Raw genomic sequence first — 115,343 nt, 5'->3', positions numbered from 1 at the left:
AAGGTCACCATTCTGGAACCGGTGCGACTTTCCGTCGGTGACAACCTGTTCGGCCGCAAGCGCCGCATGGCCGCCGGCGCAGCACTTTACCAGATCATGTCGCAGATGCTGTTTGAGACCACATCGACATCATCGACCCTGATGGATCGCGTGATCGAAACCGCAAAAGAGCGCGGTTTCGGCAAACAGGCGATCGAGGACCCGATCACCGGAAAAATGTCCTATGGCCGGCTCCTGACCGCGGCAGCCGTGCTTGGCGGCAAATTCCGGGACATGTTTGCAGGCGACAGCAATATCGGCGTGCTGCTGCCCAATGCCAATGGCACGGTCGCCACCACGCTCGGGTTGATTTCCGCCGGAAAAGTGCCTGCCATGCTGAACTTCACCGCCGGCGCGACCAATCTGGTCTCCGCCTGCAAGGCCGCCGACCTGCGCGTGGTGCTGACCTCACGGGCCTTTGTCGAACAGGGCCGGCTTGAAAGCGTCATTGCGGCTTTGCAGAAACAGGTGACGATCATCTATCTGGATGATCTGCGCGCGACACTTGGGCCCCGTGACAAGCTTGCCGGCCGCCTTCGCCGGGCAAGACCGCTGGTCCGGCGCCAGCCGGATGACCCTGCGGTTATTCTGTTCACCTCCGGCTCGGAGGGCACGCCCAAGGGCGTGGTGCTGACCAATCGCAACATCCTGGCCAATGCGGCACAGGCCGCTTCGCGAATCGATTTCACGCCGGGCGACAAGGTGTTCAACATCCTGCCCGCCTTCCACGCATTCGGCCTGACGGCAGGCACGTTCCTGCCGCTGACATCGGGCGTGCCCATCTATCTCTACCCCTCGCCGCTGCACTACCGCATCGTGCCGGAACTGATCTACAGCTCCAATGCGACCATCATTTTCGGGACGGATACCTTCCTCAACGGCTATGCCCGCACTGCCCACCCCTATGACATGCGCTCGATCCGCTATTGCTTTGCCGGCGCCGAGCCCGTCAGGCCGTCGACCCGCACGCTTTATATGGAAAAATTCGGCGTGCGTATTCTGGAAGGCTACGGCGTCACCGAGGCCGCGCCCGTTATCGCCATCAATACGCCGATGTACAACAAGGGCGGAACCGTCGGAAAGATCATGCCGGGCATGGAATACCGGCTCGATCCGGTGCCCGGCATCGACGAAGGCGGCCGCCTGTTCGTGCGTGGCGACAATGTCATGGCCGGTTATCTGCGTGCCGAAAATCCGGGCAGGATCGACGTGCCGGAAGACGGCTGGCACGACACGGGCGATATCGTCACGATCGACGAGGAGGGTTTCATCACCATCCGCGGCCGCGCCAAACGCTTCGCCAAGATCGGCGGGGAAATGATCTCGCTGGCAGCCGTCGAGGCGGCGGCCGGTTCGCTGTGGCCCGACAATCTCAGCGTCGTGATCGCCGTTGCCGATCCGAAGAAGGGCGAACGGCTGGTTCTGCTCACCAATGCGCCGGGCGCCACGCGTGAGGACTTCGCCCGCCACGCCCGCGCACAGGGGCTTGCCGACCTGATGATACCGGCAGAACTGCGCATCGGCACCGTGCCGGTCACCGGCTCCGGCAAGATCGATCTGGTCGCTGCCGAACGTCAGGTCCGCGGGGAACCGTAACCAGAACACGGCATCCTGCGGAACATCGCGGCACGCCCTCGTCTATGGTATCTGCTCTGGTACCGGCGCGCCGCTCAGCGACGCTTCAGGCTGGCAACGGCTGTATTGACCGCGGTATCGCCATCGGTCAGTTCCAGGAACGCGCGGCGAATATCCGGGTGCTCGATCAGGCTTGCGAGCACGCGCGCGACATTGCCGCGGGCAACATTGCCATAAGCCACGGCCGGACCGAGGCTGACCCTGCCGTCACCGTCTTCATGCACCAGTGTGCCGGGACGCAGGATAACCCAGTCGAGGTCTGACGACGCCACCGCCACATCGGCGCGTTTCTTCTCGCGCATGTAATGTTCGAAACGGTCGTTGCGTTCGCGCGACCGCCCGGCTTCGGGAAAGGCGGAAACGAGGTAGAACCGGGAAATCCCCAGTCTGCGGGCCGCAGCCACCAGCTTGATCGGCGCATCGCCGTCAATCGTCGTGGTGCGATCGAGCCCGCTTCCCGCAGCACCCGCCGAAAACACGATCGCATCGCAGCCCTCGGCGACGCGGACAAAATCGTCCTCGTCCATCTCCATGATATCGCCGGAAACCGGCGTCGCCCCTGCCGCCGTGATTGCAGCGGCCTGTTCGGCCTTGCGGTGAAGGCCGACAACCGAATGTCCGTTTTCAACAAGTAAGGGAAGAAGCCGGTGCCCAATGCCGCCGGTAGCGCCGATCACGAGTATTTTCATGATATCGAATCCTGCGTGTGGTTTGCTTTAAATCCTGATCACTCGGCTTCTTATGTCGTAAGCGGCAATGCTGAAATCAACCACATCGCAGAACCGGAGACCCACGACCACCGGCGTTGCCCGGGCCACAAGGCGCATATCGGAAAGGTCGGCAGCCGTCAGTCCGGTGCGGCAAGCGGCGGATCACTTTCGCCTTCAACCAGTTCGAGCGGCCATATCCTGTTCCTGGGAACATCCTGATAGCCTTCGGCAAAGGCCGGCAGATTGGACAGCAGCATCTCCGCCAGCATGCGGCCGAGCGCATCGAGATCGAGACGGAAACAGGTCAGCCTCGGCAGCAGAAACCGGCCGACGGGACTTTCGCGTTCGGCGATCACGGCAAGATCGCGACCCGGCACCAGACCGGCCTCGCCAAGCCGGCGATAAAGCCCGACCGACATCAGTTCGGCATTGAGGACAATCGCTGTCGGCCGTTTCTTGCTGGCAAGCAGCTTTTCACCGACGCGATAACCGCCCTCCTCCAGCGCCTGCTCGTAGAAGATATAATCCGGCTCCTCCTGCAGGCCGCATTTGGCAAGGCCGGCGCGGTAGCCCTCCAGAAACAGCTTGCCGAGATTGACATCGGAGGCCGGGGCCGCAATGGCGATGCGCCGATGGCCGCGCTCGAAAAGGCGCAAGACCGCACGTTCGGCAATGCCTTCGAAATCAAGGTCCACCCAGTTGTTGCCGGGCAACGCCGAATCGCTGCGTCCGAGAGACACGAAAGGCATGCCCGCCGTCGTCAGAAAGGCAAAACGCGGGTCCTTGACCCGGGTCGCGGTAATGATCATCGCATCGACAAGGCGGCGCGCCACCATGCGCCTCAAAAAAGCATCGTAGTTTTCTTCCCGCGGACAGAGGAGTAGGACCAGGTCAAGTCCGTGGCGGGAAAGAACGTTCTGAAGACCGGCAATGACCAACGGGAAAAAGTTCTCGTTGCCCGCGCCCACGGACGAACCGTGATTGAGCACAAGACCGATGGTCTTGCTCGCGCCCTGCCTGAGGCTGCGACCGGCCTGATTGGGAACATAGCCCAGATCTTCCGCCGCAGCCAGAACACGGCGCCGCGTTTCCGCGTTGACATCGCTTTTCCCGTTCAGTGCTCGCGACACCGTACCCGTTGAAATCTGCAGATGCTCGGCGAGCTGACGGATACCCTTCATTCGATTTTGCCCCCTTGATGAACGTACCTCTATTGACACTTCACGCAGACGAGGTCTATTATCGTAAACGTTTACGACGCGTGTTTCGAGCGTTTTCCGCTTCCGAAAGGCTTTTTCAGCCGGCCGGACATGTCGAAACAAGGCTGGGAGGAAAAGCCTGAACACACGCCAGACAACCGCCTTTGTTTTTTTGAATTTAGGTTTTTCGGGAGGTACTTGTGAAAAATATACGTACAATCGCCTATGCATCTGTCGCCGCGGTAAGCCTGTCGCTTGCGCTGCCGGCATTTGCTCAGGATCCGGTCAACATTCAGCTTTGGGCAGTTGACCGTCCGGACCAGCCTGCGCCACAGCTGATCGATGAATTCAACGAAAGCCAGGACGAAATCCACGTTGAATACCGCCAGCTCCAGTTCTCCGACCTTCTGAGCGACGTGATGCGCGCTTATGCCGTCGGCAAGGCGCCTGACATCTATGCCGTCGATGTGCCGTTCAACGCCATGATGGCGTCCAAGGGCGCACTGATGGACCTCACCGAGATGGTCGAGAATTCCGACGTCATCAACATTGATGATTACTATCCCGGCCCTGTTGAATCGGCGACCTGGGACGGCAAGCTTTACGGCGTTCCGAAATCAACGAACACCATTGCCCTGTTCTACAATGAGGACATGTTCGAGGCTGCTGGCATCGATGAGCCGCCGCAGACCTGGGATGAACTCTATCAGGATGCACAGGCGCTGACGGACAAGGACGCAGGTGTCTACGGCCTCGCATTCTCCGCGCAGGCCAATGAAGAAGGCACGTTCCAGTTCCTGCCCTGGGTCCAGATGGCCGGCGGCAGCTGGGATGACGTCAACGGCCCCGGCGCGGTCGAAGCCCTGACGCTGTGGAAGAAGTTCCTCGATGAGGGACTGGCTTCACCGGACACGATCAGCCGCAGCCAGTGGGTCTCGACATCGACCTTCATCAGCGGCAATGCCGCGATGGCGATTTCAGGCCCCTGGGAGCTTGACCGCATGGTGCGCGAAGCCGATTTCAACTGGAACGTCGCACTGCTGCCCGTTCCGGAAGAAGGTGCGCCGCGTTCGTCGGCCATGGGCGACTATAACTGGGTTCTGTTCAAGTCGACCGAGCACCCGGAAGAAACCTTCAAGGTTCTGGAATACATCGCCTCCAAGGACCCGGAAATGTTCCAGCGCTTCGGTCAGTTGCCCCCGGAAGACAATGTTGAGATCCCTTCCACCGGCAATGAAGAACTCGACCAGGCTCTGTCAACATTCCAGGAACAGCTGAAATATGCCCAGCCGCGTGGTCCGTCGCCGGAATGGCCTGCGATTTCCAAGGCTGTTCAGGATGCGCTTCAGGCCGCTTTGACCGGTTCCCAGACGCCGCAGCAGGCGCTTGATGCCGCTCAGGCAAAAATCGACAAAGTCACCAACTAATCCCAAGGCGTGACCGTCACGCAAAGTCCGGCCCGCACCTCATTTGAGGTGCGGGTACGGCGAAGCTATACCGGCGGCCCCAAGGAGTTTCAACGTCATGCGCAACCGGCTTTCCACCTTATGGGACGGGCGCGGCTTCGACCTCATTCTGATCGGCATACCGCTTGCCTTTCTGATTGCGATCTCCGGTGCCGCGATCCTGTACAATGTCGTGATGAGTTTCCAGGAGGTTGACATGTTCAGCCTCGGACAGATCATCCGCCCCTTTGTCGGGTTCGACAACTACCGCCGGATCCTGTCCGATCCGCAGACCTGGCCGATTTTCGGCAACACCCTCATCTTCGTTGTCGGTTCGATTGTCGGGCAGTTTACGCTCGGCCTCGCATTGGCATTGTTCTTCCAGCAGCGTTTTCCCGGCTCGACCTATCTGCGCGGTCTGTTCCTGGTGTCCTGGGTGATGCCGGGTCTGGTTGCCGGCGCCATCTGGAACTGGCTTCTTTCCGGCGACTTCGGCGTCATCAACTATTTCCTGATCCAGCTCGGCTTTCTCGATCAGGCGATTTTCTGGCGCTCCAATCCCGAATTCGCGCTGTGGAGCGTCGTTATCGCCAATATCTGGCTGGGCACGTCGTTCAACATGATCCTTCTGTCTGTCGGACTTGCCGCCATTCCCAAGGATCTTTACGAAGCCGCAGCGCTTGACGGCGCCGGCCCCTTCCGCCGCTTCTATACGATCACCGTGCCGATGATGCGCTCGACGATTGGTGCGCTGCTGTCGCTCGGCCTGATCTTTACCCTGCAACAGTTCGACCTGTTCGCCTCGATCACCAATGGCGGCCCGAACAACGCATCGAATGTCGCCCAGTACTGGGCATGGCAATTGTCCTTCCAGGAATTCGACTTTGCAGGCGGTGCAACCGTTTCCGTCATGATGATCTTCGTCGTGATTGTCGCCGCGGCCTACTACGTCCGCTCGACCCGCTCGGAGGTACGAGGATGACCCGTCAAAGCACACGCAATATCGCGCTCATCCTGATCGCCGTCATTTTCGCCGCGATCTATCTGTTTCCGCTCTACTGGATGTATGTCACATCCATCAAGACAACATCGGAAGCCTTTGCCTCGCCGCCGATCTTCATTCCGACCCACGCCCAGTGGACCAATTTTGTCGACGTCTGGGTCAGCCGCGGCATGGGGCGCTTCCTGTGGAATTCGTTCTACATCGCCACCGGCTCGGTGATCCTGATTGCGATCATGGGTTCGGGCTGCGCCTATGTTCTGGCACGCTACCGTAGCGTCTGGGTCGATATCGGTCTGTTCCTGATCCTGATGCTGCAGGTTCTGCCGCCCTCGCTGATGGTCACCCCGATCTTTGTCGGCTTCTCGCAACTCGGCATTCTTGAATATCCGCGCTTCGCCACCATTCTCGGCATCACCGCCAAGAGCATGCCGTTCTTTGTGGTGTTGGTGCGCGCAACCTTCATGAGCGTGCCGATGGAGCTGGAAGAGGCAGCGCTTGTCGACGGCAATTCCCGTATCGGCGCCTTCTTCCACATCGTGCTGCCGCTGGCCCGCAACGGCATCCTCGTCAGCGCGATCCTGATCTACATGCAGGCCTTCGGTGAATTCGTCTATTCCAAGACCTTCATTGCCGATGCCATCTATCAGCCGGCTAGCGTCGGTCTCAACACCTTCATGGGGCCGAACACTGTCGAGTGGGACAAGATCATGGCTTACGCCTCGATCTACGTAACCCCCATCCTCGCCGCCTTTGTTCTTCTGCAGCGCAAGATTGTCTCCGGCCTGACCTCGGGAGCTTTGAAATGACAACCCAGATCGAATTCAACGCGGTCGAGAAGTATTACGGCCGCTACCACGCCCTGAAAAACGTCAACCTGACCATCGAAAAGGGCGAATTCGTCGCGCTTGTCGGCCCGTCGGGCTGCGGCAAGTCCACGCTGCTGCGCACGCTGGCAGGGCTGGAGAAAATCTCGGGCGGCGATGTCAAGATCGCCGGTGAACGCATGAACGACATGCCGCCGCGCCGCCGCGACATCGCCATGGTGTTCCAGTCCTATGCGCTTTATCCGCATATGACGGTCGAGGAGAACCTGACCTACAGCCTGCGCACCCACGGGATGAAGAAGAAGGCGGCCCAGGAAAAGGCCCGCGAAGTGGCCGAGACCACCGGTCTTTCGCAGCTTCTGACGCGCTATCCGCGTGAGCTTTCCGGTGGCCAGCGCCAGCGTGTTGCCATGAGCCGCGCCATCATCCGCGACCCGAAAGCCTTCCTCTTCGACGAACCGCTTTCCAACCTCGATGCGGCGCTGCGTGTGCATATGCGCAAGGAAATCCGCACGCTCCACGACCGGCTCGAGGCAACCTCCGTCTACGTCACCCATGACCAGATCGAAGCCATGACCATGGCCGACCGGGTGGTGCTGATGCGCGCCGGCGAGATCGAGCAGGAAGGCGCACCGCTCGAACTTTACGACAGCCCCGCCAACCAGTTTGTCGCCGGCTTCATCGGTTCGCCGGCGATGAATTTCCTGCCGGCAACGGTCGGTGAAGACGGTCAGAGCCTCAAGCTCGAACTCGGCGAGGGCGATGTTCTGCCCTATCCGGGCCGGCTGGAGGCAGGCCGCAAGGTCACCGTCGGGCTGCGCCCCGAACATCTGATGCTGGTTTCGAAGGACGAAGCCCAGTTCAGCCTGCCGCTGCGCATCGCCGAAGCGACGGGGGCGACGACCTATCTGTTCACCGCCAGCGACCCGGAGATTGCCGTCGTCATCAACGACCGCGCCGCAGTCACGCCCGGCGAGCCGCTGAACATGCGCATTGACCCCGAACACATCCACATTTTCGACCGCGAAACCGGCATCCGGCTCTGACCGAAGGCTTTCGCGGGCAGCGATGGCGCCTCCCCGCCATCGCTGCACCCCAGAATTCAAAGGACTTGATGCAATGAAAATCCTAGACGGCAACTGGCAAGCACGTGAAAACCTCGACCTCAATCAGCCGCTTGAGGCCTTCGACGCCCGCGTAAAAGACGGCAACCTCATTGTGCGCGCCATGACCTGGCCGATGAATGACCGTTCCAGCCAGATCAATGCACGGCTGATCATTCTGACCTTGTCTGCGCCAATGGAAGGCATGATCGGCGTGAAGAGCGAGCACTTCCGCGGTGTTCTCGACAATGGCCCGCATTTCGATCTCTACCCGGATGAAGGCTTCGCGCCGGAAATCGAAATCACCGAAGACTTCGCCACGCTGAAAAGCGGCAATCTGACCGCCCGTGTCAGCCTCAAGGGCCGCTGGAACCTCGAATTCCTGCGCGACGGCAAGCCGATCACCGGCTCCGACTACAAGGCCGGCGGTCATGTCACCGACCATGACGACAATGACCGCACCCATATGTTCGAGCGCCTCAGCCTCGGCGTCGGCACCAAGGTTTACGGTCTCGGCGAACGCTTCACCGACTTTGTGAAGAACGGCCAGATGGTCGATATCTGGAACCGCGACGGCGGCGCCAACACCGATCAGGCCTACAAGAACATTCCCTTCTTCCTGACCAATCGCGGCTGGGGCGTGTTCGTCAACAATCCGGGCCGGGTCGAGTTCGAAATCGGCTCCGAAAAGGTCTCCAAGGCGCTGTTTTCCGTTCCCGGTGAAAGCCTCGAATATTACCTCATCGACGGCCCCGACCCGAAGGGCGTCATCGACCGCTACACCAAGCTCACCGGTCGCCCGGCGCTGCCGGCGCGCTGGTCCTTCGGCCTGTGGCTGACGACCTCGTTCACCACCCAATATGACGAAGCGACCGTCACCAGCTTCCTCGACGGCATGGCCGAGCGCGATATTCCGCTGCATGTCTTCCACTTCGATTGTTTCTGGATGCGCGGCCTGCACTGGTGCGATTTCGAGTGGGACCCGGAAACCTTCCCCGATCCGGAAGCCATGCTTGCCCGCTACAAGGAACGCGGCCTCAACATCTGCGTGTGGATCAACCCCTATATTGCCCAGGAATCCAAGCTTTTCGACGAGGGCAAGGAAAACGGCTATCTGATCAAGCGGGAAGATGGCTCGGTCTGGCAGTGGGACCGCTGGCAGCCCGGTCAGGCCGTGGTCGACTTCACCAACCCGGAAGCCTGCGACTGGTACGCCGGCTACCTGAAGGATCTGGTCGGCCAGGGCGTCGATTGCTTCAAGACCGATTTCGGCGAACGCATTCCCGTCGACGTTGCCTATCACGACGGCTCCGCCCCGGAGACCATGCACAACTACTATACCTTCCTCTACAACAAGGTCGTCTACGAGGCCCTGCAGGAGACGAAGGGCGAGGACGAGGCGGTGCTGTTTGCCCGCTCCGCCACCACCGGTGGCCAGCAGTTCCCGGTTCACTGGGGCGGTGACTGCTACTCCGACTATATCTCCATGGCAGAATCGCTGCGCGGCGGGTTGTCGCTCGGCCTTTCCGGCTTCGGCTTCTGGAGCCACGATATCGGCGGGTTCGAGGCAACGGCGGAAGCCGATGTCTACAAGCGCTGGTGCGCTTTCGGTCTGCTGTCCAGCCATTCGCGCCTGCACGGCTCCAAATCCTACCGCGTGCCGTGGCTCTATGACGAGGAAGCCGTCGATGTCCTGCGCTTCTTCACCAAGCTGAAGATGAAGCTGATGCCGACGATCTACGCGGCCGCCTGCGAAGCGCCGCAAACCGGCCTTCCGGTGATGCGCGCCATGATGCTGGAATTCCCCGAGGACCGCGCCTGCGATGTTCTCGACCGGCAGTATATGCTCGGCGACAAGCTTCTGGTGGCCCCGGTTCTCGACAAATCCGGCGATGCCGAAATCTATCTGCCGAAGGGCCGCTGGACGCACCTTCTGACAGGTGAAGAGGTTGAAGGCGGAAGCTGGCGCGTGGAAAACCATGACTTCATGAGCCTGCCGCTTTATGTCCGCCCCTCAAGCCTGATCGTCTGGGGCGCAGTCGACGACAAGCCGGACTATGACTATGCGGACGGCGCACTGTTTGCGCTTTACGCGCTGGACGACGGCAAGACCGCGAAAGCCACGATCTTCGCCGACAAGGGCGTGAAGGCGCAGGAGCTTGCCGTTTCCCGCAACGGCGACGCAATGGCGATCGCGGCAGAAGACACCGCCCGTCCGTGGCGTCTGCGCCTGCAGGGAATTGCTTCGGTCGCTGAAACCGGCGGGGCCAGCATCACGGAAACCGCCGAAGGTGTGATCCTCGAAGGCACCGGCAACGTCACGGTCACCCTTTAAGGGCGGCCTGCGTTCATCCAGCACAATCAAAGCCCCCGTAGGTTAACGCGGGGGCTTCAGACTGTTGACAAACCCTTGTTGCAGACACTCGGAGTTCGCCTAACTAACCTCTGTCCGTCACCCCGGACTCGGTCCGGGGTCCAGGGCGGTGGAACTCCTTGTATGCAAAAACCCTTTCTGGGAGCACAAAACAAGCGGCCCTGGATACCGGCTCAAGGCCGGTATGACGAAAGAACGCGGGACGAGCGTTGTCAATAAACTGAGGCCCCCATGGTTTCCGTGGGGGCTTTTTTCGTTTTGACGCATTGGCGGTGTGCAGTCCCGTCACCGGATCCGTTTTTCGTCCTCGCCGAACACGTAAATCCTGTCGGCATCCACGGTGAGCTGCAGAGTGCTGCCCGCTTTCACGATCGCACTGCGTTCGACCTCGACCGTGCAGATGACCTCGCCGATTGAGCCGTAGAGATAGCTCGCACCGCCAAGAAATTCGGAAAAGTCGACCTTGAACGGCACGCCCGTTTGGCCATCCGCCGCAAGTTGCCAGTGTTCCGGCCGGATGCCGACCGAAACGCGCGTCCCGTCCGCAGGCTTTGCCTCCAGTTTCGGGCAGGGCAGCATGGAGCCTGCAATCTCGATATGGTCTCCGTTGATGATGCCCGACAGGAAATTCATCTTCGGCGAGCCGATGAAGCCGCCGACAAAGACGTTGTCGGGATCGTCGTAGAGTGCCGCCGGCGAACCGACCTGCTCGATATAGCCATCGCGCAGCACGACGATCTTGTCGGCAAGCGTCATCGCCTCGGTCTGGTCATGGGTCACGTAGATCATGGTATTGCCGAGCTCGCGGTGCAACCGGGCGATTTCGATGCGCATGCCGACCCTGAGTTCGGCATCGAGATTGGAGAGCGGCTCGTCGAACAGGAAGATTTCCGGATCGCGCACGATCGCACGGCCGATGGCGACGCGCTGGCGCTGACCGCCGGACAACTGGCCGGGGCGGCGGTCGAGATAATCCGTCAGCTTCAGGATTTCGGCGGCATGCCGCACCTTGCTCTCGACCTCGGCCTTAGAGCGCCCTGCGACCTTGAGGCCGAAGCCCATATTCTGTTCCACACTCATATGCGGATAAAGCGCATAGGTCTGGAACACCATGGCGATGCCGCGGTCGGACGGGTCCTCATCCGTCACATCCGTACCGGCAATCATGACATCGCCGCTGGTTACCTCTTCCAGACCGGCAATCAGTCGGAGCAGGGTCGACTTGCCGCAGCCCGACGGGCCGACGAAGACGACGAATTCGCCGCCTTCGATCTCCAGATCGACATCATGGATGACCTGAACGGCGCCGAAGGCTTTGGAGACCCGTCTCAGCGACAGCCCGGATGGATTGCGTTGTGGTGTCAACGTTGCCAGTTGTTCGCTCATTGTCACGCCTCCCTGCGCAGCCAGACCAGCATTTCGCCCGGCGCGCGATTGTCCCAGAGATAATAGGGTATGGCTTTCAGGCTGGCTGCCGCGCGCTGCGGCGGCGTGCCGGAATAAAGCGCGTCGGTCGGCTGGCTTTCCACCGTTGCATCGACTTTCAGGGCAACGGCGCCATCAAGCCCTTTGGCACGGTCCAGCGTCACCGGCGTGCCATCCTTGATGACATAGGCATTGAGCGGTGCAGCATTGTCCGTTTCCTCAACGCAGTAGACGAAGGGACCCCGCAAAAGCGCCATCCGTCCCTGATCCGGCGCGATTTTCGGATTGGCGTAGAGCATTTCCGGCTCCATCTTGAGGTCGAGCGCAATCCTGTCACCGGCCTGCCATTGACGGCGGATCCTGAGATAGCCCTTGTCCGGCGCGATCTTTGACGCCTCGCCATTGATTTCCAGCGAAAAGCCCCTGGCCCATCCGGGAACGCGCAGCGCAAGCGTGAATTCAACAGGCGTTTCCGGCTGAAGCGTGACGGCGATCCGGCCATCTTCCGGATAACGCGTTTCCTGCCTGATGCCGAGCTTCGTGCCGGCAACCTCGATATCCGCCGTATTCTCGCAATAAAGATGCAGCGCCAGCTCATCTTCCGCCAGGCCATAGAAATAGGTGCCGATCGAGGCGATCAGCCGGGAGATGTTGGGCGGGCAGCACGGGCAGCGATGCCAGCGCCAGCGGTGGTGGTTGCCGTGGCTTTCCAGCGGATTGTCGTAGAAGAAATGGGTACCATCCTGTGAAATCCCGGACAGCGCACCGTTATAGAGCGCCCGCTCCATGACATCGGTAAACCGCGCATCGGGCTCGCGCCCCAGCATGCGGCTTGCCCAGAACACCAGCGCGACCGAGGCGCAGGTTTCCGCATAGGCGCTTGCATTGGGCAGGTCGTAATCGAAGGTCAGCCCTTCATTGTCCTTCGAGGGGCCGAAGCCGCCGGTGACATAGAGGTTCTTGTCGGTCAGATGCGACCACAGCGCCTCAAGCGCCGGATTGAGGCTGTCATCGGAAAACTCGGTCGCGACATCCGCCATCCCGGCATAAAGATAGGCCGCGCGCACCGCATGGCCGACGACTTCGCGCTGCTCGCGCACCGGCTTGTGCGCCTGGCAGTATTCGAGCGTGGAGAAGTGGAAATCCTCCGGCTTGTCGCCGCGCGCGACCGCCTCCTGATCGAAATAGTTCGGCTTTTTCCCGCGTTCGTCGACGAAGAATTTTGCCAGATCGAGATAGCGCTGTTCACCGGTTACGCGGCCGAGCTTGACCAGCGCCAGCTCGAGTTCCGGGTGGCCCGGATAGCCGCGTTTCTTGTCGGCATCAAGCCCGAATGTCCGTTCGATACAGTCGGCGTAACGGCACATGATATCGAGGAAGCGGCGTTTGCCGGTGGCGTGGTAATAGGCAACCGCGCCTTCGATCAGGTGTCCGGCATTATAGAGCTCATGACGGTCGCGCAGATTGGTCCAGCGCTGCCCCGGCTGGATACGCTGATACCAGGAATTGAGATAGCCATCCTCGGCCTGAAGCCTTCCATAGGCATCGATCACGTCATCGACGCGAGCTTCGAGTTCTTCATCGCGCTTGCGGTTCAGCGCATAGGCCGCCGTCTCGATGCTCTTGCCGAAGTCTGAATCCCAGAACATCTGGGTGGTGACAGTGTTGCCGTGATCGAAGGGAATGACAACGCCGGGATTGGGCAGGTCCGGGTCGACCTGTTCGAGCATACGCGCTTCGATGCAGCGGTCGAACAGGAGTTTAGCGGTGGTGGTCGCGATCACATCGACGCGCGGACCGAAAAAGCCGCCGACCTCGACCTGATTGACGGAAAGCGGGCGGAATTTCGATTTCGGCTGAAGGGCATCGCCAGCATTGAGAGGCTTGTTCATCTTGTTGTCCTTTCGGAAAGCTTATTTCACCGCTCCGGCCGTCAGGCCGCGAATGTAGGAGCGCTGGAGAATGAGGAAGAGGATCATGCAGGGGATCATCATCAGCGTGACGCCCGCCTGCACCGCGCCCCAGTCGACCGAGCCGTAGCGGCCATAGCGCACGGCGGTCATCAAAACGGGGAGCGTGAATTTCGACTGGTCGGTCAGAAGCACAAGGGCTGCGAGGAACTCGTTCCAGGCATTGAGGAAGGCAAACAGGCCGACGGTCACCACGCCCGGCAGCACCAGCGGCCCCATGACCTGAACCAGCATGCGCACGCCCTTGACGCCATCCATGCGGGCCGCCTCCTCGATTTCCTTCGGCACCGCATCGAAAGCGTTCCGCATCATGAAAACCGAAAACGGGAGCTGCAGCGTCGAATAGATGAAGACGAGACCGATCAGGGTGTTCTGAAGCCCCATCTTTGCCAGCAGAAGAAACAGCGGGGTGAGGATCGACTGGAACGGGATCATCATCGTCGACAGGATCAGTACGAAGGCAAAGCCCTTCAGCGGAAACCGGTATCGCGAGAAACCGTAGCCGGCGAGAATGGCCACGACGATGGTGAGCGCCGATGTGCCGACGGCGACAAACAGCGAATTGCCGGAATAGTGCAGCACCGACTGACCGAAATTTTCCAGCCGTTCATAACTGGAAACGCTGAAGCCCTCGGTCGGCCACGGCGGCAGGGGCGGCTGGGTCGATTCCGCCGGTGTGCGGAAACTCGCCAGAATGACCCAGACCAGCGGCGCCAGAAAAAGCGCTGCCACAAGCGCCGCCGTTACGTGAAACAGAACGCGGTGATAGCGAAACCGGCCGCGACGGGTGGCAGGCGCTGCGGTTGCCGGCTGTGAAGTGGAAACGGCCGTTGACATCATTTGTCCTTTCGATCGCCAAGCATGGTCAGCTGCAACACGCTGAGAACGAGCAGGATGAGCAGCAGCACCATCGACAATGCCGCGCCATAGCCCAGGCGGAAGGAGACGAAGCTTTCGTTGAAGATCTTGTAGACGGCCGTGACGGTCTTGTTCTGCGGCCCGCCGCTCAAGATGATGTAGAACTGGTCGAAGGCCAGCATCGAACCGGACACGCACAAAATCAGCGCCAGCGCGAAAGGTTTGCGGATCAGCGGCATGGTGATGTAGCGGAACCGCTGCAGCCATTTGGCGCCGTCAATGCGCGCGGCCTCCTGATAATCGGCCGGAATTGCCTGCAGGCCGCTCATCAGGATGACCATGTAGAAACCGGCCATTTTCCAGACGACCATGACGATGACCGACCAGAAGGCCGGCGTGTAACTGGCGAGAATATTGACCCGCCCCTTGGTCAGCCCGACATCCTGCGCCAGCGGCGAAAACAGGCCGGTATCGACATTCGAAAGCCACACCCACAACAGCGCGGCAGAGGCAAAACCGGTCACCACCGGCAGGAAATAGATGGTCCGATACGTCGAAACCGCGCGCCCCTGCCCCTGCACGATCAGTGCCAGTATCATGGCAAAGCCGAGCAGACCGATGGTGACCACGACCGTATACTGGATGGTGAACCACAGCGACGACCAGAAGCTCTTGTCGAACAGCAGCCGCTCGTAATTGTCCAGGCCGATATAGCGCGGCAGGCCCATCAGCGGCCATTTGTGCAGCGACATCCACACCGTCATGCCGAGCGGAACGATGAAGAACACGGTGACAAGCGCCAGCGCGGGGAGAACATAGATCAGGCCTGTCCATTGTGAAGACCGCCGCCGCCTTCGCCGTTTCGGCAAAGGTGCGCCCGCGCCGGCCACTATCCCGTCAGACATGGCAAAGTCCTTTCGCATTAAAAGGGTGGCCACCGGCCCTTAAGGCCGGTGGTGCGTTGACAGGCCCCACGTCTCTCTCCGCGTCATGCTCGGGCTCGACCCGAGCATCCATACGTCGCTGTTTCATGGACCCTCGGGTCAAGCCCGAGGGTGACACGTGAGGAAAGTGCGGTTAGTCAGCAGTCATTCCAACCGGCCCCGGCGGGCCGGCGGTTGTGCTTTTCCCCGAAACGCCGCTTACCGGGACGAGTCGATGATCGACTGCATTTCGTCCTGCGCTTCGGCCATGGCGTCATCGACCTCGTCTTCGCTGTCGGCGAAGAAGGCGCGGTTCAGCATTGTGATCCAGGGGCCGTTCAGCGAGTTGATCAGATCGTTGAAGACCGGGCTGTAGGGCGTCTTGCCCTTGGCCATGGCCTCGGCCGCGATCATGTAGCGGGCATCGAGTCCTTCCAGCGCCTGCTCGGCAACATCGTCACGCACCGGCAGCGAGCCGTTCTGCGCCAGGATCTTCTGCCCCTCCGGCGAATAGGCGAATTCGATGAAGGCCTGGATGGCCGGCATCTTTTCCTCTGCGGTCTTCGCCGAGACCACAATATTGTCACCGCCGGCAAAGGAGGACCAGTCGCCATCCTTGCCCGGCAGATAGGTCACGCCGTATTCAAGGTCGGGATACTGGTTGTTGAGCGCGCCGATGGCGAACGAGCCGGACGGAGTGAGGCCGATATTGCCGCCGGCAAAGGCTGCAAAGAAGTTCGAGCCGGAATCGGTTTGTGAACCTGCCGGCACCAACCCGTCCTCGACCATGCCGCGATAAAACTCGATCGCATCCTTCATCTGCGGCGTCGTCACCGTTGCCTTCGCGCCTTCATCCTCGAACAGCACGCCGCCGGATGCCCAGACGAGCGGCATGAAGGTGAAGATGTTGCAGCCGCCGCAATTTCCGGAGAAATAAAAGCCGTAAGTTTCATCGCCAAGCGCTGAGACCGCCTCGGCATCCTCACGGACCTCCGCCCAGTTCGTCGGTGCCTTGTCGGGATCAAGCCCTGCTTCCTCAAACAGGTTCTTGTTCCAGACCAGCACCGAGGCATCGGCCGAGAACGGCATGCCGTAGATCTTGCCGTCATAGGTGCCGACCGTCAGATGCGCCTTCGACAGATGGTCGTAATAGGGCAAAGACTTGGCAAACTCCGTCATGTCCTTCAGTTGCCCGGCCTGGGCAAAGGATGGCGTGTAGATCAGGTCGAGCGAGAGCGCGTCCGGCTCGGAGCCGCCGGCAGCGGCAATCGCATATTTCTGCACCAGCTCATTCACCGGCACGATCTGCAGTTCGGCCTTGTCCTCGCCTTTTGCATTAAAGGCATCGACCAGTTTCGGCATGAATTCCGAGCCGTCGGAACGGACCCAGAGCGAGAATGTTTCCGCCTGGGCAAGCCCGGGCAATGCGATTGCGGCGATCGCCACGCCGCCTAGAAAAGTCCTGATATTCATTTCCATTACCTCCCGTTTAAAAATCATGCTGCCGCTCAAAACAGTTTGAGCCAACGTTTGCGCAAATTGCGCAATTCCCTCCCCTGAAACCGGCGTCTCACACTGGCGGGGCGGTTTCCCGGCGCAAAGCTCAGTCGGGTTTTGCACCGCAGGATTCTCTGACGACGAGCGTGCAGGGCGTCTCGCGGATGCCCGGCGCGACGGGCTCGCCGTCAATCATGTCGAGAAGCGCCAGACCGGCGCTTCGTCCAAGGCCCGGAAGCCCCATATCCACCGTCGTCAGCGGCGGCCGCGTCGCAGCGGCGAAGACCTCCCAGTTGTCGAAACCGACAATGGCAATATCATCGGGCACGCTGATCCCCATCAGCGCAAAGGCATCGATGACGCCGCGGGCAATCTGGTCATTGCCGCAGAAAATCGCATCCGGACGCTCCCCCGCCGCAATCAGCGCATGCGCTGCCGCGTAGCCGTGCGCCTCCGTCCATGTGGAAAACATCGCTTCGCCGAAGGGCTCCAGCCCGGCCTCGGCAAGCGCCGAACGCCACCCGGCTTCGCGCAGGTTCGCCGCCTTGAAAGCCCGCGGACCGGTAATATGCGCGATCTTTTTGCGCCCGAGGTTCACGAGATGCCGGACCGCGTCCCTGGCCGCATTGGTGTCGTCCGGCACGAAACTGACCGCGCCTTCGGGCGCTGCCGCATAGACATAGACCACCGGCATACCAAGCGACGGAAGCTCGATCGGCAGACCGCGATCGATGCGCTTGCCGGTGATCACCAGACCGTCGACGCGCTTTTCCTCCATGGCGCCGAGGGTCAGCTTGAGGCTGTCCGGCTCGTATTCGCCGGCGCTCAGAAAAACCGAAACCCCGCGATCCGCCATGGCGGACGAAAGGCCGGCTGCGACCGGCAGCGTAAAACGTCCATACATATCGTTGGTCAGAAGGCCGAGCGTGAAGGAGCGCTGCTGCACCAGACCGCGCGCAATGGAATTCGGCCGGTAATCGAGTTCGGCAGCCGCAGCACGCACGCGTTCCCGGGTTTCGTCAGACATCCGGCCCGTGCCATTGAGCGCCCGCGAAGCCGTCGTCACGCTGACATTCGCTTTCGCCGCGACATCACGGATCGTGCTGCGCTGGTAAGCGCTTGCCGATTGCAGTTTCGACACCCTGTCCGCCAAAATATTCCTCCCGGCGCAAACTGTCCAAAACGCCTGAGCAATCGTTTGCTCATCATTGGTTTACCGTTTGCGCAATCAGGTTTTCATATTCACCGATTGCTGTCAAGAGACGTTTTTGTAAATATTTGCTTACTTTTTCAGCCGCTGCGCTATGGAGATCGCACGCCTGTTCCACGGTGAAATCTTCCAACCGTGTGCGCGCATTTGTTCCCTTTTCATTCTCTTGATAATCACTATATCATCTCCCCATGCAGGATGACCTTGAAAGCCTTTTTCCGTTGAAAGCCGGCCGGGCGCATGATGTGTCCGGAGCCGGTGCCGTGTTTTTTGCGGCAAGCCTGGCCGGGCAGACAGGCGGACCGGTGCTGTGGGTAAAGCCGGAATGGTTTTCCGAGACGCTCAACCCCGTCGGCACCGCCGCTTTTTTCGACCCCAAAGACCTCATCATTGCCCGGACGAAAGACCAGACCGAAACACTTGCCTGCGCCGAGGAGGGCCTGCGCTCGGGCGCGGTCCGGCTGGTCGTCATGGAACTCGACAGACCGATTGAGCTCACCCCCGGCCGCCGTTTGCAGCTTGCGGCAGAAACCGGAAGGACCATCGGCCTGTCACTTTTTCCCGAGGGCATGGGCAATCAGGCGGCAACCACGCGCTGGCTCTGCAAGCCGCGCTTTTCAGCTTCCGACTCGACTCTGCAGGACTGGTCCATTATAAAGAACAAAACAGGAACAAATAGAAGCTGGACCGTAGGCTGGGATGAAACGGCGCGTCGTATCCATGTGGTTTCCGAGATTGCCGAGCGAGCGGGCCCTGAGGCTGCGCCCGGTTGAGGGGCCGTTCGCGATCATCGCCGTCCAGAGCAATCACGAGCGACTTTATGCGCTGAATGAAGCGGCGGAGCGGCAGGGACTGGAATGCGGCATGGGCGTGGCGGATGCCCGCGCCTATGTCCCCGACCTTGTCACCCGCCCTGCCGATATTGACGCCGACCGGCGATTTCTAACCATGCTGGCGCGCTGGGCCACGCGCTACACGCCGCATGCCGGGCTTGATGGCGAGGACGGGCTGGTGCTCGACATCACCGGTGCCGCCCATCTTTTCGGCGGCGAGGCGGCGATGCTGGAGGATATGAAAGACCGCCTTGCCCGCACCCGGCTTTCCGTGAAGATCGGCATTGCCGATACGCGCGGCGCGGCATGGGCGCTTGCCCATTTCGCGCCCGGCATTGCAGGCGCAGGCAAGACCGCACAGGCGCTTGGCCCGCTGCCGGTCGCCGCCCTGAGAACGAATGAGAAGACCGATACGGCCCTCAAACGCCTCGGCCTCAACACCATTGCCGATCTCACCGCCCTGCCGCGGGCAACGCTGGCGCGGCGTTTCGATATGGCGCTAATTGAACGGCTTGACCAGGCGACCGGCCAGCGCGGCGAAACCGTCTCTCCGCTTTCCGAACCGCCGCATTACGGCGTCAGGATGATGCTGCCGGACCCCATCGGCCTCATGGACGATGTCATGGCCGCGCTGTCGCGCCTCATCGAAAGGCTTTGTCAAAAGCTGAAAGCCCGGGAATCCGGAGCACGGCTGTTGCGGCTTACCCTGACGCGGGCCGATTCCACGGCGCAAACCTGCGAATTGCGGCTGGCCCGGCCAATGCGGGAGGCCGCGCGCATTCTCAGCCTGTTCGAACGGTCCGTTGCCGCCGTCGACGCCGGTTTCGGGATCGAGCGGATGCGGCTTGAGGCGACCTCTGTCGAAAACCTGCCGGCTGAACAATTGAGCGACAGCGGCACGGCCCCGGCGGATGCGCTGGACGACCTGATTACCCGTCTCGGCGTCAGGATCGGCATCGACAATATCCTCCGCTTCCAGCCGGTGGAAAGCCATATTCCCGAACGTGGCTTTGCCGAACTGCCGGCCACGGCCGGGCGGATCGATATGGACTGGCATGCCCCCCGCCCCCGCCCGCTGAAGCTTTTTGCCCCCGAGCCGATCACCGCGGCGCCCGCCCGCCGCCCGCCTTCGCGTTTTTCCTGGCGGCGCATGCGCCTTGAAACGGCGAGCACAACCGGCCCGGAGCGGATCGCGCCGGAATGGTGGCGGCCGGATGAGAGCTGGCGCTCGGGGTTGCGCGATTACTGGAAGGTGGAAACCCGTCAGGGCCTGCGACTGTGGATGTATCACACGCCGCAGGCTCCCGGCTGGTTCGTGCACGGCCTGTTTGCGTGAGGCCGTCATGGATTATGCCGAACTCTGCGTCACCACCAATTTCACCTTCCTCACCGGCGCCTCGCACCCGGAGGAAATGGTGGCACGCGCCGCAACCCTGGGGCTTGCCGCCATTGCGATAACCGACCGCAATTCGCTGGCAGGCGTCGTGCGCGGCTTTCGGGAGTTGAAGGAAATCCGCCACCGGCTGGAAACGCCTCCGGAAGAAGGTGAAACGGGCAGCAAAAAACGCCTCGACCCGTCCTCGCGCGTGCCCATAAACGAGACCGCCCCGCAGCAGCCCTCTACGCCGGAGCAGACCCAGTCCCTCCGTCTGCCGCGCCTGCCACGCCTGATTGTCGGCTGCCGTCTGGTGCTTTCCGACAGCCCGGTCGATTTCATTGCCCTGCCCCGCGACAAGCCCGCCTATCAGAAGCTCGTGCGGCTTTTGAGCCGTGGCAAGCTGCGCACGCAAAAGGGCGAATGCCTGCTTTATCTTTCCGACATGCTGGACGGGGCCGAAGGCTCCATCCTGATTGCGCTGCCGCCCGCCACGGACAGGACGGCGGAGAGTGAAGACCATATCGCACAGGCGGCCCGGCGCTTTCCCGGCCATGTGTTTACCGGGGCTGCCCCCCGTTATGACGGTTCCGACCAGGCATGGCTGAAGGCCGTCGCCGCCCTGTCGCACAAGACCGGCGCGCCGATGGTCGCCGTCGGCGACGTGCTGATGCACCATGCCAGCCGCCGCCAGCTTGCCGATGTGTTGACCTGCATGCGCCACCACATCACCATTGATGAAATCGGCCACCGGGCCTTGCCGAATGCCGAGCGGCGGCTGAAAAGCGCGGATGAAATGGCGCATATCTTCCGCGACCATCCGGCCGCAATCCGCCGCACCATGGAAATCGCCGCACGGCTGACCTTCGACCTGAGCGAGCTTTCCTATAACTACCCGGCGGAAATCACACGTGGCGAAGCCCCGCAGGCACGCCTGGCACGGCTGACCTGGGAGGGGCTGAAACGCCGCAACCCGGCGGGCATTCCCGAGCGCCACCGCCAGCTTGCCGAAAAAGAGCTGGCGCTGGTCAATGAACTCGGCTTTGCCGCCTATTTTCTCACCGTCCACGACATCGTCATGTATGCGCGCAAGACAGGCATTCTGTGCCAGGGACGCGGTTCGGCGGCCAATTCCATCCTCTGTTTCGCGCTCGGCATCACCGATGTCAGCCCGGACATGATTTCCATGGTGTTCGAGCGTTTCGTCTCCCGCCATCGCGGCGAGCCACCGGATATCGATGTCGATTTCGAGCATGAAAAGCGCGAAACCGTCATCCAGTATATTTACGACAAATATGGCCGCGACCATGCCGGACTGTGCGCCACCGTCATTCATTTCCGCTCGCGCGCGGCCATTCGCGAAGTGGGCAAGGTGATGGGGCTTTCCAGCGATGTCACCGCTGCCCTTTCCGGCCAGATCTGGGGCATTTCCAGCAAGGGCGCGGAGCCGGAGCGCCTGCGCGAGGTCGGTCTGGACGCCTCCGACCGCAGGCTTGCCCAGACCATCCGCCTGATTGGCGAGATCATCGGCTTTCCCCGCCATCTCTCCCAGCATGTCGGCGGCTTCGTCATCACCCGCGACCGGCTCGACGAACTCTGTCCCATCGAAAATGCCGCCATGGAAAACCGCACCGTGATCGAATGGGACAAGGACGATATCGATGCGCTGAACATTCTCAAGGTCGATGTCTTAAGCCTCGGCATGCTGACCTGCCTGCAAAAAAGCTTCGATCTTTTAAAGGCGCATTACAATCGCCCGCTGACCATTGCCGAGGTGCCGCAGGAGGATGCGGCAACCTATGACATGCTGCAAAACGCCGATGCCATCGGCGTGTTTCAGGTGGAAAGCCGCGCCCAGATGAACTTCCTGCCGCGCATGAAGCCCGAAACCTTTTACGACCTCGTCATCGAGGTGGCGATTGTCCGCCCCGGACCGATCCAGGGCGGCATGGTGCAGCCCTATCTCCGGCGGCGACAGGGGCATGAGGAGGTCACCTATCCGAAGACGGAATTGCGCGACGTTCTGAAAAGGACGAAGGGCGTGCCGCTGTTTCAGGAACAGGCGATGATGATTGCCGTGGTCGCTGCCGGCTTTTCCGCCGAAGATGCCGACCGGCTGCGCCGCTCGCTGGCAAGCTTCCGCCATGTGGGCACGATCGGCGCCTTCGAGACACAGTTCATCAACGGCATGCTCGACAATGGCTATGAACGCGATTTCGCCGAACGCTGCTTTGCCCAGATCAAGGGCTTTGCCGATTACGGCTTTCCCGAAAGCCATGCGGCCGCCTTTGCCATGCTCACCTATGTATCGGCCTGGCTGAAATGCCATTATCCGGCGGTTTTTGCCTGCGCGCTTTTGAACTCCCAGCCGATGGGCTTTTACGCCCCGGCCCAGATCGTGCGCGATGCCCGCGAGCATCAGGTGGAGGTGCGCCCCGTCTCCGTCAACCACAGCGCCTGGGACTGCACGCTGGAGCGCCGCGCCGATGGCGCTCATGCGCTGCGCCTCGGCTTCCGCCAGATCAAAGGCCTGAAAAAGGAGGATGCCGAATGGCTGGAGACCGCGCGCGGCAACGGCTATCAGACGCCGGAAGACGTGTGGCTGCGCGCCGGCCTTTTGCCTGCGGTGCTGGAGCGCCTCGCTGAGGCCGACGCCTTTGCCGATGCCGGTCTATCCCGCCGCGATGCGCTGTGGCGGGTGAAGGCAATCCGCGCGCCGAAACCGCTGCCGCTGTTTTCCGATCCGATTGATGGCGAACATATCAGCGAACCGGATGTGATGCTGCCGGTGATGAACCTTGGCGAGCAGGTGGTGGAGGATTATGTCGCCACCCGCATGAGCCTGCGCGCCCATCCCATGGAGCTTTTACGCCCCAACATGCCGGGGCTGACGCTGCATTCGGCGCTGGCAACGACGCCGCAAAGACGCGTCAGTATCTCAGGCCTCGTCATCACCCGCCAGCGCCCCGGTACCGCTTCCGGCGTCATCTTCCTGACGCTGGAAGACGAGACCGGCGTTTCCAATGTGGTTGTCTGGAAAAAGGTCTATGAACGTTTCCGCCGCACGGTGATGGGCGGCCGCCTCCTGAAGGTGACGGGCAAACTGCAGCGCGAAGGTGTTGTCGTCCATATCATTGCCGAAACCATCGAGGATTGTTCCTGGCGCCTGTCCGAACTCGGCCATCCGATGGACGACGCCATCGGCGTCAACGATCCGAAAGCCGACGCCACGCCGCGCCGGGTCAAGCTCCAGCCCCGCGCCCGCCACCCGCGCGAACAGGCCAAGAAGCTGTTCCCGAGCCGCGATTTTCATTGAGACAGGTCATATTCCCCAACGACATCAAGAGATTGCAAGCTGTTACGAATCATGCAAAAGCGCAATTATTATTGACAGAGAAAGGTTATTCATGTCCCTGGATACGACCGCCGAAAACGCCAACACGCTCGCCTATTGCAACGTCTGCGGCACCCAGATGGCCACCACGGCCCAGTCATGCCCGAAATGCGGTGCGCCCAATGGGCTTGCCGCCCAGCAGGTTTCCAGCAAGACCATGGTCGCGGCAGCCCTGCTTTGCTTCTTCCTCGGAGGCCTCGGCATCCATCGCTTCTATGTTGGCAAGATCGGCACCGGTATCCTGATGCTCCTGACCTTTGGCGGGCTCGGCATCTGGACGATCATCGATTTCGTCATGATTATCGTCGGTTCGTTCCGCGACAAGCAGGGCCTGAAGCTCTCCCGTTAGGCTGATCGACATGCAACACGGCTGGAGCTTTTGCGTCCGGTGCGGCGAGAAAATCGCCTTTTCCGCACCGAAATGCCCGCATTGTGGCAGCGTGACCGCCCGTGGTCAGGCTGCTCCCGAAAACATCAGCAGCAAGAGCTACGGCACCGCCGTCGCGCTTTGCGGTGTTTTCGGCATTGTCGGCGTGCACCATTTCTACATCGGCAATATCGTGCACGGATTTATCGATTTCGGACTGTTTGCGGCGACCGTTTTCTTCTATCTGGCCGGCGCAGCATCAGCCGATGGCGGGTTTCTGGCCATTGCCGGGCTCTGCTTCCTGGCCGATGTGGTGCACACGATTTTCGTGTTCTTTCGCCTGATCGTCGGAAAACAGCATGATGGCGCGGGCAGGCTGATCGCCATACCGTCCGGCTGAAAAGCCGTCCGGTTCCCGGCCTTGCGCAAACAGCCCTGACGGCTGTTTGCGCAAGGCGACTTTCGTCGCACGCGTCAGGTCGAAACGCGTCACCCTCTGACACTGTCAATCGGTCAGAGCGACCCGCAGCGGATAGGTTCCGCGATGCATAAGCGGATCGAGCGGCCCATCGATATGACCGAGCCGAATCAGGTCGTTGCGAAACTGGTAGTCTGCGTAAAAGAAGGCCAGATTTCCCCAGCCGAGGAAATAGCAGAGATCACCCGGCGTCTCGTCCGAAAATGGCGCAAGGCCACCTTCATCGAGACGGCGCGGCAGGTGGGCAATCTTCTCATTGTTGGAAAAATCCTCGATCGTCAGTTCCAGCGGCAGCATCGAAACCAGATCGCGGACCGTCGGATTATCGAACAGCGTATACGTCACGATCTGATCATCGAAGCGGCATTGCAGCTTCAGCGAACCGTCCTGGGCGCGCAGGATCGAAGGCAGCAGAACAGTCGCAGACGCTCCGGCAAGAAAGCTGCGGCGGTTCACAAAGCGGGATCGTGTCTTCATCACATGGCTCCATCGGTTTCTGTCGGGGCAAGGATTACGCTGATTTGCGAAAGCGCCGGTCAGGCCCGCTCGCTCTATTAGCAGGAAATACTGAAAATGGCGCATCAAAGACAGGTGAAGCGGCATTCATGAATTTCCTTCATCACCACAATGAAGAGAGCCCGACTAATCCGAACCTCGCCGGGAACCATATAAGCCGGGAAGGAAAACAAACCCGCCAGGAGAACGCATTTTGACCCGTGAAATTCCCCAGGAAGGCTCGCATAACGAAATCGCCGATACCGGCCGTCGCACCCTTTTGAAGGCCGCAGGCGCCGGCGCCGTGGCGTTCGGAACAGCGTCCCTCGTTGCCGCTTCGGCATCCGCCCAGACCACAACAACAGAAACGGACGAGACAATGACGACAGAATGGGACAAGACCTTTCCGAAAAGCGACAAGGTTGACCACGAAAAGGTCTCCTTCACCAACCGCTACGGCATCACGCTTGTCGGCGACCTCTACATGCCGAAAGAGCGTGCGGACGGCCAGCTTCCGGCAATCGCCGTTGCCGGCCCGTTCGGCGCGGTCAAGGAACAGGCTGCCGGTCTTTACGCCCAGACGATGGCCGAACGCGGCTTCGTCACGGTCGCCTTCGACCCGTCCTATGTCGGTGAAAGCGGCGGCGAACCGCGCAGTGTCGCCTCGCCGGACATCAACACCGAAGATTTCATGGCCGCAATCGATTATCTCGGCCTGAATGACAATGTCGACCGCGAGCGCATCGGCATTATCGGCATTTGCGGCTTCGGCGGCATGGCATTGAACGCTGTCGCAGCCGACAAGCGCGTCAAGGCCGTTGCCACCACCAGCATGTACGACATGTCGCGCGTGATGGCGAAGGGTTACTATGACGCCCTGACCGACGAACAGCGCGCCGAGGGGCTGCGCCAGATGAGCTATCAGCGCTGGGACGATGCGAAAAGCGGCGAGCCGGCGCTGGCCGGCGGCCTGCCCGACAGCCTCGACGGCATCGATGATCCGGTCATCCGCATGTATTACGGCTACTACAAGACCGAGCGCGGTTATCACCCCCGTTCGGTCAACTCCAATGCCGGCTGGACCGTGACCAATCCGCTGTCCTTCATGAACATGCCGCTTCTGACCTATGTCGACGAAATCTCGCCGCGTCCGATGCTGGTCATCGCGGGTTCGGAAGCACATTCGCGCTATTTCACCGAGGACGCCTACAAGGCGGCTGCCGAACCGAAGGAAATCATGATCATCGATGGCGCCGATCACGTCGATCTCTACGACCAGACCGACATCATCCCCTTCGACAAGCTGCAGGGCTTCTTCGAACAGCACCTCGCATAACCACAATAAAAATGCCTGCCGGAGCCCCTCCGGCAGGCACGAGACTGCCGACGGGGCCATACCTTTTTACGAGCATCATCCCCGTCTATTGAAGACCGGCGGAAACCGTGGGGCGAAATGACCGCGAGACGGCCGCCATATACGCCTCTTGACCAACTAGGACATTTGTCCTAATCATAATATCCCAGTGAGGATCGGTCAAAATGGCAAACCCAACAACGCGCAATCTGATTGTCGAAAAGGCCGAGGCGCTGTTCTACGAGGGCGGGTTCGAAGCAACATCGTTTGCCGACATCGCGTCAGCCGTCGGCATCTCGCGCGGCAATTTCTATCACCATTTCAAATCCAAAGATGACATTCTGGACGCCGTTATCTCAAGGCGGCTGGAGACGACCCGTGCGATGCTTGAACGCTGGGAGGCGGAAGACGGCGAGCCGCGACGGCGTATCCGCGCTTTTATCCACATCCTCATCAGCAACCGGGCAAAGATCATGCTCCATGGATGCCCAGTGGGAACGCTCTGTTCGGAACTTGCCAAGCTCGACCACCATCTCATGAGCCGCGCCACCGAAATCTTCATGTTGTTTCGCAATTGGCTTGCCCGCGCGTTTTCAGATCTTGGAGCGGGCGACCGCAGCGATGACCTGGCGCTTCAGGTGCTCACATGGTCACAAGGCGTTGCTGTGATGGCAAGCGCCTTTCGTGATGAAACCTATATCCGCAAGGAAGTCGCCGGAATGGACGACTGGCTCGCGGCCCTGCCGGAAACAATTCCTTCTCTCTTGCCACGGAGCCTGTGATGTTCGTCACCCTACTGAAATTTTCCGACAACCGATCCGAAGCGCCTCAGTTCATGGCCGATCACAATGCCTGGATCGCCAAAGGTTTTGCAGAAAATGCCTTCATCTGTGTCGGCTCACTTGCCGAACAAGGTGGCGGCGCCGTGCTCGCCCACGGCGAAAGCCGGCAGGCGCATGATGCCCGCATTGCAGAGGACCCGTTCGTGGTCCACGGCATTGTCACTGCCGAGACCTTCGAGATCGATGCAAAACGAACATCAGACGCGCTCAGCTTTCTCAAACCAGCGGCTTAGAGGCAGATCGAGCGGTATTTATACCGCTCATATCTTAGCCAGCGCCGCCAGCGCTTCAACACAGGCAGCAGCCGCTTCGCGGCCCTTGTTATGGCTGTCGTCCGCACATCGGGCAAAGGCCTGCTCGGCCGTATAAGTAGTCAGAATGCCGAAAGAGGCAGGCACGCCGGTTTCGAGCGAGACCTGCATCAGCCCGTGGGCGGCAGCTTCCGAAATATATTCGAAATGCGCCGTTTCCCCCTTGATCACCGCGCCGAGGCAGACAACGCCGTCAAACTTGCCGCTCAGCGCCAGTTTTTTCGCCACCAGCGGCGTCTCGAAAGCCCCCGGAACCTCGAAGATATCGGCATCGGCAACCGGTGCGCCGCGTTCCGACAGCTCGGCTTGCGCGCCTTTGAGAAGGCCGCTCGTGACCTTTTCGTTGAAGCGGGAAATGACGATCGCGATACGGTGAGACACAGAGAATTTCCTTTCAGAATCAAAAGTCGGGAGTGATGCTGGCGCGCGGCGCTTACGGCAGGATATGGCCGAATTTTGTGCGCTTTGCCGCCAGATAGGTTTCGTTGAAGGGGTTTGTTGCCGTGATCAGCGGCACCCGTTTCTCGATCGACAGGCCCGCCCGCTCCAGGGCCTCGGGCTTTTCCGGATTGTTGGACAGCAGCCGCAGGCGCGAGATGCCCAGGCTTTTCAGAATATGGACGGCAGCGTGATAATCGCGGGCATCGGCCGGCAGGCCAAGCGCCAGATTGGCCGCATGGGTGTCGAGCCCCTTTTCTTCCTGCAGGCCGTAAGCGCGGATCTTGTTGGCAAGGCCGATACCGCGCCCTTCATGGCCCTTGAGATAGACGATCACGCCGCCCTCTTCGCCGATCATCGCCATGGCCTGATGCAATTGCTCGCCGCAGTCACAGCGAAGCGAGCCGAAAACATCGCCGGTCAGGCATTCGGAATGCACACGCACAAGCGGCGCATTGCCGAGCGGCCCTTTCACCAGCGCCAGATGTTCGGTTCCGTCGATCAGGCTCCTGAACGCATGCGCCTTGAAGCCTGCGACGGCCGTGGGCAGTTCTGCCCGGGCAACTTCCTCGACGAGAATTTCGGTCCGCATGCGGTATTCGGCAAGCTCCCGGATAGTCAGGAGCGGCATGTCGTGGGTTTTCGCAAAGGTTTCCAGATCGGGCCGGCGCGCCATCTCGCCATCGTCGCGCATCACCTCGCAGATGACGGCAGCCGGATTGAGCCCGGCAAGGCGCGCCAGATCGACCGCCCCTTCGGTATGGCCGTCACGCACCAGAACGCCGCCATCGGCCGCGCGCAGCGGAAACATATGGCCGGGCGAAACGATATCGGACGGCACGGCCTGAGGGTTGGCAGCCGCGGCGATGGTGCGGGCGCGCTCGGCCGCCGAAATGCCGGTGGAAATGCCTTCCGCCGCCTCGATGGAAACGGTGAACGCCGTTTCGTGGCGCGCGCGGTTGTTTTGCACCATTGGCTTGAGGCCCAGCCGGTCGACCTGTTCGCCCGTCAGCGTCAGGCAGATCAACCCGCGTGCATGTTTCGCCATGAAATTCACGGCCGCCGGCGTGGCGAAATCGGCAGCGACAACGACATCGCCCTCATTCTCGCGGGTTTCGTCATCGACCAGCAGCACCATGCCGCCGGCTTTCAGTGCAGCAAGGGCCTTTTCCACCGCAGAGGCGGTCAGATTGCGTTCCATCTTGGTCATTCTTGTTCTCCGGGCGGAAAGATCGCCTCGTTCAGGTCGTCAAATTCGTTGGCGCGGCGGAAGATGCGAACCCGGTCGGGGTCGCCTTTGCGGATATGGACATGCTCGTCCCACAGCCCGTTTTCCAGCACCGAGGAGGTCAGCGAGGGGCCGGCTTCGACCAGCACTTCCAGTACGCCACGTTCGCCGAGCATTTGCAGACTGTCCGTCAGGTTTTCGGATATGACGACGGAAAAGCCGCGCGCTTCAGCCGCCGCGATATAATCCGCCGGAACCCTTCCCCGCCGGTCGAGGATCGCCAGCACACGCTGCTTGCCGGCAAAATCGGGAACCCGCCGAACGGTCAGTTCGGGATGATCGGCGAGGATCGTGCCGGACCCCGTCAGGATCGCATCGGCGCGGCGGCGCAGGCGATGGGCAAGCGTCAGGGATGCGGGCGAGGTAAAGGTTTTGGCACCGGCAGGCGGCACCATATTGCCATCGGCATCGACCGCCTGCTTGACCGTGACCCAGGGCAGCCCGGTGACCGTCTGCTTTGCAAAGGGCGCGATCAACCGGGATGACAGAAGCGCCAGCTGCCGGGCCCGCTCATCGGCCATCGCACCGGCAAAGGTGACCAAAAGCCCGGCGGCGGCAAGCCGGGCCGCACCGCCGCCCGTCACACCCGGATTGGGATCGGGGGCGCCGATGACCACGCGCCGGGCCGGCGTTGCCAGGATGGCATCGGCACAGGGCGGCGTGCGGCCGTGATGATTGCAGGGCTCAAGCGTGACGACAACGGTGTGAACCCGGCTGACAAGTCCCGCCGCGCGCGCTTCGGCAATGGCCGCGGCCTCCGCATGCGGGGCTCCGGCCTTGCGGTGAAACCCTTCGGCAAGCACCACGCCGGCGGCATCAAGCAGCACGCAGCCAACGGGCGGATTGGGCGATGTTGCGCCGGCAAACCGCACGGCACCCTCAATGGCGCGGGCGAGCGCGGCCGTCACGACGGCGGCATTCAGATTTTCTGCGGCGGGGTATATGCCCATGCTTTCGCCTCATCATTCGACAAAGACGCCATGCAGGGCAAAAAGCGGGGAAAACACGCATTGCGCCCACAATATGGGATACAATGCGCACCTTGGCACACGCTGTTCTCTTCCATCCGGACTTTAACCGTCGGCTCCGGAATCACACCGGATCTGCTGACCTTCGATTATCAGGAGTTTTCCCTTAAATCGAAGCGCTCGCGGGCTGATGCTCGAAAAGAGCAATTACCGCCGGTGGGGAATTGCACCCCGCCCTGAGAACGTCGCCGACCGGACTTCCGGCCGACGCAATAAACTTAGACACGCGATTTAAATTTGACAAGCGTGAATTTGTGAACAGCCCGTCACGCCCGAAACCCGGCCCGCCAATGCGGTCACACAACGCAGCTGTTCGCCCCGGCAGCGCGAAAGCCTGCTGACGCCGGCCTTCACCTTGCCGGAGCGGCACGTCCTCAGCGGCTGAGCGCCGCAACGATGCCGCGCAATTCGGCAAGCCCCTTCAGGCGGCCGATCGCCGGGTAACCCGGCTGAGCCTTACGGTTCTGGTCATCGAGAATGTCGAGACCGTGATCCGGGCGGAAGGGAATATTCCAGTCGACCCGGCCCGCTTCGCGACGCCGCTTTTCCTCTGCAAGCGCTGCAGCAACAAGCGCGACCATATCGGTATCGCCGCCGAGATGTTCCGACTCGTAGAACGATCCCTTGATGTCGCCGGTCTCGCGGTGAACATTGCGCAGATGCAGGAAATGCACGCGATCGCCAAGCCGCTCCATCATGCCCGGCAGGTCGTTGTCCGGGCGCGCGCCGAGTGAACCGGAGCAGAGCGTAATCCCGTTTGCGGGCGTGTCGACTGCGTCCATCATCATCTTGTAGTCGGCTTCCGTCGACATCACGCGCGGCAGGCCGAGAAGGCCGAAGGGTGGATCATCGGGATGGCAGCAAAGCCTGAGACCGAGCTTTTCGGCAACGGGCGCAACCTCCTCGAGAAAGGCGGTGAAATTGGCGCGCAGCCCGTCCGGCGACATCGCGGCATATTCGCCAAGATGGTGGCGCACATCTTCCAGCGTGAAGCTTTCGGCAGCCCCGGGCAGGCCGAAAACAATGTTTCTGGCAAGCAACTGCTTGCGCGCATCGTCCATATCGGCAAAACGGCGCGCCGCCTCATCGCGGATTGCTTCGGGAAAATCCTCGGCCGCGCCCTTGCGCTTAAGAACATGAATATCGAAAGCGGCAAAATCGGCATAGTCGAAGCGCATGCAGGTTGCACCCGACGGCAGGCGCCAGGCGAGGTCGGTCCGGGTCCAGTCGAGCACCGGCATGAAATTGTAGCAGATCGTCTCGATGCCGGCGCGGCTGAGATTTGCGAGGCTGACCTTGTAGTTTTCGAGATGCGCGCGCCAGTCGCCCTTCTGCTTCTTGATATCTTCCGAAACAGGCAGGCTTTCGACCACTTCCCATTTGAGACCCGAAGGGGTGCCGTCGGCCATGACCGCCAGCTCCTGCTGCCGTTTGGCGATCTCTTCCGGCGTCCAGACCGCGCCTGTGGCCACGTGGTGAAGTGCGGTCACCACACCCTCCACGCCCGCCTGCAGCATGTCATCGACGGATACCCGGTCCAAAGGACCGAACCAGCGCCAAGTCTGCCTCATCATTCTCTCCCTGAGCATATGCGTTATTGCGGCCAAACCTAAGCGAGAAGGTTCGCCCTGTCATACGAAATCACTAGCACCAAATTAGATTGTTGACTAGTATGGAAGTATGGTGCAGACTGAAATTTATCGGGAGGTTCAGACATGTTGCCAGAGACAATAGCCACCAGCATCGCACCGGGCGCACCGGTCGGATCGCAGCTGCACGGCATTCTGCGCGACCTGATCATCCACAATGAACTGCCGCCAGGCTCCCGGCTTTCGGAATCGGAACTGGCAGCACGGTTCGCCGTCAGCCGCCAGCCCGTGCGCGAGGCCTTCATCAAGCTTTCCGAAGAAGGGCTGCTTGAGGTCCGTCCGCAACGCGGCACTTTCGTGCGCCGTATTTCGCAGGCCGCCGTCATGGATGCCCGTTTTGTCCGTGAGGCAATCGAGGCGGATATCGTCAAGCTTCTCGCCGCCGATCCCGATGCCGGACTGGTGGATGAATTGCGGCGGCAGCTTAAGGAACAGAGCGAAGCGGCAACCCGGGATGCCAGCCGGTTCATCCAGCTCGACGAACTGTTTCACAAGACCCTTGCCGATGCCGCCGGCAAGGCAAGGGCCTGGGCGCTCATAGAGGGCCTGAAGGTACAGATGGACCGGGTGCGTTATCTCAGCCTTCTGCGCTTTCCGATGGTCAAGCTGACCGCCCAGCACAAAGCCATTGTCGACGCCATCGGCGCCGGCGATCCACAGGCCGCCGAACGTGCCGTTCGCGGACATTTGCAGGAGATCCTGAGCGATCTTCCCGCCATCTTTGAGGAAAAGCCTGAATTTTTCGAAGCTCCGGGGCGTCAGGCCGCCCCGAACTCCAACGTCTGATAGGGAGGACGACATGACACATTTCACCAAACTGGGCAGCATTGCACTGGCCGGCCTTGCCGCCAGCCTTCTCGCCGGTTCTGCGCTGGCCGCCGACTATACGCTGAACGTCAATACGGCGCTGGCCACCAATGACCCGCTCTACAAGGGCCTCGAAGCGTTCCGCGACAATGTCGCCGAAGCCTCCGACGGCGCGCTCGAGGTGCGGCTGTTTCCGAATTCCCAGCTCGGCCCCGATGAGGACGTGCTCGAGCAGGCTCGCGCCGGCGCTCCCGTTGCCGTTGTCGTCGATGGCGGACGCCTTGCCGTTTTCGTGGATGAGTTCGGTGTGCTCGGTGCGCCCTATCTCGCCAACGGCTATGAGGGTATCCGCAAGGTTGTCACGTCCGACCTCTTCGACGAGTGGGCCGAAAAGCTGCATGACGATGCCGGCCTTGATGTGCTGAGCTTCAACTGGTGGCAGGGTGAACGCCACCTTCTGACCAATGTGGAAATCACCGGTCCGGAAGACCTTTCGGGCATCCGCATGCGCACGCCGGGCGCACCGGTATGGACCGGCACGATCGAGGCCATGGGCGCAACCCCGACGCCGCTGCCCTGGGGCGAGGTCTATTCCGGCCTGTCCTCCAAGGTCATCGATGGCGCCGAAGCCCAGCTTCCCGCCGTTGTCGGCGCCAAGCTCGACGAGGTCATCACCTATGTCACCAAGACCGGCCACATCAACCTGATCACCGGCCTGATCACCTCGGCGGCATGGGTCGATTCGCTTCCCGAAGACCTGCAGACCGTTCTGCATGAAGAAGCGCTGAAGGCTGGCGACATCGCCTCCTATGGCACGCAGGACGCGCTTGAAAGCCTCGAGGCACAGCTGGTCGAAAGCGGCGTCACCGTCAACGAAATCGACGTGACACCGTTCCGCGAAGCAACCGCCGTTGTTTACGACGACCTTGGTTACGGCGACCTGCGCGACCAGCTTCAGGCGATTGCAGCCGAATAAGGATCGCGGCTGCAATATCGCATCCAATCAGACGGGCCGTGCTGTCAGCGATGGCACGGCCCGTCGAAAGCAAACAGATTTCCGACGTTTTCGGAGACATCGGGCGCCGGAAGCAGAACAAAAACAGCGTTGACGAACATTTACCGACCCGCTCCTGGCGCAATGCTCGTCAAACATATCCGGAGGGGGCACCATGCCCGGTTTCCTCGCTAAGATCGAATACGTGGCAGGCGCAACCCTGCTCGCCGTCATCACCATGCTTGTGTTTATCGCCGCCACCATGCGGTTTTTCGGCCACCCGCTGATCTGGTCGGTCGACCTGGCGCAGCTTCTGTTCATCTGGCTCTGTTTCATCGGCGCCGCCCGCGCCCTGCGCGAACGTGGCCATCTGGGCGTCGACTACCTGGTGCGCCCGCTGCCCTTCCGCTACCGGCTGTGGCTGGAAACGGTGCTGGCTGGCATTTTCATCGGGTTCCTGATGCTTCTGGCGGTCGAGGGTTACGATCTGACCATGCTCAACAAGGAGCGTCAGTTCGGCGATTCCGGCTTGTCCTATGCCTGGGTCACCATCGCGGTTCCGGCCGGCTGCGTCATGCTGTCGGTCTCCATCCTCGGCAATCTCGTTCAGGCCTGGCGCCACGCAAAGCAGGAGCAGTTCTTCATCTTTGCCCGCAAGGCGACCGAGGATGAGCCGGTCATCGAAACCAGCGCGACGGAGTAAACATCATGGCCCTTATCGGTATCGTATTTTTCGCGCTGATGCTGGTCGGTGCACCGATTGCCTTTGCGATCGGCATCTCCGGGTTCACCTTTTTCCTGACCTCCGATGTCATGCCGGTGTCGATCGGCGTTCAGAAGATCGCAACGGTCTCGCAGAGCTTTCCGCTTCTGGCCGTTCCCTTCTTCGTTCTGGCCGGACATCTGATGAACGAAAGCGGCATCACCGACCGGCTGTTCCGCTTTTCCAAGGTGGCTGTCGGCTGGATGGCCGGCGGTCTCGCCCAGGTCTCCATCATTCTGTCGACCCTGATGGGCGGCGTTTCGGGCTCGGCCGTGGCCGACGCGGCGATGGAAGCCCGTGTGCTGGGCCCGCAGATGATTTCGAATGGCTATTCCAAGGGCTATTCGGCCGCCGTCATCGCCCTGTCGTCGCTGATCACATCGACCATTCCGCCGTCGATCGGGCTCATTCTATACGGTTATGTCGGTCAGGTTTCGATTGGCCGGCTGTTCATGGCGGGCATCGTTCCCGGCATCCTGATGATGGCCTTCCTGATGGTCGCCGCATGGCTGATCGCCCGCAAACGCGGTTACGTCATGAAGGAAATGAAAAAGCCCACGGGCGGTGAACTCGGTTCGGCGGCATGGGGCGCAAAATGGGCGCTGCTCTTCCCCGTCCTGCTGATCGGCTCCATCCGCGGTGGCCTGTTCACGCCCTCGGAAGTCGGCGCCTTTGCCGTTGTCTATGCCATTCTGGTGGGGCGGTTTGCCCATGGCGACATGACGTTCGAGGCGATCAAGCGCGCCTTCGGCCATGCGCTTTCCGATATCGGCCTGATCATGCTGATCATCCTGATGTCGGGCATGATCGGGTTTGCCATCATCTTCCTGCAGGTGCCGCAGCACGTTGCCGGGTTCATGCTGGAAAGCCTGGCCAATCCGGTTCTGATCGTTGCCGTGATCCTGATCGGCCTGTTCATCGCCGGGCTGTTTTTCGAAAGCACGATCCTGGTGCTGTTGCTGACGCCGATCCTGGTGCCGGTTGTGGTCAAGGCGGGCGTCGACCCGGTTCACTTCGGCATTCTGATGATGACCATCGTTACCTTCGGCTCGATGACGCCACCCGTCGGGGTCGCCATGTTCACGGTCTGCAGCCTGCTCGATACGCCGGTGGAGGAATATGTGAAGGAGGCAATGCCCTTCATCGCCGCCATCCTCGCGCTTGTCGCCCTGCTGCTGTTCGTACCCGGTATCGTCCTGTTCCTCCCGAACCTCATGTATGGCGGCTAGAGCGTTTCAGACTGAAATGGAAGCGTTCTGCGGCAAGGAATTTGCGCCAGAACCAAGGGCTTTGGCGCAGGGCATAGCCGAAGCTATGTCCAAGCCGAAGACCGCCGGTAATGGCGCAAATTCATGCCGCCCTTCGGGTTTGCCGAAACCGGCCATCCACTTTGTCGAAGCCCTTCGACATAGCTATGGCTATGCCGCGCGGGCTTCTTCGCGTGGAATGACCGGTTTCGGCAAACAGAACTGTTTCCATTTCAGTCTGAAACGCTCTAGCAAACCCGCCTTTTGAGGAACACCTCTGGCCGCACCGCATATGGTGCGGCCTTTTTTGTCCCGGCCCTACACCGTCTCCGGACGGACAACCCAGGTCCCGTCATCGGCAGGCCGGAACTGGGGAATATGGGCAAGTGCGTGGACAAGAGCCGCATCATCCCCCAGCACGCCCTCCCATTCCCGCGCTTCCGTCAGGATCACGCCAAGGCCGACAACCTCGCCGCCGGCCTGGCGCACCAGTTCCGCCGAACCCTTGAGGCTTGAGCCCGAGGCCACGACATCGTCGACGACGACAACCCGCCGCCCCTTGAGCAGCGGCACCGCGCGCGCATCCAGAAGCAGCCGCTGCGCGCCTTTTGACGTGATCGAGGTGATTTTCTGTTCGAGCGCCGATCCCAGATGCACCTTGGGCGACTTCTGCAGGATCACGTAGCGGTCGAGGCCCAGCGCCCGCGTCACCTCGATTGCAACCGGAATGCCAAGCGTGGCCGCGCCAACCACGATATCCGGCTTCAGCGGCGCCAGCGCGTCGGCAAGCTTCCGCCCGCAATGCGCCCCGAAACGGACCCCGAGATCGATCACCATCATCAGCGAAATCGCAAGATCGGGCTTTATGGCAATGAGCGGCAATTCGACCGGAAAACCATCCACCGAAACGGTGTGGCGCTGACTGGTGACAACGGGCTGGAAAGGATCAGACATGGGGAGCTCCTGCGAATATGCGCAAGCCCCTGTTCACGCCCGCCGGCCCTTTAAGACGCGGGGCAGACGAAAGGTTGCTTGCGCCCGCCATCATAGGACACCGCAAAACCGCCCGCCAGCAGAAGATGGCTGAGATCACGGGCATCGGGCAGCGCGACATCGGCCACCACGCGACCGAAATACTTGTCGCCGGCGATCTGCCTGAGTTGCACGGTATCGCCTTCATGGAGGAGTGAAACGACATAATCCCGGGCAATCGATGCCGCCTGCCGCTCTGCATCGCAGGACGACCTGAGCTCCGGCGTATCGACACCGCGTATCCTCACCGAGGTCTCGACGATCTGCCCCGGCCACGGCCGCGCCGCAACGACGATCGTGTCACCATCGATCACGCGCACAACGTCCGCACGCACCGGCCCCGCGTAAACATCCGCAGCGCGGGCGGCAGGCAGCGAGAGCAGGCAGGCAAACAGGGCCGCCGACAACGGTTTCAAGACAAAGCGAATCATGAAAAGGAATTTATTCCTCAAAATTGAGGATTACAATAGGAATTATAACCTACATCAGAAATCGATGGCACGGCCCTTGATTTCCCAGTCGCCATAGCGGGCCGGGTCCAGTCCGCCGCGCCCGCCAATTTCGTTTGCCGGACGTTCGGCGGCCGCGGCAGCCTTGCGGCGCTCTTCGGCCTCGGCAAGGGCGCGCTTGGCAGCCTCCGGCAGATTTGCGCGCCGCTCTTCCTCCGGATCTGTTGCCGGCAGTTCGGAACCTGAGGTCAAGGCAGCAAGCTGTTCTGCCGAAGGCATGCCGTCTGCCTGGCTATCCCGGCTTTCGTTATCGGCGGTCTTGTCCGTCCTGTCTTTCTCGCTCATTTCAAAAACTTTCTGCCATACTGCGCGAACCGGGGCGCAGGAATATTGATATATGATCGACTGTGCCCCACTTATAGTCGGATTTCGAGTCCAGCATATAGTCGGACTTTGCGTCCAGTATAAGGTCCCATTCGCTTCTGGAGACATCAAGATGAATCTTGTTCGCACTGCCATGCTGATTGCCTTCATGACGGCGCTGTTCATGGCCATCGGCTTCATGATCGGCGGCAGGGCCGGGATGATGATCGCGCTCATGATCGCCGCGGGCATGAACCTGTTTTCCTTTTGGAATTCGGACAAGATGGTGCTGCGCATGTACGGGGCGCGGGAGGTCGATGCTGCAAGCGATCCGGAATATTACAACCTCATCCGCGAACTGGCGCACCGCGCCGGCCTGCCGATGCCCAAAGTCTATCTCTACGACAGCCCGCAGCCGAACGCGTTTGCAACCGGACGCAGTCCGCAAAACGCCGCCGTTGCCGCCTCGACGGGCATCCTGAAAATGCTCTCGCGCGAGGAACTGGCGGGCGTCATGGCCCATGAGCTTGCCCATGTGCAGCACCGCGACACGCTGACCATGACCATCACCGCCACGCTGGCCGGCGCGATTTCCATGCTCGGCAATTTCGCCTTTTTCTTCGGCGGCAACCGCAACAATCCGTTCGGTTTCGTCGGCGTGCTGGTCGCCATGATCGTCGCGCCGCTGGCAGCCGGGCTGGTGCAGATGGCCGTCAGCCGCACACGGGAATATTCGGCCGACAAGCGCGGCGGCGAGGTGTGCGGCAACCCGCTGTGGCTCGCCTCCGCACTGCGCAAGATCGCCCACGGCAATGAAGTCATCCATAATGAACGGGCCGAGCGCAACCCGGCCACGGCGCACATGTTCATCATCAATCCGCTGTCGGGCCAGAACATGGACAACCTGTTTTCCACCCACCCGAATACGGAAAACCGCATTGCCGCCCTTCAGCAACAGGCCGCTCAGATGGGCGCGACCTCGACGGCAGCGCCCGGGCCTGCTAAGGCGACCCGCAGATCGCGTTCGGTGCCCGATACCGGCCGCAGCAATGGCGGTGCGCCGCCCTTCAAAGGTCCCTGGTCTTGAATGATGACATGAAACGAACGGGTGCAAAAAAAGCCCGTTCGCAAAATCCCGGCCCCGCGCCCGAGAAAAAGCCGGGCTATGCCCCACGCGCCGCCGCCTCGAAAATCCTCGCCGCCGTTGTCGACCGCAAGACGCCGCTTGACGGCATGCTCGACAGCGAGCACGGCAATGGTGCCTATCGCAGCCTTTCGGCAGCGGATCAGTCGCTCTGCCGCGCGCTGGTGCTGACCTCGCTGCGCCACAAGCCGATGCTCGATGCCGCCATCGCCCGTCTGCTCGAACGGCCGTTGCCCTCGGGCGCGCGTGCGCTGGCCCATGTGCTGACGATTGCCGCCGCACAGATCCTCTATCTCGATATTCCCGATCATTCCGCTGTCGATATCGCGGTCGAACAGGCCGGTGCGGACCCGCGCAACAAACGGTTTGCCGGCCTCGTCAATGCTGTGCTCCGCCGGCTTTCGCGGCGGAAGGACAAGACGCTTGCCGAGCTTGAAAACCTGTCACCGATCCCCGACTGGTTCCGCGAACGGCTCGTTGAAGTCTATGGCGCGGAAAAGGCCTTCGCCATCGGCCGGGCGCAGCTGACCCCGCCCAGCATCGACATTTCGGTCAAATCCGATGCCGAAGGCTGGGCCGAAAAGCTCGGCGGCACGGTGCTTTCGACGGGCACGATCCGCCTCGACAAACCATCCGGCGCGGTGACCGGGATGGAGGGCTTTGACGCCGGCGAATGGTGGGTGCAGGACGCCGCCGCCGCAATTCCGGCGCGGCTTTTCGGCGATCTGACGGGCAAACGCGTCATTGACCTCTGCGCCGCGCCCGGCGGCAAGACGGCGCAGCTCATTCTTCAGGGTGGAGATGTGACCGCGCTGGAACGTTCGAAAAGCAGGCTCAGACGCCTTGAGCAGAACCTCGAACGCCTGAAGCTTTCGGCGGAGACGATCTGCGCCGACATGATGGAATACCAGCCCGAAACGCTTTTCGACGCCGCCCTTGTGGATGCGCCCTGTTCGTCGACGGGCACCGTCCGCCGCCATCCGGACGTGCTCTGGACCAAGGATTTCGCCGATATCGAAAAGTTGGCCGATGTGCAGTATGCCATGCTCAACCGTGCACTCGCCATGGTTCGCCCCGGCGGCATCGTGATCTTTTCCAACTGCTCGCTCGACCCGCTGGAAGGCGAGGCCAATGTGGCCCGGCTGCTTGCGGAAAGAGAAGATGTCGAACGCGCGGCGTTCCCGCCGGAGACCACCGGACCGATCAGTCATCTGCTTAATGCCGACGGCGCGATCCGCACCACGCCTGCCGACATGCTTGACGGCGCGACCGGTCTCGACGGCTTTTATGCAGTGGCGATCCGGAAGCTCTGACACCATTTTCGCGCCAAGTTCTTGAATTAAACGCCGTAATCATGCATTCCCGCATATAAGAAAAACAATATCTGCGCGTTAAGCAGACCTTCAGCCTCTTCGGTTATGCCGGAAAGTTGAACCGTCGCAGCGACAATGCGCGAGGAAACAAACAGGCAGGGTGCGTCTTTGGGCTTTCCGGTTTCGGAAATCTGGCGTTATGCGTCTCTATACTGCCGGGAAACGCTTGTGCGCGGCCGCGCGCTGGTGCTCTCGGCATGGCTGCCGCTGTGCCGTTTTTCCCCCGGCCGCCGCGCCGCGCGTCTTCTCGTTGCACCGACCGACCTCAGGATCGCCGATCCGCTGGAGGCGGAAGACCTGCTGGAAGGCCGTTTCTCGCTTGCAGGTGCTGTGCTCGAAACTGGTGGCCGGCCGGCCTTCTCATTCGACATGCCAAGCGTCGCCTTCGAACAGGAACTGGCAAGTTTTTCCTGGCTCAGGCATCTCAGAACCCGGCGCAGCGAGGATGCCAATATCTTTGCCCGCGCCGCGGTGCTGAGCTTTCTGCGCCGCCACCGCGCGGTGCGCGGGCCCGTGTGGCAGACCGATGCAACGGTCTGGCGGCTGAGCGCCTGGCTTTCGCACTCCACAATCGTTCTCAAGGGGGCCGACACCGGTTTCTATCGCCGTTTTGTCGACCAGATCGCACGCCATGAACGGGTTCTCAGGGGCCGCTACCGGGCCCTGCCGCGCGACGAAACCCGCTTGCAGGCGGCAATCGTGCTGGCGATGACCGCGATCAGCCTTGACCTTTCCGATCACCGCAAGCGCGAGGCCGCGCGCCGGCTCGACGAAGAGCTGGAACGGCAGATCCTGCCCGATGGCGGCCATATCGCCCGCAGCCCCGATGCGCTGGTCAGCATCCTGCTGCGCCTGTTGCCGCTGCGCCAGACCTATATCAATCTCGACCAGATACTGCCGAAACGGCTGGTCCCGAGCATCGACCGCGCCTATGCCGCACTCAACTTCTTTCGCCATCGCGACGGCGATCTTGCGCTTTTCAACGGCACCGGACTGGTGCCGGGCACAGCGCTTTCCGCGCTGCTGCGCTATGACGAAACCGGCGGCGCGGTGTTCAGGGCTCTGCCCCATACCGGGTTCGACCGACTGCAGGCCGAAAAGACGACACTGATCGCCGATACCGGACGGCCGCTTTCGGTTCATCTTTCGAAGACCGCCCATGCGGGCGCTGCCGCTTTCGAGATGTCGGCCGGCAAGAACAGGTTCATCGTCAATGCCGGCGTGCCGCTGGCTGCCAGCGACGCCATCATCCGCATGGCGCGCATGACTGCTGCCCATTCGGCCGTTACGATCGACGACCGTACGGCCATGCAGTTCTCGCGCTCCGGTTTCCTCGGCCCCGTCGCCTGCGGTGGCCTGACCCGGGTCGAGAGAAGCCGCGATACCGATGAAAACGGTCACGATTGCCTCATCATGCAGCATGACGGCTACCTCAACCGCTTCGGGCTGATGTTCCAGCGAAGACTCACCCTGTCGCCGGATGGATCGGAGATCACCGGGACAGACGGTTTCCGTCGCAGGAATGAGCAGATGCCGGCGCACAACGACCGGAATATCGCCATTGCCCGCTTTCACCTGCACCCGGCGATCTGGACCATGCAGGAGGACGAAGACACGATTTTCATGACGGCGCCCGACAATGAAAGCTGGCTGTTTTCAGCCCCCGGCCTTGCGCCCGCCATCGAGGACGACCTGTTCTTTGCGGCAAGCGCGGGCCAGACCGCTTCGCGCCAGATCGTGATTGCCTGGACGGTCGGCGAACACCCTGATATCCATTGGCGCATGAACCGCCTGAGCTGACGGTTTCACATTTGCCGAAGGCGTGCTAGAGCGGGCCATCCGCAATCGACCTTGCAGAAAAATGTGTTTGCTGTTGCGTGTACAGCCTGCCGCAACAGCGCTTGTCTGAAGGACCTCGTCATGGCCGTCGCCTCGAAAAAAATTCCCGCTCCCGATCTCGTCGAAATCAAAACCGCGCTCCTGTCCGTCTCCGACAAGAGCGGCGTTGTTGAATTTGCCAGCGCGCTTGCCGCCCGCGGCATACGCCTGCTTTCGACCGGCGGCACCCACAAGGCGCTTGCCGACGCCGGGCTTCAGGTTACCGATGTGTCGGCCGTAACCGGCTTTCCGGAGATCATGGACGGCCGCGTGAAGACGCTGCACCCCAAGGTTCATGGCGGCCTTCTCGCCATTCGCGATGACGAAGAGCATCAGGTCGCAATGCGCGAACACGGCATTGACGGCATCGACCTTGCCGTCATCAATCTCTACCCCTTCGAAGAAGTGCGCGCGGCCGGCGGCGATTATCCGACGACGGTGGAAAATATCGATATCGGCGGCCCGGCGATGATCCGCGCGGCGGCCAAGAACCATGCCTATGTCGCCGTTGCCACCGACCCGGAAGATTATGGCGCGATCACCGAAGCGCTGGATGCCGGCAACGGCGCCCTCCCCTATGCGCTGCGCGAGACCCTTGCCGCCCGCGCCTATGCCCGCACCGCCGCCTATGATGCGGCGATCTCCGGCTGGTTTGCCGAAGCACTCGAGATCGAAAATCCGCGCCACCGGACCCTTGGCGGCACGCTCAGGCAGGAAATGCGCTACGGCGAAAACCCGCACCAGTCCGCCGCCTTCTATGTTACCGGCGACAAGCGCCCGGGCGTTGCCAATGCCGTCCAGCATCAGGGCAAGCAGCTTTCCTACAACAATATCAACGACACCGACGCCGCCTTCGAACTGGTGGCGGAGTTCTCGCCGGAAATCGCGCCGGCTTGCGCGATCATCAAGCATGCCAACCCCTGTGGCGTGGCGCGCGCCGATACGCTGGTGGAGGCCTATCACCGCGCACTTTCCTGCGACAACCAGTCAGCTTTCGGCGGCATTGTCGCCCTGAACCAGACGCTGGACAGCGAGACGGCCGGCGAGATCGTCAAGCTTTTCACCGAAGTCATCATCGCCCCCGACGCCGATGAAGAGGCCAAGGCGATCATCGCCGCCAAGAAGAACCTGCGCCTTCTGACCACCGGCGCGCTGCCCGACCCGCGCGCCAAGGGCTTCAACATGAAGACCGTTGCCGGCGGGTTTCTGGTGCAGGGCCGTGACACCGCCATGATCGACGAAATCGAGCTCAAGGTGGTAACCGAGCGCGCGCCGAGCGAACGTGAACTGGAAGACCTGAAAATGGCCTTCGCCATTGCCAAGCACGTCAAGTCCAACGCGATCGTCTATGTCAAGGACGGCCAGACGGCCGGCATCGGTGCGGGCCAGATGAGCCGGATCGATTCCGCCCGCATCGCCGCACTGAAGGCCGAGGACGCGGCAAAGGCCGCAGGCTGGCCCGAGCCGATGACGCGCGGCTCCGCCGTTGCCTCGGAAGCCTTCTTCCCGTTTGCCGACGGCCTGCTTTCAGCCGTCGCCGCAGGGGCCACGGCGGTGATCCAGCCCGGCGGCTCGATCCGCGATCAGGAAGTCATCGACGCGGCCAATGCCAATGGCGTGGCCATGGTCTTCACCGGCACCCGCACCTTCCGCCACTAACGTGTTTCACAGGCGGCAGTCATCATTGCCGCCTGTCGCCGCTTCCCATGAGCGGCACAAACAGTACGAGACCTGCGACAAGAAAGACCAGCAGGCTTGCCATGCCGAGATTGGGCGAGCCGGTCCAGTCGGTCAGGATCGCGAAGGCGCCGGTCGCCAGAAAGCTGGTCATCCGGCCGGTCAGCGAGAACAGGCCGAAGAACCGGCCCGCTTCCTGTCGCGCAATCCGCGTCGCCAGAAAGGCGCGCGAGCCCGCCTGAACCGGCCCGAAGGCCAGGCCGATCAACACGCCATAGGCCAGAAACACTTTTTCCGCCCCCGCGGCGAACAGGCCTGTTCCAGTTGACGGAGCAAAGCTCAGCAATCCGAAAACCGTTGCATCGCCTGTGGTCGAAACCACGCCGAGCGTCGCCGTGACCAGCATCAGAAGTGCAATCAGCACGACCGTGCACGCATTGGCCTGGCGGCCGAAACGCGAGGCGAAGAAACAGCCGAAGATCGCGGCAACGTTCAGAACAATCCCGAAAATGCCGATTTCCATGGTCGACCAGCCGAACATGCCCGCGGCAAACGCCCCGCCGAGAATGAGAATGCCGTTGACGCCGTCCATGTAAAGCATGCGGGCAATGAGAAAGCGGATCAGGACAGGCCGCCCTTTCAGCGCCGCAAGGGTCGCCTTCAGGTCCGCGAAACCGTCCGCGAGCGCCCTGCCGACCGGTTTCAGCGGCGGCCGGTCGGGAGTAAAGACGAAGAAGGGCAGCAGGAAAACAATATACCAGCAGGCGGCAAGCGGGCCGGTCAGCCTTGCCGCTTCGCCCGTTAGCGGATCGAGCCCGAACAGCGGCGCTGTTCCGAGGATCGTCAGCCCGCTTTCAGGGTCGGCGGACAGGAACACCACCACCGCAATCAGGAATACCATGCCGCCCAGATAGCCAAGCCCCCAGGCGTCGTTCGAAACGCGGTTCATCCGCTCGGGCCGGACGAGATGCGGCAGCATGGCATCGTTGAAAACGACGGAAAGCTCGGCCATGACCGTTGCAGCGATGATCAGTACCGCCGGCCAGAAATAGCCGGCTCCCGGCGCGGAAAACCAAAGCAATGCAAGGCTTGCCGCCTGAACGACCGCCATGGCCGCGATGAAACGCTTGTTGCGTCCGGCGGTATCCGACAGCGCACCGGCAAACGGTGCCGCGATTGCGACCAGAAGCCCGGCAATGGTGGCCGCGTGGGCCCAGGCAGCCTGGCCTCGCACGGGATCACTGCCCAGTTCGGACACGAAATACGGGCCGAAAATGAAGGTGACGATGACCGTGAAGAACGGCTGCGCCGCCCAGTCGAACAGCATCCAGCCCAACACGCCTGTCGGTGGCGCGCCGGAAACCGGCCCGGCATCTTTTTCCTGAAGAAGCGACAATTCAAACCATCCCCGATGACCGGATGCAGATTGCGGCTTCTTTCACTTTTGTCAAACGTCGGCGGCGTCAGTTCATGTCGCGGGCCAGATCATTCAGCAACCCGGCGGCGACCATGGTCTTGGCAATGGATGGATCGCCGGAGCGGACCAGTCGCTCGAGTTGCTCGGCAATCTGCAGCACCCGGGCCGAATGCGCCTCCTGCCAGGCTGCGACCGCATCTTCCGCATCGCCGCATTCGATGAGCGCATTGGCGGCCAGATCCCGACGGCTTGCCGAAATCTGGTCCATGGAGCGGGTCAGAGCCAGCGAATCGTAAAAATCATTCGGGTCCATGCGCGCGGCGATCGTCAGCAGCGGGGAAACATGGAAAAGCCGGGTCACGCTGAAATAGGCCCGGGCTGCCCGTTCCAGGCTCTGGCCGCTGCGGCCTGCAATCTGCAGCGCCTCCGGCACGAACATCATGCCGAGATGCCGGGCAAGACTTGCAGCAAGCGCATCGGGAACGCCCGCTTCCTTCCATCCCGCTTCCTGCTCCGACAACCACTCGGCCCGCGCATCCGGCAGAAGATCGCCGAAGCCGACCTCGAATGTGGCAAGAGCCTGTTTCAGCCGCCCGACCGCATCGGCGATTTCGCCTTCGGCAATGCCGTTGCGGATCAGAAGATGAGTCAGGATGCGGAACAGATAACGCAATTGCGTGTAGATCGCGTTCTGCGTCCGGCCATCGATCCGGCCATCGAGTGCGTGAACGGACTGCCACAGTTTTTCCATGCCGAAGCCATCGCGGGCGATGATCGCGGCCTTGACCACCTCGGCCGGCGTCGCCGCCGTGGTGTCGCAGGCACTGATGATGAATTCCGGCCCGCCGCGGTTGATCACGTCGTTTGCCAGCCGCGTGGCGATGATCTCGCGCCGCAGGCGATGTCCGCCGATATCATCGGCATAGGCATCGCGCATGCGCTCGGGGAAATAGCCGTAAAGCAGCGGCTCCATATAGGGATCGTCCGGCAGATCGCTTTCAAGCAGCTGATCGAACAGCACGATCTTGCCATAGGAAAGCAGCACGCCGATTTCCGCACGGGTCAGGCCCTGATCGGACTGCCGGCGCGAACGCAGCGCCTCGTCGTCGGGCAGGGTTTCGACGGTGCGATCGAGATGACCATCCTTTTCCAGAACCTCCATCATCCGTGACAGGGACAGCATGCTTTGAAGGCCCGCCTCGCTGCTGAGCGAGATCGACAGCGTCTGCAGATAGTTGTTTTCCAGCACGATGCCAGCCACCGCCTCGGTCATTTCGGCAAGCAGGACGTCGCGGTCTTCCCGTGTAAGCCGGCCGGCGCGCATCGCCGAGGCCAGCGCGATCTTGATATTGACCTCGACGTCGGAGCAATTGACGCCGGCGGAATTGTCGATAGCGTCGGAATTGCAGCGACCGCCCTTGAGGCCAAAGGCGATACGGCCCTTCTGGGTAACGCCGAGATTGGCGCCCTCGCCGATCACCCGCACGCGCAGTTGCTCGGCATTGACCCTGATCGGGTCATTGGCGCGGTCGCCGACCTCGGCATTGGTTTCGGTGCGCGCCTTGATATAGGTGCCGATGCCGCCGAACCAGAGCAGATCGGCCCTGGCCTTCAGGATCGCGGCGATAATGTCGAAAGGGGTATATTCCCCTTCGGCAAGATCAATCGCGGCGGCAGCCTCGGGCGTCAGCCTGACCGCCTTTTCCTTGCGCGAAATGATCATGCCGCCCGGAGACAACAGGCTTTGGTCGTAATCCTGCCAGCTTGAACGCGGCAGGTCGAACAGCCGCTTGCGCTCTGCAACCCCCTTTATCGGGTCGGGATCCGGGTCAATGAAGATATCGCGGTGGTCGAAGGCACCCACCAGCCTGATCTGCTCGGACAGCAACATGCCGTTGCCAAACACATCGCCCGACATGTCGCCGACGCCGACAACGGTAAACGGCGTGGTCTGGATATCGATGTTCATTTCCCGGAAATGCCGTTTGACCGCTTCCCAGGCGCCGCGTGCGGTAATGCCCATCTTCTTGTGGTCATAGCCGGCAGAACCGCCCGAGGCAAAGGCGTCATCGAGCCAGAAATCAGCCTCCTGCGCCAGTGCATTGGCCGTGTCGGAAAAGGTCGCCGTGCCCTTGTCGGCGGCAACCACGAAATAGGGATCGTCGTCATCCGAACACACCGTGTCCTGAGGCGGAATAACCTCACCGTCCTCGATATTGTCGGTGATCGACAGCAACGTGCGGATATAGCTCTTGTAGGCTTCGCGGCCGGCGTTGAAGATTTCTTCGCGACTGCCGCCTGCCGGCAGGTTCTTCGGATAGAACCCGCCCTTGGCGCCCACCGGCACGATAACCGCATTCTTGACCTGCTGCGCCTTGACCAGACCGAGCACTTCCGTGCGGTAATCCTGTCCGCGATCCGACCAGCGCAGACCGCCGCGCGCAACCTTGCCGAAACGCAGATGCACGCCCTCCACCTCGGGCCCATAAAGGAAGATCTCGCGAAACGGCCGCGGTTCGGGCAGGATGGCAAGCGCCCGCGAGGCGAATTTGAAGGCGAGGTTCGGGCACGGCGCGCCGTTTTCATCGGTCTGGAAATAATTGGTGCGCAGCGTCGCATCCACAAGCTTGATGAACAGCCGCAGGATCCGGTCATCATCAAGGTTCGGCACGCCCTGCAGCCCCTCGGTGATGGTTCCGCGCGCGCTCTTCAGCCCCTCGGCACGCTCCTCGTCGGAAAGCGCGGGATCGAAAGCCGTGCGGAACATCAGGAAGATCGCCCGCGCAATCACAGGATAGAGGCAGAGCGACTGGGCAATATAGCCGGCCGTGAAGCTGAGGCCGGCCTGGCGCAGATAATGCGCATAGGCGCGCAGCACATTGGCCTGATCGACATTGAGACCGGCCAGCAGCACCAGCCGGTTGAAACTGTCATTGTCGACAGTGCCGGCAGACGCCGCGATGAACGCCTCTTCAAGGCGCGCACTGTCCGCCTCGAGGTCGAAGACCACCGAACCGTCGACCAGAAGCTCCATGTCGTGCAGGATGACATCGACCGGCTCCGTATCGTCCTTTTGCAGGGCAAGTTCGAATGTGCGTTCGGAAATCACGGTAAAGCCGAGATTTTCCAGAAGCGGCACGCGCCGTGAAAGCGCCAGTTGACCGCCGGCATGGAATATCTTCAGCCGCAATTCGTCGTCGTCCGCGCCACTACGGTAAAAGGCAATGCGGAGGCCGCTTTCGGCAGCCGACGAAATCAGCTTCAGGTCGCCATAGGCATCTTCCGGCGAAAATGTCTCGTGATAGGCTTCATTGGCCTTCAGCTCCGGCGCGCCCAGACCGGCAAGCGCATTGAAGTGTTCCTCCCAGTCGGCAGCCAGCCTGGCGACTTCCGCTTCCAGTTCGGCCTGCGGCACATCGGGCGTTTTTTCCGTGCTGTGGCGGCCGATGATGATCTGCACCCGCGCCGAACGCCCCTCGGGGAAGGACGGATAATAGGCGGAAACATGGCCCTGATAGACCTCGGCGAGATAATTCCCAACCTTCTCCCGCAACCGGGAATCATAGAGATTGCGCGGAATATAGACGAGAACCGAGACGAAACGGTCAAAACCGTCGATCCGGCTCAGAACACGGATGCGCGGCCGTTCGGCAACATCCATGATCTGCTCGGCAAAATCCGTCAGCAGGGGAACAGGAACCTGAAACAGTTCGTCGCGCGGATAGGATTCCAGCGTATTCTGGAGCATGCGTCCGGCATGGCTTTTGGGCTCGAAGCCGAAATGACGCGACACTTCGGCAAGCTTTGCCCTCAAAAGCGGAATGCGCGCAGCCGACTGGGTATAGGCTGTGAAGGTGAACAGCCCGACGATGCGCAGTTCGCCGACGACCTCACCATTTTCATCGAACCGTTTGACGCCGATATAATCCATATAGGTGCGGCGGTGGACGATCGACGTGGTATTGGCCTTGGTCACCAGCAGAAGTTCGGGCCCTTCCATGAAGGCGAGAATTTCAGGGGTGGTGACCACCGGCTTCGGCCCGCGTCGCAGAACCCGCATCTCGGGATCGGCAAGAATGCCGATGCTGGATCCCTTCACACGCTCGACCCGGCCCGGACCGTCTTCATGGGTGTAGATCAGTTCACGCATGCCGAGGAAGGTGAAATTACCGTCGCGCAGCCACTCCAGAAAATGACGGGTCTCCTCGCCCGCTGCCTTCAGGGCTTCCGGCACCCGGGTCTCGAGTTCGTCCATGGCGGTTTCGAGCTTTTCAAGCATGACCGGCCAGTCGTTGACGGCAAGCCGGACATGGGCCAGCACATATTCAAGCCGCGATTTGAGCCGGGCGCGGGTATCGGGCGAAAGCGCTGCCACATGCACCTGCACATGGCTGATGCGATCTTCCGGCACATGTTCGGTTTCCGCGGAAAACGCAACGACGGGCTTGCCGGGCGTGGCGATCAGGATCGGATGGACGGCCAGCAGGATATCGGTGGTGAATTCGCCGATTTCGGCCATCACCGAATCATAGATGAACGGCATGTTGCGATCGGTAATCGCGATCACATCCGTTGCGATCTCAGGCGGCGCGGTGCCGGAAACAGGGCCGACGCTCACCCGCGCCGCACCGCCTTCGAACGCGCCAACCTCGCGCGCGGCGAAGATGGCCGAGGCTGCGAGCATATCCGCATCGTAGCGGGCAAGGTCTTCGGGACTGGCCCGCTTGAACATGGAAAACGGGTTGATAAAAGGCGCATCGGCTGCGACAGCGGCCTTCTCGGCAGCCTCCATCAGGCTCTTGCGCATCTGGTCGGCTTTGTTTTCCATGTTTCCTCCAGCATGTTTTTGTCGCGAGGGCGCGCGCGAGGCGGCATTCTTACTGCCACTTTGTCTTCCGCGCCGTCCGTTCTATAACGCTGCCGTCACAACACTGGCTTGACAACGTCCTCCAACAGACGATTTAGAGCGTAATTGTGGCCGATGGCAAAGTTTTTCCACTTTCCTTATCGCGCAGGTTGCAAAGCCTAAAACAGCACCAGGACATGAAATGACAGCAGAAACCGGCGCAGTCATCGCCATTTCCAGCCACGTGATGCGCGGCGCCGTTGGCAACCGGGCGATTGTCTTCGCACTTGAAACGCTCGGGCTGAACATATGGTCCGTCCCCACCATCGTCATGCCCTATCATCCCGGCCATGGCCCGTCCACCCGACTGAAATTCGATGACGGCGACTTCACCAAAGCGCTGAACGACCTTGCGACAAGCCGTTGGCGCGGCGAAGTGAACGCCGTCATCAGCGGCTATCTTGCCGATCCGCGACAGGCTGCAGCCATCGCCACGCTGGTACGGACCCTAAAGGCCGACAACCCCGATCTGATCTATCTCTGCGACCCGGTTTGCGGTGATGAAAACGGGCTTTACGTGGCGGAGGAAACCGCTGCCGCCATGCGCGACCAACTCCTGCCCCTGGCCGATATCACCACGCCAAACCGCTTCGAACTTTCCTGGCTGACGGGTCGTGAGATTGCCGACAACGCCGCCGCAATCGATGCAGCGCTCGCCCTGGGGCCGTCTGCGGTGGTGGTCACCTCTGCTGAGGCGATGATCCGCGATGGCGTGGCCGCCCTTTATGTCGATCAGCGACAGGCCGTTCTTGCCGAGCACACCCGGCTTGAAAACCCGCCGAACGGGCTGGGCGACCTGTTTTCTGCGCTGTTTCTCGCCGCCCGGCTTGCCGCAATCCCCCCTGCCGAGGCCCTGGAGCGGGCGACGGCGGCGGTCTATGAGATCCTCGCCCGCGCCGTGCGCGAAGACGCCGACGAGCTGCGACTGGAACGCAATACCGCAAGTTTCAGCGCGCCCTTTGCAAAAGTTGGCCTGCGTCAATTGATGCATCCCGCGCGGCGACGTAAAAGAAGCTGATAAAAGACGATGCGCAAAAGCATGAAGGACGAATGACAATGGACGCGTTTCCCAAATCCCTTCTCGATGGCTACAAGAGCTTCATGTCCGGACGCTATGTCGAGGAAAGTGCCCGCTACCGGACGCTGGCCCAGGAAGGGCAGAAACCGCAGACCATGATGATTGCGTGCTGCGATTCCCGCGCCGCGCCCGAAATGATCTTCAATGCGCGCCCCGGTGAGCTGTTCGTGGTCCGCAATGTCGCGAATATGGTTCCGCCCTATGAGCCGGACGGGCAATATCACGGCACATCCGCCGCCCTTGAATTTGCCGTTGAAGGGCTGAAGGTGAAGAACATCGTGGTGCTCGGCCACGGGCGCTGCGGGGGTATCCACGCCGCCCTTTCGCCGGATGCCGAACCGCTGTCTCCCGGCGATTTCATCGGCAAGTGGACCACCCTCTTGAAACCGGCGGCCGAGCAGATCAATTCGAATTCCAATATGACCCACGGGGAACGCCAGACCGCGCTTGAGCGCATCTCGATCCGCAATTCGATCGCCAATCTGCGCTCCTTCCCCAATGTCGCGACGGCGGAAAAACAGGGCAAGCTGAAGCTCTGTGGCGCCTGGTTCGACATTTCCAGCGGCGAATTGTGGGTGATGGACGCAAAGTCGGGCGATTTCAGCCGCCCCGAGTAATCCCGGAACGTAAAACCCCGCCGGTTCCACCGCGCGGGGTTTTCAGTTCTTCGGGCTTCGAACCGGCGGTCTCAGCGCCGCACGTCGTCTTCGTCCGCGCTTTCCTCGATCCGCTGCATATCGTCATCCGACAGGCCGAAATGGTGCCCGATCTCATGGATCAGGACATGGGTGACGATGTCGCCGAGCGTCTCCTCGTTTTCCGCCCAGTAGTCGAGGATCGGCCGGCGATAGAGGGTGATGCGGTTGACCATCTCGCCGGTTTCCATGGTGAACCGCTCGGAAATGCCGCGCCCTTCGAACAGGCCGAGCAGATCGAAGGGCGTTTCCAGCGCCATGTCCTCGAACACATCGTCGCTCGGGAAATCTGCGATATCGACAACGAGATCACCGGTCAGCGCACGAAACGGCTCGGGCAGCCTGGCATAGGCCTCGATTGCAAGCGACTCGATGGCCGCAAGACTCGGGGCGTGACGGCCCTGCCAGTCTTCACTTTTGTTCATACGCGCCATTTCTGCTCCTTCGTCGGGCCCATATAGGCCTTTTTGACACGCATTTCGAGAAAAGAATGGCGTTGCGCCGTACCGAAACAGCGCAAACCTGCCCTTGCCGCGCAACGCGAAACGCAGCGCCTGCCGAAAAAGCATCTCCCGCCTTGGCAAAGAGCCGACAAACAGCCGGTTTCCGGCCGCGCCCGGGCCGCCTGAAACTCCGCGCAAAATTGCGCCAAACCTGCTTGACACTACCTGCACGAGGCCCTAATAACGCCCCGTCCCGCGCGGTGCACAACAGTTCGGGCGCATGGTCTTCCACACCGCGTCGCAAGATGCGTTTCCCGTGCAAGGCCCTGGTTGGCGGAGTAGCTCAGTAGGTTAGAGCAGAGGAATCATAATCCTTGTGTCGGGGGTTCAAATCCCTCCTCCGCTACCAATAAAATCAATTCTTTATAAGAAATTGCCGTTGATTTCCGTGTTGCACTGACTTGCAACCGCCCCCTTTTGTTCTTTTGTGTGCCGCTGATTATAACAACTCAGAGCACATTATTCGTGCTGGCGTATGCGTCATACCACGTTTTAACATGACGGTCGGAAACATCAGCTTTCCAATTTCCCTTGGGCGCAAACAAACCGGATGCCGCTCGCAACACCAGCGCTTCAGACAATAGCAATCATCGTGGTGTGCGGCAGGGTGGCCGTGAGTTTGTCGGCCCAGGCCTCAAGATCACCATCGGCAACCAGAGCAAGCACGGAGCCGCCAAAACCGCCGCCGGTCTGGCGGGCGCCGCAGGCGCCGAGCGCGATGGCGGTTTCGACAATGGCGTCAGTCTCGGCCACCGTGATCTCGTAATCGTCCTTTTGCGAGATATGGCTTTCCAGCATCAGACGGCCGAAAACACCCGCATCTGCGGTGCGAAGCGCTTCAAGTCCATCATGAACCCGCTGGTTTTCCGTAACGATGTGACGAACCCGGCGGTGCAGCAGCTCCGGAAAACCGGGCGTGCCGCCGAGAGCATCCACCCCCAGATCACTGAGCATCGCGACCTCCAGCAGATTGCAGGCCTGCCGGCATTCGGCCACGCGTGTCGCATAGCCATCTTCGGTCAATTGATGGCTGACGCCGGAGCCGACAATCACGAAACGATAGCCGGGGATCGAAGGCGCGGGAGCGTATTCCAGCGTTCTGGTGTTCAGGAACAACGCCATTCCCGGCGTTCCCACCGAAGATGCAAACTGGTCCATGATGCCGCAGGGCATGCCGACAAACCCGTTTTCAACGGCCTGCGCCTCGACCGCGACAGAAACCGGGTCTGCCTTGCGGCCAAAAAGCTCAGAGGCCGCTTTGAGCGTCGCAACTTCAAGGGCCGCCGAGCTTGAAAGCCCCGCCCCCATCGGCAGGGTTGTCGCAAGAGCGATCCGGATGCCACTCGCGGCAATTTCTTCGGCGCATGCCGATTTGAGACAGCCAAGCACATAGTCGGACCAGTCGCCGGCCCGACCTTCATCGATGGTCCGGGTGCGCACGGCATCAAACGTACTTGAAAAAAGTTCAACCTTTCCGGGGGCATCGCCGCGCGCGGCAGCGATACCGACTCCAAGTCTCTCAAGCGCCATCGGAAGCACGAAGCCGCCATTATAGTCGGTATGTTCGCCGAGGAGATTGACGCGTCCGGGTGCAAATGCCGCGGTTTCCGGCAATCCTCCGAAATGCTTTTCAAATGCAGCGGCCGCCAGCTGACGCGGGTCAGTGCTCCTCATGGTTCGCACTCCGCAAAAGCCTGTCCTTGTAGTGAATATCGGAAAGCGAGCGTAAACGTTCGGCAGCGGTTTCAGCCGTCAGGTCGCGTTGTGCTTCCGCCAGCATCTCATAGCCGACCATGAACTTGCGGACCGTGGCGGAGCGCAGCAGCGGCGGATAAAAATGGCAATGCAGTTGCCAGTGTTCATGATTGCCGGCCCGCAGGGGCGCGCCATGCCAGCCCATCGTATAGGGAAACTCGGTTTCGAACAGATTGTCATAACGCGTGCAAAGCCGCTTCAGGATATCGGCCAGCGCCACACGTTCGCGCGCGTCCAGATCCGGCAGGCGCAGGACATGGCGTTTCGGCAGAACAAGCGTTTCGAACGGCCAGACAGCCCACCACGGCACAACCGCCAGCCAGTCATCATTTTCAACGACGATGCGTTCGCGCTTTTCGGTTTCGCTTTTCGCATAGTCGAGCAGCAGAACGTTACCGGTCTCGGCAAAATAGTCGGCCTGATTGCGGTCTTCTCTGACCACCTCGTTGGGCAGGAAGTCGGATGCCCAGATCTGGCCATGCGGATGCGGCTGGGAACAGCCCATGGCCGCACCCTTGTTCTCGAAGACGGCGACCCAGTCATAACACGCGCCCAGTTCTTCAATCTGGCCGGCCCAGGCATCGACAACGCCCTTGATCGCCGCGACAGGCAGCTCCGGCAAGGTCAGGTCGTGGCGCTCGGAAAAGCAGATGACCCGCGCGGTGCCATGAACGTTTTCGGCGCGAAACAGCCGATCCCCGCTCATTTTCCCGGTGGGCGTATCTTCCAGAAGGGCCGGAAAATCATTGTCGAAAACGTAGACACCCTTGTAGTCCGGGTTCACCGCGCCGGAGTTGCGTTTATTGCCCGCACAGAGGTAGCAGTCGGGATCATGCGACGGTTTTTCCGTCACGGTCGCTTCTTCCTGACCGCCCTGCCAGGGGCGGCGGCCGCGGTGTGGAGAAACCAGTACCCATTCATTCTTCAAAGGGTTGAAGCGCCGGTGCGGCGCGCTTTGCGACGTGTTTTCTTCCGTCATGGAACCCGTCCTATTTATTGACTGCGAAAGGGCCGTAATGGGGGGCCTGATGCCACCGCCAGGCGGTTTCGATAATCGTTTCCAGCGCGTCGAATTGCGGCGTCCAGCCGAGCACGGTCCGGGCACGCGCGCTGTCGGCAACGAGAACGCCGGCATCGCCGGGCCGCCGCGGGCCGATTTCATAGGGGATGTCGCGGCCGGTCACCCGTTTTGCCGTCTCCAGCACGTCCAGCGTGGTAAAGCCGTTGCCATTGCCGAGATTGAAGACATGCGCGCCCTCATTGCCATCCATGAAATCGAGCGCCTTCAGATGTGCCGAGGCCAGATCCAGCACGTGGATATAGTCGCGGATGCAGGTGCCATCGCGGGTATCGTAATCGTCTCCGAACACCGTCAGCCGGTTTCGAAGGGAAAGCGCGGCCAGCAGAACCTGCGGGATCAGATGGGTCTCGGGATCATGCGCCTCGCCGGTGCGGCCATCGGGATGCGCGCCGGCAGCATTGAAATAGCGCAGGCACACCGAACGCAGGCCAAAAGCCGCCGCCATATCGGACAGCACCTGCTCAACCATGCGCTTTGACCAGCCGTAAGGGTTGAGCGGCGCCATCGGGTGTTTTTCATCGATCAGCTCCGTCAGCGGATTGCCGAACACGGCCGCCGTCGATGAAAATACCAGCTTACCGACACCGGCATTGCGCATGGCATCCAGCAGGTTGAGCGTGCCGGTGACATTGTTGCGATAATAAAGTTCCGGGTGCTCGACCGATTCACCGACGGCGATCAGCGCGGCGAAGTGGATAACCGCATCGAATGAATGGCGGGAGAACACATCCGCCAGATCGGCCGGATTGAGAAGGTCGCCGCGTTCCAGCGTGACGCCGGGGATGGCCTCGGCATAGCCTTGGGAAAGATTGTCGAACACCACGACATCATGGCCTTCGTCCTGCAGAAGACGGACCATGTGCGAGCCGATATAACCGGCGCCGCCGCAGACCAGAATATTGCGTTTCATTGCCTTGTCTCTTTCGTCACGCTTCAGGCGATCCGCTCGCCTTCGACCACCCACATGGTGGCGGGCCAGGAAAGCGGAAGATTGATGCCGTGGGTCATCAGCGCCGCACCCGACATGGTCACATCGCCAGTCACGAGCGCGACATGACCGCGCGACTGCGGCGGCCGGTCTTCCGGGTTGACCAGATGCAGGCGATAGCGTGCGTTCGGGTCCAGAGCGGCCAGTTTCTGCGCCAGTGGCAGGGACTGGACGGAGCTTGCATGACGACCGGCAAACACAACGAAACGGCTGCGGTCGGCAGCGATCTGCAGCTCGGAAATCACCGCCTCATCATCGCTGTCGAGGGGGATCGTGTCGCCCGCCATCCGCCAGTCGCGCGTCTGTTTCCACCAGCGTGTCACCCGCGTGAGAATTTCGCTTTCTTCCTCATCGAGTTCGCGCGGGTCCATCTCGAAACCCATATGCCGCTGGGCGGCGACCCAGGCCCTGAACGACATCGGCAGGATGCGCCCGGACGAATGGCTCTTGCGCGGGCCGACATGGCTGCCGGTAACAGCCGGCGGCAGAAGCAGCGCGGCCTCGTGCTGCATGCGCAAGCGTTCGATGGCATCATTGGAATCCGAAAGCCAAACCCTGTGCGTGCGCGCCAGAATGCCGATATCGATACGCCCGCCGCCGGAGGCGCAGCTTTCGATCTCGACTGTCGGATGGGCGGCCCGCAAACGGTCGAGAAGCGCATAGACGCCGTCCGTCTGCGCCGCGTCGACAAGCGGCAACAGCCGGTTATGGTCCCATTTCAGATAGTCGATATCATGCGCGCGCAGGATCGCATCGAGGGCATCGAAAAGATAATCCCGCACCTCCGGCCGTGAGAGGTCCAGAAGGTGCTGGAAACGGCCCGTCAGCTGATCTTTCGGGCCGAGAAGCCAGTCGGGGTGGCTGCGATAAAGGTCGCTGTCGAGATTGACCATTTCCGGCTCGACCCAGAGACCGAAGCTCATGCCCTCGCCATGCACCTTGTCGATCAGCGGCGTCAGACCGTCCGGCCATTTGCGCCGGTCGATCGTCCAGTCCCCGAGTGAACTCGTGTCATCGTCACGTTTGCCGAACCAGCCATCGTCAAGCACGAAGCGTTCCGCGCCAAGGCGGGCGGCGCGCTCGGCAATCTCGGAAAGGCCCTCGAGCGAGTGATCGAAATAGATCGCCTCCCAGCAATTGTAGTGGACGGGGCGCGAACGCGCCGGATCGGGCCAGACCACGACCTGATCGCGGATATAGCGCTGAAAACTGCGGGCAATGCCCGCCTCGCCTTCGGTGGAAACCGCCATGACAAGATCGGATGACGAAAACCGGGTTCCGCGCCCGTCCGCATCCCAGGCCCGGCCCATCTGCAACTGCCGCCGTCCATCGGGCAGTTGTTCGGCCACAAACCGGTGACCGCCGGACCAGGCAAGCTGCAGCGCATGGACTTCGCCTGCGGTTCTGGTTGCCCCGCGCAGCGGTATCATCGCCATTGGCGGATGTTCGTGACCCGAACGGCCCGTGCGTGCTTCGCGCATGCGAATACCATGCGACCATGGCGTTTCCTGACGGTGGAATTCACGCAGCCACGTGCCGTGCCAGTCGGTTATCTTTTCCGAGGATTGCGCGCCGGGCAGAACCGGCGCGGCAAGCCAGTGGCAGCAAACCGGCGTCTGCGATCTCACCTCGGATGACGCGACAATAACGTCTCCGACGGCTTTGAAATGCGCCGTGTAGGCAAGACCGAGCGTTTCGTCCGAAAACCGCAGCGTCAGCCCGTCATTGTCGTCAGCGCTCTCAAACCGGAATGTCGGCTGCAACACGCCGGCCTCACCGGACAGCGACAACCCCGCCTGCCCGGGAAACGGCGCGGAAGCCTCGGGGCAGATCGACAGCGGCACGGTTGCGTCCAGCATGCCGCCGCCGAGGTCGATATCATGCGCGGATGAAAGCATGCCGAGGTCTTCATCCTCCGGCAGGTTCGAGCCCCAGTATATTGCTTCAGCCATTCCCTGATTGCGGATACGCAGGACGAGGGTCTGGACCGGCGTGTCGAGCCGGTAATGGATAGTATTCATGTCGGACCTGTTGTCATGGTGGGTGCCGGTCAGTTTCGAACATACTTTCGTTTGAGGATATCGCCACTGCCGGTATATCGAAAAATGCTGTCAGCGCAGCCGCTGACCATTGGCGTCGAACAGGAAGGCCTTTTCCGGATCGAAGGCGGCGATGATCGCTTCGGCGGGGCGTATCCGGCGGGCATCGGCCAGCTTCATGACGATCCGTGTCCCGCCGTCATCACGCGCATAGACGTAGGATTCGCCGCCGAGATTTTCGACGATGTCGGTTGTCAGGTGAAGTTGAGCCTTGCCTTCGCCCGACAGGAACTCCGGCCTGATGCCGAGCGTCACCCTGTCACCGGCCTGCGGGCAATTGTCGTGAAGCTGAAGCGTAACGGGATCGGCTTTCACATCTTGAAGCCTGATGGTCACTGCATCGCCTTCAACCTGTTCGACAGCGGCGGAGAGGAAATTCATCTTCGGCGAGCCGATGAAACCGGCGATGAAGATATTGTCGGGATCGTCGTAGAGCGTGAGCGGCGCGCCGGCCTGCTCGATCCGCCCTGCCCTGAGCACCACGATCTTGTCGGCCAGCGTCATGGCTTCAACCTGATCATGCGTCACATAGACGATTGTCGTGCCAAGCTCTTTATGCAGCCGGGCAATTTCGACACGCATGTTGACGCGCAGCTCGGCATCGAGATTGGACAGCGGCTCGTCGAACAGAAACACATCCGGCTTGCGCACGATGGCGCGGCCAATCGCGACACGCTGACGCTGACCGCCGGAAAGCGCGCGCGGCTTGCGGTCGAGCAGATCGCCAAGCTCAAGCACCCGGGCCGCCTCATTGACGCGGCGGGTGATCTCATCCTTGGGGGTTTTGTCGAACCGGAGACCAAAACCCATATTTTCGCGAACCGACATATGCGGATAGAGCGCATAGCTTTGGAACACCATCGCCACGCCGCGTTTGGCCGGATCGACATCGTTCATCGGCTTGTCGCCGATGGCGAGCGTGCCGCCGGTGATATCCTCAAGGCCGGCAATCATGCGCAGAAGCGTCGACTTGCCACAACCCGACGGACCGACGAAGACACAGAACTCGCCTGCTTCGATCTTCAGACTGACGTCATGGATGATATGGGCTTCGCCATAGCTCTTGTTGATATCCTTAAGTTCCAGACTCGACATCGCGATGTCCTCCCGGTTCCGGCCTGCCGGCGCATCGGGTCTGCGCCGGTCAGATACGGAGATTTCTGTCTCGCCGGATGTTCCGGCATCTTTGAAAAGCCCCCGCCATGTTGCAGGTATGGCGGGCGCTGATTGGGGCTGCGGCAATCAGAAAAGCCAGTTGACCTCGTCATTGGCCTGTTCCAGCACCTCCTGCGGATCGCCCTGTCCAAGCATCACGCGTTCAAGTGCGGCCTTGACGATCGATGCGATCTCGTTGCCGTAATCGGTGATCGGCGGCGCAAAGGTGGTCTCCGGCGTCGCAACTTCCGTGAAGGCCGAGACATCGATGCCCTTTTCAGCATAGGCCTCAACCGTTGCATCCATCAGGTCCTGCTGAGCGGGGAACACGACCGCAGAGCCGGCAACAATCGACTGGCAGGCGTCGGAGCCGAGAAACTGCACCCACTTCCAGGCCGATTCCTGAACCGGGCTTCCGCTCCAGATCGAATCCGCCAGACCGTTGAACATGGTCTTGCGGCCTTCCGGACCGGCAGGGATCGGCGCAAAGGCAACCGATGGCTTCGACTGGTGGTAAAGCCCGATCAGCCACGAACCGGTAACCGTCATCGCGCCTTTATCGGAGAACATCAGGGTTTCGGCGCCAAGACGCCCGGTCTGCTCGACGGTGGGCATGAAGTGATGGACACGGGCGAGATCGCGCAGCCACACCAGCGTTTCCGTCAGTCTGGGATCATCGAAATTGTAATGGTCGGACCAGGGCTCATCGATGAACTGCCAGCCGGTGCTGGCCGCCAGATAGGCCCATTCGGTTTCGCCCTGGGGGCTGAGCGGATTGAGCACGAAGCCGAAAGTGGCGACGGAATTCGGATCGAAGTCTGCCTCATCGCCGTGCGTGCCGTTCGTGTCGACCGTCAGTCCGGCGATCACATCCTGGAAACTGCCGCCGTCTTCCGGGTTCCAGGTCATGTCCGCCAAATCCTCCGGCGTCATGCCGGCGGCCTCGAGCTTCTCCGTATCATAGGCCACGGCGACAGTGGCCCAGTCCTTGGGCAGGCCGTAGACCGCCCCGTCCTTCGACCAGTTGTCGAGAAGCCCCGGCAGATAGCCGGCGGTATCGTAATCCGCTTCCTCAATCAGCGGCGCCAGATCGACAATCATGTCGTTGGCGGCAAATTCAGGCAGTCGCATCAGATGGTTGACGAAGACATCGGGCGCATCGCCGGAGATGAAGCTGGTGGTCAGGTTGGTCCAATACTGGTCCCAGCCGGTCTGGGTAATTTCGATCCTGATATCCGGGTTTTCCGCCTCGAAGGCATCGGCGCACTGCTGATAGACCGGCGCCTGCTGACCATCCCACATCCAGTAGCGGACGGTATCCTGGGCAGACGCGACGGCCGGGGCCAGCGCCGTTGCCGAAATCAGGACACAAAGGCTCAGTTTCTTCATATTTCTCTCTCCCATTGTTGAGTGAACAGCATCATTTCATGCCGCTTGTCTGCAGGGACTCGACGATGCGGCGGCCGAAGAAGACAAGCAGGACCAGAACCGGGATGATCGAAAGCATCACCGCGGCCATAAGACCGGTCCAGTCGGGTTGCCCTTGCCCGGTCTGGCTTTGATAATTGGCGAGCGCCACGGCCATGACCTGCACATTTTCCTTCTGCCCGACCAGAAACGGCCAGAAGAAGTCGTTCCAGGCCTGGATCGAAAGCAGGATCGCCAGCGTTGCCAGGGGGCCGCGCTGCAGGGGAAGCGCGATGTGCCAGTAGACACGGAACCAGTTCAGGCCATCGAGCCGTGCGGCTTCTTCCAGTTCCTTCGGCGTCGACAGGAAAAACTGGCGCAGAAAGAAAACCGCAAACGGCAGCATCAGGATGTTCGGCGCCACCATGCCCGCAAAGGTGTTGAGAAGGCCGAGCTGCCGGATCAGGATGAAGTTCGGAATGAACAGCACGATCGAGGGGATCATGGTCGCGGCAATGAAGCTGTAGAACAGCGCATCGCGTCCGGGAAACCTGAGCCGCGCGAAGGCGTATGCCGCAAGCGAGGAAAAGAACAGCTGCCCGGAGACCAGAAGACCGGTGTAAACAACGCTGTTTCTGAGCGCGATCATGAAATCGATCGGCGAGCCGGTATTGGCCGGCGGCGGCACATCGCTTGGCAGCCCTAGAACCCGCAGAAAGTTTCCGAATGTGATCCGGTCGGTCCACAGGCTGTCAGCGGAGGTAAAGACATCGGACGGAAAGGTGATTGCGGTTTTCAGCGCCATCCAGACAGGCAGCAGCGAAACGAAGCAGAAGACCGCCAGAACGCCGTAGCCGACAAGCCTTTGAATATTGAGTGTGCGTGGCATGACGTTCCTCCTCAACCCAGATCCGAACGGTCGGCATGCAGCAGCTTCATCTGCAGCAGCGTCACAAGAATGAGGATGACGAACAGCACCATCGACATCGCCGAGGCATAGCCCATCCGGCTGAACTGGAAGGCATTTTCATAAATGTACCAGAGCACGGCCCGGGTGGAATCGGCCGGCCCGCCGCGCGTCGTCACGGCAATCACGTCAAACACCTGAAACGACCCGACAACGCTGGTGACCAGAACGAAGACCATGACCGGGCGCAACAGCGGCAGCGTGATCATGCGGAACATCGCCTGCTCGCTGGCGCCATCAAGACGGGCGGCTTCATAAAGATCGCGGGGAATGGACTGCAGGCCGGCATAAAACAGCAGCGCGGTAAAGCCGACATGCCGCCAGATGGAAATGCCTGCAACCGAGATCAGCGCCTGATCGGGCGAACTCAGGAAGGGCTGCGGCATGATGCCGATACCGCCCAGAAACGCATTGGTAATGCCGATCAGCGGATCGAGCATCAAGAGCCAGACCAGACCGGCCACCACATTCGAAATCAGATAGGGCGCGATGATGACGGCCCGCAGCATGACCGATTTGGCCAACCGGTCCGCAAGCACGGCGATCAGAAGGCCAAGCGCGGTCTGGAGGGGAATATTGTAGATGACGTAGAACAGCGTAATGCGCATCGATTCCCAGAATTTCCCGTCCGCCCACAGGCGTGCGTAATTCTCGAAACCGGCCCAGCGCGCCGGACGCATCAGGTTCCAGTGTGTCAGGCTGATCTCGGCTGCGCGCAGGGTCGGCAGCGCAAAAAAGACCAGCAGCCCGATCAACGCCGGCAGAATGAACAGATAACCGGTCAATGCCTCTTTGCGTCTGAGCACACTGCCGGGCAACAGTCTTTTGTTTTGATCAGGACCGCCCTGAGCCACGGTTTGTCCGGGCATGGCACATCCTCCCTTGATTGCTGAACGCCGGTATCCTCAAATCGCGGCGCCTTGATACTAACACGTGTTAGAGTATCCCTTTTCTTCATATCGTCAACGATAAATACATGACTAACGCGCGTTAGTGTGTTACCCTGCTGATATGAAAGAAAAATCAGTTACCAGTCTCGATGTCGCCAAACTGGCGGGCGTTTCCCGCCCGACGGTCTCTCTCGTCCTGAACAATTCGAAAGCCGTCAGCCTGAGCGAGGAGACCAAGCAGAAAGTGCGCAATGCCGCCCGCGTGCTTGGCTACAAGCCGAATTCAGCAGCGCTGATGCTGCGCAGAGGCGCAACCAACACCGTCGGCCTGGTGATCACCGAAGGCCGGTCGCTGCAGGTGGATGCATTCATCCCCTTGCTGCACTACGCAATCGCCGGCGTGATGCGCGAGGCCGGCTACAGCCTTCTGCTGGAAACCTTTGAACGGAAGGAAAACCAGAATCCCTACGCGGATCTGGTTGTCTCACACCGTATAGACGGACTTCTGGTTCTCAGCCCCAGCACCGATGACGAGGACCTGAAGGCGCTGATCGAACAGGATTACCCGGTTGTCCTCATCGGCTCCACCGGCCACCCCCGGGAGCATTGCGTCTTCACCTCGACCCGGGAAGGTACGGGCGCGGCGGCATCCCACATCATGGACCTCGGGCACCGAAATATCGGCTGTATCCCGTTCTCGCCGCCCGGCTTTGCCGCAACGGACTCGCGTCTTCGCGAACTGCGTGAGGCGCTTTCGGCTGCCGGCATCGCCTTGCAGGACGATGCCGTTTTCCATGGCGACTTCAGTGCAGAAAGCGGCCACGCGGCCACGCTGGCGCTGATGAAGGCAAAGCCCGACACAACAGCAATCTTTGCAGGAAACGATACGATCGCGCTTGGCGTCATCGGCGCACTGACATCCTTGGGGCTTTCCGTGCCCGGCGATGTCTCCGTTGTCGGCTACGATGACCTGCCCTTCTCGGGCTATATTGCGCCACCGCTGACAACAGTGGGCATCGATGCCGACAAACAGGGGCGCATGGCGGCTGAAATGATGGTCAGGCGTCTGCGCGGTGAGGCAATCGAGGAAACGCGCCTGGCCATGCCCTCAAACTTCATCGCACGAGGCTCCACCGGTCCGGTTCGCAGATAACCGGATCACCCGCATCGTGGTTAATCTCAGCCGTGACGCCCTGATCGGCCCATGCAGATGCCGTCTACTCGGCATAAACATCTGTTTTATGTGGAGAATTCAAAGATAGTTGGTGCCCCTTGCCGGAATCGAACCAGCACTCCTTTCGGAACCTGATTTTGAGTCAGGCGCGTCTACCAGTTCCGCCAAAGGGGCCTGTCGGCCTTTGCTGGAAGGCCGGACCGCGCGAACTATACGAAGATCGGCCGATGCGTCAACCGGGATTTTGATCCCGATCATGCGAAAAACCGCGCTCACGGTGTAGTGAAGAATGGACAAGCAGCGCAGGATTTACCATCCTCCGGCAATACTCTAAATCCCTCAGGCCAATCATTTCCGGATCACCAGATGCTGCGCCGCCTTTATAACTGGACACTCTCCCTTGCCGCGACGCGCCATGCCGAACGTGCGCTGTTTGCCGTTTCGTTTGCAGAGAGTTCGTTCTTTCCGATTCCACCGGACGTGCTGATGATCCCGATGGTGATCGCCAAACCGCGCAACTGGGTGCGTATCGCCTTCATCTGCACGCTTGCCTCGATCATCGGCGCCATCGGCGGTTATCTGATCGGCCTGTTCCTGTTCGAGACCGTCGGCCAGCCGATCCTCGCCTTCTACGGCAAGGAACATTCCTTCGAACAGATCGCCGAATGGTACAATACCTGGGGCGGCTGGGGCGTGCTGTTTGCCGCCATCACGCCGTTTCCCTACAAGGTGCTGACGATCTTTTCCGGCGCGACGGGGCTGAATTTCGGCATCTTCCTGCTGGTCAGCGTCATCGGCCGGTCGTTCCGCTTCTTCCTGATCGCCTTTCTGCTCAACCGCTACGGCGTGCCGATCCGCGATTTCATCGAGAAATATCTCGGCATTCTCTTCACCGTTTTCGTCGTTCTTCTGTTCGGCGGATTCTATCTCGTCAAATATGTCTTCTAGGTGCACAACATGCTCCCCCGTTTCGTCACAGACAACCGCCTCGCCATCAGCCTCGTTCTGGTGACCCTCGGCATGGCCGTCTCGGTGCTTTCGGCCCTCGGCTTCGAACATCTCGGCGGCTACATCCCCTGCCATCTCTGCCTTCTGGAGCGCAAACCCTATTATATCGGCGTGCCCGTCGGCATTGTCGGACTGCTCGCCTGGCGCTTCGGGTTCATGCCGCGCGTGATCGGCAAGCTCGCGCTTGTCATCGTCGCCGCCCTGATGATCTGGGGCATGGTGATGGGCGTTTATCACTCCGGCATCGAATGGCACTGGTGGGCGGGGCCCACGGATTGCTCCGGCGCGCTTTCCGGCATGACCACGGACGCCAATTCGCTTCTGGCTGATCTCAACCGCGTAACCGGGCCGAAATGCGATGAAGCCGCCCTGCGGGTGCTGGGCCTGTCTTTTGCCGGCTGGAACGTGGTGGTCAGCATCATCATTGCGGCAATCGCGATCTGGGGCCTCGGCAGCACCAAGCGTTAAGGCACTGCGACAAACCGGGCGCATTTTTTTGTGCCCGGCCCTCTTGAACCTCATCCCGCTATAGCTTCTACATTCGTGCGCATCTCAAACGTGGAGGCACAAATGTCCGAGCATCATCACGGCCATGGCGGGCACAGTCATCATGGTGGCCATGCCCATGGCGGGCATGGCCATTCTCATGCACCGCAGAATTTCGGCCATGCTTTTGCAATCGGCATCAGCCTCAACATCATCTATGTGGTGCTGGAGGCCGTTTTCGGCGTTTTCACCGGATCACTGGCGCTTCTGGCCGATGCCGGCCACAATCTCTCCGATGTGCTGGGCCTGGTTCTGGCCTGGGGCGCGATCTGGCTGGCGGCCAAGCCGCCGGGCGGCAGCCGCACCTATGGCTTCAAACGCGCGCCGATCCTCGCCTCGCTTGCCAATGCAATCATCCTGATCGTGGCCGTCGGCGCCATCAGCTGGGAAGCGATCGGCCGGTTCTTCGAACCTGAGCCGATTGAAACCGGCGTGGTCATCTGGGTGGCGCTTGCCGGTGTCCTGGTCAACGGCTTCACCGCCTGGCTGTTTGCCTCGGGGCGGAAATCCGACCTCAATATTCGCGGCGCCTACCTCCACATGGCCGCCGATGCCGGCGTCACCGTCGGCGTCATCATCGCGGCCATCGTGATCGGCTGGACCGGCTGGACATGGATCGATCCGGCCGTCAGCCTGGTGATCGGTCTGGTCATCCTGATCGGCACATGGGGCCTGTTGCGCGATTCCGTCAGGCTGGCGATGGACACCGTGCCGGCGGGCATCGACATCGACAAGGTGCGCCGCCACATTGAAGGCGCAGAGGGCGTCGAGGAGGTTCATGATCTCCATATCTGGGCCCTGAGCACCACGGAAACAGCGCTCACGGCCCATATCGTCTGCGCCGAAGGTCATGCCAAAAGCCTGCTGGCCACTCTGCCCGACGAGCTTCACGACACGTTCGAAATCGGCCACGCAACCCTGCAGATGGAAACAGCCGATACCGCGGAAAACTGCCGGCTGCGGCCATCCGAAATCGTCTAGGCCCCGGAGAACATCAGCCCTCCGCCTAATCCGGCAGATAGGCAGACGCGCCCTCTTCGATGATCTGTTCTTCGCTCAAGAGCCTATGCCAGTGCGAATAGAGCACCATCCGGTCCCGCGGCAGGCCGCGTTCATGCCTGAGCAGCCGGTGGATCTTGCGGAACGCCTTGTGCTCGCAGCCGCCCCAGAAAAACGCGGATGAAAGATCGGACGGCCAGATAACGGCGCGTACAGCCTCTTGCAGTTGCGTTGTCGTCCCCGCCGGCGCGCCGCTGCGAAACAGCCAGTTGAGGCTGATGCCGGGCGGACAGTCGAGTTTTTGCACGTCATCGGGACCGTCAACTTCGATGAAAGCATGACCTGTCGCTGACCTGTCGAGTGCCGCCATCATGCGGGCGATCCCGGGAAGCGCCGTTTCATCGCCGGCAAAGACATAAAACGCCGCCGGTTCGAGGCCGTTGGCGGCGGGGCCGACCATGCCGATGACATCGCCGGGCGCTGCAGCCATGGCCCATCGCGTGGCCGGTCCGGCATGGGCATGGAGCACGAAGTCGATGGTGACCTCGCCTTTCGCCGCATCAATGGCGCGGATGGTGTAGACCCGCGTATCCAGTTTCCGCCCCTCGGGCCAGATGATATGGCCGTTTGCATCAAGACCCGGCCATTCGGGAACGCGCGTCCCCTTCGGCTGGAAGATCAGCCGACAGTGAAGCTGGTCGATACGGTCGAAGCGGCCAAGGTCCGCGCCGGAAAACACGATGCGGCGCATATGCGGTGTAAGCTGAGCGGTTTCCTTCACCTGCACAACGCGCAAATCGTCAAGCGGCGTCAGCCCGGTATCGTCGCCCGACCAGACGATGACCGGGTTTTCCCGTGCGGCGATGAAGGAGATCGGGCCGTAAAGCGCATATTTCATCCGGTTGAGCGCGGCCCTGTCATCGGTCTCGACCGTCAGCAACAACTGCCCGGGCAGCGCTTCCAGCTGCGCCGTGCCGAAGTCCGACACCACCCGACAGCAAGGCCCCTTTCGGATGACCTGCATATCATGGGTGGCGATGGATTCGATGATCGATTCAAAATAGGCGTCGATCTTCGGAAAATCGATCTCCGCCGATGCCCGAAATCGCGCTGCGCCTGAAGCTTCATCTTCCATGGCTCAACCCTCCAGCCCGACCCAGAGCGGCCCGTCAATGGGCGTGCTCATGAATCGCTTGTTGATTTCGGCAAGCGTCTCGCCGGGGTCGATATCCGCGCAAAGTGCCGGATGCTGCCATTTCGCCGCGCATTCGATGAACAGGATGTTGAGCGGCGGAGACGCGATCAGCCCGGTCCAGATGCCGTAGACCCGGTTGTTGCGAACGGCATCAAGCCCGCTGAACCCGGTTCTGCCGATCAGCCGCTTCAGCCCTTCCCGTCCCTCTTGCGCATCGAGGCCGGGGCCGATCGCCGGACGCCCGCCGGCAGCCCAGCCGCCGCCGGAAGCGATGTAGACATCGAACGGCGTCGACAGAAGATGTTCCAGCTGGAGCTTCTGATACCAGGCCTCTGTTACCCCCGGCAGGGTCTCGCCGCCGGCAAGCGCCAGCAGTTCGCCCCAGACCGTGGTGCCCGCCGCCCAGCAGCAATCGCTCACCGTCGACTGGATTTCCAGATAGGTCGTCACCGGCGCGGCATCCTTCAGGCAATCGCGCACACGGTTCAGATGACGATGGTAAAACGCCATATAGTCATCGGCGCGGGCGGCGGCATCCAGCACCTCCCCCCACATGCGCATCTGCGCTTCAAGCGTTTCCTGCGGGCCGGGCCGTGCCGCATCGCCGGGCGCGGCATTGGTGGCAAGATCGCTGAAGATGACCGGAATGCCGAGTTCCGTCAGGCGCCTGACCAGAAGGTCGTCCTCGCCCAGCGGCGTCATGTAGAAATTGGAAACGACCAGATCCGGTTCCAGGCCGACAATGCCTTCCAGCGAGACCGTATCCGGCCCCTGCTTGCCGACCACCGCAATCTCGTGATCGCCGGTCAGTTCTGACTGAAGCACGGGGCTGTCGATCCGGTCCACCGCCGCCCAGCCGACCACGCGCGCGGCCGGATCGTCGACGAGCATCGCCATTGTGACGATATCGCGGGCCTCGAGCAGGACAATCCGCTTCGGCACGGCAGGCAGGTCAACCCGCCGCCCGATCATGTCGACCACGGTGTGCGGTCCGTTCGCCCGGGCGGTGCGGCCTGCGGCAACCCCGCCAACAAGCAGGGCACCGCAGAATGTGCGTCTGGTCAGCTTCATGGCCGTCACCACTTGTAATTCAGACCGGCAAGGAACTGGCGGCCATCGCCATACTGGCAATAAAACCCGGTGCTGCAGCTTGCATAATAGTCTTCGTCAAACAGGTTGGTGACGTTGAAGGTCGCCTCAAGCCCTTTCAGCTTCTCGTTTCTGGCGCCGAAGTCATAGCTGAGGGCCGCATCTACCAGCGTATAGCCATCGACCTTCACCGTATTGGCATCGTCGGCATAGCTCGAGCCGACAAAGCGCAGTCCGCCGCCAAGGGAAAGACCTTCCAGAGCACCGCCCATGAAGGTGTAGTTGGCCCAGACCGAGCCGTAATAATCCGGCACCGCCTGCGGGTGGTTGCCCTCATTGGCCGCAATGGCGGTCTTTTCATATTCGGTGTCGAGCAATGTCAGCGCCGCGATCAGCTCGAATTCCTCCGTCAGATTGCCGCGCGCCTCGAATTCCAGCCCGCGCGAACGGATTTCACCGGCCTGACGGCTGAAGTTCAGTTCGTCCGGCACCAGCGCATCCTGCTGGGTGATATCGAATGCGGAAACGGTAAACAGCGCATCCCAGCCGATCGGCTCGTATTTGATGCCGATCTCATACTGTTCGGCTTCGCTGGGCACAAACGGCTGGCCCGCCGCATCGACGCCGATGACCGGTTCGAAGGATGTCGAATAACTGACATAGGGCGAAATGCCGTTATCGAAGGTATAGAGAAGGCCGGCCCTGTAGGTGGTGGCATCATCCGACTGGCTGGAGGTGGTGCCCGCCAGATGATTGTCGGATTTCTGCTCGGTCCAGTCGTGGCGGATGCCGAGGGCGGCATGAAGACCGCCAAGGCTCATCTGATCCTGCAGGTATATACCCGTCTGCTCAAGCTTCTGCGTGCTGTCGATGATCGTCATCAGCGGCGCAATCGGCTCCCCGTAGACCGGATCGACAACGTTCAGTGACGGTGCGGCGCCATAGCGATACTGCCAGTCACTGCTGGAATGCTGATAGTCGAAACCGGCCAGCATGGTGTGCTCGACGGCACCGGTATCGAATTCGAATGTCAGCCGGTTATCCGTCGAGACGCCACCGACCTGCTCGATGGATTGCAGTGCCTGACGGGGGATGTTCCCGTTCACATCCAGCGGCGCCAACATCTGCAGCGAGCGGAAGTCGATATCGACATCCGAATAACGCAGCGCGGATTCGAACTTCACGCTTTCGGTGAAATAATGTTCGAAATCGTAGCCGATGCCATATTGTTCGCGATGAAAATAGTCGTAATTCGGATCGCCGATGTTCATGTCCCGGTCGAGATAGGGCCGGTATTCCTCAGGCGCCAGAAAGGTCGGATAGGTGGAGTTGAAATAACCGCCTTCCGGTGTCTTCTGGTAATAGCCGGAAATCGTCAGCGACGTATCCAGATCGGGCTGCCAGGTCAGGGACGGGGCGAAACCGTAGACCTCTTCATCGACATCGTCATAGCGGGTGCCGGAAGAACGCCCGATACCGGTGAAGCTGTAAAGCAAGCTGTCATCTTCCGTCAGCGAACCGCGTGATGTGATGCCGCCCTGAACCCGGCCGAACGATCCGCCCTGCAGAAAGACCTCGTTATAGGGCTCGGCTGCGGGAACCCGGCTGACCTGATCGACAAGCCCGCCGGGGCTCATCTGGCCGTAGAGCACGCCGGAGGGGCCTTTGAGCACGTCGATGCGGTCAAGCAGGTAGGGATCGATGGCCACCTGGGCGAAGGCCTGCCCGCGCGGCAGTTTCAGCCCGTCCATGTAGCTCACATAATTTGTCGCGGTCCCGAACGCGCCGAAGCCGCGCATGAAGATCGAACTGTAGCGGGTATTGGCGTCACGGTCGGAGAGCACACCGGCGGTATAGCGCAGCGCCTGGCTGACGGTCTGCGGGCTCTGCTCGTCCATCTGCCTGCGCGTCACCGTGGTTACCGATTGCGGCGTCTCGATCACCGGCGTATCGGTTTTCATCGCCGCAGACGTATCCCGGACGAAAACGGAAGCGCCCGACTCGGCCTGAAGGTCGGCCTGGGTCTCGACGGTCACGGGCGCCAGAAGCGTCGTGTCCTCCTCCGCCAAAACCGGACTTGTTAGAGCAAGCAGACTTGTTGTGGCTGAAAGCAGGGCAAGCCGGGATGGCATTCTCATCGGGTAACCTCTCTGTCGGAAAATTCCTTCGTGACATCCGCCTAACAAAACGGGACGTTATCGTCCAGTTATAATTATGACTTTTTTACTCATATTATTTGCCGTTGCAAGACAGCAACAGAACGGTTGCGTTTGGTTTATGGCAGCGGATAGAATTCACGCCGGATGACGCAGTCGGTTTCGGATGACAAAAGCGATGAATACCAAGGAACACAAAGGCCGCAACGGCAAGGACACAGAAGAGCAGCCCGCACCGGCATCACGCCCGCGCGGCGGCCGCCCTTCGAAGGAAGCCGCCGCCCGGCTTGAGCGCCAGATTCTGGAGACGGCCTCCGACCTGTTTGCCGCGCAGGGTTTTGCCGCCACCTCCATGGAGCAGGTCGCCAGCCGCTGCAACGCGGGCAAGGACACGATCTACCGGCGCTATCCGTCCAAGGCCGCCCTGTTCAACACTCTGGTGACAGGGCTTCAGGCGGAGGTTCTGGCCGACCTCGATGCCGCCCTGGGACAGGACGGCACCGCACTTGACCGGCTGCGGCAATATGCGCGCGCCATGCTCGCCGCCAATATGCGACCGCAACTGGTCGCCCTCAACCGCGTCGTTCTCAGCGAACCGGCCGCCTTGGGGGACCGCAAGCCGGAAACCGGCGATCCGATCATGCAGCGCCTGACCGGGCTTGTGGAGGCGGCGCAAAACCAGGGCGCGCTCGGCCCCGGCGATGCCGAATTCCTCGCAAACCAGCTTCTTTATGCCACATCGATCAGGCCGCTGATGGCAAAGCTTCTGGGTGAGTCGGATTTCGATGGAACGGCCACACAGGACGATTATTTTTACCGCGCCTGGGATCTGTTCCTCAAGGGCGCTGCCGCGCGATGTCGTGACGCGACATAGGACATCCATGCGCGCTCGGGCGCCGGACCGGCAATCCGGAAACAGCAATCAGCGCGTTTCGCCACACCGGTGAAACAGGTCGATGTCTGTCTGGCTAGGCTGAAGAATAACAGCAAGAAATGCCCGGCAGTAGGCTCTGCCGGACATCGGCTTTGATAAAAACATTTTGGACATCCGACTTCGGTACATGCCGACGGCATCAGGCCTCGGCTTCCCTATGCTTGCGATGCGCATCAGACGGCGTTTTCCGTCCGTCCGACAGTTTTCGACAGGTCGCGTTCAGGCCGCCTTGCTGGCTGCCGGTGCATGAAAATGGCCGCACCAGTCTTCGGCAGCGACAACAGGCCACAGCCCGCGTGAATTGCTTTCAGGCTGGGAAACCGGCGGATTGAAACGACAGAGACCGGCATTCTGCGTAACCGAGCCGTCATTGGCGACGTGATCTTCGTAGAATGCGCACTCACGGCAGACGTTTTTGTCACTCATGGCTTTCGTCCTCTTTTTCTTCGGACACACGGGAATGTGCCCGCAACAATCCCTGCCTAACACGTATTCCAAAATAAATACTTGACCTTAATCACCGTAAATACTTGTCTATTTTTCTCAAATTTCCAATAAAAACCCAAAATTTGCTTTCCATTCGAATGTGACAAACGTCAATATAGCGCATCGCCGGTTTTTATTCTCCATTGACCCAGGTCAAAGCATCAACCGGCCTGCAGGCGCGTATTGCGGAAATGAAAGTTGATTACTTCCGTCACGTTTTATTGCGATAGCCGCCATGTCCGATATCACCCTTGGTTTTGCATCACGCAGCGAATGCAGGCTTCAAACCCGCTTCAAGCAACAGGCCGCCGGCGATGCCCCGGCCCGCCAGTCCGAGGCGCGGCCCTTCCCCCTCGCCGCTGCGGATGAAGGCGTCTGGCTCAACGTCGTCGCGCTGAAACCGGGAGACCGCTTCCACAAACGTCTTGGCGAGCTCGGCATCCAGCCCGGCACACGCCTCAGGATCGTCTGCCGGTCCGAGGGCGGGCCGCTGGTGGTCGCCCTTGGCGGTTTCGGCGAAACCCGCATCGCATTGGGTGCGGGCATGGCCGCCAAGATCAGCGTCGCGCCGTCAGGCGATTATTGCGAATAGGGAGATCCAGACAATGACATCCGAAGACCTGCAAGTCGGCGCAACAATCCGGGTGACCGGATACCACCGCGGCAACCGGCAGGACCGCCAGCGCCTGCTCGCCATGGGCATCATACCGGGCACCGATTTCGTCGTGACCCGGATTGCGCCGCTCGGCGACCCTGTCGAAATCCGCATCCGCGATTTTGCCCTGTCGCTGCGCCGCAACGAACTGTCGGCATTTCAGGGCGAAAGGGTGCCGTCATGACGACCATCACGATCGCAACGGCCGGCAATCCGAACTGCGGCAAGACCACGCTTTTCAACGCCCTGACCGGCTCTCGCCAGCGGGTGGGCAACTGGCCGGGCGTCACCGTCGACCGCAAGGAAGGCCGCTTCGTCCATGACGGCGCAACGGTGAATGTCGTTGACCTGCCCGGCACCTATTCTCTCGGCGACGGCAGCGAGGCCGGCCTGGATGAAACGATTGCCCGCGACCACATCCTTTCCGGCGAGGCGGACCTCGTTCTCAATATCGTCGACGCCTCCAATCTGGAGCGCAATCTGTATCTGACCGCCCAGCTGCTCGAAATGCAGGTTCCGGTCGTTATCGCGCTCAACATGATGGACATGGCCAGCGAAAACGGTCTCAGGATTGATTGCGATAGGCTGTCCGGCATGCTCGGCTGCCCGGTGGTGCCAATCGTCGCCAAGCGCGGCAAGGGTATCGCCGCACTGAAAGACGCCGTCATCGCCGTCGCCAATGCCGCCAGCCTGCCGACGGCGCGCCTGACCTATCAGCCGGAAGTGGAAGCAGCCATCGCGGCGCTTTCACAAAACCTTTCCGCCCTGACCCAGCACGGCACGATCAATGCCCGCTGGCTTGCCGCCAGACTGCTTGAGGGCGACAGCGCGCTGGAGAGCAAGGCAGGCGAAGCACTCACCCGTCAGGCGGCGGCCCTGCGCGAGGGCGTCGAGGATGCGCTCGATGAGGACATCGACATTCTGTTTGCCGATATCCGCTACGGCTTTGCCAACGGCCTCGCCCGCGCTGCGGTCAAACGCACGCACCGGATTTCGCGCACCCTGTCGGATCGGATCGATGCTGTGGTTTTGAACCGCGTGCTCGGCATTCCGATCTTTCTGGCGGTCATGTATGTGATGTTCCTGTTCGCCATCAATTTCGCCAGCGCCTTCATCGATTTCTTCGACATTCTGACCGGAACACTGCTGGTCGACTGGCCCAGTGAGGCGATGGCCGCTCTCGGTGCGCCCGGCTGGCTGATCACCATCCTGCCGCAGGGCGTCGGCGCCGGCATCCAGACCGTCTCGACCTTCATTCCGGTGATCGGTTTTCTGTTCCTGTTCCTGACGCTTCTGGAAGACTCCGGCTATATGGCCCGTGCCGCCTTTGTCATGGACCGGTCGATGCGCGCCATCGGCCTGCCCGGCAAATCCTTCATTCCGATGGTGCTCGGCTTCGGCTGCTCCGTACCGGCCGTGATGGCAACGCGCACGCTCGACAATCGCCGCGACCGGATCATGACGGTGATGATGGCGCCGTTCATGTCCTGCGGCGCACGGCTCCCGGTCTATGCGCTGTTTGCCGCCGCGTTCTTTCCCGTCGGCGGGCAGAATGTCGTCTTCGCGCTTTACCTGATCGGCATTCTGGCAGCCGTTGCCACCGGACTGCTTTTGAAGAACACGCTGCTGCGCGGTCCGGTTTCACCCTTCATCATGGAACTGCCGCCCTATCACATCCCGACATTCAAAAGCCTCGTCAGAACGACATGGGACAGGCTGAAAGCCTTCATGTTCAAGGCCGGCAAGGTCATCATTGCCGTTGTCGTGGTGCTGGGTTTCCTGAACTCGCTGGGCACCGACGGCTCCTTCGGTAATGACGATACGGATGCCTCGGTGCTGTCGGCGATCGGCCGCAGCATTACGCCCGTTGTCGAGCCGATGGGCATTCACGAAGACAACTGGCCGGCAACCGTGGGCCTGTTCACCGGCATCTTTGCCAAGGAGGCAGTGGTCGGCACGCTGAACGCGCTTTACGGCCAGATCGCCGCAGACGAGGCTGTCGGTGGCGAAGCGGAAGAACCGTTCAGCGTCACCGCCGGCATCAGCGAAGCGTTCGCCACCATTCCGGCCAATCTGGTTGATGCGGCGGCCAGCCTCGCCGATCCCCTCGGCATCGGCGTTGGCGACATCGCCGATCAGTCGGTCGCAGCAGAAGAACAGGGCGTTTCGACCGGTATCTTCGGCGCCATGGCAGCGCGCTTCGATGGCCGGATCGGGGCATTTGCCTATCTTCTGGCAATCCTGCTCTACATGCCTTGCGTGGCCGCAACGGCCGCCATCTGGCGCGAAACCGGCACCGCATGGACGTTGTTCGCTTCCACCTGGACCACCGGCCTTGCCTACGGAACCGCCGTACTGGTCTATCAGCTGGGCACATTTGCCGCCCACCCCGCTGCGTCCGTCGCATGGACCGCCGTTATCCTTGGCCTTTTCGCCATCGTGATCGCGGCAATGCGGCTCCTGTCCGGCACGAAAACGACCGTTGCGGGCAATTCACACAGCGCAGCAGCATAGGAACAAGGAGCGCAGATATGCTTCTCTCGGATATTCGTCATCACCTGACTGAAAACCGGATCGCATCCGTTCAGGAGCTTTCCAATCGCTTCGATACCGACATTGAAGCGGTGGAGGACATCATGGCCGTTCTTGAACGCAAGGGCTCCGTCCGGTTGTTGTCGGACGCGCCTCCGGCCTGCGCGAGCGATGGCTGCAGTTGCGGCTGCGGCTGTTCGTCATCGGCGCAGAAAAGCGCCGAAATCTATGAATGGATCGGCAGGTCGAAACGGGACCGGCAGACCGGTTGAAGGCTCCCGGCGGCAACCACACGACAAGGCTTTGAAGATGGCCGGCCGGGCGCATGCCCGGCCACTTCCTTATCCACCGATGTGACAACACCATCCTGAGCCCGGGTCCCTCCCCGCCCTGCAGGCGGAAAGGGGGTCCCGGCAGACCTGTCGCCGGTTTTATTCGGCAGCAGGTTCGAGCGGACGGAACTCGTCCTTGGTCGGCGTTGCCAGGCTCACAGCCCAGATGGCGATGAAGGCGATGATGAAGCCCGGAATGATCTCGTAGACGCCGGGACCGCCCATGAAACTCTGGTTCCAGCCAAGCGCAATCCAGACGATCACCGTCACCGCGCCGGCGATGAGACCTGCAACGGCGCCGGCGCCCGACATGCCCCGCCAGGTGAGCGACAGGATGATGAGCGGGCCGAAGGCTGCGCCGAAACCGGCCCAGGCATTGGAAACGAGGCCAAGCACCTTGGAATCCGGGTTCCAGCCGATAATGCCGGCAACGATGGCAACCACCAGAACGAACAAACGGCCGATATTGACCATTTCCCGCTCGCTGGCATGGCGGCGCAGGAACAGGCGATAGAAATCCTCCGTGAGAGAGGACGAGGCAACCAGAAGCTGGCTCGAAATCGTGCTCATGATCGCCGCCAGCAGGGCCGCCAGCAGGAAACCGGTGACCAGCGGAATGAACAGCTGGTTGGCGAGAATGATGAAGATGGTTTCCGGGTCGGCAATGTCGATATTGTTGCCGACCACATAGGAGCGACCGAAAATGCCGAGCCCGACAGCACCGGCAAGCGAGATAATCATCCAGGCCATGCCGATATTGCGCGCCTTCGGCACATCCGCCACCGAGCGCACCGCCATGAAGCGGACGATGATGTGCGGCTGGCCGAAATAGCCAAGCCCCCAGGCGACCGCCGAGAGGAAGCCGATCACGGTCAGCCCGTGGAACATCGACAGGAAATTGGGGTCGACGCTCATCATCCTGGCTTCCGACACGCCGAGGCCGCCGGCCTTGTAAACGACGACGAGCGGCATGATCACCAGCGCCAACATCATGATGCAGCCCTGGACGAAATCGGTGAGGCTGACGGCGAGGAAGCCGCCGATCAGCGTATAGACCAGCACGATACCCATCGTCAGGATGATGCCGGTCTGGTAGGCGGAGAGACTGCCGATGTGGATAAGGTCGGGAAAGGCGGTATCGAACAGCTTGCCGCCGGCCACAAGGCCCGAACCGGTGTAGACGGCGAAGAACACCACGATGACGATCGCGGAGACACTTCTGAGCGCCATCGCCTTGCTCGGAAAGCGTTTCGACAGGAATTCCGGAATGGTCAGGCTGTTGTCATAGCGTTCGGTCTGTTCGCGCAGCCGCGGGGCGACGATAATCCAGTTGAGAAAGGCGCCGACGACGAGGCCGATGCCGATCCAGCTTTGCGTCAGGCCGGAGACGAACAGCGCGCCGGGCAGCCCCATCAGCAGCCAGCCGCTCATGTCGGATGCACCGGCGGAAAGAGCGGCAACGGCCGGCGAAAGCTGACGCCCGCCGAGCATATATTCTTCCGAATTGGACGTGGATTTGCGCCAGGCATAAATGCCGATGGCAATCATCAGGACAAAATAAAGTGTCAGACTGACAGTGACGCCGAAGCTCATGACAGATCCCTCCGTTTGCGACCTTGTTCCTCAGGGAGGAAATCGCGAGAGCTTTCTGCCATCGCGCCTTCCGTTTTCCGGGGAGTTGCCGTTCCGGAAGGCCCTTCACGGCCGATACGACCGTGACGGAACAACAACCCGGCTAAACAGGCACGTCGAACAACTCCGCGTGAACGGATCGCAGCTTTTGCGCGAGTCAGTTTCGCCGCCCACACTTCAGTGTAACACTTTGATGAAAGTGGCGGCAAGTCGGCTGAAAAATGTCAAAATTGTGGCGGCCGGAGCGAAGCCGCAAGCGTCCTCAGGGCGTATCCGGCTTCTTGACGTAATATTCGCCGGTCGCCGGATCCTTGACCAGCGTACCGGAGGCACCGTTCTTCTGCTCGGCACGCTTCTGTTCGCCGCGCGCCGTCACGGCTTCCGCGTCGTTGATGAACTTGCGGTAGAGCATGTAGCCGCCGCCTGCGATGGCGGCGAGAACCATAAACCGTCCCATGCCGGCCTCCTCACAATCCGTAACGCGCCCATAATGCGCGCTCTTCTGCCGTTTCGGCAAGTCCGGCGGCAAAACCGGATGCCATTTCCGGCCCCGAAAAGCTGCCGGCGGCGACACCGGGCTTGGCCCGGCCAAGCAAACCGGTCGGCGCGGAAACGAGCTTCAGCTCCACCTTGTCGCCATAGCGGCTCTTCAGCGTCGAGCGGATTTCGCCGATACCGTCGACAAGGCCGAGTTCGACACCGGAAAGCCCGCTCCAGAACAGGCCGGAGAACAGGTCCGGGTTATCCGCCAGTTTGGCGCCGCGCCGTTCCTTCACCATCTGGATGAAGACCTGGTGAATTTCGCCCTGCAGGTCTTTCAGGAAGGCGATGTCCCTTTCCTTTTCCGGCTGGAACGGATCGAGCATCACCTTGTTTTCGCCGGCGGTATAGACGCGCCGCTCGACACCGAGCTTTTCGATCAGCCCGGTAAAGCCGAAACCGCCGGAGACAACGCCGATGGAGCCGACAATCGAGGTCGGGTCGACGAAAATCTCGTCACCGGCAAGTGCGATCATGTAGCCGCCGGAGGCTGCAACATCCTCGACGAAGATCAGCACCGGCTTGTTCTTCTCTTCCGCAAGCGCACGGATGCGCTGGAAGATCATCCGCGACTGGACCGGAGAGCCGCCCGGCGAATTGAGCGAGAGCGCCACGCACGGGCTTGCCTTCATCGAAAACGCCTTGTCGAGCGCGGCGGAAACGGAGGCGAGGTTAAGGCTGCGCCGCCCCGGCGAACCGCCGGCCATGATCGCCCCGGAAAGCTTAACGACCGGAATGATCGTCCTGTCCTTGCGGAACTTCTTCGGGATCAGCCCGGCGACCAGCTTTTTCATCCTGTCCTCACCTCAATCAAGCGTTTCTGAGCATGTATGCGCAGCCTCGCCAAAGACAAGGGCGAAGCCTAAAGATTTGCCGGCCTTGCCGCCGTACTGCGCGGATAGGATGCACGGCCATTGTTCAGATCGTCGACACGCGGCAGAAAGGCGTGACCATCCGGCCCGTGCATGACCAGCGGCGCCCGCAGAGCAAGCCGTGCGCGCGAACCCTTGACCGCACTTGCCAGTATCCGAAAGGCATCCTCGCCCTCGCGGGCATGAACCGGCGTGAGCTCGAGGCCACCGAATCGGTTGCCGCAAGCTGCAATAATGGCGCCGATCGATTCCGGCCGGGCAATCAGCGACATCTGCCCCCCGGGTTTCAGGATGGCCCCGGCCGTGCGGATCCAGTTTTCAAAAAGCCCTTCCGCCATCGCGTGAGCTACACCTTTCAGCGCATCGGGTGTGCGGCGGTCAGCCGCCGCGTTGAACGGCGGGTTCATGATCACGTGATCGAAGGTGTCGTCGGTCAGCCCCGCGGCATTACGGTGTGCCCCCTTCAGCGTCACATCGGCCTCGTGAACGCAAACCCGTGCGGCAAGTCCCGCATTTTCGGCAAGCGCCAGCGTCTGGCGCGCATAATCCGCCATTTCCGGTGAAATTTCGAACAGGCTCACCGTGACATCGGCCAGCCGTGCGGCAACGGCCAGCCCTGCAGCCCCCGCCCCTGCGCCAAGATCGGCAACCTTCAGGGGCCCGGTTCCATCCACCATCGAGGCCAGCAGCATCGCATCCATGCCCGCCCGGTGGCCGCGCCCCTTGGGTTGCACCAGATGGAAGCGGCCGCGATGGAAAGCATCAACGGTTTTCAGCGGCGGTGCGTTCATTCCGGCTCAAGCTCCTTGCCAAGCCCCGCCTCGGTCAGGATCACGCGGGCGTCGGCCTCACGGTCCGCATCCACCATCAGCCGGCGCGGCAGCAGACCGAGCGAGCCTTCCATCACGCTCATCGACCGGTCGGCCACGAAAAAGTGAATACCGGCGTCTTTCAGAAGGCTCTCGGCAAGGCCCAGAACCACGGCGTCATTGGTCCGCATCAGATTGGTAAGGGCCATGTGAAACTCCCGATTTTCATTGAAAAGGAACAATTTGCCCCTTGTCGCTCCTGCCGCCGCTCCCTATTGTCGGCAAACAGGTTTCAACAGGAGCGAGCAGCTTTGAGCGCCGTTACATCGCTAGCACAAGAGAACAAACCATCCGGCTCGGTCAAGCCCATCGTGGACCTGACCGCGGCAGACATGGAGCGCGTCAACAAGCTTATCCTGTCAAAGGCCGGCTCCGATGTCGAGATGATACCGGAAGTTGCCAACCACCTGATTTCCTCGGGCGGAAAACGCCTTCGCCCGATGCTGACGCTGGCAGCGGCCGGCATGTTCGGCTATCGCGGCGAATATCACGTCTATCTCGCCACCAGTGTCGAGTTCATGCACACCGCCACCCTGCTGCATGACGATGTCGTTGACGAAAGCGACATGCGGCGCGGCAAGTCGAGCGCACGGATGATCTGGGGCAACCAGGCCAGCGTGCTGGTCGGGGATTTCCTGCTGGGTCAGGCTTTCCGGATGATGGTGGAAACCGGCTCCATGGAAGCGCTGAAGGTGCTTTCCAACGCCGCCGCCGTGATCGCCGAAGGCGAAGTGCTGCAGCTTTCCGTCGCCAAGAAGATGGAAACCACGGAAGCCGATTACATCGCCGTTATCCGCGGCAAGACGGCCGAGCTTTTTGCCGCTGCCGCCGAAGTCGGCCCGATCATCGCCGGTGCATCCGAGGCCGAGCGCACGGCGCTGCGCGACTACGGCATGGCGCTTGGCCTTGCCTTCCAGCTTGTCGACGATGTGCTCGACTATGGCGGCTCCAGTGCCGATCTCGGCAAGAATGTCGGCGACGATTTCCGCGAAGGCAAGATCACCATGCCGGTGATCCTCGCCTATCAGCGCGGCAACGACATCGAAAAGGCGTTCTGGCGCAAGGCGATGGAAGACGGCGTCAATGACGATGCCGCGCTCGAAAAGGCGCGCACGCTGATCACCCGGCACGACGCGCTTGCCGATTCCATTGCCCGGGCCCTTGCCTATGGCGAGGCCGCACGCGCGGCCCTCGCGCCGCTGCCCATGTCGGCCGGCAGGCACGCCCTTGAAGAAGTGATCGATTACTGCATCGCCCGCATCAGTTGACGGCAGTGGCGGATCTGCCCGTCCGGGAAACCGATCCGCCGATGAAAGGTTCTGGATGACAAACACGCTCCCGATGACACGGTTTCTGAGGAATGCGGCACTGGCAGCAACGCTGATGCTGCCCCTTCCGGCTTTTGCCCAGACCGATGACGGCAATGACGCGGCCATGGAAGCGGTGACGGCGGAAAGCTTCCCCGGCGCTCTTCTGGCGGGCCAGTCTGCCGCCTTCGACAACGATCTCGACCGCGCGATCGCCTATTTCCGCCGGGCCCTGCAATACCGCCCGAATGATACGGGAACCAACAACCAGCTTTTCATCGCCCTGATCTTCAACGGCGATCTCGAAAGCGCTGCAACCCAGGCAGAAAACACCACGGATGAGCCGCAGCTCGTTCCACTGCGCGATCTGTCGCTGGCGCTGACGGCGATGTCCCGCGAGGATTACGACGATGCCCTTGCCCGGCTCGACGCATTCGGCGGCTCTGCGCTGGACGAACTGGTTGCCGAACTGCTCAAGGCCTGGGCGCTGACCGGCAAGGACGAACCGGACGCGGCGCTGGCCGATATCGACGCGCTCGAGGGTCCGCCCTGGTTCAACCTCTTCAAGAATTACAACGCCGGCGCGATTGCAGCCCTTTCCGGCGACACGGCCAGGGCCCGCACCTATTTCAACGCCGCGCTCGCTGATCGCGAAGGCGGCATGACCGCGCCCGACACCATGTTGAAAACGGTGATCGGCCTTGCCGCAATCGAACAGCAGGCCGGCAATACCCGCAAGGCGCTGGACACCGTATCGGTTGCCGAGACCTACGGCCTCAACAGCGCCGTACTTGATCCGATCCGTGAGCGGATCGAGGCCGGAGCGCCGGTCGAGGGGTTGCCGCAGTCGACGTCTGCCGGTGCTGCCGGGGTGCTGTTCCAGGTCGCCGCCGCCCTTAATCAGGGCACCTCCGACGATATCGTTTCGCTTTACCTCGCCCTTTCCGATGCCCTTTCGCCCGAAGAGCCGGATGTGCTTTACCTGCGCGGCGTGGTGGCAGCGGCCAATAACAAACCGGAACGGGCGCTGGCCTATTTCTCCCGCATTCCCGAAGACGCGATCCAGTATCGGCTTGCCGAGTTGCAGCAGGGCCTTGCCCTTGCCGAGCTTGAACGGACCGATGAAGCGATCGACATGTTTTACGCGCTGATCGAAGACGCCCCCGATGACCGGCGCGGTTATCTGGCGCTTTCCAGCGTTCTGTCCGCCGAGAAGCGGTTTGCGGAAATGGCCGATGTGCTCGACCGCGCGGCAGACCGGATCGGCGCGGTGGCAGCCCCTGAGGACTGGAGCGTTTTCTACCGGCGCGGCATTGCCTATGAACGGCTGAAGGAATGGGACAAGGCCGAACCGAATTTCCTGCGCGCGCTTGAGCTTTACCCCAACCAGCCGCAGGTTCTGAACTATCTCGGCTATTCCTGGATCGATCAGGGCATGAACCTCGAAAAGGGCCTGGACCTGATCAATCAGGCCGTCGATCAGCGCCCCGATGATGGCTATATCGTCGATTCGCTCGGCTGGGCCTATTACAGGCTCGGTCGCTACGAAGACGCCATGCGCGAGCTGGAGCGGGCCGTTTCGCTGGATACCGGCGACCCCACGATCAACGACCATCTGGGCGATGCCTACTGGCAGATGGGGCGCAAGCTCGAAGCGATCTATCAGTGGAACAAGGCGCTTGCGAGTGAACCGGAGGAGGATCTCGTTCCCGCAATCAGGGAAAAGATCGCCCACGGCCTTGTCGCCAACGATGAAAATGCCGCCAATCCGCTGGCCAAGTCGCCCGAGGGAGACGGCGATACCGTCAAGACACCGTGACCACAGCGCCTGCCGGCGATGCGGTCGCGGAATTCGCGGCGGCGAAGATCAATCTTGCGCTTCACGTGACCGGGCAACGCGGCGACGGCTATCACCTGCTTGATTCGCTGGTGACTTTTGCCGATATCGGCGACCGGCTGACCTTCACGCCAAGCGACCGCGACATGTTCACGCTTTCGGGGCGTTTTGCCGACGATCTGCCGTATCATGATGATCCGGAAACCGGCAATCTGGTGCTGAAAGCGCGCAACCGGCTGCGCGCGGCGGCGGCCCAAACGGGCAGCCCCTGCGCGCCGGTTCATATCCATCTTGAGAAGAACCTGCCGGCCGCCTCCGGCATCGGCGGCGGTTCGGCCGATGCCGCTGCGGCGCTGCGCGGGCTTGTCCGCCTCTGGCAGCCCGGCCTTGATGAGAAAAGCATACACACGATCGCTCTCTCGCTGGGGGCCGATGTGCCGATGTGCCTTGCCTCGCATCCGCTGATTGCCCGGGGCATCGGCGATACCATCCGGCCGGCGACGGGTTTCCCCCGCCTTGATCTCGTACTTGCAAATCCGCTTCAGCCGATTGCGACCCCGGCAGTTTTCAGGGCGCTTGAAAACCGCCACAATCCGCCAATGGACCTTGGCGATCAGCCCGAAGACCAGCGGCGAGACTGGATCGCCCTCGTACGGCAAAGCCGCAACGACCTGCAACGGCCCGCAAACCGGATTGCGCCGGTCATTGATGCGGTGCTGGACGCGCTGTCGTCATCAGGCGCGTCCCTCTCGCGCATGTCGGGTTCGGGCGCGACATGTTTCGGACTGTTTAGCGATCGCGAAAGCGCGCATGCTGCGGCTGACCGGCTTTCCCATGCCCGGCCCGACTGGTTCGTGACCGCAACCGCCACCGTTGCCGCAGGAGAAGAACACCATGGTTGAACGCCCCTTCATTCCCATCCGCTTTGCCGTGCTGACCGTTTCCGACAGCCGCACGCTTGCCGATGACCGCTCCGGCGACACGCTTGTGCAACGCATCGAGACCGCCGGCCACGCATGCGCGGACCGCCGGATCGTCGGTGACGACCGCGCCGAAATCGAAAGCGTCGTGCGAGGCTGGTGCCTTGATCCGGCCGTCGATGTGGTGCTGACCACCGGCGGCACGGGCTTTACCGGACGCGATGTCACGCCGGAAGCCATCGAACCGCTGTTCGACAAGCGCATGGACGGATTTTCCGCCATCTTCCACCGCATTTCATTCGAAAAGATCGGCACATCAACGGTGCAATCGCGGGCAACGGCGGGGCTCAGCAACCAGACCTTCGTCTTCGTGCTGCCCGGTTCGCCGGGCGCCTGCCGCGATGCATGGGACGGTATTCTGGAAAAACAGTTCGACTACCGCCAGCAACCCTGCAATTTCGTGGAAATCATGCCGCGACTCAACGAGCACCTCAAACGCGGCTGACGCCGAAGGACCGTTTCAGACCCTGACCGAAGCCCAGGCCGGAATGATCTCGCAGGACAGTTTGCGCGTCATCTGCCTGCGGGCAAGCGCCAGAGGGGACTTGCCGCACGCCTGGGCCTTTTCGACAGCCAGCTGGCGCGGCATGAGAACGCCCACTTCAAGCGGGCAGCGCCGCTGAAACAGAACCTGGCGGAGCGGCCGGCGATGCCGGCGCGAGCGCGAAAACCGCGCCGGCCGCGTTTCCAGCGCCATATGTTCGAAGATCGCTTCGACCCAACCCGAAAGCGGCCGTGCGCCGGGTTCCAGTACGAGGATCCAGTCACCGCGCGCCTGACGCATCACCTCGGCAAGATCCCAGGAGCGCAGATGGTGGCATCCGGCGGCATCCGCCACCCGCTCCGTGCCGTCGTCGGAGCCGTGGTCGAGCACAATGACATCGCTGACAAGCCCCTCGACCGCGCCGACAACCAGCGTCGACAGCGTATGGGCGAGTTCCGCCTCGTGATTTGTAGTTTCGATAACGACGCTGAGCATGACCTCCTTATGGCAAAGGAACGGGCCTGTTGCAAAGGAGAACATCAATGTTCTTGCTTTGTTCTACTCGGTGCGATAAATTCATGATGAAGTGTTGCCGTTGGACCCCGCATTTCGGGGCCGGACACCGCAATGAGCCGATGAGGTCTGATCATGGATGATGCCTTCATTATCGATTTTGCCAGCGCGCCGCCGCCCGAACGCCACTTCGAGCCGGTGGTGCGTGACCGGCGGCGCGGCCGGGCTGCAACCGCCAATCCCGATGGCCGTTTCGAACCGGTCACGCGCGAGCATTTCGATGACGGCTGGGATATCGATGATGAACTGCCGACGCTTGCCACCGAAGTCCAGGTGGAAAAGGTCAAGACCATCATCACCCGCAATACCTCGCCCGACGTGCCGTTCGAGCGTTCGATCAACCCCTATCGCGGCTGCGAACACGGCTGCATCTATTGTTTTGCCCGCCCGACCCACGGTTTCATGGGGCTTTCTGCCGGGCTCGATTTCGAGACGAAGCTGTTTGCCAAGCCGGATGCGCCGCGCCAGCTTGCCCGTGAACTGGCAAAGCCCGGCTACAAGGCCAGGACAATCGCCATCGGCACCAATACCGATCCATATCAGCCGGTCGAAAAGACCTGGCGGATCATGCGGCAGACGCTGGAAGTGCTGGCCGAGGCCAATCATCCGGTTTCGATCACCACGAAATCCGCGCTCGTGCTGCGCGACCTCGATATCCTGTCGGCAATGGCGGAGAAACATCTCGTCAAGGTGATGGTTTCCGTGACCACGCTCGACCGCAAGCTTGCGCGTGCAATGGAACCACGCGCCGCCACGCCGCCGCGCCGGCTTGAAACCATCCGCACGCTGAGCGAACACGGCATTCCCGTCGGCATCTCCGTCGCGCCCGTGGTGCCGGCGCTGACCGATCACGAGATCGAACGCATTCTCGACAGCGGCAAGGCCGCCGGCGCGCGCGAAGCAAGCTATATTCTGCTGCGCCTGCCGCTGGAAGTGGCGCCGCTGTTCAAGGACTGGCTTCTGGAACACCACCCCGAACGCTACCGTCATGTGATGAGCCTCATCCGGTCGATGCGCGGCGGCAAGGATTACGACGCCGAGTTCGGCAAGCGCATGAAAGGCAGCGGCCCCTATGCCTGGCAGATCGCGCGGCGTTTCGAACTTGCCGTCAAGCGGCTCGGCCTTGCACGGCGGGGCGGCGCACTGCGCGAGGATCTGTTCGTGCCGCCGGATGGCGCGGGCACCCAGCTCAACCTGTTCTGATGCGCTGGACCAGTCCTGCCTGCAACCTTCGGCGGGGATGCAGTGCTGTTGTGTTTCCGGCCGGCCGTTCCCTGGGCCGGGGCCGAAGAAGTCTCCTTTGCCGCCGCACCCGGTCACCCTTCGGGGTCAGACCGGAAGGAGACTTGCGGGAGATCGGCGGGTGGTGTCAAATGACGTTATGTCATTGAACACACCTGCCGATTCTCCTGCCCTTTTCAATCTGCTGCCGGATGGTCCCGATTTTTCGATGGAACAGACCGCCAAGTGGAAAGCCCTCTGGCCGGTTGCCGGTTGCGACGAGGCCGGGCGCGGCCCTCTGGCCGGCCCCGTGGTCGCCGCCGCAGTAATCCTCGACCCCGATCGCATTCCCGAAGGCCTTAATGATTCCAAGAAGCTTTCCGCCAGAAAGCGCGAGAAACTGTTCGAGCTGATCATGGCGGATGCCATCGTCTCCGTCGCCTCCAGCGGCCCGGCGCTGATCGACCGGATCAACATTCTCGCCGCCAGCCTCGACGCCATGCGCCGCGCGGTCTGCAGCCTGCCCGTTGCACCGGCCCTGGTTCTGACGGATGGCCGTGATCGCCCGCCGGGCATTGCCTGCAAGGCGGACCCGGTGATCAAGGGCGACGGCCGGTCGCTGTCCATCGCCGCCGCTTCGATCGTGGCCAAGGTGACGCGAGACCGGATGATGACGCTTGCCGCGACATTCTATCCCGCCTACGGCTTCGATGCCCATGCCGGATACGGAACCGCCCGTCACCTTCGCGCGCTCAGCGAAGCCGGCCCCTGCCCGCTGCACCGCAGGAGCTTCCGGCCGGTCAGGGAACTGCAATACGGCGAAAAGGACAGCAAACACGCGACGACTGAACCGTAAAGGTCTTCGCCAAACGCAAACCGGAGGAAAGGAAAAATATCGGGAAAACTGATGGTCGGAGTGGCAAGATTCGAACTTGCGACCCCCTCGTCCCGAACGAGGTGCGCTACCAGGCTGCGCTACACTCCGTGACCAGCGGCTGCTCTATAAAACAGCATGCGGTATTCGGCAAGCGTCCTGTGAAACTTTTTTGATGGTTTTGTCACGTGGCTGCGTTACCCTCTCCCGGGGTTGTTCGCGCCATGAAGTTTTCATCAGCGCAGCAAAAGCAGGATCGGGCTGTCAAAGCCGGTATTGGTTGTCTAGAATATGAACGGAACCACAGGATGCGTAGTGCGTTGATCATATGGCCTAGTATTTTACGGCCCATGATTGACGGCGGAAACGCTCTGTTGCGTGGTCCTTTTCAGAATAAGCTGCGTTCCGACGGAGCTTTTGCATTTTTTGAAAGTTCGCCGGCGGTTTTATTGGGCCGGTACATTGCGAAGAAAAAAGGATAGATCGTATCAATGAGTGTAAAATTCGGCACCAGCGGATTGCGCGGCCTCTCGGTAGACCTTCTGGGTGAACCCTCCTCTCTCTACTCCGCGGCATTCTGCCGCCATCTGGAGGACACCGGACAGGCCGAAAAGGGCGCTCCGATACTGGTCGGACAGGATTTTCGCGACTCAAGCCCGGCCATTGCCGCAAGCTGCATGGGGGCCATCGCCGCATCGGGCTTCACACCAATCGACTGCGGCGCGCTTCCGACACCGGCGCTCGCCTTTTTCGGGCAGAAAAAGAACGCCGCCTCGATCATGATCACCGGATCGCACATCCCCGCAGACCGTAACGGCATCAAGTTTTATCGCGCCGATGGCGAAATCACCAAGGATGACGAACAGGCGATTTCCGCCTGGGCGGAAAAACTGAAAGGCACGGTCGACACCGGCAACGCCGAAGGCGAAGACATGTCCAGCGAGGCGCAGGCCCTGTTTACCGCGCGCTGCACCGCGATCCTGCCGGAGGATGCCCTTGCCGGCATGAAGATCGGCATTTATCAGCACTCGACCGTCGCCCGGGACCTGTTCATCGCCGTTCTGGAGCATTATGGCGCGGATGTCGTCCCGCTCGGCTTTTCAGAAACCTTCATTCCGGTCGATACCGAAGCCGTTTCCGACGAGACCGTCGGCCTCCTGAAGGGCTGGGCGAAGGAACACGGCCTCGACGCGCTGATCTCGGCCGATGGCGATGCCGACCGCCCGCTTGTTGCCGACGAGACCGGAACGCCGCTGCGCGGCGATCTGGTTGGCCTGATGACGGCGAATTTCCTCAAGGCAAAGGTGGTCGTCACGCCCGTCACATCCAATTCCGGCATCGAGAAGAACGGCGATTTCGAAGTCGTGCGCACCCGCGTCGGATCGCCCTTCGTCATCGCCGGCATGATGGACGCGCTTAAGTCCGGCCAGGATGGCGTCATGGGCTTCGAGGCCAATGGCGGCCTTCTGACGGCATCGCCTTTCCGCCCGGCCGACGACACGATTGCCCCGCTACCCACCCGCGACTGCTTCCTGCCGATCCTGTCGGCGCTTTATCTTGCCGCCAAGGACAGGCGGCCGATGTCGGAACTGGCAAAAGCCTACAGCCTGCCGGTGGCCGATGCCGACCGCATCAAGGACTTCTCGCAGGAGCGCAGCGGCGCCCTGATGGCCTATCTGCGCGAACGCGACGAAAACCTCTCGGCCTTCCTCGAGCCGGTCGGAACGGTTGCCCACAGAAGCGATATCGACGGCCTGCGGGTGACGCTTGAAGACGGCCGCATCATCCATTTTCGCCCGTCCGGCAACGCACCGGAAATGCGCTGCTATGTCGAGGCGAAAGATGCTGACGCAGCAAGCAGGCTTCTCAGGCAGGGCCTTTCCCTTATAGAGGGCTTCAAGGCCAGCTGAACTAGACCTTTTCCCGAAAGCCATTTGAGACATTTATTGGAGTAGTAGAACATGACCAGCAAGATCGTTCCCGTCATCATGGCCGGCGGCAAGGGCACGCGGCTCTGGCCGCTGTCGCGCGCCACTGCGCCGAAGCAGTTCATCCGCTTTCTCGGCCCCAAGACGCTTTATCAGAAGACACTCGAACGTGTGTCCGATGACGAACGCTATGAGGCGCCGATCATCCTGACAAACGAGGATTTCCGCTTCCTCGCCGCCGAGCAGGCGCGCGAGATCGACATGGAACTTTCCGGCATCATTCTGGAACCGATCGCGCGCAATACGGCGCCGGCCGTTGCCGCCGCCGCCGCGCTGGTGCGCAACAATTTCGGCGAAGACGCCATCATGCAGGTGTTTGCCTCCGACCATGAGATCGAGGCAGGCCCGGACTATTTCGCTTGCATCGAAACCGCCTATGCAGCCGCCAAATCCGGCAAGTTGGTCACCTTCGGCATCGAGCCGACCGAGCCGGCCACCGGCTACGGCTATATCGAGGCCGGGGACGAACTGCCGACAGGCGCGCGCAGCGTTGCCCGTTTCGTGGAAAAGCCGGAACAGGCAAAAGCCGAGGAAATGCTGGCAGCCGGGAACTACACCTGGAACTCGGGCATCTTCATGTTCCCGATCTCGGTGCTGGTGCGCGAGCTTGAGGCCTATGCCCCCGAGGTCATGCAATATGCCGAACAGGCCGTGCTGAAGGATGAAAGCGATCTGGAACTCGACTTCATCCGTCTCGACAAGGAAGCTTTCGAGAAATGCCCCGACATTTCCATCGACTACGCCGTCATGGAAAAGACCGCCGAGGCGGCCGTCATCCCCTCGCCCTTCTCATGGTCCGATCTCGGCTCGTGGGATGCCGTGTGGAAAAACGGAGAACAGGACGCTGACGGCAATGTCATCGCCGCTGACGCCACGCTGGTCGACACGACAAATTCGCTGGTCATCTCCCGCGACCTGCATGTCGCCATGCAGGGCCTGGAAGGCATGGCCGTGATTGCATCCGAAGACGCGGTCTATGTCGGCAAGCTCGAAGACAGCCAGAATGTCGGCAACATCGTCAAGATGCTGAAGGCCAGCAAGGAAACCAAGGCGCTTGCCGAGGAGCACCCGACCTCCTACCGTCCGTGGGGCGGCTACACCTCGATCATCAAGGGCGAGCGCTTCCAGGCCAAGCGCATCTTCGTCAAGCCGGGCAAGAAGCTTTCGCTGCAAAAGCACCACCATCGCGCCGAACACTGGATCGTGGTCAAGGGCACAGCCGAGGTGACGGTCGACGAGGATGTGAAGATGCTGACCGAGAACCAGTCGGTCTATATCCCGCTCGGTGCCGTGCATCGCCTGTCCAACCCCGGCAAGATCACGCTGGAACTGATCGAGGTGCAGACCGGCTCCTATCTCGGCGAGGACGACATCATCCGTATCGTCGACGATTTCGGCCGCGGCTGATCAAGCGCCGTCTAGCGAACAAGGAAAAGCCCGCGCCGGCGACGTCGGTGCGGGCTTTATTGCGCAAAACAGATCATTTTCCGTTAGAATGATTGCGGCGTACTTCATCGCCGCAAACTTCAGCGCAAAATACTGAATACAGCGCAACGTCCATGCGCGCACCCTTGACCATCCCACCCGGCCCGCGATATCGTTGCCACACCAAACCCGAAACCGGGTGAGACATCTTTCCTCAGATTCGAAGGGCCGGCACATGATCGAAACCCCTTATCTTCTGTTTCTCGGCGATGCCCCGGATGCGCTGGCCGCCAAGGTCGCCCAGGGCATAAAGGACTGGCGTCCGGATTATGCGGTCGGGCAGTTCCGCCTTGAGGGCTGCAAGGCCGACATGAAACTGCCGGACCTGACGATTGCCGAAGCGGTCGAAAAGGGCGTGAAGACGCTGGTCATCGGCGTTGCCAATCGCGGTGGCGTGATTTCGCCGGCATGGAAAAGCGTGCTGATCGAAGCGCTTGAGGCGGGGCTTGATCTGGCCTCCGGCCTGCACAATCTGCTGCGCAACGAGCCCGATCTGGCCGCAAAGGCAAAGGAACTCGGCCGCACGCTTCATGATGTCCGCATTCCCGCCGTGCAGTATCCGATTGCAAACGGCAAGAAGCGCACCGGCAAGCGCATGCTCGCCGTCGGCACGGATTGCTCCGTGGGCAAGATGTACACCGCGCTATGCGTCGAAAAGGCGATGCGCGAAAAGGGCCTGAAGGCCACCTTCCGCGCCACCGGCCAGACCGGCATTCTGATCACCGGCGACGGCGTGCCGCTTGACGCGGTGATTGCCGATTTCATGGCCGGCTCGGTCGAATATCTGACCCCCGACAACGACGCCGACCACTGGGACCTGATCGAGGGCCAGGGCAGCCTGTTCCACGCCTCCTATTCCGGCGTCACCATGGCGCTCGTCCATGGCGGCCAGCCGGATGCGCTGGTGCTCTGCCATGAGCCCGACCGCCCGCATATGCGCGGCCTGCCGGATTATCATCTGCCGAGCCTGGAAGCATTGCGCGACCTCGCCCTTCAGATCGCCCGCATCGTCAACCCGGACTGCAAGGTGGTCGGCATTTCCGCCAACACCTCGGCGATGACGGATGAGGAAGCGCTGACATGGTGCCGTGAGACCGAAGCGCGCATGGGCCTGCCGACGGTCGACCCGTTCCGCCACGGCGCTGAAAAGCTCGCCGATGCGCTGGCAGCATTATGACCGGCGTCATTGTCACGGCACATGAGGATGTGTTTCCGGTCGCCGGAAGCTTCACCATTTCGCGCGGTTCACGCACGGAAATCCGCGTCGTCACCGTCACGCTTTCCGATGACGAACATACCGGGCGCGGTGAATGCGTGCCCTATGCCCGCTATGGCGAAACCGTTGACGGCGTGATTGCCGATATTCTGGCCCTGAAAGGCGAAATTGCCGGCGGGCTCGACCGGACCGCGCTGCAAACGCACATGAAGCCAGGTGCTGCGCGCAACGCGCTCGACTGCGCCTTCTGGGATCTTGAGGCCAAGCGCGCGGGCAAACCGGTCTGGCAACTGGCCGGGCTTTCAAAACCCGGCCCGCTAACCACCGCCTACACCATCTCGCTCGGCACGCCGGAAAAAATGCAGGCTCAGGCGGCGGAAAACGCCCACCGGCCGCTGCTCAAGGTCAAGCTCGGCACCGATGACGACCGCGGCCGGATTGAGGCCGTGCGCGCCGGCGCGCCGGATGCCACGATCATCGTCGACGCCAATGAAGGCTGGACAGTCGAGACCTATCAGCAACTCGCGCCCGAACTGGTCCGCCTCGGCGTGGCGCTGGTGGAACAGCCGCTGCCGGCCGGCGACGACGAAGCCCTTGCCCATATCGACCGGCCGCTGCCGGTCTGCGCCGACGAAAGCTGCCATGCCCGCCCTTCTCTTGAAAGCCTCAAGGGCAAATATGACGCAATCAACATCAAGATCGACAAGACCGGCGGCCTGACCGAAGCGCTGCTCCTGAAAAAGGCGGCAATGGAAGCCGGCTTCCAGATCATGACCGGCTGCATGCTCGGCACCTCGCTGGCCATGGCGCCAGCCATGCTGGTCGCAGACGGCGCCCCGTTCGTCGATCTCGACGGCCCGCTTCTGCTCGCAAAAGACCGCGAACCGGCAATCACCTTCGAAGGCTCGGTGATGCATCCGGTCGACCCGGCGCTTTGGGGGTAGGAAGACCATCAGCCCTTCGCGGCCATCATTGCAAAAGTAAAACGCGGGAAGCCCGCCCGCCTACGCGAGCTTTGGCTATTCGGCCAAACCAATACAGCACTGCAGGTTTCACCAGCTCTCCTGCCCAACACGCCATCACCCCGGCCTTGAGCCGGGGTCCAGGGCCACGCGGGAAACGTCGCAGGCCAATTGCGGCGTCCCGGCACTGCGATGGTGGCTATTGCCCCATCATCCACTAAGATCATGATAATCAATTCAAATTCCTCTGCCATGCGGCTCTGGATGCCGGCTCAAGGCCGGCATGACGGAATGTGAGAGCGGGATTATCAAGAAAAGCCTTTCCCTTTTACATTCGACGACCTAACGCATCCGCGCGAAACTCATCGAGATGTGGGCGCGGCGCATGTGGCCGATGGCGTCGAGATTGTCGCTGCGCAGCGCCGTCAGGATATCGGCAGTTTCGCGGCAATAGATTTCGGCCTCGTTTTCAAGGTCGATATCGGATGCGGTGATGGCCTGCAGCCAGATGCGGGCGGTGCGGAAATAAAGCCGCTCGCTGGCGTCCCGCAGCGGCCGGTTTTCCGTCAGTTTCAGAAGTTGCAGAAACATGTCGCGATCCAGCGCGGCAAAGGCCCGCGGCGACGGTTCCTGGCGCAGCGCTTCGGCGCGGGCGTTCAGCACCCGGAATTCCTCGATCCGTTCCGGCGTCAGCGCCACCGGGTCGAGACTCGTCACCAGCACCATCAATTCCATGCGCAGGCGATAGACCTGGGCCAGTTCGTCAAGGTCGACATCGGTGACGATGGTGCCGACGCCATGGACCGATTGCAGCAGGCCTTCGTCTTCCAGCCGCGCTAGAACCCGCCGCAAGGGCGTGCGCGACATGCCGAACTCTTCGGCAAGCGCTGCCTCTGAAAGCTTTTCGCCGGGCGGATAGTCGAGCATGCAGATACGCTCGCGAATGATATCGTGGATCTGCTCCAGCCGGTCGCGGCCGGTCGGCGCTTCGATCACCGCGTCTTCGCTCATGTCCAGTGCTCCCCAAGCCGGTCGAGCATGGTCAGGCACTGGGAGAGCTGTTCGGCGCTGATGAACTCATCGGGCTTGTGGGCCTGATCGATCGAGCCCGGCCCGCAGACCACGGCATCCATGCCGATTTCCTGAAAAAACCCGGCCTCCGTTCCGAAGGGCACCACATCGGCGCGATTTTCCCCGGTCAGCGCGAAGGCAAGGTCGCGGGCGCTGTTGGCGTTTTTCGGGAAAAGCGCGGCCGCCTCGCCGATCACTTCCGTCTCGATCCCCGCCTCCGGCGTGTGCCGGCGCATTTCCGGCAGAAGCCGGGTGCGGCAATATTCAGCAATCTCCTGTTTCACATAACCAAGGTCTTCAGCCACCACCGGCCGCGTCTCCCATTTCAGCACCGCGCGCGGCGCAATCACATTATGCGACATGCCGCCTTCCAGCCCGCCGACATTGAGTGTCGCATAGGGCGGATCATAGCGCGAGCCGACGGGCGTGCGCTGTTTCAGCCCGTCGCGCAGTTCCATCAGCCGGGCGATATAGCGCGCGGCATATTCCACGGCATTGACCCCTGCATCGGGCGCGGAGGAATGGCCCGAGCGGCCGGTAAAGGTCACGGTATATTCGCAGCATCCCTTGTGCCCTTCGATCACCCGCATCAGCGTCGGCTCGCCGACGATCGCTAGCCCCGGACGCACTTCGCGGTCCTTCAGGTGCTCAACCAGCGCCTTTGCGCCGATGCAGCCGACCTCCTCGTCATGGGTGAAGGCGAAATGGATCGGCCGTTTTTCCGCCAGCGCGGCAAGTTCCTCGCGCCGGGCCAGACAGCAGGCGATGAAGCCTTTCATGTCGCAGGCGCCGCGCCCGTAAAACCGGCCATCGCGTTCTGTAAGTTCAAAGGGATCGCTCATCCACATATGCTCATCGACCGGCACCACATCGGTATGGCCGGAGAGCATCAGCCCGCCGGCAATCTCGGGCCCGAGCGAGGCGAACAGATTGGCCTTGGTGCCGGTCTCGTCGGTGAAGATTTCCACGCGCGCGCCGACATCGGCCAGCCTGTCGGCGATATAGGCGATCACCGGCAGGTTGCTTTCAGACGAGACTGTGGGAAAGGCGACCAGATCGGCCAGAATATCGCGGCAGGCGGCAAGTTCGAACATTTGCGCTTCAGCCTTTCACAAACAGCTTGCGCTCGATATTGCAGAGCGCTTCGGCGGGGCCATCCTCCCGGATGAGAATGGTCTCGGTGATTTCAAGCCCCCAGTCATCCATCCACAGACCCGGCATGAAATGCAGCGTCATGCCGGGTTTCAACAGCGTATCATCGCTGGTGCGGATGCTGACGGTGTGCTCGCCCCAGTCCGGCGGATAGGCAAGGCCGGTGGCATAGCCGCAGCGGTTCGGCCGCTCGATACCGATCTTCCAGAGCTCCCTTTCCATGGCCGCGGCGATATCGCCGGCGCGGTTTCCTGCGCGCGCCGCCTCGATCCCTGCATTGAGCCCGGCGACGGCCGCATCCGCCGCCGCTTTCATGTAATCCGGCGGCGTGCCGAAAAAGACGGTGCGCGACAGCGGCGCATGGTAGCGGCGATAACAGCCCGCCTGTTCGATAAACGTCGCCTCGCCCATACGGAAGTCATCGGCGTTCCAGGTCAGGTGCGGGGCAGAGGCGTCGCGGCCCGATGGCAGAAGCGGCATAATGGCGGGGTAATCGCCCCAGGCGTCGTCGGCTCCTTCGATTGCGGTTTTCATCAGTTCGCCGACAAAACGGTTCTTTTTCATGCCCGGTTCGGCGATATCCATGGCATGCGACATCACCCTGTCGGAAATCTTCGCCGCCTTGCGCATGAAGGCGATCTCCTCATCCGACTTGACCACGCGCTGCCAGTCGACGAGACCCGAACCGTCCTTGATCGTCGCATCGGGAAGGCCCTCGACCAGCGCCTTGTGCCCGGCCGCGGAATAGTAATAGGCGGTCATCTCCACGCCGATGCGGTTCCGGCCATGGCCGAGGTCCCTGATCTTGTCGGCAAGATCGTCCATCGGGTGGCAATCGGCAGCCTGCACAAACCGGTCGGCGTAATAGAGGATATGATCCTCATCGATGTAGGATGTGCGCCGCGCGCCGTTGGCATCCATCAGCCGGCCCCACCAGAACGGCATGCCCTCCCGCGTCACCAGCACGGCCTGATCGACATAAAACGACCAGCCGTCATAACCGGTCAGCCAGTTCATGCCGGCGGGTGCCGTGACGACCAGCACATCAATGCCCCAGGCGTCCATCGCCTTTCGGGTCAATGCCAGGCGGCGGTCATATTCGGATCGGGAGAAAGGCAGCGCTGGCATGGTTCCCTCGTTTTATTTGTGCACAACCTGTCAGGAGCAGGTCGCCGTGAATGAATTCCGGTTTTGAACGCATCGCCTTTCCGCCCATCTCGGCGTCATCCTCGGGCTTGACCCGAGGATCTAATCACCTCTCCCTGCGAGAGGAGGTGCGTTTCCTTGTGCCCTGCACTTCCAGCGCGTTCCATCCGCCAACGCCGCTCGCGACATAAGTGGCTGGATCCTCGGGTCAAGCCCGAGGATGACGCAGAAAGAGAGGGGAGGGTTCGCGATATTCACGTGCAGGATGTTCCGCTTTGCATTCCCATTGAGAGTTGTATACAACATTGTTTTAATATCGCGCGCAAGCCCCTTCCAACCCAACGAGGACAATGATGCTCACAAACGACCAGCTCGACCGTTTCGACCGCGAGAATTTCTTCCACCCCTCGACCCATCTCGCCCAGCATGCGCGCGGCGAAAGCGCCAGCCGCATCGTCAAGACGGGCAAGGGCGTGTTCATCGAGGATCGTGACGGCAAGAAGCTGCTCGACGCATTCGGCGGGCTTTACTGCGTCAATGTCGGCTATGGCCGCGAAAGCATCATCGAGGCGATTGCCGATCAGGCGCGGGAACTCGCCTATTACCACGCCTATGCCGGCCACAGCACGGAAGCGGCGATCAATCTGGCAAAGATGGTGATGGACCGCGCGCCGGAGCATATGTCCAAGGTCTATTTCGGCCTGTCGGGGTCGGATGCCAACGAGACCAATATCAAGCTCGTCTGGTACTACAATAACATCCTCGGCCGGCCCGAGAAGAAGAAGATTATCTCGCGCTGGCGCGGCTATCACGGCTCCGGGCTGATGACCGGTTCGCTGACCGGCCTCCCCGGCTTCCAGAAGAAATTCGACCTGCCGCTGGAAAAGGTGTTCCACACCACCGCGCCCTATTATTTCCGCCGCAAGGACCTGGCGATGAGCGAGTCCGATTTCGTGGCCTATTGCGTTGCGGAACTCGAACACCGCATCGAGCGCGAGGGTGCAGATACCATCGCCGCCTTCATCGGCGAGCCGGTTTTAGGCACCGGCGGCCTTGTCCCGCCGCCGGAAGGCTATTGGGAAGCGATCTCCGCCGTTCTGGAAAAACACGACATCCTGCTGATTGCCGATGAGGTGGTTACCGGTTTCGGCCGTCTCGGCTCGATGTTCGGCTCGGCGCATTTCAACCTGAAGCCCGATCTCATCACCATCGCCAAGGGGCTGACCTCGGCCTATGCGCCGCTTTCCGGCAGCATCGTTTCGGAGAAGATGTGGAAGGTGCTGGAACAGGGCACCGATGAAAACGGCCCGATCGGCCATGGCTGGACCTATTCCGCGCACCCGATCGGTGCGGCGGCGGGCGTCGCCAATCTGAAGCTGATCGACGAACTGGGTCTGGTGAAGAATGCCGGCGAGACCGGTGCCTATTTCCGCGCCGCCATGCAGGATGCGCTGGGCGAGCACGCCCATGTCGGCGATGTGCGCGGCGAAGGCATGCTGCTGGCCGTGGAGTTCGTGAAGGACCGCGAGACCCGCACCTTCTTCGATCCGGAAGAAAAGATCGGCTACAAGCTGGCCGCAGCCCTGCTGTCGGAAGGTGTGATTGCCCGCGCCATGCCGGAAGGCGACATTCTGGGCTATGCCCCGCCGCTGTGCCTGACGCGCGAAGAAGCCGACCAGATCGTCGCTGCGACGAAGAAAGCGGTGACGACGGTTCTCGGCTGACAAGGGTTTGGAAAGGCTTGCCCCCGGCGCATCCGGGGGCAAGCATATTCAGTGATGACCGATGACGTGCTGCACAAGGCGCAGCACCAGATGCAGTGCCAGAAACATGGCACCGAAAAGCAGGATGACATGGGCAAGCGGGGTCAGCAGACTGCCCTCGATATCGCCCGCAACATCGCGATAGTGATAAAGGCCGAAGCGTATGGTCAAGGTGGCAAGGCCGATCACCACCAGCACAAGGCCGGCTAGTTTCATGTTCCGATCTCCCTGAGGCGCTCGAGCGTTTACGAGATCGGTCTCTTTGGGGCAGCAGGACGCCGCCCGTCTTTCAAAATGCACAAAAGACCGAAACGCGAAAGACGGCCACCGGCCGCCTTTCGGTATTTTCGTATCTTCTATCGTGCTTTTGTGGCGATTTAAGGCCAGCGTCACTATTGCCCCGCAAGCGAAACCGAAATTTCCGAAACCGCGGGCGCTTCCTCGATCAAGCCGTTTGCCGCCATGAACGCGCCGAAGCGCTGGTAGCGACCGGCATCGAAGGCCGCCGGGCTCTTGGCAAAGCGAGCGACGGTATCGGCAAAGGCTGCACGGTTCAGCTCGTCGTCAAGATCGGGATAGGCCTCGGCGAACAGGCTCCAGGCCTCGTCCGGGTGATTGGTGATGAAGATCGTTGCTTTCTCGACGGCATCGAGAAAACGCGGCAGACGGTCATCATCGAGCAGTTCGCTGCGGGTCACATAGATCAGCTCGTCATAGACCGGAACGCCGTTTTCTTCCGGAAAAAAGGCTCGTCCCTCCTCGCCTTCGATGGCCATCTGGGTCAGCTCGAAATTGCGGAACGCGCCGATCGTGGCATCCACCTGGCCGGAAAGAAGCGACTGGGTGAGCGCGAAATTGACATTGACAAGGGTGATGTCATCCCGCGACAGGCCGGTGCTTTCAAGCATGGCGGAGACGACCGCCTCCTCGATCCCGGCGACGGAAAAGCCGATTTTCTTGCCTTTCAGATCGGAAAGCGACTGCACCGGACCATCCGCCATCACCGTCAACGTATTGAGGGGTGTGGACACCAGCGTGCCGAAACGCTTGATGTCGATGCCTGCGGCATGGTCGAGATAGAGGTTCGGCTGGTAGTGAACGCCGATATCGGCGCGCCCGGCGGCAACCATGCGCGGCACCATGGATGGATCGGCCGGCGGCACCAGTGTCACATCCAGTTTTTCATCTTCGAAATAGCCCTGCTGCTGGGCGACCACCAGCGGCGCATGGTCCGGGTTCACATACCATTCGAGAATGACATCGAGCTTGTCATTGGCAGCGGCCATGCCGGGCAACAATGTCAGCGCGGCAATCAGGGTCAGTTTCTTGAGCATTCATTCCTCCTTGTCAGGACAGTCCGGCCGCTCATGCCTGTGGCGACCAGCGGGTGAAAAAGGGAGCGGCGAGATCCACCGCCTTTCGAAACAGAACGGCTTCCAGCGCCAGGATCAGCATGGCCGCAAACACGGTCTCGCCCTGCATGCGGGCATTGGCCTGCACCATGACGAAGCCGAGACCGCCGGCAGCGCCAACCCATTCGCCGACGACCGCGCCCAGCGGCGCAAGCGGTGCGGCAATGCGCAGGCCGGAGAAAAGCTGCGGCATGGCCAGCGGAAGCCGGATGAGAAAGAGGAGTTGCCAGTGGCCTGCGCCATCGAGATGCGCGGCCTTGACGATGGCGCTGTCGGTGCGGGCAAGGCCGTCGGCAAAATTGGAGGCGACCGGAAAGAACACGATGATCGTCGTCATCACCACCTTGGACGCGATGCCGAAGCCGAACCAGAGCACCAGCATGGGCGCGATGACGAACACGGGAAAGGATTGCAGCACCACCAGCGCCGGCCAGACCAGCCGGCCGAAACGGGGAAAGCCGGCAAGCAGAAAGGCCGCACCGGCGCCGAACAGCGCACCGGCGGCAAAGCCTGCGATGATCTCACGCAGCGTGACCAGCGCTTCGGCAAACAGATAGGCGTGTCCGCTCCACAGCCTGACCGCGACGGAAAGCGGGGCGGGCAGGATATAGCGCGGCAGCGCAAACACCATGACCACCGCCTGCCAGAGCAGGATCAGGGCGCAAACCACCAGACAAAATCGGAAAACCGCATAAAGGCTCTGCTTCAACACCCCTCTCCCCGGCACAGCCGGGCAGCGGACGTAACAAAACAGGCTGATATTCTGGGCGTGTCGCTCAACACCAAACTCCGTTCCTACGCCGGCATGACCCGGATCAGGTTCAAGGGTTCGGCAAACGCCATCTCAGCATCTTCCACGAAGATCGCACCCCTCGGATGGGCATATCTATGACCACGTCGGCAGGCCCGGTCAAGGGGTGTCGACAAATGCTTCGGCGACAGGAATTCAACCGAATTGAGTTAATTACGTGTATTACATCCTAAAGTTGCCCTAAAGATTGGCGAAAAGCAAAACTTTCAGCTACCGTTCACAAAAACAGACTAAGGGTTCGGTGAAGGAAGAAAGCTGAACGGCGTGCCGGAACCCCGGCAACGCCTGTGGAATGCGGAGGAAACCAATGCTTATCGCCATCGTTATCGTGGCGGCACTGTTCGGCATGCTCTTCGGTTTTGACCAGGGCGTGATCTCCGGCGCATTGCCGTTCATCAAACAGGATTTCACCATCACGCCCTTCATGGAAGGGGTGATCACATCCGCCGTTCCGCTCGGCGCGGTTGGCGGCACGATCGTCGCCATGGTCACCACCGATCGCTACGGGCGAAAGCCGATGCTGATCCTCGGCGCCGTGATCTTTCTGGTCGGCTCGCTGATTTCGGCGCTCGCCTTCAACCAGTACATCCTGACGCTGGCCCGCCTTCTGATCGGCGTCGGCATCGGCGCATCGGCCATGACGGCCCCGATGTTTCTGGCGGAAGTGGCGCCGGCGCGCATTCGTGGCACTATCGTCTCCGCCTTCCAGTTGATGATCACCATCGGCATCATGGTCTCCTACATGTCGGATGCAGCCTTCGGTGGTTCCGGCGACTGGCGCTGGATGATCGGCGTCGGCGTGTTCCCGTCGATCATTGCCCTTGTTGGCATTCTGCTTTCGCCGGAGACCCCGCGCTGGCTGACGCTGAATTCCAATGCCGACAAGGCCCGCGACATCATCGCCAGGCTGCAGCCGGAATCCTCCGACGCAGAGATTGACGGGATCATCGCCGAAATCAAGGAAAGCGCCAGGGACGAGGAAGCAAAGCCATCCTGGAGCACATTCCTGAAAAAGGGCATTCTGCCGATTACCAGTTTCGCGATGATCGTGTTCGTGCTTCAGCAGCTCTCCGGCATCAATGCTATCATTTATTACGCCCCGGAGATTTTCAAGAACGCCGGCTTTTCCGGCACTACGACCGATCTTCTGGCAACTGTCGGCATCGGCGTGGTCAATGTCGCGCTGACGGTCGTCGCCATGTATCTCGTTGAATCCATGGGACGGCGCAAATTGCTGATCATGGGCTTTATCGGAACCTCGGCCGCCATGGCGCTGGTGACGGTTGCAACCATGATCAACATCGCCGCGACGCCCTATCTGGCAATGATCGGGATCTTCGCCTTCATCGCGTTCTTTGCCGTCAGCCTCGGCCCGTTGCCCTGGCTTTACATGGCGGAGCTGTTTCCGCTCAGACTACGCCCGCGCGGCATGGCGCTGCCCTCTGTCGCCAACTGGTTCTTCAACTTCGTCGTCGCCCTGCTGTTCCCCGAGCTTCTGGCAGGCATCGGCATTGTCGGGACCTTCGCGATCTTCACCGGTTTCTGCGTGATCGGCATTTTCTATGCCATCGCGGTAGCGCCGGAGACCAAGGGCGTCACGCTGGAGGAAATCGAGCAACGCACCGTTGCAGCAGGCTGATCTGCCCGCACCGCATGATGATCGACGGCCCGCCGCGAGCGGGCCGTTTTGCGTGAGACCGCCAAAATGCCTAAGACTAATGGCTGCATTGCCGCCAATGGACAATTGACGCCTACTGGAACAAAACGGCGGTGGCATTAAGCGGGAGGAGATGTCATGCACGAGCATACGGTGCGCACCCACAAATCATCGGAAAACCTGAAACGCGAAGACCAGCTGGCCTGGAAGATCGCCACTGTTGCGGCCGATCCCGTAGCGCTTGATGACGATGTGGTGGAGATGATCGGCAACCGGATCATCGACAATGCCGCCGTGGCCGCCGCCTCCATCGCCCGCCGCCCGGCGATCAGCGCAAGGGCGCAGGCAACCGCTCATCCGTTTATCCCCGGCGCAACGATCTTCGGTCTTGCCGCCGACACCCGGTTTTCGCCGGAATGGGCGGCCTGGGCCAATGGCGTGGCGGTGCGCGAGCTTGATTATCACGACACGTTTCTGGCCGCCGACTATTCCCACCCCGGCGACAATATCCCGCCGGTTCTGGCTGTTGCCCAGCATTGCGGGCTCTCCGGCGAGGCCCTGGTGCGCGGCATTGCCACCGGCTATGAAATCCAGGTCGATCTGGTCAAGGGCATTTGCCTGCACGAACACAAGATCGACCATATCGCCCATCTGGGGCCGTCGGCGGCCGCCGGCATCGGCACCGCGCTCGGGCTTGAGACCGAGACCATCTATCAGGCCGTGCAGCAGGCGCTGCATGTGACGACCACGACCCGGCAATCGCGCAAGGGCGAGATTTCGAGCTGGAAGGCCTATGCCCCGGCCTTTGCCGGCAAGATGGCGGTCGAGGCCGTCGACCGGGTGATGCGCGGCGAAGGCGCACCCTCTCCGGCCTGGGAGGGCGAGGACGGCTTTATCGCCTACCTTCTTTCCGGCCCGGGCGCCGAATATATCGTGCCGCTGCCGGAACAGGGCGAGGCCAAGCGCGCCATCATGGACACCTACACCAAGGAGCATTCGGCCGAGTATCAAAGCCAGGCGCTGATCGACCTTGCCCGCCGCATGGGCCCGAAGATCGGCGATCTCACAAAGGTGAAATCAATCCTGATCGAGACCAGCCACCACACCCATTATGTGATCGGCACCGGCGCCAATGACCCGCAGAAGATGGACCCGGACGCCAGCCGCGAAACGCTCGACCATTCGATCATGTATATCTTCGCCGTCGCACTTGAGGACGGCGGCTGGCACCATGAGCGCTCCTATGCGCCAGAGCGCGCCAGACGGCCCGAGACCGTGGCGCTGTGGCACAAGATCACCACGGCGGAAAACCCGGAATGGACACGGCGCTATCACAGTCACGACCCGGCGGAAAAGGCCTTCGGCGGCCATGTGATCGTCACCATGGAGGACGGCCGGATCATCGAGGATCAGTTGGCCGTCGCCGATGCCCATCCGCTGGGAAGCCGCCCGTTTGCCCGGCCCGACTATGTGAAAAAGTTCCGGATGCTGGCCGACGGGGTGATTGCGGCAGACGAACAGGACCGGTTTCTGGCAACCGTCGAGCGGCTGATGTCGCTTGCGCCCGACGACCTTGCCGGGCTGAATTTCACCGTGTCGCCGGACAGGCTGGGGGCACCGGCAAGGACGGGCATATTCGACTGGAGATGAGACAGATGCCGCCTATCCGGCCTTGAGGAGGGCGGGATCGGCGGCGCGTGATCGGGAGGAGAGATCATGACGCAAGCAAGGAAACCGAAGAAATCCGTGGCGCTTTCGGGCGTTGTCGCCGGCAATACCGCGCTGTGTTCGGTCGGCCAGAGCGGCAACGACCTGCATTATCGCGGCTACGATATTCTCGACATTGCCGACACCTGCGACTTCGAGGAAATCGCCTATCTGCTGGTCTATGGCACGCTGCCGACCGGGGCCGCCCTTGCCGCCTACAAGGAAAAGCTTGCCGCGCTTCGCGGCCTGCCTGCTGCCGTGCGCGGCGCGCTGGAAGAACTGCCCGCCGCCACCCATCCGATGGACGTGATGCGCACCGGCGCTTCGGTGCTGGGCTGCGTGTTGCCGGAGGCTGACGACCACAACAAGGCCGGCGCCCGCGACATTGCCGACCGGCTGATGGCCTCGCTGGGCTCGATGCTGCTCTACTGGTATCACTTCTCCCATAACGGCAGGCGGATCGATGTGGAGACCGATGACAGTTCCATCGGCGGGCATTTCCTGCACCTGCTGCACGGCAAGCCGCCCGGTGAAAGCCATGTCAGGGCGATGCATACCTCGCTCATTCTTTACGCCGAGCATGAATTCAACGCCTCGACCTTCACCGCCCGTTCGATCACCGGCACCGGCACCGATTTCTATTCCGCCGTCTGCGGCGCGATCGGCGCGCTGCGCGGGCCGAAACATGGCGGAGCCAACGAATTCGCCTTCGAGATCCAGAAACGCTACGACACGCCGGAAGAGGCCGATGCCGATATCCGCGAGCGGGTGGCGCAAAAACAGGTGATCATCGGCTTCGGCCATCCGGTCTATACGGTCGCCGACCCGCGCCACAAGGTGATCAAACAGGTCGCGCACAAGCTCTCCGAAGAGGCCGGCGCGATGAAGATGTTCGACATCGCCGACCAGATCGAGACCACCATGGCCGATGCGCGCAGCATGTTTCCCAATCTCGACTGGTTCTCGGCCGTCTCCTACCACATGATGGGCGTGCCGACGGCGATGTTTACGCCGCTGTTCGTGATTGCCCGCATGGCGGGTTGGGCGGCCCATATCATCGAGCAGCGCGAGGACGGCAAGATCATCCGCCCCGCCGCCAATTACATCGGCCCCGACAATCGCCCCTTCGTGCCGATGGCAGACCGCAACTGACAGGATATCTCCCATGCCCTATCTGATTTCCGCAGACCTTCCGCAAGAACCCGCCGGGCTTCGCCTGCGCCGACAGGTGGAAGCGGGCGGCATCGTCACCATGCCCGGCGTGCACAACGGCATGGCCGCCTTGCAGGCGAAGAAGGCCGGCTTCGATGCGCTTTACCTTTCCGGCGCGGCGATGACGGCCTCCATGGGCCTTCCCGATCTTGGCATGATCACGGTCGACGAGGTCGCCTTCTTCATCCGCCAGATTGCCCGCGCCAGCGGCCTGCCGCTCCTGGTCGACGGTGACACCGGCTATGGCGAGGCGCTGAACGTGATGCATATGGTGCGCACCTTCGAGGATGCAGGGGCAGCCGGCGTGCACATCGAGGACCAGTTGCTGCCGAAGAAATGCGGCCATCTCAACGACAAGAAGCTTGCCGACCCGCATGACATGGCCGCCAAGATCGCCGCCGCGGCGAAAGCACGCCGCCACCTCTACATCGTCGCCCGCACCGATGCGGCCGCCAGCGAGGGGATTGATGGCGCCGTGGCGCGCGCAAAACTGTTCATGGAAGCCGGCGCCGATGCGATCTTCCCCGAGGCGCTGAATACGGTCGACATGTTCCGCGAATTCGCCGCCCGCATGGAGGGCGTGCCGCTGCTGGCCAACATGACCGAATTCGGCCGCACGCCTTATATGACGGCATCCGAGTTCGAGGCCATGGGCTACCGCATGGTGATCTTCCCGGTGTCCTCGCTCAGGGTCGCCAACAAGGCGCAGGAGCGGCTTTATGCAACGCTGAAACAGACTGGCTCCACCAAGGCCATGCTGGACGACATGCAGACCCGCGCCGAGCTTTACGAGACCATCGACCTTGCGGCCTACGAATCCCTCGACGCCTCGATCGTGGCCACGGTTTTGCCGACGCTGGACAAGGGATAGACAGAGCTACCAGCTCTTCAGTGCCCTTAATTCGGGGGTCTTCTTGAACATGTGCTCGTCCATGCGGGCGAGCAGCGTGTCGAGGGTGGAAACGCCCTCGCCGACGGCATCGCCCTTGTTCAGCATCACGCATTCGGCGCGCACGCCCATTGCCGCATCGGTCATTTCGCCGCGCGAGGGAACGCCGGTCTTGACCAGATTTTCGAGAACCTGCGTCGCCCAGATCACCGGCACGCCGGCCGCCTCGCAGATCCAAAGAATTTCCTCCTGCATTTCCGCCAGTCGCTCGAAGCCGATTTCGGCGGCCAGATCGCCGCGGGCGATCATCACGGCAAATTCGCGACGGCCTGCGGCACGCGCAATCAGGGCCGGCAGGTTTTTCACCGCCTCCGGCCGCTCGATCTTGGCCACAACGCCAAGCCCCGGACTGGCATTGCCCCCTGCCCCCAGTTCCCGATCCAGCAGATCGAGGTCTTCGGGCCGCGAGACGAAGGAATAGCCGACCATATCGGCGCATTCGATCACGGTGGAAATGTCGCCCTCATCCTTGGCCGTCAGCGGCGAAAGGCCGAGCGCGGTATCGGGCAGGTTCAGCCCCTTTTCCGGTTTCAGCCGCGCGCCCTTGGCCTTTGCCCGCTCGACCCGGATGATTGCCATGCCGTCGGCGACCTCCGTCACCACGGTCTGCAGCTTGCCGTCATCATACAAAACCCGGTCGCCAACCTTGAGCCGGGTCACCATTTCCGGCAACGACACGCTGACGCAAAAGCGGATATCGTCAAAGAGAGACGGCTCGCCCGAAGCGATCAGGCGGATACGATCGCCGACATTGGCCTTCAGTTTCGTCTCGGCAAGCGCGACCTTTTCCGTGCGGATCTTCGGCCCGGCAATGTCCATCAGCACCGCAATCCGCCGGCCGGCGGCATCGCCTGCCGCGCGCACATTGTTTGCCATCGCCCGCCACGCATCCGGCTCGTCATGGGCGCAGTTGATGCGGGCGATGTCCATGCCGCGACGCACGAGATCGGCAACGAATGCGGGATCGTCGGCGGCCTGCGTGGCCAGCGTGACCATGATGCGGCTGCGGCGATGCACCGGCGGCGGACCGAACATCAGATCGGTTGCCTGTTCCAGCCGTTCTTCGCCGGCGAAAAAATCCTCCACGGACGGCAACGGCACGGCACTTTGGCGGCCCGCGCGCGCGGCCAAAGCCACGAGCACGGCATCAAGCGTGGGCAGAACGCGGCTTTCCAGCCGCCCGAGCGAGGACAGGCCATGGCGCATCAGCGCACGCTGGAGCGGGCGCACATCGTGGTGTCGCAGCGCGAGATAATGCGCCAGATTGACGACGCCCGGCAGCGATGCCGCCTCCGGCCCAAAACCCTGCAGGATGGCGCGCGCCTCGTTTGTGACCAGTTCACGAAGGCTTTCCACCCGTTCCGTCAGCCCCCAGACATCATCGATTTCGGCAAAATGCTCGAAGGCAACCATCGCGTCTTCCTCCCGTTGCGGCCTCAGATATCAGATAGACCGATTTTCACGACCTTTCCATGACACCGCCCGCCAACGCCTCGCTTGCGCGCACCGGACCGGCGAGGCTATGGAAGGGACAACCGGTTTTCCGGACCCGATAATGGCAAGGCAGGAGTGCTAACAGATGCATGGCGAATACAAGGTGCCCGGCGGCAAGCTGGTGGTGGCCGATCTCGAAGTGCGTGACGACAAGCTGACCAATGTGCAGATCGCCGGCGATTTCTTCCTCGAACCGCCCGAGGCGCTGGCCGATCTCTGCGCGGCACTGGAAGGCCTGCCTGCCGACAGCTCGGCGGAAACCATGGTCGCAGCGCTGAAGGCGAAACTGCGGCCGGATGCGGCCCTCATCGGCTTCAGCGTCGAATCGATCGCAATCGCCGTGCGCCGGGCACTCGGCGCGGCCAAGACCTGGCGCGATTTCGAATGGGAAATCATCGATACCGGCGGTGAGACGCCGACCATGCATCTTGCCATCGACGATGTTCTGGCGCGCGCCGTCGCCGAAGGCCGGCGCGCGCCGACGCTGCGTTTCTGGGAATGGGAGCGGCCGGCGATCATCATCGGCTCGTTCCAGTCGCTGAAAAACGAGGTCGATCTGGAAGCCACCGAACGGCTCGGCGTCGAGATCGTGCGCCGGGTAACGGGCGGCGGCGCGATGTTCGTCGAGCCCGGCACCGCGATCACCTATTCGCTCTATGCCCCGGGCGAACTGGTCGACGGCATGAGCTTTGCCGACAGCTATGCCTTTCTCGACAACTGGGTGCTGAAGGCGCTGAACGATCTGGGTGTCGATGCCTTCTACAAGCCGCTCAACGATATTTCGAGCTCGAAGGGCAAGATCGGCGGCGCGGCGCAGAAGCGCTATGGCGGCGGCACCGTGCTGCATCACGTGACCATGGCCTATGACATGGATGCAGCCAAGATGATGCAGGTGCTGAGAATCGGCCGCGAAAAACTGTCCGACAAGGGCACCAAAAGTGCTGCCAAACGCGTCGACCCCGTGCGCAGCCAGACCGGCCTTGACCGCCGCGCGGTGATCGACCGGATGAAGGCCACCTTCACGGAGCTGAACGGCGGCCGGGAAGGCACGGTAACGCCGGAGGAATACAAGGCCGCCGAGGCGCTTGCGGCGGAGAAATTCGCAACGCCCGAATGGCTGGCCTCGATCCCGTAAGGCGAGCACAATGCGCGGCCACTTCCTCGGATGCGATATCGGCGGCACGGCTTCCCGCTTTGCCGTCGTCGATGAGGCGGGGGCGCTGGTTCGGCGCGGAAGCGCACCCGGCGCAAGTGCACTTCTCGGAACACCGGAAGACCGGGCGCGGCTTGAAGCGGCATTTACCCGCATTGGCGCAAGCCTGCCGGGGCCAATCCATGCCGCCGCTATCGGGCTTTCGGGCTATGATCCGGGGGCTTTTGACGCGATTTCCGCAATCATCGGCACGTCGACCGGCATCGCGACGGACCGCCTGACCCTGCTTGACGATATCGAACTGGCTTTCCGCGTGCTGTTTTCGCCCGGCGAAGGCCATCTGGTTTCAGCCGGCACCGGGGCAATCGCCACCCATATCAACGCGTCCGGCACGCGGCTTCGCATCGGCGGGCGCGGGCTGATGATCGACGATGCGGGTTCGGGCGGCTGGATTGCGCTTTGCGCCCTGCGCGCGCTCTACCGCAAGCTGGATGAAGACGGCGCCTATGGCGATATGGCCCCACTTGCCACAGCACTTTTCGAGGCGGTCGGCAGCGATGAATGGGCGGTGGTCAAGCGTCTCGTCTATGGCGGCGGCCGGGGAAAGATCGGTGCGCTTTCTCTGGCCGTCGCAAAAGCCGCAGACGCCGGCGACCGGTTTTCGCAACGTCTGCTCAACGATGCCGGCTACGAACTGGCCCGGCTCGGCAACATTATGATTGCGCGGGCGGGCAATCTTCCGGTGGCCTTTACCGGCGGCGTGCTGACGCTCTCGCCCGCAATCGGAAGGGCGATTGCCGAAAACCTGTCCGGCACAGCGCTTTTTCCCGCGCTCGATACGGCAGAGGGTGCGGCGCAACTGGCCCGCGATGGCTTTCAGCGCCAGTCGGTATAGGCGTGGCTTTCGCCCTGATAATCCTCGACCCGATAGTCTCCCGGCTCGACTTCTTCCAGATAGACCGGCCCGATGGGCACCTTGCCGTGGCCGCCGGGAATATCGAGCACATAGGTCGGCAGGCAAAGCCCCGATACCCGGCCGCGCAGCGCCCGCATGATCGCCTGGCCGCGCGCAATCGGCACGGCGAAATGGCTGACACCCTTGGCATGATCGAGATGATGCAGGTAGTAGGGTTTGACCCGGTTGGTCAAAAGCGCGCGGAACAGGGCCGCAAGCGTCTCGGCATCATCATTGACGCCCTTCAGCAGAACCGTCTGTGCAAAAAGCGGGATGCCGTTATCGGCCAGCCGCGCCAGTCCCGCTTTCACCGCATCCGTCAGTTCGCGGGCATGATTGACGTGGATGACGATGTTGACGGTTTTCTGCGCGCGTTTCAGTGCCGTGATCAGCCCGTCGGTGATCCGTTCCGGCGAGACGAGCGGCGCGCGGGTGTGAAAACGGATAACGCCGACATGGGCGACCTCGCCGAGCGCTTCCATCAGCGCCGCAAGCCGCCGGTCCGACAGCACTAGCGGATCGCCGCCCGACAGGATGACCTCGAATATCTCCTCATGCGCGCGGATATAATCAAGCGCGGTTTCAAGCTCGGCACGATCCAGCGCGGCGTCGGGGCTGCCGACCGTCTCCCGGCGGAAACAGAAGCGGCAATAGACCTGACATGTATGGGTGGGTTTCAAAAGCAGGCGGTCGGGATAGCGGTGGGTGATTCCCTTTTCGCGCTCGAACACCTGATCGCCGATCGGGTCTTCGCTTTCGTCGTCGTGATGGTCAAGTTCGCGGGCATCGGGCACATATTGGGTGCGCAGCGGATCGCCCGCCTCTGCGCCTTCAAGCGCATCGAGCACATGGGCGGGAATGCGGATGCGGAAATTCTCCTCCACGGCCTGAAGACGCGCATGCTCCTCGGGGCGCACCAGGGCATGGTCCACCAGCCCGCGCGCATTCACAACCGCTTTCGCACCATTCTTCGTCATCTCTGCCCGTTCTGCCGCTTTCCGGCCCGCAGCCGGCCTCCGTTCCGCCTTCTACGCCATCCGCCGGTCAAGTCAAAGGGTGGGATCCTCAGCTGAAAACCGCAGGCAGGACAGGCGTGGCAGAGGAGGAAACCTCAACCGTCCCAGCCGATGACATCCAGTTCCGGCCACAGCGTCTGCCAGCGCTCCGCCTTGTTCTCATAGACCTCGCGCGAGGCCTGTGTCTTGTTAGGCCGCACCGTGGCGCTCATCAGGTCGTCAAAGCCAAAGGGCGCATCCCATTGCCAGCCGTCGGCAACCGGCCTGATGCCGATCGACGTGGCCGTTGCCGGAAAGGTGGTGATTGCGTCGGAAACGCTGTCATACGATTCGATCCCGTAACCGAAGCGCTCGGCGTACCACAGATGCACGCGCGCCTGATTCTTGACGTCGATCCACGCGGGCACGCTTTCAAACAGGGCCCGCACCCGCGCGGCCTGCCGCGCCTCGCCGCGTTCTGAAAGGTCGCCGGGATCGAAATAGACGATGTCGATATCGGCGATGCCGTGTCCCGGATCGTAACCGAAACGCCGGTTCCACACTGTCTGCGCCAGTGCGCCGGCCACCAGCCAGCAGTCGGGCAGGCCGATCCGGTCGAAATTTTCCAGAATGGGTGAAATCAGCGGGCTTGCGGTCAAGGCGGACACAAGCCGCGCACAGTGGTCGTCCATCGATGTCCTCTTAAAGGCCCGGATACCCCGGAGCCGGCCTTTAAAAAATCGGCATAAAATCTGACGATTGCAAGTGCACAAGTCATGCGAAAGCGATTTTTCCTGATCTTACATTGCCGGGAAAATGACGGCGATCAAGGCGGCTTTGCGCTGCTGTAAAATGACCAAAAAGCAATTGAAATAAAAACACAAATTCCCACACATAGCCCTTGAAAAGGCCGCATTCCGGACCTTTCATTAAGGTGTGACCGGCAGCGCCCGTCGGCGCGTCCGATCATCCTGCCCACAGCTTTTTTTGCGGCAAAGATTGGAGGCTCACAATGATCTCAACAACCATTTTTCCCGGACGTTATGTCCAGGGTTCCGATGCAATCGGCCAGCTCAATACGGAAATCGCCCGTCTCGGCAATTTCGCATTTGCGATCGTCGACAAGGGCGTGATGGCGCTGGTGCGCGATACCGTCAAAACCGATGACAAGGCGAAAATCGCCGTGGAAGCGTTCAACGGCGAATGCTCGGATGAGGAAATCGAACGCATTGGCAAGCGCGTGGCCGCGGAAGGGGCCAATGTCATTGCCGGGATCGGCGGCGGCAAGGCGCTCGACACCGCCAAGGCCGTCGCCCACGCCGCCGGCCTGCCGGTGGTGATCGTGCCGACGCTGGCCTCGACAGATGCGCCCTGCAGCGCGCTTTCGGTGATCTATACCGCTGAAGGGGCGTTCAAACGCTATCTGGTGCACCATCTCGTCATTTAACCCGAAAAAATCAGTTAACATCTTGAATGGAAACGATTTTTCGTAGTTCAAACGGCTTCCTCCCCGGCTGTACTTCAGTGGCTCTGCGAAGGCCAATCGCAGCACTGTTTGCTTCACGATAAAGCTTCCATTTTTGTATATATTCCAAGGACTTGATAGAAATTTCAGCGAGAGTTCAATCATTTCCTCCAGCCGTCCTTTCGGCGGCAGCATTTTGGAAGCCCTTTCGCTTAAAACGATCTTCTCACGCTCCAACTTCGTGATCCGTGCTTCATATGCAGCAATGACTGTCGGATTTGTCGTCTCCACGATTCGGTCCAACAGGTTTTCCATCTGGTCTTCCGTATGGCCAATTTGGCTTTGAAGCTCGTCTTTCCGTGCTTTGGCCTGTGCAAGGCGCATATCCCAAGCATCGCGCATCATTGCTGTCACGAGCTGGAACAATTGCCGGTTCGGCTGCAAGGTTCGCAAAACGTCAGAAAACGCCTTTTCCATTTCAGCACGCGGGACAGATTTCCCGTGAGAGGCGCACCCCTTGGTCTTGCACCGATAATAAGCATAGTGGTTTCGGCAGCCCTTGGACCACGCGGCGGTCATCGGCTCGCCGCAGTCATCGCACAGGACAAAGCCGCGTAAGGGGAAATCCTCGCTGAAATCTTTCCGCGCCGCCGGGCGTTTTTTTCCATCAAGGTGGTCGAGGATGCGCTGATGGGTTTCAAAGGAAATCAGCCCTTCGTGCTGCCCCTTGTGCAGACCAATGTTCCACTTCGGGGCTTCCACATATCCCGCGTACACAACTTTACGCAGGAGCCGGGAGACCGTCATCGGACGCAAGGCTCCATCCTTCTTGTCTTTCGGAAAGAAAGGATCGCGTTCCAAATAGCGCTGCACTTCCGCCTGAGACGCAAACCGCCCGGAGGCATAGCCTTCAAGCACCTCACGAATGAGGGACGCCAAAGGCTCGTCCGGCACCAGCACTTTGCCGCCACTTTGGCTTGAAGAGACGTATTTATATCCCACCGGCGCGCGAAATACCCAAAAGCCGCTTTCGACCCGCGATCGCATTTTCTGAACAACCTGTCTGCGGTTTTGTTCCCGCTCCAATTGGCCTTGCGCTGCGATAACGGTTTCGATGAATATCCCTTCGGGCGTATCTTCAAGCTTGAAGTTCAAGCATTCGACATGCGCCCCGCGCGCGGCAAATTCTCGGCGCAGCTTGATATGAAATTCCGTATCACGTGCAAAGCGCTTGAGATCATCAAAGATCACAACATAGCGTTTGCCTTTTTGCGCATCGAGATAAGCAAGCATGGCCCGCATACCGGGCCGCTGCATGAAATCACCGCCGCCAGACGCATCGTCGGGGAAAACCATCTCGACAGGATAGCCGCGTTCTTGCGCATAGGCGCGGCAACGCTGCTCTTGGCTATCAAGCCCGCTACCCTCCAAGCGCTGCCTCGTGGTGGACACCCGGCAGTAAATCAGCGCCGTGGGTGGGTGCATATCGTTTTTAAGAATTTGATTCATTTTCTCCTCCTTATCTACAGGTTGTTCGGCTCATCGCCGGACGCTGTATTGGCAAATGTTTTCGTAATGTTGTTTGCTGAAGTGGCTTTATTATCCGCTTTTGACTGCGGCGATTCAATAAGATTTTCAGTATCTTCCCCGCAAACCTGCTGCATCGGGTGAATGCCGAAGCCGAGATCGACAAAGCCCAGCATGATGCTCCACAGCATCGACAGAAACGCCTGTTTCTGCGCCTCGCTCATGTCGCTTTCATCAAGGAAATGCTGATAGCGGTCGAAATCAATCTCGATATGATTGCGGGATTGACTGCCTTGTGCGGCTTTACCCCGGAAGGCAAGGCCAAGGTCAATTGCGGTTTTATCTTTGCCGGTGGTCATCGCGCCATCCTCCACTTCGTGCTGCCCGTATGGTTGGTGCCGTTCCCGCGCTCAGCCGCAAGGCTGGCTGCGGGGCGGTTTCGATCTGGTCCGGGCGGCGTGTCCGTCACGTGAGAAGACTGGCCGCTGATTATTCCCATGATTCTATCCATGGATGAATCATGGTTTTTCTTGTACACCTTTAGTTTAGCATCCTTTGGGACAGGTTTGCAAAAAAGGTAAGGGAATCCGCTATGTTGCAAGTGGTGGATCATCATTGTCTCCTTATCTTTCTTGGGTCGCATCACGCGCGCGTCTCCCGCGCGCCGTCTCAAAATCTTGCCGTCCTTTACGGGCCCGCTCGCGCCAGTTCTGGCGCAGGGCATCAATGACGGCTTTGTGCGCGGCATCGCTCTCGCGCTTTGCAGCGGCGCGCAGAGCCTCGCTTGGGGCCGGGTGTTCCAAGGCCGGGAGTTTGGGCTTTTGCGCAGCCAGCCACTCAAGGCTTTCCTTGGTGCGAATGCCGCGCTCGGCAATCTTTTTCGGATCAGGCAGGTTCTCCCGCCGCCATGTGCTGCGGGGAGACGCCGCGCTCTCAAAACTGCGCTTTGCCACCGTCTTTGCTCCTTGTGCTTCACGGCTTCGTTCCAGTGCTCATCAAACCTTGGGCCGGTATCCGTCGATGAAGGCCCATTCGCCGTGCCGGTATTGCGGGAAGTCACGGTAGCGCCCCGGAACAGGTTCGCGGATAACGCGCCGCTTGCGCGCGCCCAGCCATGTGTGCAGCCGCACCGCGCCCATATCCCGGTCAAAATACGGATTGGGAAAGAACCGGCCAGCGTATTGAGATTGCGTGTAATACGGCACCTTGTCCGCCATGAAGGGGCGCAGGCCATAGCCGGAGGCAAAGACCAGAGCCTTATCCGCTGGCATGGACAGGATTTCATCGGCGCTCATTAAGGGCCGGGCTATTTTGCGCTGATGGGTTTCTTCGACGTCCAGTCCGCGCAAGGCAATGCCCGCCTTGATCGGGTCCAGCTTGCCCGTCAGCGCCGCGTGCAGGGTTTCCTGCCGTGCCCGCGTGCCCCGCGCATTGGTCAGCGTGTCGTCCAGATGCAGCGTTTGCTGGCCGAGCTTGCGGCTGAGATGCTGGGCTGTGCTCAGGTCCGACACCCCGCCACCAAGATAGATTTCTATATCGGCACTGGCCGAAAGCGTCATCGCGCCGGTTTCACCGAGATTGGCGCGGGGCTGGCCGACATCCTGATAGACGCAGGTCGGGCACAGCCCAAAACCCCGGCCAATCACATAAAACTCTGCCACCTCCGGGAAGCGGCCCAGCTGCGCGGCCTCGTCAATCACAAGATCGACCGTGGGCGCGCCGGGGCTCCTCTGCTTGATCGTGCGCAGCGTCGAGAAGAATTGCCGGATCACCGGCGCATTCTGCCCGATCAGCTCGGCGGGCATGATCAGGAACACATAGACCGGACGGGTCTCATCTTCCGTCAGCACATCCAGCGTAAAGTCAGCCTCTGCCGTTCCGGTGAAGGTGTTTTGCAAGGCCGGGTCATTCATAAAGGCCAGCGCGTTGGTGATTTCGGCCATGATGGAATCATAGGTGCGGCGGCTTTCGGCGGCCATTTCCCGCATTTCGGCAGTGGTGATCGCCAGATCGGGTTCACCCAGCGCGGCCATATGGACGGACATCTCGGCCCATGCCTCCGGTGCGGCGCGGATCATGCCTACCAGTTCAAACAGGCTGTCAACGGCGGTGTAAAAACCGGCCGCGGGGCGGAGCAAAAGTCGGCCACTTTGGACGCAGGCATGAGGGCCGCGGGAGGGCGTAGCCCGAGCG

100 protein-coding genes, 3 tRNA genes, 1 pseudogene and 2 riboswitches (1 of these 106 running past the window's edge) are annotated in these 115,343 nt (G+C 61.3%); of the genes and pseudogenes, 52 read left to right on the top strand and 52 right to left on the bottom strand.

Translation table 11 applies throughout. The annotated features are described in order from the left end of the window. Positions 1 to 1,635, top strand: the 3' end of a protein-coding gene (locus ABID12_RS10700) for an acyl-[ACP]--phospholipid O-acyltransferase (RefSeq protein ID WP_354434197.1). The gene continues 1,746 nt to the left of window position 1, outside the view; only the last 1,635 of its 3,381 coding nucleotides appear in the window; its start codon lies off the left edge, out of view; it ends in the stop codon at positions 1,633 to 1,635. A gap of 74 nt (positions 1,636 to 1,709) precedes the next feature. Here ABID12_RS10700 and ABID12_RS10695 read toward each other — a convergent pair whose 3' ends face one another. After that, positions 1,710 to 2,363 (bottom strand): NAD(P)H-binding protein, encoded by a 654-nt coding sequence (locus tag ABID12_RS10695; RefSeq protein WP_354434196.1) that lies wholly within the window; start codon positions 2,361 to 2,363, stop codon positions 1,710 to 1,712. A 158-nt stretch (positions 2,364 to 2,521) separates the two neighbouring features. After that, on the bottom strand, positions 2,522 to 3,565 hold the full coding sequence (locus ABID12_RS10690) for a LacI family DNA-binding transcriptional regulator (protein WP_354434195.1): 1,044 nt from the start codon (positions 3,563 to 3,565) through the stop codon (positions 2,522 to 2,524). Positions 3,566 to 3,783: 218 nt separating this feature from the next. Between ABID12_RS10690 and ABID12_RS10685 the strand changes: the two genes are divergently transcribed. The 5 genes from ABID12_RS10685 to yicI all read left to right on the top strand — a co-directional run bounded on the left by ABID12_RS10685 (position 3,784) and on the right by yicI (position 10,293). Beyond that, positions 3,784 to 5,010, top strand: coding sequence for an ABC transporter substrate-binding protein (locus ABID12_RS10685; RefSeq protein ID WP_435528211.1), 1,227 nt, complete (start codon positions 3,784 to 3,786; stop codon positions 5,008 to 5,010). A 97-nt stretch (positions 5,011 to 5,107) separates the two neighbouring features. After that, positions 5,108 to 6,010, top strand: a complete 903-nt coding sequence (locus ABID12_RS10680; protein ID WP_106303061.1) for a carbohydrate ABC transporter permease — start codon at positions 5,108 to 5,110, stop codon at positions 6,008 to 6,010. Further along, a complete protein-coding gene (locus tag ABID12_RS10675; protein WP_106303065.1) occupies positions 6,007 to 6,837 on the top strand; it encodes a carbohydrate ABC transporter permease in 831 nt (276 codons plus the stop codon). Before ABID12_RS10680 ends, ABID12_RS10675 begins: the two co-directional genes overlap by 4 nt. Continuing rightward, positions 6,834 to 7,901: an ABC transporter ATP-binding protein gene (locus ABID12_RS10670; protein ID WP_354434194.1), complete on the top strand. Its 1,068-nt coding sequence runs from the start codon at positions 6,834 to 6,836 to the stop codon at positions 7,899 to 7,901. The genes ABID12_RS10675 and ABID12_RS10670 overlap by 4 nt, the downstream gene beginning before the upstream one ends. Before the next feature lie 73 nt (positions 7,902 to 7,974). After that, positions 7,975 to 10,293: an alpha-xylosidase gene (gene yicI, locus ABID12_RS10665; protein ID WP_354434193.1), complete on the top strand. Its 2,319-nt coding sequence runs from the start codon at positions 7,975 to 7,977 to the stop codon at positions 10,291 to 10,293. 324 nt (positions 10,294 to 10,617) lie between these two features. On the opposite strand, the gene ABID12_RS10660 is transcribed toward yicI, so the two are convergent. The 6 genes from ABID12_RS10660 to ABID12_RS10635 all read right to left on the bottom strand — a co-directional run bounded on the left by ABID12_RS10660 (position 10,618) and on the right by ABID12_RS10635 (position 18,158). Next, a complete protein-coding gene (locus tag ABID12_RS10660) occupies positions 10,618 to 11,718 on the bottom strand; it encodes an ABC transporter ATP-binding protein (RefSeq protein WP_354434192.1) in 1,101 nt (366 codons plus the stop codon). A 2-nt stretch (positions 11,719 to 11,720) separates the two neighbouring features. Beyond that, positions 11,721 to 13,649, bottom strand: a complete 1,929-nt coding sequence (locus ABID12_RS10655; RefSeq protein ID WP_354434191.1) for a glycoside hydrolase family 127 protein — start codon at positions 13,647 to 13,649, stop codon at positions 11,721 to 11,723. Positions 13,650 to 13,670: 21 nt separating this feature from the next. Further along, positions 13,671 to 14,564 (bottom strand): carbohydrate ABC transporter permease, encoded by an 894-nt coding sequence (locus ABID12_RS10650; protein WP_354434190.1) that lies wholly within the window; start codon positions 14,562 to 14,564, stop codon positions 13,671 to 13,673. Further along, positions 14,564 to 15,478, bottom strand: coding sequence for a carbohydrate ABC transporter permease (locus tag ABID12_RS10645; protein ID WP_394706096.1), 915 nt, complete (start codon positions 15,476 to 15,478; stop codon positions 14,564 to 14,566). Before ABID12_RS10645 ends, ABID12_RS10650 begins: the two co-directional genes overlap by 1 nt. 249 nt (positions 15,479 to 15,727) lie before the next feature. Further along, the gene (locus ABID12_RS10640; RefSeq protein WP_354434189.1) at positions 15,728 to 16,981 is read right to left on the bottom strand and encodes an ABC transporter substrate-binding protein; all 1,254 of its coding nucleotides are present in this window, start codon (positions 16,979 to 16,981) and stop codon (positions 15,728 to 15,730) included. 130 nt (positions 16,982 to 17,111) lie between these two features. Further along, positions 17,112 to 18,158, bottom strand: coding sequence for a LacI family DNA-binding transcriptional regulator (locus ABID12_RS10635; protein WP_354434188.1), 1,047 nt, complete (start codon positions 18,156 to 18,158; stop codon positions 17,112 to 17,114). A 320-nt stretch (positions 18,159 to 18,478) separates the two neighbouring features. On the opposite strand from ABID12_RS10635, the gene ABID12_RS10630 reads away from it, so the two are divergent. From ABID12_RS10630 to ABID12_RS10610, 5 genes are all read left to right on the top strand, one after another. Beyond that, on the top strand, positions 18,479 to 18,988 hold the full coding sequence (locus tag ABID12_RS10630; RefSeq protein ID WP_354434187.1) for an ImuA family protein: 510 nt from the start codon (positions 18,479 to 18,481) through the stop codon (positions 18,986 to 18,988). Continuing rightward, a complete protein-coding gene (locus ABID12_RS10625; protein WP_354434186.1) occupies positions 18,915 to 20,384 on the top strand; it encodes a Y-family DNA polymerase in 1,470 nt (489 codons plus the stop codon). The genes ABID12_RS10630 and ABID12_RS10625 overlap by 74 nt, the downstream gene beginning before the upstream one ends. Positions 20,385 to 20,391: 7 nt before the next feature. After that, entirely contained in the window at positions 20,392 to 23,739 is a 3,348-nt protein-coding gene (locus ABID12_RS10620; RefSeq protein WP_354434185.1) for an error-prone DNA polymerase, read from the top strand. A gap of 91 nt (positions 23,740 to 23,830) precedes the next feature. Continuing rightward, on the top strand, positions 23,831 to 24,166 hold the full coding sequence (locus ABID12_RS10615; RefSeq protein ID WP_354434184.1) for a TM2 domain-containing protein: 336 nt from the start codon (positions 23,831 to 23,833) through the stop codon (positions 24,164 to 24,166). Between the two features lie 10 nt (positions 24,167 to 24,176). Next, positions 24,177 to 24,584 (top strand): NINE protein, encoded by a 408-nt coding sequence (locus ABID12_RS10610; protein ID WP_106303098.1) that lies wholly within the window; start codon positions 24,177 to 24,179, stop codon positions 24,582 to 24,584. Between the two features lie 105 nt (positions 24,585 to 24,689). On the opposite strand, the gene ABID12_RS10605 is transcribed toward ABID12_RS10610, so the two are convergent. Further along, complete coding sequence (locus ABID12_RS10605) at positions 24,690 to 25,139, bottom strand: cyclophilin-like fold protein (RefSeq protein WP_354434183.1); 450 nt, start codon at positions 25,137 to 25,139, stop codon at positions 24,690 to 24,692. Positions 25,140 to 25,371: 232 nt separating this feature from the next. Between ABID12_RS10605 and ABID12_RS10600 the strand changes: the two genes are divergently transcribed. From ABID12_RS10600 to ABID12_RS10590, 3 genes are all read left to right on the top strand, one after another. After that, positions 25,372 to 26,493, top strand: coding sequence for an alpha/beta hydrolase (locus tag ABID12_RS10600; protein ID WP_354434182.1), 1,122 nt, complete (start codon positions 25,372 to 25,374; stop codon positions 26,491 to 26,493). A gap of 203 nt (positions 26,494 to 26,696) precedes the next feature. Beyond that, positions 26,697 to 27,293, top strand: coding sequence for a TetR/AcrR family transcriptional regulator (locus ABID12_RS10595; RefSeq protein WP_354434181.1), 597 nt, complete (start codon positions 26,697 to 26,699; stop codon positions 27,291 to 27,293). Beyond that, a complete protein-coding gene (locus ABID12_RS10590; RefSeq protein WP_354434180.1) occupies positions 27,293 to 27,586 on the top strand; it encodes a YciI family protein in 294 nt (97 codons plus the stop codon). The genes ABID12_RS10595 and ABID12_RS10590 overlap by 1 nt, the downstream gene beginning before the upstream one ends. A 27-nt stretch (positions 27,587 to 27,613) precedes the next feature. Here ABID12_RS10590 and ribH read toward each other — a convergent pair whose 3' ends face one another. The 4 genes from ribH to uxuA all read right to left on the bottom strand — a co-directional run bounded on the left by ribH (position 27,614) and on the right by uxuA (position 31,989). Then, positions 27,614 to 28,045, bottom strand: coding sequence for a 6,7-dimethyl-8-ribityllumazine synthase (gene ribH, locus ABID12_RS10585; protein WP_354434179.1), 432 nt, complete (start codon positions 28,043 to 28,045; stop codon positions 27,614 to 27,616). Between the two features lie 52 nt (positions 28,046 to 28,097). Then, the gene (gene ribB / locus ABID12_RS10580) at positions 28,098 to 29,312 is read right to left on the bottom strand and encodes a 3,4-dihydroxy-2-butanone-4-phosphate synthase (protein WP_354434178.1); all 1,215 of its coding nucleotides are present in this window, start codon (positions 29,310 to 29,312) and stop codon (positions 28,098 to 28,100) included. Further along, the gene (gene ribD, locus ABID12_RS10575) at positions 29,309 to 30,340 is read right to left on the bottom strand and encodes a bifunctional diaminohydroxyphosphoribosylaminopyrimidine deaminase/5-amino-6-(5-phosphoribosylamino)uracil reductase RibD (protein WP_354434177.1); all 1,032 of its coding nucleotides are present in this window, start codon (positions 30,338 to 30,340) and stop codon (positions 29,309 to 29,311) included. The genes ribB and ribD overlap by 4 nt, the downstream gene beginning before the upstream one ends. A 100-nt stretch (positions 30,341 to 30,440) precedes the next feature. Next, positions 30,441 to 30,606: riboswitch (FMN riboswitch) on the bottom strand. Between the two features lie 186 nt (positions 30,607 to 30,792). Further along, positions 30,793 to 31,989: a mannonate dehydratase gene (gene uxuA, locus ABID12_RS10570; RefSeq protein ID WP_354434289.1), complete on the bottom strand. Its 1,197-nt coding sequence runs from the start codon at positions 31,987 to 31,989 to the stop codon at positions 30,793 to 30,795. A gap of 144 nt (positions 31,990 to 32,133) precedes the next feature. Here uxuA and ABID12_RS10565 point away from each other — a divergent pair, with 144 nt between their 5' ends. The 4 genes from ABID12_RS10565 (at position 32,134) to ABID12_RS10550 (ending at position 35,860) form a co-directional block, all read left to right on the top strand. Next, the gene (locus tag ABID12_RS10565) at positions 32,134 to 32,853 is read left to right on the top strand and encodes a GntR family transcriptional regulator (protein WP_354434176.1); all 720 of its coding nucleotides are present in this window, start codon (positions 32,134 to 32,136) and stop codon (positions 32,851 to 32,853) included. Positions 32,854 to 32,866: 13 nt separating this feature from the next. Then, positions 32,867 to 33,850, top strand: coding sequence for a C4-dicarboxylate TRAP transporter substrate-binding protein (locus tag ABID12_RS10560; protein WP_354434175.1), 984 nt, complete (start codon positions 32,867 to 32,869; stop codon positions 33,848 to 33,850). Positions 33,851 to 34,043: 193 nt separating this feature from the next. After that, entirely contained in the window at positions 34,044 to 34,571 is a 528-nt protein-coding gene (locus tag ABID12_RS10555) for a TRAP transporter small permease (RefSeq protein WP_354434174.1), read from the top strand. A 5-nt stretch (positions 34,572 to 34,576) separates the two neighbouring features. Continuing rightward, positions 34,577 to 35,860: a TRAP transporter large permease gene (locus tag ABID12_RS10550; RefSeq protein WP_354434173.1), complete on the top strand. Its 1,284-nt coding sequence runs from the start codon at positions 34,577 to 34,579 to the stop codon at positions 35,858 to 35,860. A 336-nt stretch (positions 35,861 to 36,196) separates the two neighbouring features. Here the strand turns inward: ABID12_RS10550 and ABID12_RS10545 are convergent, their stop codons facing one another. The 3 genes from ABID12_RS10545 to ABID12_RS10535 are packed head-to-tail and all read right to left on the bottom strand — an operon-like array spanning position 36,197 to position 37,638. Next, positions 36,197 to 36,832 carry a phosphoribosyltransferase family protein gene (locus ABID12_RS10545; RefSeq protein WP_354434172.1) on the bottom strand — a complete coding sequence of 212 codons (636 nt, stop codon included), beginning with the start codon at positions 36,830 to 36,832 and terminating at the stop codon, positions 36,197 to 36,199. Between the two features lie 50 nt (positions 36,833 to 36,882). Further along, positions 36,883 to 37,341 carry a thermonuclease family protein gene (locus ABID12_RS10540; protein WP_354434171.1) on the bottom strand — a complete coding sequence of 153 codons (459 nt, stop codon included), beginning with the start codon at positions 37,339 to 37,341 and terminating at the stop codon, positions 36,883 to 36,885. A 54-nt stretch (positions 37,342 to 37,395) separates the two neighbouring features. Then, the gene (locus ABID12_RS10535) at positions 37,396 to 37,638 is read right to left on the bottom strand and encodes a DUF1674 domain-containing protein (protein WP_435528219.1); all 243 of its coding nucleotides are present in this window, start codon (positions 37,636 to 37,638) and stop codon (positions 37,396 to 37,398) included. 217 nt (positions 37,639 to 37,855) lie between these two features. Between ABID12_RS10535 and htpX the strand changes: the two genes are divergently transcribed. The 4 genes from htpX (at position 37,856) to purH (ending at position 43,776) form a co-directional block, all read left to right on the top strand. Then, positions 37,856 to 38,809 (top strand): zinc metalloprotease HtpX, encoded by a 954-nt coding sequence (htpX, locus tag ABID12_RS10530; protein ID WP_106303133.1) that lies wholly within the window; start codon positions 37,856 to 37,858, stop codon positions 38,807 to 38,809. 8 nt (positions 38,810 to 38,817) lie between these two features. Then, the gene (locus ABID12_RS10525) at positions 38,818 to 40,179 is read left to right on the top strand and encodes an RsmB/NOP family class I SAM-dependent RNA methyltransferase (protein ID WP_354434170.1); all 1,362 of its coding nucleotides are present in this window, start codon (positions 38,818 to 38,820) and stop codon (positions 40,177 to 40,179) included. Between the two features lie 135 nt (positions 40,180 to 40,314). Next, positions 40,315 to 42,039, top strand: coding sequence for a heparinase II/III family protein (locus ABID12_RS10520; RefSeq protein ID WP_354434169.1), 1,725 nt, complete (start codon positions 40,315 to 40,317; stop codon positions 42,037 to 42,039). 120 nt (positions 42,040 to 42,159) lie between these two features. Further along, on the top strand, positions 42,160 to 43,776 hold the full coding sequence (gene purH, locus ABID12_RS10515; protein WP_354434168.1) for a bifunctional phosphoribosylaminoimidazolecarboxamide formyltransferase/IMP cyclohydrolase: 1,617 nt from the start codon (positions 42,160 to 42,162) through the stop codon (positions 43,774 to 43,776). Positions 43,777 to 43,798: 22 nt separating this feature from the next. On the opposite strand, the gene ABID12_RS10510 is transcribed toward purH, so the two are convergent. Both ABID12_RS10510 and ABID12_RS10505 read right to left on the bottom strand, forming a co-directional pair. After that, a complete protein-coding gene (locus ABID12_RS10510) occupies positions 43,799 to 45,190 on the bottom strand; it encodes an MFS transporter (RefSeq protein ID WP_435528208.1) in 1,392 nt (463 codons plus the stop codon). 67 nt (positions 45,191 to 45,257) lie between these two features. Beyond that, positions 45,258 to 50,039 (bottom strand): NAD-glutamate dehydrogenase, encoded by a 4,782-nt coding sequence (locus ABID12_RS10505; RefSeq protein WP_354434167.1) that lies wholly within the window; start codon positions 50,037 to 50,039, stop codon positions 45,258 to 45,260. Positions 50,040 to 50,259: 220 nt separating this feature from the next. On the opposite strand from ABID12_RS10505, the gene pdxY reads away from it, so the two are divergent. Both pdxY and ABID12_RS10495 read left to right on the top strand, forming a co-directional pair. Then, the gene (gene pdxY / locus ABID12_RS10500) at positions 50,260 to 51,135 is read left to right on the top strand and encodes a pyridoxal kinase PdxY (protein ID WP_354434166.1); all 876 of its coding nucleotides are present in this window, start codon (positions 50,260 to 50,262) and stop codon (positions 51,133 to 51,135) included. A gap of 32 nt (positions 51,136 to 51,167) precedes the next feature. Next, positions 51,168 to 51,812, top strand: coding sequence for a carbonic anhydrase (locus tag ABID12_RS10495; protein ID WP_354434165.1), 645 nt, complete (start codon positions 51,168 to 51,170; stop codon positions 51,810 to 51,812). 71 nt (positions 51,813 to 51,883) lie between these two features. On the opposite strand, the gene ABID12_RS10490 is transcribed toward ABID12_RS10495, so the two are convergent. Next, positions 51,884 to 52,324, bottom strand: a complete 441-nt coding sequence (locus ABID12_RS10490) for a metallopeptidase family protein (RefSeq protein ID WP_106303152.1) — start codon at positions 52,322 to 52,324, stop codon at positions 51,884 to 51,886. Positions 52,325 to 52,665: 341 nt separating this feature from the next. Between ABID12_RS10490 and ABID12_RS10485 the strand changes: the two genes are divergently transcribed. Next, positions 52,666 to 52,742, top strand: a tRNA-Met gene (locus ABID12_RS10485). 224 nt (positions 52,743 to 52,966) lie between these two features. Here ABID12_RS10485 and galK read toward each other — a convergent pair. The 8 genes from galK to ABID12_RS10445 form a co-directional block, all read right to left on the bottom strand. After that, on the bottom strand, positions 52,967 to 54,067 hold the full coding sequence (galK, locus tag ABID12_RS10480) for a galactokinase (protein ID WP_354434164.1): 1,101 nt from the start codon (positions 54,065 to 54,067) through the stop codon (positions 52,967 to 52,969). After that, positions 54,054 to 55,127: a UDP-glucose--hexose-1-phosphate uridylyltransferase gene (locus ABID12_RS10475; RefSeq protein ID WP_354434163.1), complete on the bottom strand. Its 1,074-nt coding sequence runs from the start codon at positions 55,125 to 55,127 to the stop codon at positions 54,054 to 54,056. The genes galK and ABID12_RS10475 overlap by 14 nt, the downstream gene beginning before the upstream one ends. A 10-nt stretch (positions 55,128 to 55,137) precedes the next feature. Continuing rightward, positions 55,138 to 56,139 (bottom strand): UDP-glucose 4-epimerase GalE, encoded by a 1,002-nt coding sequence (gene galE, locus ABID12_RS10470; protein ID WP_354434162.1) that lies wholly within the window; start codon positions 56,137 to 56,139, stop codon positions 55,138 to 55,140. Between the two features lie 23 nt (positions 56,140 to 56,162). Continuing rightward, positions 56,163 to 58,238, bottom strand: a complete 2,076-nt coding sequence (locus ABID12_RS10465) for an alpha-galactosidase (RefSeq protein WP_354434161.1) — start codon at positions 58,236 to 58,238, stop codon at positions 56,163 to 56,165. A 90-nt stretch (positions 58,239 to 58,328) separates the two neighbouring features. Further along, positions 58,329 to 59,411, bottom strand: a complete 1,083-nt coding sequence (locus tag ABID12_RS10460; protein ID WP_354434160.1) for an ABC transporter ATP-binding protein — start codon at positions 59,409 to 59,411, stop codon at positions 58,329 to 58,331. Between the two features lie 147 nt (positions 59,412 to 59,558). After that, on the bottom strand, positions 59,559 to 60,860 hold the full coding sequence (locus ABID12_RS10455; protein ID WP_354434159.1) for an ABC transporter substrate-binding protein: 1,302 nt from the start codon (positions 60,858 to 60,860) through the stop codon (positions 59,559 to 59,561). Positions 60,861 to 60,891: 31 nt separating this feature from the next. Further along, positions 60,892 to 61,767: a carbohydrate ABC transporter permease gene (locus ABID12_RS10450; protein ID WP_106308362.1), complete on the bottom strand. Its 876-nt coding sequence runs from the start codon at positions 61,765 to 61,767 to the stop codon at positions 60,892 to 60,894. A gap of 11 nt (positions 61,768 to 61,778) precedes the next feature. Further along, entirely contained in the window at positions 61,779 to 62,630 is an 852-nt protein-coding gene (locus ABID12_RS10445) for a carbohydrate ABC transporter permease (protein ID WP_319517939.1), read from the bottom strand. A 226-nt stretch (positions 62,631 to 62,856) separates the two neighbouring features. Between ABID12_RS10445 and ABID12_RS10440 the strand changes: the two genes are divergently transcribed. Continuing rightward, positions 62,857 to 63,888 carry a LacI family DNA-binding transcriptional regulator gene (locus ABID12_RS10440; protein WP_354434158.1) on the top strand — a complete coding sequence of 344 codons (1,032 nt, stop codon included), beginning with the start codon at positions 62,857 to 62,859 and terminating at the stop codon, positions 63,886 to 63,888. Between the two features lie 110 nt (positions 63,889 to 63,998). Here the strand turns inward: ABID12_RS10440 and ABID12_RS10435 are convergent. Beyond that, positions 63,999 to 64,083 (bottom strand) — tRNA-Leu (locus tag ABID12_RS10435). Between the two features lie 192 nt (positions 64,084 to 64,275). Between ABID12_RS10435 and ABID12_RS10430 the strand changes: the two genes are divergently transcribed. From ABID12_RS10430 to ABID12_RS10420, 3 genes are all read left to right on the top strand, one after another. Further along, complete coding sequence (locus ABID12_RS10430; protein ID WP_319517941.1) at positions 64,276 to 64,857, top strand: YqaA family protein; 582 nt, start codon at positions 64,276 to 64,278, stop codon at positions 64,855 to 64,857. 9 nt (positions 64,858 to 64,866) lie between these two features. Beyond that, positions 64,867 to 65,385: a disulfide bond formation protein B gene (locus ABID12_RS10425; protein ID WP_354434157.1), complete on the top strand. Its 519-nt coding sequence runs from the start codon at positions 64,867 to 64,869 to the stop codon at positions 65,383 to 65,385. Positions 65,386 to 65,487: 102 nt separating this feature from the next. Beyond that, positions 65,488 to 66,444, top strand: coding sequence for a cation diffusion facilitator family transporter (locus ABID12_RS10420; RefSeq protein WP_354434156.1), 957 nt, complete (start codon positions 65,488 to 65,490; stop codon positions 66,442 to 66,444). 25 nt (positions 66,445 to 66,469) lie between these two features. Here ABID12_RS10420 and ABID12_RS10415 read toward each other — a convergent pair whose 3' ends face one another. From ABID12_RS10415 to ABID12_RS10405, 3 genes are read right to left on the bottom strand one after another with little or no spacing between them, the layout of a single operon-like run. Then, positions 66,470 to 67,597 (bottom strand): siderophore-interacting protein, encoded by a 1,128-nt coding sequence (locus tag ABID12_RS10415; protein ID WP_354434155.1) that lies wholly within the window; start codon positions 67,595 to 67,597, stop codon positions 66,470 to 66,472. A gap of 3 nt (positions 67,598 to 67,600) precedes the next feature. After that, positions 67,601 to 68,728, bottom strand: a complete 1,128-nt coding sequence (locus tag ABID12_RS10410) for an ABC transporter substrate-binding protein (protein ID WP_354434154.1) — start codon at positions 68,726 to 68,728, stop codon at positions 67,601 to 67,603. A 5-nt stretch (positions 68,729 to 68,733) separates the two neighbouring features. Then, positions 68,734 to 70,884 (bottom strand): TonB-dependent siderophore receptor, encoded by a 2,151-nt coding sequence (locus ABID12_RS10405; protein ID WP_354434153.1) that lies wholly within the window; start codon positions 70,882 to 70,884, stop codon positions 68,734 to 68,736. A 196-nt stretch (positions 70,885 to 71,080) separates the two neighbouring features. Between ABID12_RS10405 and ABID12_RS10400 the strand changes: the two genes are divergently transcribed. Continuing rightward, positions 71,081 to 71,776, top strand: a complete 696-nt coding sequence (locus tag ABID12_RS10400; protein WP_354434152.1) for a TetR/AcrR family transcriptional regulator — start codon at positions 71,081 to 71,083, stop codon at positions 71,774 to 71,776. Between the two features lie 279 nt (positions 71,777 to 72,055). Here ABID12_RS10400 and ABID12_RS10395 read toward each other — a convergent pair whose 3' ends face one another. Then, entirely contained in the window at positions 72,056 to 72,262 is a 207-nt protein-coding gene (locus ABID12_RS10395; RefSeq protein WP_106308391.1) for a hypothetical protein, read from the bottom strand. 295 nt (positions 72,263 to 72,557) lie between these two features. Between ABID12_RS10395 and ABID12_RS10390 the strand changes: the two genes are divergently transcribed. Genes ABID12_RS10390 through ABID12_RS10375 form a run of 4 tightly spaced genes read left to right on the top strand, consistent with a single transcriptional unit; the run spans position 72,558 to position 75,781 of the window. Then, positions 72,558 to 72,914 (top strand): FeoA family protein, encoded by a 357-nt coding sequence (locus ABID12_RS10390; protein ID WP_354434151.1) that lies wholly within the window; start codon positions 72,558 to 72,560, stop codon positions 72,912 to 72,914. Between the two features lie 13 nt (positions 72,915 to 72,927). Then, complete coding sequence (locus tag ABID12_RS10385; RefSeq protein WP_106308397.1) at positions 72,928 to 73,161, top strand: FeoA family protein; 234 nt, start codon at positions 72,928 to 72,930, stop codon at positions 73,159 to 73,161. Further along, positions 73,158 to 75,491, top strand: a complete 2,334-nt coding sequence (gene feoB / locus ABID12_RS10380; RefSeq protein ID WP_354434150.1) for a Fe(2+) transporter permease subunit FeoB — start codon at positions 73,158 to 73,160, stop codon at positions 75,489 to 75,491. The genes ABID12_RS10385 and feoB overlap by 4 nt, the downstream gene beginning before the upstream one ends. Positions 75,492 to 75,508: 17 nt before the next feature. Continuing rightward, the gene (locus ABID12_RS10375) at positions 75,509 to 75,781 is read left to right on the top strand and encodes a FeoC-like transcriptional regulator (RefSeq protein ID WP_319517951.1); all 273 of its coding nucleotides are present in this window, start codon (positions 75,509 to 75,511) and stop codon (positions 75,779 to 75,781) included. Between the two features lie 159 nt (positions 75,782 to 75,940). On the opposite strand, the gene putP is transcribed toward ABID12_RS10375, so the two are convergent. From putP to ABID12_RS10350, 5 genes are all read right to left on the bottom strand, one after another. Continuing rightward, on the bottom strand, positions 75,941 to 77,434 hold the full coding sequence (gene putP, locus ABID12_RS10370; RefSeq protein ID WP_354434149.1) for a sodium/proline symporter PutP: 1,494 nt from the start codon (positions 77,432 to 77,434) through the stop codon (positions 75,941 to 75,943). Between the two features lie 301 nt (positions 77,435 to 77,735). Next, positions 77,736 to 77,930, bottom strand: a complete 195-nt coding sequence (locus ABID12_RS10365) for a hypothetical protein (RefSeq protein ID WP_106308409.1) — start codon at positions 77,928 to 77,930, stop codon at positions 77,736 to 77,738. A 10-nt stretch (positions 77,931 to 77,940) separates the two neighbouring features. Then, positions 77,941 to 78,807 (bottom strand): S49 family peptidase, encoded by an 867-nt coding sequence (locus tag ABID12_RS10360; protein ID WP_354434148.1) that lies wholly within the window; start codon positions 78,805 to 78,807, stop codon positions 77,941 to 77,943. Between the two features lie 68 nt (positions 78,808 to 78,875). Continuing rightward, complete coding sequence (locus ABID12_RS10355; RefSeq protein ID WP_354434147.1) at positions 78,876 to 79,676, bottom strand: tRNA1(Val) (adenine(37)-N6)-methyltransferase; 801 nt, start codon at positions 79,674 to 79,676, stop codon at positions 78,876 to 78,878. Then, positions 79,673 to 79,903, bottom strand: a complete 231-nt coding sequence (locus ABID12_RS10350; RefSeq protein ID WP_106308418.1) for a putative signal transducing protein — start codon at positions 79,901 to 79,903, stop codon at positions 79,673 to 79,675. The genes ABID12_RS10355 and ABID12_RS10350 overlap by 4 nt, the downstream gene beginning before the upstream one ends. A 102-nt stretch (positions 79,904 to 80,005) precedes the next feature. On the opposite strand from ABID12_RS10350, the gene ABID12_RS10345 reads away from it, so the two are divergent. The 4 genes from ABID12_RS10345 to moaB are packed head-to-tail and all read left to right on the top strand — an operon-like array spanning position 80,006 to position 84,323. Continuing rightward, positions 80,006 to 81,022 (top strand): polyprenyl synthetase family protein, encoded by a 1,017-nt coding sequence (locus ABID12_RS10345; protein ID WP_227023703.1) that lies wholly within the window; start codon positions 80,006 to 80,008, stop codon positions 81,020 to 81,022. Between the two features lie 55 nt (positions 81,023 to 81,077). Next, positions 81,078 to 82,880: a tetratricopeptide repeat protein gene (locus tag ABID12_RS10340; protein ID WP_354434146.1), complete on the top strand. Its 1,803-nt coding sequence runs from the start codon at positions 81,078 to 81,080 to the stop codon at positions 82,878 to 82,880. Then, on the top strand, positions 82,877 to 83,800 hold the full coding sequence (locus tag ABID12_RS10335) for a 4-(cytidine 5'-diphospho)-2-C-methyl-D-erythritol kinase (protein WP_354434145.1): 924 nt from the start codon (positions 82,877 to 82,879) through the stop codon (positions 83,798 to 83,800). The genes ABID12_RS10340 and ABID12_RS10335 overlap by 4 nt, the downstream gene beginning before the upstream one ends. Continuing rightward, positions 83,793 to 84,323 (top strand): molybdenum cofactor biosynthesis protein B, encoded by a 531-nt coding sequence (gene moaB / locus ABID12_RS10330; RefSeq protein ID WP_354434144.1) that lies wholly within the window; start codon positions 83,793 to 83,795, stop codon positions 84,321 to 84,323. The genes ABID12_RS10335 and moaB overlap by 8 nt, the downstream gene beginning before the upstream one ends. Positions 84,324 to 84,338: 15 nt before the next feature. Here the strand turns inward: moaB and ABID12_RS10325 are convergent, their stop codons facing one another. Continuing rightward, positions 84,339 to 84,857, bottom strand: coding sequence for a glycosyltransferase family protein (locus ABID12_RS10325; RefSeq protein WP_354434143.1), 519 nt, complete (start codon positions 84,855 to 84,857; stop codon positions 84,339 to 84,341). Positions 84,858 to 85,004: 147 nt separating this feature from the next. Here ABID12_RS10325 and ABID12_RS10320 point away from each other — a divergent pair, with 147 nt between their 5' ends. Together ABID12_RS10320 and rnhB are read left to right on the top strand one after the other, a co-directional pair. Beyond that, on the top strand, positions 85,005 to 86,138 hold the full coding sequence (locus ABID12_RS10320; protein ID WP_354434286.1) for a PA0069 family radical SAM protein: 1,134 nt from the start codon (positions 85,005 to 85,007) through the stop codon (positions 86,136 to 86,138). A gap of 178 nt (positions 86,139 to 86,316) precedes the next feature. Beyond that, positions 86,317 to 87,012 (top strand): ribonuclease HII, encoded by a 696-nt coding sequence (rnhB, locus tag ABID12_RS10315; protein WP_354434142.1) that lies wholly within the window; start codon positions 86,317 to 86,319, stop codon positions 87,010 to 87,012. Between the two features lie 52 nt (positions 87,013 to 87,064). Here the strand turns inward: rnhB and ABID12_RS10310 are convergent. Beyond that, positions 87,065 to 87,141: transfer RNA gene (locus tag ABID12_RS10310), tRNA-Pro, on the bottom strand. Positions 87,142 to 87,521: 380 nt separating this feature from the next. Here ABID12_RS10310 and ABID12_RS10305 point away from each other — a divergent pair. From ABID12_RS10305 to dgcA, 4 genes are all read left to right on the top strand, one after another. Then, positions 87,522 to 88,940, top strand: a complete 1,419-nt coding sequence (locus ABID12_RS10305; RefSeq protein WP_354434141.1) for a phosphomannomutase — start codon at positions 87,522 to 87,524, stop codon at positions 88,938 to 88,940. A 51-nt stretch (positions 88,941 to 88,991) separates the two neighbouring features. Next, entirely contained in the window at positions 88,992 to 90,425 is a 1,434-nt protein-coding gene (locus ABID12_RS10300; protein WP_354434140.1) for a mannose-1-phosphate guanylyltransferase/mannose-6-phosphate isomerase, read from the top strand. A gap of 253 nt (positions 90,426 to 90,678) precedes the next feature. After that, positions 90,679 to 91,680, top strand: coding sequence for an N-acetyltransferase DgcN (gene dgcN / locus ABID12_RS10295; protein WP_354434139.1), 1,002 nt, complete (start codon positions 90,679 to 90,681; stop codon positions 91,678 to 91,680). Continuing rightward, entirely contained in the window at positions 91,677 to 92,663 is a 987-nt protein-coding gene (gene dgcA, locus ABID12_RS10290) for an N-acetyl-D-Glu racemase DgcA (RefSeq protein ID WP_354434138.1), read from the top strand. Before dgcN ends, dgcA begins: the two co-directional genes overlap by 4 nt. 360 nt (positions 92,664 to 93,023) lie before the next feature. On the opposite strand, the gene ABID12_RS10285 is transcribed toward dgcA, so the two are convergent. The 3 genes from ABID12_RS10285 to ABID12_RS10275 are packed head-to-tail and all read right to left on the bottom strand — an operon-like array spanning position 93,024 to position 96,032. Beyond that, positions 93,024 to 93,692: a GntR family transcriptional regulator gene (locus ABID12_RS10285; RefSeq protein WP_354434137.1), complete on the bottom strand. Its 669-nt coding sequence runs from the start codon at positions 93,690 to 93,692 to the stop codon at positions 93,024 to 93,026. Next, positions 93,689 to 94,846 carry an acetylornithine deacetylase gene (gene argE, locus ABID12_RS10280; RefSeq protein WP_354434136.1) on the bottom strand — a complete coding sequence of 386 codons (1,158 nt, stop codon included), beginning with the start codon at positions 94,844 to 94,846 and terminating at the stop codon, positions 93,689 to 93,691. The genes ABID12_RS10285 and argE overlap by 4 nt, the downstream gene beginning before the upstream one ends. A gap of 7 nt (positions 94,847 to 94,853) precedes the next feature. Then, complete coding sequence (locus ABID12_RS10275) at positions 94,854 to 96,032, bottom strand: M24 family metallopeptidase (RefSeq protein ID WP_354434135.1); 1,179 nt, start codon at positions 96,030 to 96,032, stop codon at positions 94,854 to 94,856. 371 nt (positions 96,033 to 96,403) lie between these two features. On the opposite strand from ABID12_RS10275, the gene ABID12_RS10270 reads away from it, so the two are divergent. Next, complete coding sequence (locus ABID12_RS10270; RefSeq protein ID WP_435528218.1) at positions 96,404 to 97,774, top strand: aspartate aminotransferase family protein; 1,371 nt, start codon at positions 96,404 to 96,406, stop codon at positions 97,772 to 97,774. 48 nt (positions 97,775 to 97,822) lie between these two features. On the opposite strand, the gene ABID12_RS10265 is transcribed toward ABID12_RS10270, so the two are convergent. The 3 genes from ABID12_RS10265 to ABID12_RS10255 all read right to left on the bottom strand — a co-directional run bounded on the left by ABID12_RS10265 (position 97,823) and on the right by ABID12_RS10255 (position 99,934). Then, complete coding sequence (locus ABID12_RS10265; RefSeq protein ID WP_106308458.1) at positions 97,823 to 98,029, bottom strand: hypothetical protein; 207 nt, start codon at positions 98,027 to 98,029, stop codon at positions 97,823 to 97,825. 176 nt (positions 98,030 to 98,205) lie between these two features. Next, on the bottom strand, positions 98,206 to 99,147 hold the full coding sequence (locus ABID12_RS10260) for an ABC transporter substrate-binding protein (RefSeq protein WP_354434133.1): 942 nt from the start codon (positions 99,145 to 99,147) through the stop codon (positions 98,206 to 98,208). A 31-nt stretch (positions 99,148 to 99,178) separates the two neighbouring features. Further along, entirely contained in the window at positions 99,179 to 99,934 is a 756-nt protein-coding gene (locus tag ABID12_RS10255; RefSeq protein WP_354434132.1) for an ABC transporter permease, read from the bottom strand. 66 nt (positions 99,935 to 100,000) lie between these two features. After that, positions 100,001 to 100,108, bottom strand: a riboswitch (TPP riboswitch). A gap of 235 nt (positions 100,109 to 100,343) precedes the next feature. On the opposite strand from ABID12_RS10255, the gene ABID12_RS10250 reads away from it, so the two are divergent. The 4 genes from ABID12_RS10250 (at position 100,344) to prpB (ending at position 105,483) form a co-directional block, all read left to right on the top strand. Beyond that, positions 100,344 to 101,675: a sugar porter family MFS transporter gene (locus ABID12_RS10250; RefSeq protein WP_354434131.1), complete on the top strand. Its 1,332-nt coding sequence runs from the start codon at positions 100,344 to 100,346 to the stop codon at positions 101,673 to 101,675. 156 nt (positions 101,676 to 101,831) lie between these two features. Continuing rightward, positions 101,832 to 103,343 (top strand): MmgE/PrpD family protein, encoded by a 1,512-nt coding sequence (locus ABID12_RS10245; RefSeq protein ID WP_354434130.1) that lies wholly within the window; start codon positions 101,832 to 101,834, stop codon positions 103,341 to 103,343. A gap of 66 nt (positions 103,344 to 103,409) precedes the next feature. Continuing rightward, positions 103,410 to 104,552, top strand: a complete 1,143-nt coding sequence (gene prpC, locus ABID12_RS10240; RefSeq protein ID WP_354434129.1) for a bifunctional 2-methylcitrate synthase/citrate synthase — start codon at positions 103,410 to 103,412, stop codon at positions 104,550 to 104,552. 13 nt (positions 104,553 to 104,565) lie between these two features. After that, positions 104,566 to 105,483, top strand: coding sequence for a methylisocitrate lyase (prpB, locus tag ABID12_RS10235; RefSeq protein WP_319517972.1), 918 nt, complete (start codon positions 104,566 to 104,568; stop codon positions 105,481 to 105,483). 6 nt (positions 105,484 to 105,489) lie between these two features. On the opposite strand, the gene ABID12_RS10230 is transcribed toward prpB, so the two are convergent. Next, positions 105,490 to 106,974: a pyruvate kinase gene (locus tag ABID12_RS10230; RefSeq protein ID WP_354434128.1), complete on the bottom strand. Its 1,485-nt coding sequence runs from the start codon at positions 106,972 to 106,974 to the stop codon at positions 105,490 to 105,492. Between the two features lie 166 nt (positions 106,975 to 107,140). Between ABID12_RS10230 and lplAB the strand changes: the two genes are divergently transcribed. Further along, positions 107,141 to 108,190, top strand: coding sequence for a lipoate-protein ligase LplAB (gene lplAB / locus ABID12_RS10225; protein WP_354434127.1), 1,050 nt, complete (start codon positions 107,141 to 107,143; stop codon positions 108,188 to 108,190). A gap of 10 nt (positions 108,191 to 108,200) precedes the next feature. Continuing rightward, entirely contained in the window at positions 108,201 to 109,103 is a 903-nt protein-coding gene (locus ABID12_RS10220; RefSeq protein ID WP_354434126.1) for an N-acetylglucosamine kinase, read from the top strand. Here the strand turns inward: ABID12_RS10220 and ABID12_RS10215 are convergent. Then, positions 109,085 to 110,140, bottom strand: coding sequence for a lysine-2,3-aminomutase-like protein (locus ABID12_RS10215; protein ID WP_354434125.1), 1,056 nt, complete (start codon positions 110,138 to 110,140; stop codon positions 109,085 to 109,087). The two genes, ABID12_RS10220 and ABID12_RS10215, sit on opposite strands and share 19 nt — an antisense overlap. A gap of 134 nt (positions 110,141 to 110,274) precedes the next feature. Further along, positions 110,275 to 110,850 (bottom strand): nucleotidyltransferase family protein, encoded by a 576-nt coding sequence (locus ABID12_RS10210; RefSeq protein ID WP_354434124.1) that lies wholly within the window; start codon positions 110,848 to 110,850, stop codon positions 110,275 to 110,277. A 320-nt stretch (positions 110,851 to 111,170) separates the two neighbouring features. Here ABID12_RS10210 and ABID12_RS10205 point away from each other — a divergent pair, with 320 nt between their 5' ends. Beyond that, positions 111,171 to 111,605 (top strand): iron-containing alcohol dehydrogenase, encoded by a 435-nt coding sequence (locus ABID12_RS10205; protein WP_354434285.1) that lies wholly within the window; start codon positions 111,171 to 111,173, stop codon positions 111,603 to 111,605. A gap of 477 nt (positions 111,606 to 112,082) precedes the next feature. On the opposite strand, the pseudogene ABID12_RS10200 reads toward ABID12_RS10205, so the two are convergent. From ABID12_RS10200 to ABID12_RS10185, 4 genes and pseudogenes are all read right to left on the bottom strand, one after another. Beyond that, positions 112,083 to 113,108, bottom strand: a pseudogene (locus ABID12_RS10200) (recombinase family protein); the annotation flags it as partial. A gap of 38 nt (positions 113,109 to 113,146) precedes the next feature. Next, the gene (locus tag ABID12_RS10195; protein WP_354434123.1) at positions 113,147 to 113,509 is read right to left on the bottom strand and encodes a hypothetical protein; all 363 of its coding nucleotides are present in this window, start codon (positions 113,507 to 113,509) and stop codon (positions 113,147 to 113,149) included. A 264-nt stretch (positions 113,510 to 113,773) separates the two neighbouring features. Further along, positions 113,774 to 114,103 (bottom strand): hypothetical protein, encoded by a 330-nt coding sequence (locus ABID12_RS10190; RefSeq protein WP_354434122.1) that lies wholly within the window; start codon positions 114,101 to 114,103, stop codon positions 113,774 to 113,776. Between the two features lie 42 nt (positions 114,104 to 114,145). After that, positions 114,146 to 115,288: a type IV secretory system conjugative DNA transfer family protein gene (locus ABID12_RS10185; protein ID WP_354434121.1), complete on the bottom strand. Its 1,143-nt coding sequence runs from the start codon at positions 115,286 to 115,288 to the stop codon at positions 114,146 to 114,148. Positions 115,289 to 115,343: the final 55 nt, after the last annotated feature.

This window comes from Martelella mangrovi (assembly GCF_040545495.1).
In the GTDB taxonomy this organism is placed as follows: domain Bacteria; phylum Pseudomonadota; class Alphaproteobacteria; order Rhizobiales; family Rhizobiaceae; genus Martelella; species Martelella mangrovi.
Note: the sequence above shows the minus strand (reverse complement) of the source record. Positions and strands in the feature narration are given on the sequence as shown.

Bases quoted from the DNA above. Each gene is read 5' to 3' on its own strand.
- prpB (WP_319517972.1), top strand. From the start codon at position 104,566: ATGCCCTATCTGATTTCCGCAGACCTTCCGCAAGAACCCGCCGGGCTT.
- ABID12_RS10205 (WP_354434285.1), top strand. From the start codon at position 111,171: ATGATCTCAACAACCATTTTTCCCGGACGTTATGTCCAGGGTTCCGAT.
- ABID12_RS10545 (WP_354434172.1), bottom strand. From the start codon at position 36,832: ATGTCTGATCCTTTCCAGCCCGTTGTCACCAGTCAGCGCCACACCGTT.
- purH (WP_354434168.1), top strand. From the start codon at position 42,160: ATGGCCGTCGCCTCGAAAAAAATTCCCGCTCCCGATCTCGTCGAAATC.
- ABID12_RS10390 (WP_354434151.1), top strand. From the start codon at position 72,558: ATGTCCGATATCACCCTTGGTTTTGCATCACGCAGCGAATGCAGGCTT.
- ABID12_RS10560 (WP_354434175.1), top strand. From the start codon at position 32,867: ATGACACATTTCACCAAACTGGGCAGCATTGCACTGGCCGGCCTTGCC.
- ABID12_RS10305 (WP_354434141.1), top strand. From the start codon at position 87,522: ATGAGTGTAAAATTCGGCACCAGCGGATTGCGCGGCCTCTCGGTAGAC.
- ABID12_RS10495 (WP_354434165.1), top strand. From the start codon at position 51,168: ATGACAATGGACGCGTTTCCCAAATCCCTTCTCGATGGCTACAAGAGC.
- ABID12_RS10655 (WP_354434191.1), bottom strand. From the start codon at position 13,649: ATGAACAAGCCTCTCAATGCTGGCGATGCCCTTCAGCCGAAATCGAAA.
- ABID12_RS10680 (WP_106303061.1), top strand. From the start codon at position 5,108: ATGCGCAACCGGCTTTCCACCTTATGGGACGGGCGCGGCTTCGACCTC.
- ABID12_RS10620 (WP_354434185.1), top strand. From the start codon at position 20,392: ATGGATTATGCCGAACTCTGCGTCACCACCAATTTCACCTTCCTCACC.
- rnhB (WP_354434142.1), top strand. From the start codon at position 86,317: ATGTCATTGAACACACCTGCCGATTCTCCTGCCCTTTTCAATCTGCTG.
- ABID12_RS10670 (WP_354434194.1), top strand. From the start codon at position 6,834: ATGACAACCCAGATCGAATTCAACGCGGTCGAGAAGTATTACGGCCGC.
- ABID12_RS10270 (WP_435528218.1), top strand. From the start codon at position 96,404: ATGCTCACAAACGACCAGCTCGACCGTTTCGACCGCGAGAATTTCTTC.
- ABID12_RS10540 (WP_354434171.1), bottom strand. From the start codon at position 37,341: ATGATTCGCTTTGTCTTGAAACCGTTGTCGGCGGCCCTGTTTGCCTGC.
- ABID12_RS10615 (WP_354434184.1), top strand. From the start codon at position 23,831: ATGTCCCTGGATACGACCGCCGAAAACGCCAACACGCTCGCCTATTGC.
- ABID12_RS10220 (WP_354434126.1), top strand. From the start codon at position 108,201: ATGCGCGGCCACTTCCTCGGATGCGATATCGGCGGCACGGCTTCCCGC.
- ABID12_RS10440 (WP_354434158.1), top strand. From the start codon at position 62,857: ATGAAAGAAAAATCAGTTACCAGTCTCGATGTCGCCAAACTGGCGGGC.
- ABID12_RS10660 (WP_354434192.1), bottom strand. From the start codon at position 11,718: ATGAGCGAACAACTGGCAACGTTGACACCACAACGCAATCCATCCGGG.
- ABID12_RS10625 (WP_354434186.1), top strand. From the start codon at position 18,915: ATGAAACGGCGCGTCGTATCCATGTGGTTTCCGAGATTGCCGAGCGAG.
- dgcN (WP_354434139.1), top strand. From the start codon at position 90,679: ATGATCGAAACCCCTTATCTTCTGTTTCTCGGCGATGCCCCGGATGCG.
- ABID12_RS10430 (WP_319517941.1), top strand. From the start codon at position 64,276: ATGCTGCGCCGCCTTTATAACTGGACACTCTCCCTTGCCGCGACGCGC.
- ABID12_RS10650 (WP_354434190.1), bottom strand. From the start codon at position 14,564: ATGTCAACGGCCGTTTCCACTTCACAGCCGGCAACCGCAGCGCCTGCC.
- ABID12_RS10260 (WP_354434133.1), bottom strand. From the start codon at position 99,147: ATGCTCAAGAAACTGACCCTGATTGCCGCGCTGACATTGTTGCCCGGC.
- prpC (WP_354434129.1), top strand. From the start codon at position 103,410: ATGACGCAAGCAAGGAAACCGAAGAAATCCGTGGCGCTTTCGGGCGTT.
- ABID12_RS10215 (WP_354434125.1), bottom strand. From the start codon at position 110,140: ATGACGAAGAATGGTGCGAAAGCGGTTGTGAATGCGCGCGGGCTGGTG.
- ABID12_RS10405 (WP_354434153.1), bottom strand. From the start codon at position 70,884: ATGAGAATGCCATCCCGGCTTGCCCTGCTTTCAGCCACAACAAGTCTG.
- ABID12_RS10275 (WP_354434135.1), bottom strand. From the start codon at position 96,032: ATGCCAGCGCTGCCTTTCTCCCGATCCGAATATGACCGCCGCCTGGCA.
- ribD (WP_354434177.1), bottom strand. From the start codon at position 30,340: ATGGGCATATACCCCGCCGCAGAAAATCTGAATGCCGCCGTCGTGACG.
- ABID12_RS10690 (WP_354434195.1), bottom strand. From the start codon at position 3,565: ATGAAGGGTATCCGTCAGCTCGCCGAGCATCTGCAGATTTCAACGGGT.
- ABID12_RS10550 (WP_354434173.1), top strand. From the start codon at position 34,577: ATGGCCCTTATCGGTATCGTATTTTTCGCGCTGATGCTGGTCGGTGCA.
- ABID12_RS10265 (WP_106308458.1), bottom strand. From the start codon at position 98,029: ATGAAACTAGCCGGCCTTGTGCTGGTGGTGATCGGCCTTGCCACCTTG.
- ABID12_RS10230 (WP_354434128.1), bottom strand. From the start codon at position 106,974: ATGGTTGCCTTCGAGCATTTTGCCGAAATCGATGATGTCTGGGGGCTG.
- lplAB (WP_354434127.1), top strand. From the start codon at position 107,141: ATGCATGGCGAATACAAGGTGCCCGGCGGCAAGCTGGTGGTGGCCGAT.
- ABID12_RS10490 (WP_106303152.1), bottom strand. From the start codon at position 52,324: ATGGCGCGTATGAACAAAAGTGAAGACTGGCAGGGCCGTCACGCCCCG.
- ABID12_RS10525 (WP_354434170.1), top strand. From the start codon at position 38,818: ATGAAACGAACGGGTGCAAAAAAAGCCCGTTCGCAAAATCCCGGCCCC.
- ABID12_RS10350 (WP_106308418.1), bottom strand. From the start codon at position 79,903: ATGGCCCTTACCAATCTGATGCGGACCAATGACGCCGTGGTTCTGGGC.
- ABID12_RS10385 (WP_106308397.1), top strand. From the start codon at position 72,928: ATGACATCCGAAGACCTGCAAGTCGGCGCAACAATCCGGGTGACCGGA.
- ribB (WP_354434178.1), bottom strand. From the start codon at position 29,312: ATGACCAAGATGGAACGCAATCTGACCGCCTCTGCGGTGGAAAAGGCC.
- putP (WP_354434149.1), bottom strand. From the start codon at position 77,434: ATGAGCTTCGGCGTCACTGTCAGTCTGACACTTTATTTTGTCCTGATG.
- ABID12_RS10355 (WP_354434147.1), bottom strand. From the start codon at position 79,676: ATGAACGCACCGCCGCTGAAAACCGTTGATGCTTTCCATCGCGGCCGC.
- ABID12_RS10340 (WP_354434146.1), top strand. From the start codon at position 81,078: ATGACAAACACGCTCCCGATGACACGGTTTCTGAGGAATGCGGCACTG.
- ABID12_RS10420 (WP_354434156.1), top strand. From the start codon at position 65,488: ATGTCCGAGCATCATCACGGCCATGGCGGGCACAGTCATCATGGTGGC.
- argE (WP_354434136.1), bottom strand. From the start codon at position 94,846: ATGTTCGAACTTGCCGCCTGCCGCGATATTCTGGCCGATCTGGTCGCC.
- ABID12_RS10460 (WP_354434160.1), bottom strand. From the start codon at position 59,411: ATGTCGAGTCTGGAACTTAAGGATATCAACAAGAGCTATGGCGAAGCC.
- ABID12_RS10300 (WP_354434140.1), top strand. From the start codon at position 88,992: ATGACCAGCAAGATCGTTCCCGTCATCATGGCCGGCGGCAAGGGCACG.
- ABID12_RS10450 (WP_106308362.1), bottom strand. From the start codon at position 61,767: ATGCCACGCACACTCAATATTCAAAGGCTTGTCGGCTACGGCGTTCTG.
- ABID12_RS10505 (WP_354434167.1), bottom strand. From the start codon at position 50,039: ATGGAAAACAAAGCCGACCAGATGCGCAAGAGCCTGATGGAGGCTGCC.
- ABID12_RS10475 (WP_354434163.1), bottom strand. From the start codon at position 55,127: ATGACGGAAGAAAACACGTCGCAAAGCGCGCCGCACCGGCGCTTCAAC.
- moaB (WP_354434144.1), top strand. From the start codon at position 83,793: ATGGTTGAACGCCCCTTCATTCCCATCCGCTTTGCCGTGCTGACCGTT.
- ABID12_RS10455 (WP_354434159.1), bottom strand. From the start codon at position 60,860: ATGAAGAAACTGAGCCTTTGTGTCCTGATTTCGGCAACGGCGCTGGCC.
- ABID12_RS10465 (WP_354434161.1), bottom strand. From the start codon at position 58,238: ATGAATACTATCCATTACCGGCTCGACACGCCGGTCCAGACCCTCGTC.
- ABID12_RS10590 (WP_354434180.1), top strand. From the start codon at position 27,293: ATGTTCGTCACCCTACTGAAATTTTCCGACAACCGATCCGAAGCGCCT.
- ABID12_RS10410 (WP_354434154.1), bottom strand. From the start codon at position 68,728: ATGAAGCTGACCAGACGCACATTCTGCGGTGCCCTGCTTGTTGGCGGG.
- ABID12_RS10245 (WP_354434130.1), top strand. From the start codon at position 101,832: ATGCACGAGCATACGGTGCGCACCCACAAATCATCGGAAAACCTGAAA.
- ABID12_RS10595 (WP_354434181.1), top strand. From the start codon at position 26,697: ATGGCAAACCCAACAACGCGCAATCTGATTGTCGAAAAGGCCGAGGCG.
- ABID12_RS10695 (WP_354434196.1), bottom strand. From the start codon at position 2,363: ATGAAAATACTCGTGATCGGCGCTACCGGCGGCATTGGGCACCGGCTT.
- ABID12_RS10415 (WP_354434155.1), bottom strand. From the start codon at position 67,597: ATGGAAGATGAAGCTTCAGGCGCAGCGCGATTTCGGGCATCGGCGGAG.
- ABID12_RS10210 (WP_354434124.1), bottom strand. From the start codon at position 110,850: ATGGACGACCACTGTGCGCGGCTTGTGTCCGCCTTGACCGCAAGCCCG.
- ABID12_RS10400 (WP_354434152.1), top strand. From the start codon at position 71,081: ATGAATACCAAGGAACACAAAGGCCGCAACGGCAAGGACACAGAAGAG.
- ABID12_RS10675 (WP_106303065.1), top strand. From the start codon at position 6,007: ATGACCCGTCAAAGCACACGCAATATCGCGCTCATCCTGATCGCCGTC.
- ABID12_RS10285 (WP_354434137.1), bottom strand. From the start codon at position 93,692: ATGAGCGAAGACGCGGTGATCGAAGCGCCGACCGGCCGCGACCGGCTG.
- ABID12_RS10425 (WP_354434157.1), top strand. From the start codon at position 64,867: ATGCTCCCCCGTTTCGTCACAGACAACCGCCTCGCCATCAGCCTCGTT.
- ABID12_RS10535 (WP_435528219.1), bottom strand. From the start codon at position 37,638: ATGCCTTCGGCAGAACAGCTTGCTGCCTTGACCTCAGGTTCCGAACTG.
- ABID12_RS10555 (WP_354434174.1), top strand. From the start codon at position 34,044: ATGCCCGGTTTCCTCGCTAAGATCGAATACGTGGCAGGCGCAACCCTG.
- pdxY (WP_354434166.1), top strand. From the start codon at position 50,260: ATGACAGCAGAAACCGGCGCAGTCATCGCCATTTCCAGCCACGTGATG.
- ABID12_RS10605 (WP_354434183.1), bottom strand. From the start codon at position 25,139: ATGAAGACACGATCCCGCTTTGTGAACCGCCGCAGCTTTCTTGCCGGA.
- ABID12_RS10565 (WP_354434176.1), top strand. From the start codon at position 32,134: ATGTTGCCAGAGACAATAGCCACCAGCATCGCACCGGGCGCACCGGTC.
- ABID12_RS10520 (WP_354434169.1), top strand. From the start codon at position 40,315: ATGCGCGAGGAAACAAACAGGCAGGGTGCGTCTTTGGGCTTTCCGGTT.
- ABID12_RS10365 (WP_106308409.1), bottom strand. From the start codon at position 77,930: ATGGGACGGTTTATGGTTCTCGCCGCCATCGCAGGCGGCGGCTACATG.
- ABID12_RS10375 (WP_319517951.1), top strand. From the start codon at position 75,509: ATGCTTCTCTCGGATATTCGTCATCACCTGACTGAAAACCGGATCGCA.
- ABID12_RS10640 (WP_354434189.1), bottom strand. From the start codon at position 16,981: ATGAATATCAGGACTTTTCTAGGCGGCGTGGCGATCGCCGCAATCGCA.
- ABID12_RS10250 (WP_354434131.1), top strand. From the start codon at position 100,344: ATGCTTATCGCCATCGTTATCGTGGCGGCACTGTTCGGCATGCTCTTC.
- ABID12_RS10360 (WP_354434148.1), bottom strand. From the start codon at position 78,807: ATGAAAAAGCTGGTCGCCGGGCTGATCCCGAAGAAGTTCCGCAAGGAC.
- galK (WP_354434164.1), bottom strand. From the start codon at position 54,067: ATGAGGAGCACTGACCCGCGTCAGCTGGCGGCCGCTGCATTTGAAAAG.
- uxuA (WP_354434289.1), bottom strand. From the start codon at position 31,989: ATGAGGCAGACTTGGCGCTGGTTCGGTCCTTTGGACCGGGTATCCGTC.
- yicI (WP_354434193.1), top strand. From the start codon at position 7,975: ATGAAAATCCTAGACGGCAACTGGCAAGCACGTGAAAACCTCGACCTC.
- ABID12_RS10195 (WP_354434123.1), bottom strand. From the start codon at position 113,509: ATGACCACCGGCAAAGATAAAACCGCAATTGACCTTGGCCTTGCCTTC.
- galE (WP_354434162.1), bottom strand. From the start codon at position 56,139: ATGAAACGCAATATTCTGGTCTGCGGCGGCGCCGGTTATATCGGCTCG.
- ABID12_RS10395 (WP_106308391.1), bottom strand. From the start codon at position 72,262: ATGAGTGACAAAAACGTCTGCCGTGAGTGCGCATTCTACGAAGATCAC.
- htpX (WP_106303133.1), top strand. From the start codon at position 37,856: ATGAATCTTGTTCGCACTGCCATGCTGATTGCCTTCATGACGGCGCTG.
- feoB (WP_354434150.1), top strand. From the start codon at position 73,158: ATGACGACCATCACGATCGCAACGGCCGGCAATCCGAACTGCGGCAAG.
- dgcA (WP_354434138.1), top strand. From the start codon at position 91,677: ATGACCGGCGTCATTGTCACGGCACATGAGGATGTGTTTCCGGTCGCC.
- ABID12_RS10325 (WP_354434143.1), bottom strand. From the start codon at position 84,857: ATGCTCAGCGTCGTTATCGAAACTACAAATCACGAGGCGGAACTCGCC.
- ABID12_RS10610 (WP_106303098.1), top strand. From the start codon at position 24,177: ATGCAACACGGCTGGAGCTTTTGCGTCCGGTGCGGCGAGAAAATCGCC.